At 47.6% G+C, this 115343-nt stretch carries 86 protein-coding genes and 5 tRNA genes (2 of these 91 running past the window's edge); 40 read left to right on the top strand and 51 right to left on the bottom strand.

From position 1 onward, the window contains the following. The 3 genes in view from ING2E5A_RS12090 to ING2E5A_RS12085 are tightly spaced (at most 9 nt apart) and all read left to right on the top strand, a layout consistent with a single transcriptional unit that may run on beyond the window. On the top strand, positions 1-84 hold the 3' portion of the coding sequence (locus ING2E5A_RS12090) for a ribonuclease P protein component (RefSeq protein WP_071137617.1). 327 nt of this gene lie to the left of the window's left edge; 84 of the gene's 411 nt are visible here — the last part of the coding sequence; the start codon falls outside the window, past its left edge; its stop codon occupies positions 82-84. Beyond that, positions 78-353, top strand: a complete 276-nt coding sequence (yidD, locus tag ING2E5A_RS15105) for a membrane protein insertion efficiency factor YidD (protein ID WP_092032565.1) — start codon at positions 78-80, stop codon at positions 351-353. Before ING2E5A_RS12090 ends, yidD begins: the two co-directional genes overlap by 7 nt. 9 nt (positions 354-362) lie before the next feature. Then, positions 363-1067: a TatD family hydrolase gene (locus ING2E5A_RS12085; RefSeq protein ID WP_071137616.1), complete on the top strand. Its 705-nt coding sequence runs from the start codon at positions 363-365 to the stop codon at positions 1065-1067. Between the two features lie 32 nt (positions 1068-1099). Here ING2E5A_RS12085 and ING2E5A_RS12080 read toward each other — a convergent pair whose 3' ends face one another. Continuing rightward, positions 1100-1723 carry a ribonuclease H1 domain-containing protein gene (locus ING2E5A_RS12080; protein WP_071138353.1) on the bottom strand — a complete coding sequence of 208 codons (624 nt, stop codon included), beginning with the start codon at positions 1721-1723 and terminating at the stop codon, positions 1100-1102. Positions 1724-1809: 86 nt separating this feature from the next. Continuing rightward, positions 1810-2259, bottom strand: coding sequence for a hypothetical protein (locus tag ING2E5A_RS12075; protein ID WP_071137615.1), 450 nt, complete (start codon positions 2257-2259; stop codon positions 1810-1812). A 134-nt stretch (positions 2260-2393) separates the two neighbouring features. Here ING2E5A_RS12075 and ING2E5A_RS12070 point away from each other — a divergent pair, with 134 nt between their 5' ends. Continuing rightward, on the top strand, positions 2394-3560 hold the full coding sequence (locus tag ING2E5A_RS12070) for a C1 family peptidase (protein WP_071137614.1): 1167 nt from the start codon (positions 2394-2396) through the stop codon (positions 3558-3560). An 18-nt stretch (positions 3561-3578) separates the two neighbouring features. Further along, positions 3579-4892: a UDP-N-acetylmuramoyl-tripeptide--D-alanyl-D-alanine ligase gene (locus ING2E5A_RS12065; protein WP_071137613.1), complete on the top strand. Its 1314-nt coding sequence runs from the start codon at positions 3579-3581 to the stop codon at positions 4890-4892. Positions 4893-4904: 12 nt separating this feature from the next. On the opposite strand, the gene ING2E5A_RS12060 is transcribed toward ING2E5A_RS12065, so the two are convergent. From ING2E5A_RS12060 to ING2E5A_RS12045, 4 genes are read right to left on the bottom strand one after another with little or no spacing between them, the layout of a single operon-like run. Beyond that, entirely contained in the window at positions 4905-6041 is a 1137-nt protein-coding gene (locus ING2E5A_RS12060) for a metallophosphoesterase (RefSeq protein ID WP_071137612.1), read from the bottom strand. Between the two features lie 14 nt (positions 6042-6055). After that, positions 6056-7168: a metallophosphoesterase gene (locus ING2E5A_RS12055; RefSeq protein ID WP_071137611.1), complete on the bottom strand. Its 1113-nt coding sequence runs from the start codon at positions 7166-7168 to the stop codon at positions 6056-6058. Positions 7169-7182: 14 nt separating this feature from the next. Continuing rightward, positions 7183-7785 carry a lysine exporter LysO family protein gene (locus ING2E5A_RS12050; protein ID WP_071137610.1) on the bottom strand — a complete coding sequence of 201 codons (603 nt, stop codon included), beginning with the start codon at positions 7783-7785 and terminating at the stop codon, positions 7183-7185. Beyond that, on the bottom strand, positions 7782-8063 hold the full coding sequence (locus ING2E5A_RS12045) for a LysO family transporter (protein ID WP_071137609.1): 282 nt from the start codon (positions 8061-8063) through the stop codon (positions 7782-7784). Before ING2E5A_RS12045 ends, ING2E5A_RS12050 begins: the two co-directional genes overlap by 4 nt. A gap of 234 nt (positions 8064-8297) precedes the next feature. Between ING2E5A_RS12045 and ING2E5A_RS12040 the strand changes: the two genes are divergently transcribed. Together ING2E5A_RS12040 and trmD are read left to right on the top strand one after the other, a co-directional pair. Further along, a complete protein-coding gene (locus ING2E5A_RS12040) occupies positions 8298-10775 on the top strand; it encodes a TonB-dependent receptor domain-containing protein (protein WP_071137608.1) in 2478 nt (825 codons plus the stop codon). Between the two features lie 17 nt (positions 10776-10792). After that, positions 10793-11500, top strand: a complete 708-nt coding sequence (trmD, locus tag ING2E5A_RS12035) for a tRNA (guanosine(37)-N1)-methyltransferase TrmD (protein ID WP_071137607.1) — start codon at positions 10793-10795, stop codon at positions 11498-11500. Between the two features lie 56 nt (positions 11501-11556). Here trmD and ING2E5A_RS12030 read toward each other — a convergent pair whose 3' ends face one another. The 10 genes from ING2E5A_RS12030 to ING2E5A_RS11990 all read right to left on the bottom strand — a co-directional run bounded on the left by ING2E5A_RS12030 (position 11557) and on the right by ING2E5A_RS11990 (position 23131). After that, positions 11557-13944 carry a TonB-dependent receptor gene (locus tag ING2E5A_RS12030; protein WP_071138352.1) on the bottom strand — a complete coding sequence of 796 codons (2388 nt, stop codon included), beginning with the start codon at positions 13942-13944 and terminating at the stop codon, positions 11557-11559. A gap of 171 nt (positions 13945-14115) precedes the next feature. Beyond that, the gene (locus ING2E5A_RS12025) at positions 14116-14466 is read right to left on the bottom strand and encodes a hypothetical protein (RefSeq protein WP_071137606.1); all 351 of its coding nucleotides are present in this window, start codon (positions 14464-14466) and stop codon (positions 14116-14118) included. Beyond that, positions 14463-15569 carry a [FeFe] hydrogenase H-cluster radical SAM maturase HydE gene (gene hydE / locus ING2E5A_RS12020; RefSeq protein WP_071137605.1) on the bottom strand — a complete coding sequence of 369 codons (1107 nt, stop codon included), beginning with the start codon at positions 15567-15569 and terminating at the stop codon, positions 14463-14465. The genes ING2E5A_RS12025 and hydE overlap by 4 nt, the downstream gene beginning before the upstream one ends. Further along, on the bottom strand, positions 15566-16747 hold the full coding sequence (gene hydF, locus ING2E5A_RS12015) for a [FeFe] hydrogenase H-cluster maturation GTPase HydF (RefSeq protein WP_071137604.1): 1182 nt from the start codon (positions 16745-16747) through the stop codon (positions 15566-15568). The genes hydE and hydF overlap by 4 nt, the downstream gene beginning before the upstream one ends. Before the next feature lie 5 nt (positions 16748-16752). Next, positions 16753-18174: a [FeFe] hydrogenase H-cluster radical SAM maturase HydG gene (gene hydG / locus ING2E5A_RS12010; RefSeq protein ID WP_083373330.1), complete on the bottom strand. Its 1422-nt coding sequence runs from the start codon at positions 18172-18174 to the stop codon at positions 16753-16755. 90 nt (positions 18175-18264) lie between these two features. Further along, entirely contained in the window at positions 18265-19419 is a 1155-nt protein-coding gene (locus tag ING2E5A_RS12005) for a TerC/Alx family metal homeostasis membrane protein (RefSeq protein ID WP_231960384.1), read from the bottom strand. A gap of 90 nt (positions 19420-19509) precedes the next feature. Further along, complete coding sequence (locus ING2E5A_RS15960; protein ID WP_231960383.1) at positions 19510-20355, bottom strand: Gfo/Idh/MocA family oxidoreductase; 846 nt, start codon at positions 20353-20355, stop codon at positions 19510-19512. Between the two features lie 2 nt (positions 20356-20357). Beyond that, the gene (locus tag ING2E5A_RS15955) at positions 20358-20876 is read right to left on the bottom strand and encodes a Gfo/Idh/MocA family oxidoreductase (protein ID WP_231960382.1); all 519 of its coding nucleotides are present in this window, start codon (positions 20874-20876) and stop codon (positions 20358-20360) included. A 25-nt stretch (positions 20877-20901) separates the two neighbouring features. Continuing rightward, positions 20902-22260, bottom strand: a complete 1359-nt coding sequence (locus ING2E5A_RS11995) for a Gfo/Idh/MocA family oxidoreductase (protein WP_071137603.1) — start codon at positions 22258-22260, stop codon at positions 20902-20904. 4 nt (positions 22261-22264) lie between these two features. Continuing rightward, positions 22265-23131, bottom strand: coding sequence for a sugar phosphate isomerase/epimerase family protein (locus ING2E5A_RS11990; RefSeq protein WP_161942019.1), 867 nt, complete (start codon positions 23129-23131; stop codon positions 22265-22267). A gap of 293 nt (positions 23132-23424) precedes the next feature. On the opposite strand from ING2E5A_RS11990, the gene dapA reads away from it, so the two are divergent. The 9 genes from dapA to ING2E5A_RS11945 all read left to right on the top strand — a co-directional run bounded on the left by dapA (position 23425) and on the right by ING2E5A_RS11945 (position 34217). Continuing rightward, positions 23425-24324 (top strand): 4-hydroxy-tetrahydrodipicolinate synthase, encoded by a 900-nt coding sequence (dapA, locus tag ING2E5A_RS11985; RefSeq protein WP_071137601.1) that lies wholly within the window; start codon positions 23425-23427, stop codon positions 24322-24324. Between the two features lie 27 nt (positions 24325-24351). Beyond that, positions 24352-24957 (top strand): riboflavin synthase, encoded by a 606-nt coding sequence (locus tag ING2E5A_RS11980; RefSeq protein ID WP_071137600.1) that lies wholly within the window; start codon positions 24352-24354, stop codon positions 24955-24957. A gap of 11 nt (positions 24958-24968) precedes the next feature. Continuing rightward, complete coding sequence (locus ING2E5A_RS11975; protein WP_071137599.1) at positions 24969-25514, top strand: nitroreductase family protein; 546 nt, start codon at positions 24969-24971, stop codon at positions 25512-25514. A gap of 150 nt (positions 25515-25664) precedes the next feature. Beyond that, a complete protein-coding gene (locus ING2E5A_RS11970; protein WP_071137598.1) occupies positions 25665-27008 on the top strand; it encodes a hypothetical protein in 1344 nt (447 codons plus the stop codon). A gap of 111 nt (positions 27009-27119) precedes the next feature. Next, positions 27120-28481 (top strand): tetratricopeptide repeat protein, encoded by a 1362-nt coding sequence (locus tag ING2E5A_RS11965; RefSeq protein WP_071137597.1) that lies wholly within the window; start codon positions 27120-27122, stop codon positions 28479-28481. A gap of 2 nt (positions 28482-28483) precedes the next feature. Beyond that, entirely contained in the window at positions 28484-29119 is a 636-nt protein-coding gene (gene lptC / locus ING2E5A_RS11960; RefSeq protein ID WP_394332588.1) for an LPS export ABC transporter periplasmic protein LptC, read from the top strand. Positions 29120-29166: 47 nt separating this feature from the next. Further along, entirely contained in the window at positions 29167-30429 is a 1263-nt protein-coding gene (locus ING2E5A_RS11955) for a hemolysin family protein (RefSeq protein ID WP_071137595.1), read from the top strand. A 126-nt stretch (positions 30430-30555) separates the two neighbouring features. Continuing rightward, positions 30556-32691 (top strand): peptidylprolyl isomerase, encoded by a 2136-nt coding sequence (locus tag ING2E5A_RS11950; protein WP_071137594.1) that lies wholly within the window; start codon positions 30556-30558, stop codon positions 32689-32691. Between the two features lie 203 nt (positions 32692-32894). Further along, positions 32895-34217 carry an ammonium transporter gene (locus ING2E5A_RS11945; RefSeq protein WP_071137593.1) on the top strand — a complete coding sequence of 441 codons (1323 nt, stop codon included), beginning with the start codon at positions 32895-32897 and terminating at the stop codon, positions 34215-34217. 71 nt (positions 34218-34288) lie between these two features. On the opposite strand, the gene ppk1 is transcribed toward ING2E5A_RS11945, so the two are convergent. Next, positions 34289-36364, bottom strand: a complete 2076-nt coding sequence (gene ppk1 / locus ING2E5A_RS11940; RefSeq protein WP_071137592.1) for a polyphosphate kinase 1 — start codon at positions 36362-36364, stop codon at positions 34289-34291. 90 nt (positions 36365-36454) lie between these two features. Here ppk1 and ING2E5A_RS11935 point away from each other — a divergent pair, with 90 nt between their 5' ends. From ING2E5A_RS11935 to cysK, 11 genes are all read left to right on the top strand, one after another. Then, a complete protein-coding gene (locus ING2E5A_RS11935) occupies positions 36455-36952 on the top strand; it encodes a metallophosphoesterase family protein (protein WP_071137591.1) in 498 nt (165 codons plus the stop codon). Positions 36953-37052: 100 nt separating this feature from the next. Continuing rightward, positions 37053-40742 (top strand): phosphoribosylformylglycinamidine synthase, encoded by a 3690-nt coding sequence (gene purL, locus ING2E5A_RS11930; RefSeq protein WP_071137590.1) that lies wholly within the window; start codon positions 37053-37055, stop codon positions 40740-40742. Between the two features lie 83 nt (positions 40743-40825). Next, positions 40826-43210, top strand: coding sequence for a TonB-dependent receptor (locus tag ING2E5A_RS11925; protein WP_071137589.1), 2385 nt, complete (start codon positions 40826-40828; stop codon positions 43208-43210). 80 nt (positions 43211-43290) lie between these two features. Continuing rightward, positions 43291-43692 (top strand): acyl-CoA thioesterase, encoded by a 402-nt coding sequence (locus tag ING2E5A_RS11920; protein WP_071137588.1) that lies wholly within the window; start codon positions 43291-43293, stop codon positions 43690-43692. Positions 43693-43714: 22 nt separating this feature from the next. After that, positions 43715-44824: a DNA-processing protein DprA gene (dprA, locus tag ING2E5A_RS11915; RefSeq protein ID WP_071138349.1), complete on the top strand. Its 1110-nt coding sequence runs from the start codon at positions 43715-43717 to the stop codon at positions 44822-44824. Positions 44825-44913: 89 nt separating this feature from the next. Beyond that, entirely contained in the window at positions 44914-45372 is a 459-nt protein-coding gene (gene bcp, locus ING2E5A_RS11910) for a thioredoxin-dependent thiol peroxidase (protein WP_071137587.1), read from the top strand. A 72-nt stretch (positions 45373-45444) separates the two neighbouring features. Then, a complete protein-coding gene (gene recA / locus ING2E5A_RS11905) occupies positions 45445-46458 on the top strand; it encodes a recombinase RecA (protein ID WP_071137586.1) in 1014 nt (337 codons plus the stop codon). A gap of 73 nt (positions 46459-46531) precedes the next feature. Further along, complete coding sequence (locus tag ING2E5A_RS11900) at positions 46532-46717, top strand: hypothetical protein (protein ID WP_045090032.1); 186 nt, start codon at positions 46532-46534, stop codon at positions 46715-46717. Positions 46718-46811: 94 nt separating this feature from the next. Next, positions 46812-48800 carry a DUF4954 family protein gene (locus tag ING2E5A_RS11895; RefSeq protein WP_071137585.1) on the top strand — a complete coding sequence of 663 codons (1989 nt, stop codon included), beginning with the start codon at positions 46812-46814 and terminating at the stop codon, positions 48798-48800. A 278-nt stretch (positions 48801-49078) separates the two neighbouring features. Further along, a complete protein-coding gene (gene epsC, locus ING2E5A_RS11890) occupies positions 49079-49900 on the top strand; it encodes a serine O-acetyltransferase EpsC (RefSeq protein ID WP_071137584.1) in 822 nt (273 codons plus the stop codon). Positions 49901-49978: 78 nt separating this feature from the next. Continuing rightward, positions 49979-50887 carry a cysteine synthase A gene (gene cysK / locus ING2E5A_RS11885; RefSeq protein ID WP_071137583.1) on the top strand — a complete coding sequence of 303 codons (909 nt, stop codon included), beginning with the start codon at positions 49979-49981 and terminating at the stop codon, positions 50885-50887. Here cysK and mfd read toward each other — a convergent pair. Then, entirely contained in the window at positions 50867-54196 is a 3330-nt protein-coding gene (mfd, locus tag ING2E5A_RS11880; RefSeq protein WP_394332587.1) for a transcription-repair coupling factor, read from the bottom strand. The genes cysK and mfd overlap by 21 nt on opposite strands. 125 nt (positions 54197-54321) lie before the next feature. Here mfd and ING2E5A_RS11875 point away from each other — a divergent pair, with 125 nt between their 5' ends. The 3 genes from ING2E5A_RS11875 to glgP all read left to right on the top strand — a co-directional run bounded on the left by ING2E5A_RS11875 (position 54322) and on the right by glgP (position 60062). Next, the gene (locus ING2E5A_RS11875) at positions 54322-55977 is read left to right on the top strand and encodes a glycosyltransferase family protein (protein WP_071137582.1); all 1656 of its coding nucleotides are present in this window, start codon (positions 54322-54324) and stop codon (positions 55975-55977) included. A 159-nt stretch (positions 55978-56136) separates the two neighbouring features. After that, on the top strand, positions 56137-57366 hold the full coding sequence (locus ING2E5A_RS11870; RefSeq protein ID WP_071135906.1) for an IS4 family transposase: 1230 nt from the start codon (positions 56137-56139) through the stop codon (positions 57364-57366). Between the two features lie 128 nt (positions 57367-57494). Further along, positions 57495-60062, top strand: a complete 2568-nt coding sequence (glgP, locus tag ING2E5A_RS11865) for an alpha-glucan family phosphorylase (RefSeq protein ID WP_071137581.1) — start codon at positions 57495-57497, stop codon at positions 60060-60062. Positions 60063-60213: 151 nt separating this feature from the next. On the opposite strand, the gene ING2E5A_RS11860 is transcribed toward glgP, so the two are convergent. The 4 genes from ING2E5A_RS11860 to ING2E5A_RS11845 all read right to left on the bottom strand — a co-directional run bounded on the left by ING2E5A_RS11860 (position 60214) and on the right by ING2E5A_RS11845 (position 64103). Then, positions 60214-60669, bottom strand: coding sequence for a helix-turn-helix domain-containing protein (locus ING2E5A_RS11860; protein WP_071137580.1), 456 nt, complete (start codon positions 60667-60669; stop codon positions 60214-60216). 20 nt (positions 60670-60689) lie between these two features. Next, positions 60690-61094: a hypothetical protein gene (locus ING2E5A_RS11855; RefSeq protein ID WP_071137579.1), complete on the bottom strand. Its 405-nt coding sequence runs from the start codon at positions 61092-61094 to the stop codon at positions 60690-60692. Between the two features lie 188 nt (positions 61095-61282). Then, entirely contained in the window at positions 61283-62866 is a 1584-nt protein-coding gene (locus tag ING2E5A_RS11850) for a hypothetical protein (RefSeq protein WP_071137578.1), read from the bottom strand. A gap of 316 nt (positions 62867-63182) precedes the next feature. After that, positions 63183-64103, bottom strand: coding sequence for a PorV/PorQ family protein (locus ING2E5A_RS11845; RefSeq protein WP_154670085.1), 921 nt, complete (start codon positions 64101-64103; stop codon positions 63183-63185). Between the two features lie 165 nt (positions 64104-64268). On the opposite strand from ING2E5A_RS11845, the gene ING2E5A_RS11840 reads away from it, so the two are divergent. After that, a complete protein-coding gene (locus ING2E5A_RS11840; protein ID WP_071137576.1) occupies positions 64269-65480 on the top strand; it encodes a transposase in 1212 nt (403 codons plus the stop codon). A gap of 40 nt (positions 65481-65520) precedes the next feature. On the opposite strand, the gene ING2E5A_RS11835 is transcribed toward ING2E5A_RS11840, so the two are convergent. The 10 genes from ING2E5A_RS11835 to ING2E5A_RS11790 all read right to left on the bottom strand — a co-directional run bounded on the left by ING2E5A_RS11835 (position 65521) and on the right by ING2E5A_RS11790 (position 83707). Next, positions 65521-68244 (bottom strand): S8 family serine peptidase, encoded by a 2724-nt coding sequence (locus ING2E5A_RS11835; RefSeq protein ID WP_071137575.1) that lies wholly within the window; start codon positions 68242-68244, stop codon positions 65521-65523. 8 nt (positions 68245-68252) lie between these two features. After that, entirely contained in the window at positions 68253-68915 is a 663-nt protein-coding gene (locus ING2E5A_RS11830) for a hypothetical protein (RefSeq protein WP_071137574.1), read from the bottom strand. 114 nt (positions 68916-69029) lie between these two features. Then, entirely contained in the window at positions 69030-70679 is a 1650-nt protein-coding gene (locus ING2E5A_RS11825) for a hypothetical protein (RefSeq protein WP_071137573.1), read from the bottom strand. Between the two features lie 34 nt (positions 70680-70713). After that, positions 70714-71586 (bottom strand): Calx-beta domain-containing protein, encoded by an 873-nt coding sequence (locus tag ING2E5A_RS11820; RefSeq protein WP_083373327.1) that lies wholly within the window; start codon positions 71584-71586, stop codon positions 70714-70716. A 67-nt stretch (positions 71587-71653) separates the two neighbouring features. Beyond that, the gene (locus tag ING2E5A_RS11815; protein WP_071137571.1) at positions 71654-73087 is read right to left on the bottom strand and encodes a RagB/SusD family nutrient uptake outer membrane protein; all 1434 of its coding nucleotides are present in this window, start codon (positions 73085-73087) and stop codon (positions 71654-71656) included. A gap of 71 nt (positions 73088-73158) precedes the next feature. Beyond that, positions 73159-76122 (bottom strand): SusC/RagA family TonB-linked outer membrane protein, encoded by a 2964-nt coding sequence (locus tag ING2E5A_RS11810; RefSeq protein ID WP_071137570.1) that lies wholly within the window; start codon positions 76120-76122, stop codon positions 73159-73161. 683 nt (positions 76123-76805) lie between these two features. Next, complete coding sequence (locus tag ING2E5A_RS11805; RefSeq protein ID WP_071137569.1) at positions 76806-78386, bottom strand: SusD/RagB family nutrient-binding outer membrane lipoprotein; 1581 nt, start codon at positions 78384-78386, stop codon at positions 76806-76808. An 18-nt stretch (positions 78387-78404) separates the two neighbouring features. After that, the gene (locus ING2E5A_RS11800) at positions 78405-81593 is read right to left on the bottom strand and encodes a SusC/RagA family TonB-linked outer membrane protein (protein ID WP_071137568.1); all 3189 of its coding nucleotides are present in this window, start codon (positions 81591-81593) and stop codon (positions 78405-78407) included. Between the two features lie 476 nt (positions 81594-82069). After that, a complete protein-coding gene (locus ING2E5A_RS11795) occupies positions 82070-83092 on the bottom strand; it encodes an FKBP-type peptidyl-prolyl cis-trans isomerase (RefSeq protein WP_071137567.1) in 1023 nt (340 codons plus the stop codon). Positions 83093-83122: 30 nt separating this feature from the next. Beyond that, positions 83123-83707: an FKBP-type peptidyl-prolyl cis-trans isomerase gene (locus tag ING2E5A_RS11790; RefSeq protein ID WP_071137566.1), complete on the bottom strand. Its 585-nt coding sequence runs from the start codon at positions 83705-83707 to the stop codon at positions 83123-83125. A gap of 119 nt (positions 83708-83826) precedes the next feature. On the opposite strand from ING2E5A_RS11790, the gene ING2E5A_RS11785 reads away from it, so the two are divergent. The 6 genes from ING2E5A_RS11785 to ING2E5A_RS11760 all read left to right on the top strand — a co-directional run bounded on the left by ING2E5A_RS11785 (position 83827) and on the right by ING2E5A_RS11760 (position 92640). Further along, positions 83827-84525 carry an SIR2 family NAD-dependent protein deacylase gene (locus ING2E5A_RS11785; protein WP_071137565.1) on the top strand — a complete coding sequence of 233 codons (699 nt, stop codon included), beginning with the start codon at positions 83827-83829 and terminating at the stop codon, positions 84523-84525. A 197-nt stretch (positions 84526-84722) separates the two neighbouring features. Then, the gene (mutS, locus tag ING2E5A_RS11780; protein ID WP_083373433.1) at positions 84723-87314 is read left to right on the top strand and encodes a DNA mismatch repair protein MutS; all 2592 of its coding nucleotides are present in this window, start codon (positions 84723-84725) and stop codon (positions 87312-87314) included. A 9-nt stretch (positions 87315-87323) separates the two neighbouring features. Further along, positions 87324-87896, top strand: coding sequence for a thymidine kinase (locus tag ING2E5A_RS11775; RefSeq protein WP_071137563.1), 573 nt, complete (start codon positions 87324-87326; stop codon positions 87894-87896). A 104-nt stretch (positions 87897-88000) separates the two neighbouring features. After that, a complete protein-coding gene (locus tag ING2E5A_RS11770; protein WP_071137562.1) occupies positions 88001-88468 on the top strand; it encodes a hypothetical protein in 468 nt (155 codons plus the stop codon). A 104-nt stretch (positions 88469-88572) separates the two neighbouring features. Then, entirely contained in the window at positions 88573-90873 is a 2301-nt protein-coding gene (locus ING2E5A_RS11765) for an ATP-dependent helicase (RefSeq protein ID WP_071137561.1), read from the top strand. 114 nt (positions 90874-90987) lie between these two features. Further along, positions 90988-92640, top strand: coding sequence for a diphosphate--fructose-6-phosphate 1-phosphotransferase (locus ING2E5A_RS11760; protein WP_071137560.1), 1653 nt, complete (start codon positions 90988-90990; stop codon positions 92638-92640). Between the two features lie 108 nt (positions 92641-92748). Here the strand turns inward: ING2E5A_RS11760 and rpoC are convergent, their stop codons facing one another. The 18 genes from rpoC to ING2E5A_RS11670 form a co-directional block, all read right to left on the bottom strand. Then, entirely contained in the window at positions 92749-97032 is a 4284-nt protein-coding gene (gene rpoC / locus ING2E5A_RS11755) for a DNA-directed RNA polymerase subunit beta' (RefSeq protein ID WP_071137559.1), read from the bottom strand. 25 nt (positions 97033-97057) lie between these two features. Continuing rightward, on the bottom strand, positions 97058-100870 hold the full coding sequence (rpoB, locus tag ING2E5A_RS11750) for a DNA-directed RNA polymerase subunit beta (protein ID WP_071137558.1): 3813 nt from the start codon (positions 100868-100870) through the stop codon (positions 97058-97060). Positions 100871-100967: 97 nt separating this feature from the next. After that, on the bottom strand, positions 100968-101348 hold the full coding sequence (rplL, locus tag ING2E5A_RS11745) for a 50S ribosomal protein L7/L12 (RefSeq protein ID WP_071137557.1): 381 nt from the start codon (positions 101346-101348) through the stop codon (positions 100968-100970). A gap of 47 nt (positions 101349-101395) precedes the next feature. Then, positions 101396-101920 carry a 50S ribosomal protein L10 gene (gene rplJ, locus ING2E5A_RS11740; protein ID WP_071137556.1) on the bottom strand — a complete coding sequence of 175 codons (525 nt, stop codon included), beginning with the start codon at positions 101918-101920 and terminating at the stop codon, positions 101396-101398. Between the two features lie 17 nt (positions 101921-101937). After that, on the bottom strand, positions 101938-102636 hold the full coding sequence (gene rplA / locus ING2E5A_RS11735; RefSeq protein WP_071137555.1) for a 50S ribosomal protein L1: 699 nt from the start codon (positions 102634-102636) through the stop codon (positions 101938-101940). A gap of 20 nt (positions 102637-102656) precedes the next feature. Further along, positions 102657-103100: a 50S ribosomal protein L11 gene (gene rplK / locus ING2E5A_RS11730; RefSeq protein ID WP_071137554.1), complete on the bottom strand. Its 444-nt coding sequence runs from the start codon at positions 103098-103100 to the stop codon at positions 102657-102659. 73 nt (positions 103101-103173) lie between these two features. Next, the gene (gene nusG, locus ING2E5A_RS11725; protein WP_071137553.1) at positions 103174-103716 is read right to left on the bottom strand and encodes a transcription termination/antitermination protein NusG; all 543 of its coding nucleotides are present in this window, start codon (positions 103714-103716) and stop codon (positions 103174-103176) included. A 19-nt stretch (positions 103717-103735) separates the two neighbouring features. Beyond that, on the bottom strand, positions 103736-103927 hold the full coding sequence (secE, locus tag ING2E5A_RS11720; protein WP_071137552.1) for a preprotein translocase subunit SecE: 192 nt from the start codon (positions 103925-103927) through the stop codon (positions 103736-103738). Between the two features lie 20 nt (positions 103928-103947). Then, a tRNA-Trp gene (locus ING2E5A_RS11715) sits at positions 103948-104020 on the bottom strand. 60 nt (positions 104021-104080) lie between these two features. After that, positions 104081-105268 carry an elongation factor Tu gene (gene tuf / locus ING2E5A_RS11710; RefSeq protein WP_071137551.1) on the bottom strand — a complete coding sequence of 396 codons (1188 nt, stop codon included), beginning with the start codon at positions 105266-105268 and terminating at the stop codon, positions 104081-104083. Between the two features lie 112 nt (positions 105269-105380). Further along, positions 105381-105452: transfer RNA gene (locus ING2E5A_RS11705), tRNA-Thr, on the bottom strand. A gap of 9 nt (positions 105453-105461) precedes the next feature. Continuing rightward, a tRNA-Gly gene (locus ING2E5A_RS11700) sits at positions 105462-105534 on the bottom strand. 35 nt (positions 105535-105569) lie between these two features. Then, positions 105570-105652 (bottom strand) — tRNA-Tyr (locus tag ING2E5A_RS11695). 9 nt (positions 105653-105661) lie between these two features. Further along, positions 105662-105735: transfer RNA gene (locus ING2E5A_RS11690), tRNA-Thr, on the bottom strand. 106 nt (positions 105736-105841) lie between these two features. After that, complete coding sequence (hpf, locus tag ING2E5A_RS11685; RefSeq protein ID WP_071137550.1) at positions 105842-106138, bottom strand: ribosome hibernation-promoting factor, HPF/YfiA family; 297 nt, start codon at positions 106136-106138, stop codon at positions 105842-105844. Positions 106139-106151: 13 nt separating this feature from the next. Then, on the bottom strand, positions 106152-107042 hold the full coding sequence (locus ING2E5A_RS11680; protein ID WP_071137549.1) for a tyrosine recombinase XerC: 891 nt from the start codon (positions 107040-107042) through the stop codon (positions 106152-106154). A gap of 52 nt (positions 107043-107094) precedes the next feature. After that, entirely contained in the window at positions 107095-107286 is a 192-nt protein-coding gene (rpsU, locus tag ING2E5A_RS11675; protein ID WP_071137548.1) for a 30S ribosomal protein S21, read from the bottom strand. Positions 107287-107507: 221 nt separating this feature from the next. Then, a complete protein-coding gene (locus tag ING2E5A_RS11670; RefSeq protein ID WP_071137547.1) occupies positions 107508-108929 on the bottom strand; it encodes a sialate O-acetylesterase in 1422 nt (473 codons plus the stop codon). Between the two features lie 123 nt (positions 108930-109052). Here ING2E5A_RS11670 and ING2E5A_RS11665 point away from each other — a divergent pair, with 123 nt between their 5' ends. Then, the gene (locus tag ING2E5A_RS11665; RefSeq protein ID WP_071137546.1) at positions 109053-109742 is read left to right on the top strand and encodes an SMUG2 DNA glycosylase family protein; all 690 of its coding nucleotides are present in this window, start codon (positions 109053-109055) and stop codon (positions 109740-109742) included. Positions 109743-109830: 88 nt separating this feature from the next. On the opposite strand, the gene dnaK is transcribed toward ING2E5A_RS11665, so the two are convergent. Next, positions 109831-111753: a molecular chaperone DnaK gene (dnaK, locus tag ING2E5A_RS11660; RefSeq protein ID WP_071137545.1), complete on the bottom strand. Its 1923-nt coding sequence runs from the start codon at positions 111751-111753 to the stop codon at positions 109831-109833. 218 nt (positions 111754-111971) lie between these two features. Here dnaK and ING2E5A_RS11655 point away from each other — a divergent pair, with 218 nt between their 5' ends. Both ING2E5A_RS11655 and porE read left to right on the top strand, forming a co-directional pair. After that, positions 111972-113489, top strand: coding sequence for a DUF4301 family protein (locus tag ING2E5A_RS11655; protein WP_071138347.1), 1518 nt, complete (start codon positions 111972-111974; stop codon positions 113487-113489). 207 nt (positions 113490-113696) lie between these two features. Then, positions 113697-115343 carry the 5' portion of a PorE family type IX secretion system protein gene (porE, locus tag ING2E5A_RS11650; RefSeq protein ID WP_071137544.1) on the top strand. Its footprint extends 327 nt past the window's final position, so the window shows 1647 of its 1974 coding nt (coding positions 1-1647); the start codon lies at positions 113697-113699; its stop codon lies beyond the right edge, outside the window.

Genomic DNA, 115343 nt, shown 5'->3' with positions numbered 1-115343 from the left:
GGTTATGACAAGGTGGAACGAAGTATCTGCAAGTCACTCCGGGAAATATCAAGTAAGTTAAAGGCTGAAAGAGCAAAATGCTAAAGATCATTAGAAGGGTACTGACCTGCCTGCTACTTGCACCTGTACATTTTTACCGGCAAGCGATCTCGCCGCTCTTGCCGCCCAGTTGCCGGTATACGCCCACCTGTTCGCAATACGCCATAGAGGCACTTCAAAAGCACGGACCTTTCAAAGGTTCGTTATTGTCTGTAAAACGCATTTTAAGTTGTAATCCATGGGGCGGGTCGGGTTATGATCCTGTTCCTGAACCGGGACCAGAAAAACAGCAAGACAAACCGAAAGCGGAGTAAACAATTTATATGGAACTATACGACGTTCACACCCACCAGATTCTGTTAGAGGATACCGATGATCCGTATCACTCGTGTATCCTAGATGTCTACCCCCTTGAGTTTGAAGTAGCCAAAGAGACAAACGACCGCCATGCCTTTTCCTGCGGAATCCATCCCTGGTATTCCGAAGAGAGTGAAAATCAGATGACCTACCTGAAAGAGATTGTCGGAGATCCACGTATCGTTGCCATTGGCGAAACTGGACTGGATAAATTGAAGGGCCCCTCCTTTGATGTTCAGATTCCTGTCTTTAAAGAACATATCCTCTTGTCGGAGAAATTGGGCAAGCCGTTGATCATCCACTGCGTGAAAGCATGGGAGGAGTTGATGCGTGTACGTGAAGAGACCAGTCCTGTTCAACCGTGGATCCTGCATGGATACCGGGGGAAGCCGGAGTTGACCAGGCAGCTGGTACGAAAAGGTTTCTTCTTCTCGGTAGGGGACGATATCAATGTGGAGTCGATGGAGTTGATTCCAATCGAAAACCTTTTCTGTGAAACTGACGAGGATGTTATGGATATCCGGGACGTCTATGCGCAGGCTGCACAGGCTGTAAACATGGAAATTGAAGAGTTCGCAGCGAAGATAGCTCAAAACATCCACCGTATCTTTCCTACACTGAAGGCTCCCAAGCCTTTTGATCCTGAGGAGGATGAGGAGGTGGATGATTGATCCGGCCTCGCTCTTCTCATCCCCTCTATTTCCTATTTCCGTCCGAAGTCGGCTGGGATTTCCCCCCAGCTATCGGTTTCCCATTTGATGATAGGGTTTTCGTAACTGTTTTCCGACAGCCACTTTTCTGCTCTGGCGATCAGGTCGAAAATCGGTTGATTCTCTGGTGTCGGGGTTAATTTGGTATTGCATTTTTTGTTGGCTACCCACTTGATGGCGTTCACACTGTCGGAATAGATCGGCAGCTTGCTCTTCTTCTGTTTCAACAAGGCGAGTGCATGGACGATAGCCAAGAACTCCCCGATGTTGTTGGTACCCTCTTTCAAGGGGCCGACATGAAAGATCTCCATACCGTCGGCCACGAAGACCCCCCGGTACTCCATCAATCCGGGATTCCCGCTACAGGCGGCATCCACTGCAATGCTTTCCAGAATATATGTCGCCTTTGTAAGGGGTGGTTTCCTGGGTTTGGTTCCCGTCTTCCCCAGGTGTTTCCAGGGATTATCGTTAAAGGCGGCCTCCGCCTCTTCCCGCGTTTCAAAAGATTTATACCTGGCATTTTCAACACCCGATACCTGCGCCTTGCAGTCGTCCCATGACGAATAGACGCCGGGCCTGATGCCCTGCCAGACTACGTAGAACTTCCTTTTTGCCATTATTTTTCTCGCTTCACTTTTCTCATCCGTCGCATATAACATTGCCAACCCTTTACCGACCATCAAAGGGGGGTCAGTAACTCCAATCACAATGTCTCCAGAACATGCGGCGCGATCTCCTGGTGGAGATCCTGGCGAGGCTCCTCGATAGTGATGATGCTGTCTACGATAAACTTCGTGTAGCCGCGCCAAGGTAGGGGCGCAAAATACTCCCTGTAGTGCAGCTGGACATTTTTTCCGCTCGAGAGCATCAGCTTTTCGGCTATCTCCTTGTCTTCAACCGAAAAATCGAACTGATTGGACTGAAGCCCTCCCGGTTTGTCGGCCCTAAACCCGGTCTGGATGAGTTTTCCCTCGTATGTTTTGAAAATCACACCCTTATATACCAGGTAGTTTAGCTCGCCAGATTTTACGCCGGTGCCGAAAACGTAGTAATAGCGCACGTAAACAAATGCGGCGAGTGCAATCAGCACCACTCCTGCAAACCTGCCGAGCCATTTTTTACTTTTTCTCCTTTTGGGCTGAAGATCATTCATAGATTCATTTTTCAATATCATTGCCAAAGGTACGTTTTTTTTTGCTTTTTTAGCTATTTATTGCCTCAAAAATAAAGTTCTGTCTCCCTTTTTGAGTTAACTTTGTACAAATATAACACCTAAAATATTGTCGTATGCATAAGTTAACTTTACTTGTTGTAGTTTTTTTTGTCTCCATTTCACTCTTTTCCCAACAATCTGCCTACACATTCACTGTAGTTAAGGAGAACCCTGTAACTTCCGTAAAGAATCAGGCCAGTTCAGGTACATGCTGGAGTTTCTCGGGAGTAAGTTTTCTGGAGTCTGAGCTGTTGAGAAAAGGAAAAGGTACATTCGACCTGTCGGAGATGTATATTGTCAGGAGAAACTACGAAGATAAAGCCGAGAAGTATGTCCGGACACACGGAAACCTCAATTTTGCTCCAGGTGGATCGTTCGCCGATGTGATTGAAACGCTCGACCAGTATGGTGTGGTTCCCGATGAAGTTTACACCGGTTTGCTCGATGGCGCTGAACGCCACGACCATGGTGAAATGGACAAGGTACTGAGTGGTTACATGAAGGGGATCATCGGGAATAATTCTGTTTCAACAGTTTGGAAGAGAGGTTTTAACGGTATCCTCGATGCTTATCTGGGTGCAAAGCCCGACTCGTTCACTTACAATGGCAAAACGTATACTCCCCAATCTTTCAAGGAGTTCCTTGAATTGGATCAGAACGATTATATCTCGATAACCTCGTTTTCACACCAGCCGTTCTATACCTATTTCCCACTTGAAGTGCCCGATAACTGGCGCTGGGCCAACTCCTTCAACCTTCCGCTGGACGAAATGATGGCAGCCATCGATCATGCCCTGATGAACGGCTATACCGTAGCCTGGGCCTCGGACGTGAGCGAGGGAGGATTTTCGCGTCAGGGTATCGCCATAGTTCCCGATGAAAATGCCGTGGAGAATGCGGGGACCGATCAGGCAAAATGGTTGGGTTTGTCGGAACGCGAAAGGCGCTCGTCGATCGCTGGAAAGGTAGGATCAGAAGTTCTTAAAGAGAAGACCATCACTCAGGAGATGCGTCAGCTAGCTTATGATAACTATCAGACAACCGATGATCATGGCATGCATATCTACGGTATTGCCAAGGATCAGAACGGCAACAAATTCTATCTGGTAAAAAATTCATGGGGAGAGACCGGACCTTACAACGGAGTCTGGTATGCTTCCGAGGCTTTTGTCCGTTACAAGACCACCAGCATCGTAATGCACAAGGATGCGCTGCCCAAGGCGACGGCTAAGAAATTGTGAGATTAAGGATGATACGGCATGGAGATTTCCGCGTTATACAAAATTTATGAAGAACATCCGGTAGTTACTACCGATTCGCGTGTCTGTCCCAAAGGTTCCATCTTCTTTGCGCTCAAAGGTGAACGTTTTAACGGCAACCTTTTTGCCGAAAGTGCACTTGAAAGAGGTTGTGCCTACGCCGTTGTGGATGAGTGGGATAAAAACAGACCGGAAGACCCGCGTGTGATTGTGGTGGAAAATGTACTGGAAACGTTGCAAAAGTTGGCCAATTTCCACCGTAAAAAGCTAAAGATAACCATTGTGGGAATTACCGGCACAAACGGTAAGACTACCACGAAGGAGCTGGTGGCAGCCATCCTCTCCAAGGAGTTCAAGGTGGCCTTCACCCAGGGAAACTACAACAACCACATCGGCGTTCCGCTCACCTTGCTCTCGATCAACCGGTCGCACGAGATCGGTGTGATCGAGATGGGGGCCAACCATCCCGGTGAAATAGGCGAGCTGTGTGAGATTGCCGAGCCCAATTTCGGACTGATCACGAACATCGGGACAGCCCATATCGAAGGTTTCGGGTCGCTCGAGAATGTGATCAGAACCAAATGTGAATTGTACGATTTCATCCGTGCCCACGAAGGTAAGGTGTTTGTGAACAAGGACAATCCAATCTTGAGAGAAAAGTCGGAAGGCATGGACCGGATCCTCTACGGGCGCGACGATCCCACCCTTTTCGTCTCGGGTACCTTATCGACAGAAACCCCTTTTCTGCACTTCGACTGGAACTTTTTCGAACATCCGCACAGGGTAAGAACCCATCTGGTGGGTGCCTACAACCTCGACAATGCGTTGGCCGCAGCCGCCATAGGAAAGTATTTTGGGATCAATGCCGAGCTGATCAGCCATGCGCTTGAGGCTTATGAGCCCAAAAACAACCGTTCGCAGTTTGAACGTACCCGGCACAACGATCTCATCATCGATGCCTACAATGCCAATCCTACGAGCATGAAGGCGATGCTCGACTTCTTCTCGAAGATCAGTACGGATCTGCCGAAGAGTGTCATTCTGGGAGAGATGAAAGAGTTGGGGCCCATTTCCGGAGAGGAACACCGGAAAATGTTGGACTACCTTCGCCGGCAATCTTTCGACAAGATATACCTTGTGGGATCGGTATTTACCGGAGGAGAGGCTGCAGACTGCGTCTCGGACAAGATGCTCCCCTTTGAGCGGGTGGACCTGTTGATCGAGGAGCTGAAACAGCATCCCATTACCGGACACTACATTCTGCTCAAAGGTTCTCACTCGGTCCAGCTGGAAAAGGTGGTCCCGTTCCTGTAGAATCGCAGAGGCCTATTCCGCCCTAAACTTCACATGTAACACCACCACTTCCGACACGGTGCCTATCCTGAATTGCGGGCCCGCCAGTCCCAGCCCCGAGGTGACATAGATGTGCGTGTTGCCTTTCTTCAGATATCCGTAGGCCACCTCAAAGGCCATGCGAGTTGCCAGATTTCCCGGAAAAGCTTGTCCCTGATGCGTGTGGCCATATAACGCAATGTCGGCTCCCGCATCAACCTCCTCATCCAGGTTGTTGGGGGTATGGTTCAGTACAATAAGCGGCAGGCTCCGGTCGACCTCCTGTCGATCCAGCAGACCGACTAACGACTGCCGGTCGGGAATCACCAGATCTTCACGTCCTACGACATAGAAAGAGCTGTCAACCAGTACAGCCGAATCACGGAGCATGGTTATTCCCGCATCGTTCAGCCATCCGATTTTCCGTTCGCCTTCGTAGCGGTATTCGTGGTTGCCGGTACAGGAATATATGCCCAAAGGAGCGTCAAGACGCCGAAGCTCCTCGTCCATCCGTTGTTGTTCGACCGGTTCGATCCGCGAATCGAGGATATCTCCCACAAAAAGGATCAGATCGGGTTGCTGCGCCATGATCAGCTCCACCATTCTTCGCGCGTCGTTCCGGTCGATCAGGTATCCCAGGTGCAGGTCACCAACCACTGCTATCTTCACCGAATCCATTCTTCCGGACCGTTTGCCTATCTCCATACTCAGCTGCTTCACCACCGGATGGTGGAACCGGTAACTGCCGTAGGATAATGCTAGTACCACCACCACAATGGAGGCGAGAAATAGGCCGACCTTAATCTTTTGCGGCTGATTCAACAGCTCCCTGGGACGGGCAATATTCCGGCCCAGTAGCAGGTAGACAAGATCGCCTATCAATACCAACCCGCCAAGGTAAAGCAGAAAAAGCATCCAGCTAGTACCCATGATGCTGATGGGATGGATGATCTCATGGGGGAGATGATGCCGGAACAGAAATCCGACAACATACAACAGCAGTTCCGAGATGAAGATGACCGTCCAGCATCTTTGGAGCACTCTTCGTCTCTTGAAAAGATACCAACCCTTCAGAAATATCAGCGGGTTGAGCGTGAGATGGATGATAAGTGCAACGACAAGTGAGCGCATGATTCTATCGACAGTTAATTGATCAGATCCAGTACAAGGTATTCCGACCGGGTACCGATACGGAACTTTCCGCCCCAGATACCCAGGCCCGAGGAGACGTAGAAATGGGTATCCCCTTTCCGGAGATACCCCTGAGAAAGTTCAAAAATCCTGTCGGTCAGCAGGGAGGCAGGGAAGACCTGTCCCCTATGGGTGTGGCCGGAGAATTGAAAATCTATCCCTTCGCGTACAGCTTCCTCCAGATCATAGGGTTGGTGGTTGAGCAGGATCGAGAAGGTCGACTTGTCCCAATGGGTTGTCAGTTCTGATAGCGGCTTGCGGTTTTTCCGGGAGTGATCTTCCCTCCCGATGATTGTCAGCCCGTTTTTCTGCAGTATGGTATCTCGCAGCAGTGTGATGCCCGACCGGTTGTAAAAATCGATACAGTTCCTGATTCCGGATATATACTCGTGATTGCCGGTACATGCATAGATTCCCAATGGTGCATGGATCCTCCTCAATTCCCTGTCGAGCGACTGCCGGGTGACAGGACGTAACTGGTTGTCGATCAGATCGCCTCCGATAATGACGATGTCGGGCTCTTCGGCATTGATCATCTCTACCCACTTGTGCAGCTCCTTTACGGAGATGGTGTATCCCAGATGCAGATCGCTGATACCGACTATCCGTACCGGTTTTTCAATTTTTCCGCTCTTGATGGTGAGGTGCGAGCGTTTTTTGTTGTGGTATTGCCAATTGCCGTAAATCAGTGTCAATACGATTATTCCCAGGCCAATAGCGGCAGTGGTTCCATTGTGGTACAACATTGCCGCAACTCTCTCCTTGTCGACAATATGGGTGAAATGATTGACGATCCGGAGGAGGTCGACCAAAATGAGGAGCAGGCAGATATAGAGCAATGCGATCATCCATGATGTGCCAAACCGGTAGAAGAGACCGGCACTCCACACAGGCATCGACTCGCCAAAACGGAAAAATATGAGCAGGCTGGCAAACCCGAGGAGATAGATTGCCATGACGGTGGTCCTGATCCATATTGCCGGGGGAACAAGCTGATATATCCGTATCGCGGCGTAGATGTTGGCCGTTAGGTAAAACAGCAGTATAGAGATGAAAAAAGATTTCATTATTTTCTTGTAGATTAGAGCGATAGAAAAAAACTTATCCACAAAGGTACGGAAAAATCGATGACCATCCCGTGAAAGAGTGCCACAACCACATAGTCGGATCCCGAATACCTGGTGATTATGGGGAGGGTGGTATCCATGGTGGTAGCACCGCCGGCACATATGGGGGCAAGTTTCCCGAAATGTCTTACCATCCAGGGCGCAAGGAGCAGCACGATAAACTCACGCATGATATTTGCCAGCAAGGCAACTGTTCCCAGTTCAGCCCCGCGGAACTCCGAGATAAGGATGCTCGAGAGCGAGTAGTAGGCAAACCCGGCACCTACGCAGAGGCAGTCGATCAGGCTCCTGCCCGGCAGGAGCAGGCTTGACACTCCCGCGCCTGCAAATGTTCCCACGGTGGTGGCAAGGGGTATCAACGCAATTGCGGGTCCGAACCGCTTGACTGCAAGGAGTATCTTCTTGCCGCTGCCGATCTGTATGCCGACAAGGAAGAGGAGCCCGTAGAGGATCCATTTTGAGATGTCGTCGTTGAGTAATGCATCGGGGAGTTGCCCGGTGAGGGCCAGAATGACGCCCGCCGCAAATAAAAGAAGATAGATGAGCGATTGCTTCATGATTTCTCACCCCCTTTTTTGAACAACGTTGAATAGAGCAGCCAGGCACAAAGCAGGGTCCCTGAAGTACCCCCAATCGTGATGATCAATGCTTCGATGCCGATGGTGCTGAAGGTTGCCAGCACCTGGTCGTTTGTGCCGACCGACACGCCCATAAAGAATAACAGAAGGGCGATGACAAGGGTGATGACACTGCCGGCATGCTTGACGAACGGGACCTTTCTGACGGCATATCCTGTGGCGACGCCAGATAGTATGACAAGGAAAATATTGAGCATAATATCTTTGTTTGGGGTGGAAATCCAGTTGCAAAAGTAGACAAAAAAATCTTTTTAGCAGTCCGGTCGATTAAAATGGTGTTACCTCTAATCGAGGAAACTGCACTAATGTTTAAAAATGCAAAATAGGGTGCTCGGGGAGCTTGCTATTACTAAATTTTCGTAACAGGGTGACCTCTTTGCTTAGCCTGTTGAATTATTTGACTACTTTTGCTTAAATTTGAATTTACACTTATGAAAGAGACACTACTATCCTTGATTCTCCTGCTTGCCACGTTTGTGGTTTATGCGGAGGATGTCACCGTGAAAGGCAAACTGGTCAGCGCTAGCGACAAACAGCCGCTTCCTTATGCCACAGTTTCGGTTGCCTCAAAAACGATTCCTGATCAGGCCATCAGAAAATTTGCTACCGACGAGAGCGGAATTTTCTCCACTACGCTGAAAGCCGGGGACTATATCTTTACATTTCATTTTGTAGGAATGAACATCATTAACCGCAACGTGGAGATTAAGGATGGTGAATCTCTGGTTAATATTGGACAAATTGAGATGTTGGAGAGTTCTACCGAACTGGCCGAAATCAGAGTGACAGCCCAGCGTCCCCTGGTTAAGGTGGAGATCGATAAGCTTACCTACAGTGCAAAGGATGACCCCGAATCATCCACATCGAGCGTCCTGGACCTCTTAAGGAAGGTGCCCCTGGTGACAGTCGACGGGGAAGATAATATCCAACTGAAAGGCTCCTCAAGTTTTAAGATCTACCTGAACGGTAAACCGTCGAACATGATCTCGAACAATCCGTCGCAAGTGCTGAAAAGCATGCCGGCGAACAGCATAAAGGATGTAGAGGTAATCACCGACCCGGGAGCACGTTACGATGCCGAAGGTGTAGGCGGAATCATCAATATCATCACCGATAAAAGGGTGGACGAGGGTTATTCGGGCTCCGCAGGAGCCAATGGGAATACTTTTGGCGGGTATGGTGGCAACGCCTATCTCTCGCTGAAATATGGCAAGTTCGGACTTACAGGAAATGGAGCCTATTTCTACCACGACAGACCCGAAGCCGAAACGACATTCACCAGGGAGGATATTGCTCCTAATCCTGTAAATCAACTTATTCAGGAGGGACGCACCAACAATTATGGCGGTGGACTCTTATACAATATGCAGCTCAGTTATGAGCCGGATACCCTTAATCTCTTCAATGTCTCTGTCGGCCAGTTCGACGGACGGTTTCATACCGACTCGGAACAGGGTACCCTCTCCCGAGGAGCGAGAAACTACTCCTACCTGCTGAACAATAACTCGTCGAACCATTTCGGGGCGTTTACGCTGACAACCGATTATCAGCGGACATTCAAGAAGAAAGATGAGTTGTTGACCATCTCATACCGCTTCGAGAGGAATCCGGGCGACAGCAAATACGAAACAGAATACAGTGAGGTGGAAGACTATTTCTATTCCGACGGTTACCGGATGAGGAGCATCAACGATGCCGGTGGAAAAGAGCATACCGGACAGGTTGATTATGTGAATCCGCTGACCAGCAAACAGAGTATCGAGGTGGGCCTGAAATATATCTACCGTGACAACTCCAGTCGTGGCGACAACCGCTTCCTCGATCCCGAAAATGGGAATGCCTGGATGGAGGACCTGAGCCGGAAGAATGATCTCGACCATACGCAGCAGATCATGTCGGGTTATGCCGGTTACGGGTTTAAGGCAGGAAAGTTCGGTTTCAAACTGGGATTACGCGGTGAAAATACCGCCCAGAAGATTCACTTCATGAGTTCCAAGGTAGATACGGTGGTAAATACCGATTTCTTCGACCTGGTGCCTTCGGCTGCTTTCTCATACCAGGTGGGCATGACGAGAACTTTGCGATGGGGCTACAACATGCGCATCTCGCGTCCGGGCATCTGGTATCTGAACCCCTATATCAACGACGCGGATCCCAACAATATCCAGTATGGAAATCCCAACCTCGACGCGGAGCAGACCCACAATTTCAATCTCAATTTCGGCTCATTCTCGCAGAAGGTTAACTTCAATGCCTCATTGAGCTACTCTTTTACCCGTAACGCCATCACCTCGAGGGTATTCATCGATGAGTATAATGGCAGGGAGGGGGTTACCCACACTACATACGACAATATCGGACGCAACCAGTCGGTGGGACTGGACGGATACCTCAGCTGGACCCCCATGCCGATTGTAAGAATAAACCTGAACGGTTCGGTGGGGTATACCGATATTCAAAGTACGGAAGATGCCAATATCAGTAACAGCGGATTTACTGGATTGGTCTACAGTGGATTGACATTTACGCTGCCGAAGGATGTGAGGTTGACTGCCAACGCCGGACTCTTCTCCAGCAACATCCAGTTGCAGACTACCCAGTCGGCCTACTATTTCTACTCGTTCAGCGCGATGAAGAGTTTCCTGAACAAGAAGCTGGATCTCTCCCTCAATGCGACGGCACCTTTTAGCAAGTACATCAATATAGACGTAAATACTACCGGCGACGGATTCGAGCAGAAAATGAACCACCGGAATCCGATGCGTACATTCCGGCTGAGCCTGACCTACCGGTTTGGCGACCTGAAATCTTCGGTCAGAAAAGTGAAGCGCACCATCACCAACGAGGATCTTCTGCAGGGAGGTTCGCAGGAGGGAACCGGAGCCGGCGTACCAGTTACCGGATCATAACATAAATTTCAGACCGCATGAGAATCGATATCATTACCGTCTTGCCTGAAATGATTGAGGGGGCTTTGAACTGCTCCATCTTAAAGCGTGCTCAGGAGAAAGGATTGGTTCAGTTCGGATTGCATAACCTCCGTGATTACACCCTCGACAAGCATCGTCGGGTGGATGATTATCCGTTCGGCGGGGAGGCCGGCATGGTGTTGCAGATCGAGCCGATCGACCGATGCATCACACACCTGAAATCACTCCGTGATTACGATGAAGTGATCTTTACCACGCCAGATGGGGAGAAGTTTACCCAAAAGGTTGCCAACGAACTGTCACTCAAGGAAAACTTCATAATCCTCTGTGGTCACTACAAGGGAGTGGACTACCGGGTCAGGGAGCACCTGGTGACCAGGGAGATCTCCATTGGCGACTTCGTACTGACCGGCGGTGAACTTGCTGCTGCCATGATTGCCGATGCGGTTGTCCGGGTCATTCCCGGTGCAATCGGTGACGAGCAATCTGCCCTTTCCGATTCGTTTCAGGACAATCTGCTGGCTCCGCCCGTCTATACCCGTCCTGCGGAGTACAAGGGATGGCGTGTTCCCGATATCCTGCTCTCGGGACATGAACGGAAAATTGCCGAGTGGCGTCTTGAACAGGCACAGGAGCGGACCCGTCGGTTGCGTCCCGATCTGCTTGATTCGACTTTCGGAACCTTGCCGCATCAAAGCAGTTGAGAGCGTGAGGTACAGCACCCCGTTTCTTCACTGCAAGGTTTGAGGTGATCTGCCCCCTAGAGGGCCATCACCTTTATACCCATATAGATTGTTCGCGGTAATCCCGGGCCCCAGACATAATTGCTGTCCCGGTTCCGGTAGTTGTCAAAATCGTCCTGGTAGAAGTTGCCGATGTTCTTCACTCCTGCAAAAAGCTCCAGTCCGCTCTCCAGAAATGGCAGTGCAAACGTATAGCCCACCTTTGCACTGATTTCTGTAAACGATGGCGATGTACGGTATTCGTTGGATTGTAGTGTTGTGTTGGGTGAAAATTTTGCCAATATCATCTTGCCGGTATAGAGAGTGCTGATGGATACATTCAGATTCTTTACCGGAAATAGTGATAGAATGGCGTACCCGTACCTGTCGGGAGTACGGAGGAACTCGCGTTTTGGCTCCAACCCCTCGATGTTCTCTACTGCCTCGGAGTGAAGACTCTTTTGCCAGGTGAATCCCGACTCCAATTGTACCTTCTGCCTGTAGTTGCCCCGTACCTCAAGGGTAGCTCCTTTTACAGTTGCCCCGGGGCCATTCTGTTTTTCGAACTGTTCGCCAAACTCATCCTTCCCTACAGGCTGCAGATGGAATGCATCGTTCAGCCTGGTGTAAAACCCCTCCAGTGTGAAGCCGTAGATATAGTTTTCGGTTGCCTTGTCGAAATTTACCGAGCCGCTAAAGCTGTTTGAACGTTCCTCTTTCAAATTGGGAGCCAGTGAAATTCGGGAGATTCCTCCACCGGCAAATGCAATATGCATATCTGTATCGAAGGCTTGAGGCGCCCGGAATCCTGTACCCCAGGTGAATCGGAACTGCGTGTAGTTTTTCAGCCTGTATAGTATAGATGCTCTGGGACTCAGGATGATATGCTCAATAAAGTTGTGTTTGTCGCCCCTGATTCCTGTCAACAGCGTAAAGGTGTTGCTGATTTTCCAGTCGCTTTGCAGAAAAAGAGCCGCATTCTTTGTGGTCTGGTCGGTCCCGTACCGGTAGTGCGGTATCGAATCCTGGATGTCGTCGAGCAGGTATTCCGCACCTGCGGTCAAAACGTTTGTTCCACCTATAAAGTAATCCAGGCGGTGATTGAGTTGAACGCCGCCCTGCAGAGTGTAGTTACGGGTATAGCCATATGGTGGATCTTCAAGATGGTTGCGTTCCGCTTCGGCAAACTCTTCGGACGTGTCAAAATCACTTGACACCGGATAGAGGCCGGTGTAATGATTGCGCCTGGTCTTCTGACCAGCCATATAGCTGATAAGTGAACTGTTGTCGTGATTGAAGTTGATCTGATAATCGAGACCACCCATAAGAATGTTGTGGGTTCTCTCCTCGGACTGTTTCGCCAGATGGGCCTCTTTTTTTGTCATCTCGCCGCCGTACCGGTATTCATACAGACTGGTGAAGTTGGCCTCCAGTTTCTGGTTGTACGTAGGCGTGAAGATCAGGTTGCCGCCGAACGAGTTGCTTTCCAGTGCGGGAAGTTCAGAGAAGTTATCCTTTTCGCCGATGATGCTTCCATCCTCCCCGAGTGTTATGCCCGGGTGGTCATAAAAATCGCGTACTCTGCGGTTGGCAAACAGCGACACACCCGCCTTTCCATTTGCTGAAAGCATCGTTGTATTGGCTGTCAATACGTTGTCTGCCGCCTCGCCGTTGATGCTGTTGGTGGTCAGACTCACCTCATATCCCGGTTTCGTGGGAATCTGCGTGATTACGTTTACTGTGCCGCCGATGGCGCTAGATCCGTACAGGGCAGATCCGCCGCCACGCACCACTTCGATCCGTTCCACCATATTTGACGGGATCTGTTCCATCCCATATAGACCGATCAGTGGGCTGAAAACCGGTCGCCCGTTAATCAGTATTTGTGAATATCCACCGCCTAGCCCGTTCATTCGGAGCTGCGTGTAACTACAGGTCTGACAATCCGTCTCCACGCGAAGTCCCGGCTGAAACCGCAACCCCTCGGAGATATTGCATGCCTGTACCGCATTGAGGCTTTTGTTGTCCAGGATGTTTACAACGACAGGTGTCTCGGTCCGTCGCTTGAAGGTTCGCGTTCCGGTTACCACAACATCGTTGAGGTACATGATCTCTTCTTCTATCTCGAAATTTATCTCGACAGATTTTCCGGCCTCGATCTCGATCACCTTTTCCTGTGGTTTGTAACCCACGCATTGAGCTACCAGTGTCTGTTTCCCAACCGGGAGGTTGGTGAGCATGTAGTGCCCGGTGTTATCGGTAGTTGTCCCGATAGAGGTTCCTTTCAGGGCAATGGTTACGAACGGAATGTGAACTCCGTTGCTTTTTACGTCACCGAAGATATTGGCGTCGGTTTTCTGGGCGAATAGTGGATGAAGCGATAGCCACAAAACGGCTGATATGATAAAGGGTGTTGATTTTTTCATCTTGTTGAGTTGCATATCTTGTTGTTTGACAAATTGATCGAATCTCCCATCCAGTCCATGCCTTCATACAATCTGGCACGCTACAGCCTCCCTGCCGGAAGGGTATTCAATCTGCCTGCTCTCTGACGGCGCGACGAAGGGGAGAGGTTTCTCTGTAAGCTGAAGATGGCGTCAAACAACGGGCGGCGCCCGCAGGTAGCTGTTTGTAAATCGCTTTGAGGCATAATCTGCGACATAGAGATCGATGGAGATATCAACGAAGAGGGTCGGTCTGACCGACAGATCGAAATCGCAGACTACATCAGGTGTGAGTTGTGTCTGGCAGAACTGCGCCAGGAGAAAAAGCTGATTCTCGGAGTGGGTGTGTTGCCTCTTCTCGTTTTTTTTGAATGGATGCGAGTGTACATACCGTACATGGTTGATAACATGAGTATGGGTGAAAAGGGTGATGCTGCCTATATAAGCTATAAACAGGGCAGACAACAGCCATTTTGTTGTGATGTTCCGGTAGTCTCTCTTCATCCTTCCGGCAAAAATAAGAAATTATGGCAATATCTACTACAGTTTGGTCGTTTATACTGTTTTTTTATGTAATGGCTGGAATTGCCCTGCTGGTGATAGCCGATCTGGTGACCGATCTGATTGAGACTCTGCTCGAGAAAGCGGAGGTTATCCTCGTCGCTCAGTTGGGTAACCGGTTTGTTGGGATAGAGGAGATAGTCGTTACGGTATTGCTGTGGCGTAATATTGGGCATCAGCACATTTGCTCCTGCCAGAATCGCCTTTTCTCGTCCCCCGGCTTCGATCGATTGCAGTGCGGTGGTGGCGGCGATATTGATGTCGGGCATCAATATCCGCAACAGGGCAATCATCCGGAGTGTCATCCTGAACCGTTCCTGCAGTGGAAGAAGCTCCCGGTCGTATCGGTAGAGCGGGGTCTTGGGATGGCAGATATAGGGTCCCATCCCGCACATGTCGATATCGAACTGCTTCATGAAGAGCAGGTCATCGGCCAGATCTTCTCTGGTTTGGGACGGTAATCCGATCAGGACACCCGTTCCGGTCTGATAACCTGTTTTTTTAAGCGATTCCAGGGCTTCCAGCCGTTTAGCAAAACGGTGATTGTCGTCGGCGGGGTGAATTTTACGGTAAAGCGCTTCGGAGGAGGTCTCGATCCGGAGCAGGTATCGGCTGGCGCCGCTCTCGAACCAGCGGCGATAGACCTCTTCGGTCTGTTCACCGCAGGAAAGGGTGATACCGATCTCCCCATTGGTGATGCGCATCGACTCTTTCAGGAGAGAGTCGATCTCTCTGACAAACCTATCTGAGGATTGCTCCCCGCTCTGAATCGCAACCGACCCGAACCCGTTTTCATAGGCAAACCGGATGGCATCCAGTGCTTCATTCCGCGAGAGACAATAACGGCGGGTGTTGCTGTTATCCTTACGGATACCGCAATAGTAACAGTTCTTTTTGCAGATGTTGGAAAACTCGATCAGTCCACGCAGGTAAACCGTATGGCCTCCATTTCCCAGTTTGACTTTTACAGCCAAATCGAACAAGGAGTGTTCCTCTTCGCCTTCTGCGTCAAGCAGCCGGATGAGTTCTTCTTTGAGGAGTTTCATGGGAATAGTTTCGTTACCCGTTCGAAAATACCGTTCATGTATGCCAGCGCCATTCCGTAGTTGGTTACCGGAATCCCTTTCTCAATAAATGGAGATATTCTGTTTATCAGTTGTTTGCGGCTGATCATACAGCCGCCGCACTGGATGACGAAGGCGTAATCGTCAGGTGGAATCTCCGATAATCCGCCTACTACGGTGAACGACAGTTTTTTCCCTGTAAATTGTTGCAGCAGTCCGGGAATCTTTACCCGCCCGATATCGTCGCAATTGGTTTGATGGGTGCAACTCTCCAGTATCAGAATTTTATCTCCCTCTTTCAGGTCGGAAAGGAGAGGGGTGCTCCTCAGGAAGGTGTGAAAATCACCTTTCAAGCGTGAAAAGAGGATGCTGAAACTGGTCAGCGGGATATGACCGGGTATATGTCGGGCAACATGGCCGAAGGCCTGGCTGTCGGTAATTACCAATGCCGGCTCTATGCCCAGTCTCATAAAATCCTCCAGCTCGGTTTCCCTTATCACGATCGTGATACAATGGTGATCCAATGCGTCCCGGATGGTCCGGTTTTGTGGCAGAATCAGTCGCCCTTCAGGTGCTTCACTGTCGATGGGGGTGATGAGCAGTACCAACGCTTTTGGCCGTACCAGGTCGCCGATTAACCTATCGGGCTGCAGGCTTGTCCGGGGGACAATCTTTCGCAGTGCATCGATGATAATCTCCAGATTGCCGGGATCTTTTGCGCTGAAGTCGAGAACCTCCGCATCGCTGTGTCGTTTGATCACCGTTCTTGTCAGCGTGGCAATCCGGGAAATATCGCTTTTATTGTGAAGAATGAGGTAGGGGACATTGAATCTCCTGAATTGATGGATAAGATCCAGCTCATACTGGCCGAATTGATTTCCGGTAATAAGCAAAACGGCACACTCTACCCGTTTAAGGGTGTCGAGCGACTTGTCAACCCTCTTTCTCCCCAACTCGCCTCCATCGTCAACTCCGGCAGTATCTACCAATATGACAGGGCCGATCCCGAAGATCTCGACCGACTTTCTTACTGGATCGGTGGTTGTTCCGGGAATGTCGGAGACGATTGCGGTATCCTGTCCCGTGAGCAGGTTGACCAGCGTGCTTTTGCCGGTGTTCCGGCGGCCGAAGATGCCGATATCTATTTTAGGATGAGACATGTCTGTTAAAAATAGAGATCCCGTTCCCCCTCTTTTATTCTCTCGATTCTCTCCTGTACTTGACGTTCTGTTTTTTCGTCCAGTTCGTACATGTTTTCTTCAATCACTTTCCACCCTCTCCTGGCGGTATCTTCGGGAGCGTAGTCTATCAGATATTCGGCCAGTGTCAGTATCGCATTAGGGGTACAGAACCTATTAATGAAACCGGGAACGGAGAATTCCATAAAATGTTCTCCGGTTCTGCCCAGCCTGTAGCAGGCCGTACAGAATGAGGGCAATATCTCTTGTTGGAGCAGTTCGTCTATAATCTGGTTGAGTGACCTGTCGTCGTTGATGCGGAACTGTCCTCTCTTGAGATCATGCTCCTGTTCGCCCGTTGTGTAGCTACCCAGCTCGATCCTCGTTCCCCCGTCGATTTGGGAGACGCCGAACTGAATAAGCCGGTTACGTAGTGTAACAGGTTCACGGGCGGTAAGAATAATTCCGGTGTACGGTATGGCCAACCGGAGGATGGCAACCAACCGTGTGAAGTCTTCATCCGGCACAAAATAGTCGCTCCCCAGGTCGAGCATCGATGCATCTTTGATTCTCGGGATCGAAACGGTATGGGGACCGACGTTGTAACAGGCTTCAAGGTGGTTGGCATGGCGAACCAGCCCCATCACCTCGAACCTCCAGTCGTACAAGCCGAAAAGCGCACCGATGCCCACGTCATCCAGTCCGGCTTCCTGTGCCCTGTCGAGTGAGGTGAGGCGGTAGTCGAAATCAACTTTCCTGCCCCGTAGGTGATAAGTTTTATAGGCATCACGGTGATAGGTCTCCTGAAATACCTGGTAAGTCCCGATTCCAGCCTCTTTCACCGTGCGAAAGCCGTTGATGTCGAGCGGAGCAGCATTGATATTGACTCGACGGATTTCACCTCTCCCCTTTTTCACGGTGTATGCGATGCGGGCGGTTTGGGCGATGAATTCAGGACTGTATTGCGCATGTTCCCCGAAAACAAGGATAAGCCGTTTTTGTCCACTATCTTCCAACGCTTCGATCTCCCTTGCCAACTCCTCATTGGAAAGTGTTTTTCGGAGCATCTTCCTGTTGGACGCTTTGAATCCGCAGTAGGTGCAATTGTTGGAACATTTGTTGCCGACATATAGTGGCGCAAAGAGTACGATGCGGTTTCCGTAAATCTCCTTCTTGAGTTGACGGGCACCCTCCTTGATGAGTTCTACCGATCCGGGGTCGGATGCATTGATAAGTGTGGCCACCTCCTCTAGATTCAACCTCTTTTTTGCCAATGATTTTTCCACCACTCTTTTTACCTTGCCGGGAGTGGGAATGCTCCTGTTGAGGTATTCCCAGATTTCGCCGGTATCGATAAATGGCTGCATCGGTAGATCTGGAATAGCGTATTTTTCAGGGGCGAATCTCATTGGGTGGATATTTGCAAGCGATACTACAAAAATATAAAAATTATTCTACCAGACAACCGATTTATCAAAAAGTGAGGGTAGTGGAAATCGTCATTGCATAAATCTGCCCATTCCCTTATGTTCAGCTCCCTTGACCCCCTCTTTTGCCTGGCTCACCTTATCATGAAACTTACCCGACCCTTCGCTTTTGGCGATCAGTACCGACAGGAGAATGGAGATTAAAAGGGTGGCGACTATTACAGCCAATGAGCACCAGGAGTGACGGGCAAAAAAATCTGCAACGGCATCTACCGAACTGAACAGCATCTTCATGCCGATAAAGAGCAGGATAAAACTTACGCCCGTTTTGAGATATCTGAACATTCCCATAATTCCTTTCAGTGCAAAAAAGAGCGATATCAATCCCATTACCGCAAATAGGTTGGAGGAGATGGCAAGAAAGTTTTCCTCACTGAGGGTGAGTACACCGTTTACCCCCTCCTTGATGACGCCGATAATGGCAGGAATGGAATCTACGGCAAACAGGATGTCGGTCGAGCCGATAACGAGCAATGCCAAAAAGATATTGGTGAGGTGTAATTTGCCGTTTATCCGTGTAAAGAAGTGTGGGGAGTGCAGGTCGGGATCGATGGGAAATAGCTTGGATGCTCCCTTGTAGAGGATGTTTGATTTGGGATTCACATTCTCATCTTCTTTGGTAAATGCCATCTTGTATGCTGTCCAGATCAGGATCAACCCAAACAGGTAGATGATCCAGTGGAACTTTTCTACCAGTCCCATTCCCGCCAGAATGAATAGAATCCGCAACAGAACCGAAATAAGAATTCCCAGTTTCAGCAATTTCGGCTGGTTGGATGGCTGGATACCCATCATCGAGAAGATCAGTATGAAGACAAAGAGGTTGTCGACCGATAGTGAGTACTCGGTCAGATATCCTGAAATGAATTTTGTCATCAGGACAGGACCTGTCGGTAGCGAACTCCCCTGATTTTGTGGAATGAGAAAATAGAATGATGCTCCAAATGCCAGTGCCACCGAGATCCAGACGGCACTCCATGAAAGGGCTGTCTTCACGGTAATCTCTTCTTTTCGGTGGGAGGTGACGTAGAGGTCAATTCCATATACGATAATGAAAATGGCCATAAAGGCAATCCAATAAACTACTGTGGCATTCATGTAGACTCCTGGCTTGATGAGATACAACTCCGGCGAACAATAATGATTCAAAATTAGGCTGAATTTCATTCCGTTATTCCCGGTGCAGTATAAACTATGTTAAAAAGGTCGGGAGAAAGATTTCCCCCGACCTTTAACAGCATGAACCGCAAAAAACGGTTATAATCGTGTGTATTCTTTCTGGATCTGCGGTTTAATCGATGTCAATCCCTCAATCTTCACGGGTGTTCCTGAGGCAATGCTCTTTCTGGCAGCAATTCCCACCAGGCAGGCAAGCGCACCGTCACGTATGCCGGCGGCCTGTTTGTAGGGATCTCCAGTATTGGGTATAAACACCTGATCTTTCAACAATGCATCTCCCCCGCCATGCCCGGAAGTGCCGTGCGGTATCTGGATATATTGCCTTTTGGAGAAATTCTTAAACAACACGATCTCATCATAGTTTACATCATTGGTCGGTTTTGACTCCTGGATCCAGGCGTCGATACGTCCCTTTGTGCCATTGAATGCAATCCGGTAACCCTCATAAGGAGAATAGGTCGTCAGCGAGTAGGAAACCTGTACCCCGTTCTTGTAACGGATAGTTGCTGCCATTTTATCGAAGATGTCGATATCGTTCTTGAAAACACAACCATCCCTGAGGTATCCGTCGTACTTCTCGTTATCAACATACAACCGCTTTAGGTTTTCATCTTTCAGTATGTCAAAGTAGAAGTTGCATTTGGAGGTGTGGGGACAACTCCGGCAATTCTCAGCCCTGAAGGGTCCGTTTTTTCCGTAGAAATTGAGTTCCCCCAGCGCATATACGCTTTCGGGATCACTGTCGATCCACCAGTTGAGGAGGTCGAAATGGTGGCTGGCCTTGTGAACCCACAAGGATCCGCTCTTTCCGACGAGCCGGTGCCATCTCCTGAAATAGTCAGCCCCATGAGACGTATCAAGATACCAGTGAAAATCGATGGAGGTGAGTTCCCCAATTTCTCCTTCCCGAAGGAGCTCCCACATCTTTACCCTGTGGGGAGAATAGCGGTAATTGAATGTAACCCGGCACTTTTTCCCGCTCCTTTTTTCTGCATCTTTATTTCGTCGATGGTCATCGGTTTCTCGACAATAACATCAGCTCCAGACTCCATGCCCCGGATGATGAACTGATCATGTGTGCTGTCTACAGTTGTGACAATCAGCAACTCCGGTTTGGTCTCCTTCATCATCTGTTCGAAATCGGTAAAGGTAGGGCAGGAGACCCCCATTGTCTCCTTGGCCAACGCGACTCTCCCCGGGTTGATATCGCATAGTCCGACAAATTCAACATACTTGGAGTAGTCTTGCACCACGCTTTTTCCCCACATGCCTATCCCCCTGATTCCGGTTCCTACCATGGCGATCCTGCTCTTTTTGGCTGGCTGTTCTCCGGTTGCTGCGGCGGCCCGAATCGGAGTGACGGGATGGAGTAACGATGTCCCGGCCATTGCCCCTGAAACGAGCAGAAAGTCCCTTCGGCTCATTGTATCTGATCCTGATTTCATCTTTTATCTATGGTTGAGGTCAAAACTAATACTTGAATACTTTTCCCCCGGCAATCACCTGTTTCTGCTTTTCATCGAACGTGGCGCGTTGGCCGGTTCTCAAAGCGGCAGTAACCATGATATCGGCGATGGAGTGGTTGTAACCCGCTTCAACGGGCGCGTTTGTCTTCACGTTGCCGGCCCTGACACAATCCATCCAGTTCTTCATGTGAGCGTTTGTAAGCGGGTCGGAACCGGTATTGGATCCGGTCTCCACACTTATTTTCGGCAACTCGAAACGATCGAGCTTGAAGGGTTTCATTCCCATGGCGCTGGCATGTCTCTCTTCCAGTCCCCCGTCACTGTTGATGATGTTGGTGTCAAGGTCGAGTTTTCCCCCGTTGGAGAAATACCACTCTTTTGTTCCTCCAGACGAATTGTTTTGTCTGGAAGAGTAGATCACCTGAAACCCATCTCCCGGCTCCTGCTCTTTTGAGTAACCGTAATCAAAAACAGCGGTAACGGTGTCGTAATTGGTTCTCCCGTCGTTCCACATGTAGATTCCGCCGTTCGCCACTACCGACCGGGGATAGTCGAGTCCCGAGAACCAGTGCACGGTATCAATCTGGTGCGCCATCCATTGGCCGGGGATGCCGGAGGAGTAGGGCCAGAAGAGGCGATACTCCAGGTATTTACGCGGATCCCACGGTTCGTAGGGACGGTTCATCAGAAAGCGTTTCCAGTCGGTATCCTGTTCCCTGATCTCCTTGGTCAGCTGAGGCAGGCGCCAGCGACCGGGCTGGTTAACATTCCAGGTCATCTCTACAGCAACGATCTTGCCAAATTTTCCCGACTTGATGTAGTCGTTTGCAGCGTGATAATTTGTGCCGCTCCTGCGTTGAGACCCTACCTGTATCACCTTATTGGTCTCTTTGGCAGCTTTCAACGCGAAGTTGGCATCGTCCATGGTTTCAGCAAAGGGTTTCTCCACGTATACGTCGCAGCCTGCCCTTACCGCTTCGGCCGTATGAAGTGCATGTTGAAAGTCGGCTGTACTGATGATTACCGCATCCGGTTTCTGAGTCCATAGTTCATCGGTATTTCTGGCGGTCTTGATCTTGCCTCCGGTCTGTTCCAGATACCATGCCTGACCCTCGTCGCGCCGACGGCTCCAGATATCGCATACGGTAAAGAGCTCGAAGTTCATCTCCTTGGCATACTTGAGAAATGATTTTCCGAGCGAATCCCTGAAACGGTTGGAAAATCCCAATATGCCTACCCTTACTCTATCATTGGCCCCGATAATCCTGGCATAACTTTTTGCCGACATGTTCATCGTGCTACCCAACGTCATTCCGGCAACACCGAGTGCCGATTTTTTTAAAAAATCTCTTCTTGACTCCATATTTTCAATTATTTAGTTGATTCTTAATGCTTTCAATGGCAATGGGCATCTGTGTGTCGAAATCCTGCCAGCGGGCTTCAACGGAGATTGCTCCTCTGTAACCAATCTTTCGGAGGGCTTTGAAGTAGAGCCTGAAATCCTCGTTGTAGGTTCCCGGTACAGCCCTCTCCTGTTTTTCAGCTATGTGGACGTGTTTGATCCATTTGCCATATTGAAGGATCGATTCAGGACCTTCATCCTCCATCTTCATGTGATAAAGATCGGCAAGCAGCATGAAATTGGGGTGATTGATTGCTTTGACGATCTCGCCTCCTTCCGCTACGGAATTGATAAAGTTGCACTCGGAAGAGTTGAGGGGCTCCAACACAATGATTACGTCATATCGCCGAGCGATCGGCGCCATCTTTCTTCCCAATTCTATGAATTGTGCAAGCGCCTTTTCGCGTGGAAATCCATCCGGGATGGAACGGGATCCACCGCTTCCAAAGACAATCATTTTTACACCCGCCCGTTGTGCCCTGCGGAAGGCGGTTTCGGCAAATGCCAAAACATCTTGGTGTACCGCTTCATCCCCGACGCTTTTCAGGTTTCCGGGAATAAAACTGTTGCAGTATCTGACGGGTATGGGTGAATCGGTTACTGCCTTTTCCAGAATCTCATCAAATTCGTTTTCCGGTTTGGTTGGTACGAGGAACCTGGAGACACCCTCTTCAACATATGCATAGCCGTATTGGTGCATTTTTGCCCCGTTGGCTGCCCCGGTGCAGATGCCGATTTCTATCGGCTTGGACCCTCTCTTCATTAAATGGCAGGCTGTAAGGAATGCCGGAACAATCGCCGCATAAACCCAAAAGGTTCTGATATTTTTCATGTGGTTCATATTGTGTGTTTTACAGATCAATCCCGGGTGTCGCTGATGATCTCCTTTCCGGGGATAATTCTGGACAAATATAATAAAAATAGTAATGTGGACGTAGACAGAGCAAAGAAAATAGCTCGTTGGTCATTTTTTTTGTTTTCAACTGAAAACTGAACATTTACAGCACCTCCATTGAAAGTAATTGACCAATTTATATGGATTTGGCTGAAAAAAATGTAACTTTGCCATCCGGAATGTCCCAAAGTTATCGGAATGTTTCGAGAAAAACTGTAAGACGTAATTTTATGTCAACAATCAATCTGAAAGGGATGGGTGTTGCCCTGATAACACCATTCAAAAAGGACAAGTCGGTTGACTTTGATGCTCTGGGTCGACTGGTAGAGTATCTTACAACCCAGGGTGCCGATTATCTTGTTGCATTGGGTACTACAGCTGAAACGCCGACATTGACACGCGATGAGCGGACAGAAGTGGTCCGTTTCATTGTGGAGAAAAACAATAACCGGCTTCCACTTGTTGTGGGGGTTGGAGGAAATAATACCGCCGAAGTCGTCCATGAGCTCAAGGTTTCCTATTTTTCAAACATTGCGGCTGTCTTGTCGGTTACCCCTTATTACAACAAACCTACCCAGGAGGGACTTTTTCAGCACTATCGCGCGCTGAGTGAGGCCTCTCCGCGACCGATCATCCTTTACAATGTGCCTGGAAGAACAGGTGTGAATCTGGAGGCAGAGACCACCTTGCGGTTGGCAAGAAGTTGTCCCAACATCGTGGGTGTCAAGGAGGCATCGGGGAAATTGGATCAGATCAAGCAGATTATTGCCGAGCGCCCCAAGGGATTCCATGTGATTTCCGGCGATGACGGGATGGCCTTCGACCTGATAAAGAGAGGAGGAGAAGGGGTAATATCTGTATTGGGGAATGCCATGCCGAAAAGATTTTCCGAAATGATACATCATGCATTAACCGGAAATTTCAATGAGGCTGAACGTGAAAACAGCCGTTTCGCCGAGATTTTCCGTCTACTTTTCAAGGATGGGAATCCGGCTGGAGTGAAATGCATGCTTTGCGAAATGGGCTACATTGAGAATGAACTCCGTCTACCCCTGGTTGCTGCTACTGAAGAGACCAGGCAGCAAATTGTGGCTGAGTTGAAGAAGTTTACACTGATCGCAAATTCATAATCTTGAAATAGAAATAATAACCATATTATGTTTTCCGGAATCGTAGAAGAAGCAGCAACCGTAGTTGCATTGGAAAGAGAGAAGGGTAACCTGCATATTACGCTGAAGTGCTCGTTTACACATGAGTTAAAGGTGGACCAGAGTGTCGCGCACAATGGAGTTTGTCTGACCGTTGTCTCAATCGATGGAGATAACTATACGGTGACAGCTATCAAGGAGACGCTCGATCGTTCCAATCTGGGATTGTTGAAGGTGGGCAGCAAGGTGAATCTGGAACGCAGCATGAAGATGGATGGCCGGCTCGACGGGCACATCGTGCAGGGCCATGTCGACCAGACGGCGGTATGTACCGATGTGGTCGAAGCAGACGGCAGTTGGTACTATACTTTCCAGTATGAGTTTGATAAGGAGATGGCAAAAAAAGGATATCTGACAGTTGATAAAGGTTCGGTGACGGTAAACGGTGTAAGTCTGACCGTGGTAAATCCAACCGAGAAGAGTTTCAGCGTGGCGATCATCCCCTATACATATGAGATGACCAATTTTCACCAGATAGAGAAGGGTTCGGTTGTCAATATCGAGTTCGATATTGTAGGTAAATATATCAGCCGTATTTTGGCTTTGCAGTCATAAGCACTCAACCTATGGATTTCCTGCAATTTGTCTCTACCCGGCAGAGCGACCGGGCATTTGATCCCGAAAGACCGGTCGAGAAAGAAAAGCTGGATCGGATTCTCGAAGCTGCCCGTATGGCCCCATCGGCCTGTAATGCACAGCCATGGCATATGATTGTGGTGGATGACCCCGAACTGAAAAACCGGGTGGCAGATGCCACCTCCACCCGTGCGCTGGGCATCAACCATTTTACCAAGCAGGCTCCGGTTCACATTCTGCTGGTTGAGGAGAAGGTGAACCTCTCTTCGGGGATAGGTGGCTGGGTAAAGCAGAAGGATTATGCCCAGATGGATCTGGGCGTTGTTGCGGCACATATCGTGCTGGCCGCCCACGCAGAGGGCTTGGGGTCCTGTATTGTGGGATGGTTCGACGAGGAGAAGATGCGTGAATTGTTGTCGATACCCGATTCCAGGAGAGTCTGGCTCGACATTGTCATTGGCTACAGTACCCAGGCTTTGCGGTCTAAAAAACGGAAATCAAAAGAAGAGATCGTCTCTTACAATAAGTATAGATAAATCGGTAGTGTTGACAAGATCGTCACTTTACTCTTTTTAACAAGAAGTTTATACCCTTTTGTTGGTCGCATCGCAAAAAAATATCATCTTTGTACCTTAAAATTAATTATGAAACAATCGACCATCGTGCGTTGATTATAATGAAAAAGAATGGATATAGCAGCTAAACGTTTTTTATCGTTAATACTCCTCTTTACTGCCGTCACCGCTACTTTTGCGCAACAGGTGGGATCCAATTCGCCGTACGGAAGGTACGGATACGGCCTGTTGTCCAATCAGTCCTTCGGTGCATCCGAAGCCATGGGAGGGATAAGCTATGGTATCAGAAGAAGCCAGCAGGTGAATCCCGGCAATCCGGCATCCTACTCCAGGCTCGATACGCTTACCTTTATTTTCGACTTCGGTGTGTCGGGACATTACGCCCTGTATAGCGACGGGGTGAACAAGCAGGATTTCTACAATGGAAATTTTGACTATGTAGCCATGCAGTTCCCGATTTTTCGCAAGGTGGGAGCCAGCATAGGACTGCTTCCCTATTCGAAGACCGGATACAATTACGGGCAGGTCCGTACATTTGAGAACCTCATATACGAAGAGGTATTTCGTGGAACTGGAGGTTTGAGCCAGATCTATGCCGGTATGGCATATGAGCCCGTCTCCTTTTTTTCTGTCGGGGCCAATCTCACTTACCTTTTCGGTAATTTCAGCTATAGCAGCGTATCTGTACCCACATCAACCACGGGAGCCACTATCGGCGAAGAGAAGAAAGCATATTCCATCCGCGATTTGAAATATGATTTTGGAGCCCAGTTCACGCTTCCTCTAGACAAGTCAAGTGAGTTGACACTGGGTGTTGTCTACACGCCGGGGCTGACTTCAAAAACGGATGTTTACGCTACGGAGATGATGTTCCTGTCGGATCCATATACCAACCCTTACCAGACGCCGAGCGAAATATTGCGCGACGACACCCTCTCGAATCAGCGTTTCCAGCTGCCGGCTACATACGGAGTGGGGGTTACCTACTCAAATAGAAACCTGTTGGTGGGTATTGATGGAACTTTCCAGCAGTGGGAGGGTTTGAACTATCCTGAAGTTCTGGATGGCCTGACCCTGCAAAACCGGTTCAACAATAGATACAGGATCAATGCCGGTGCCGAGTATATCGTTGATCCCTACAGCCGGAATTTTTTCAACCGTGTCCGGTTGAGAGCCGGAGTCTCGTATGGAAATTCTTATACCAACGTTTCGGTTTACAATCCGTTGACCAGTGCCAGTGTGGGTGTAGGAGGGTTTAAGGAGTACGGAGTCAACTTCGGTCTGGGTTTACCTTTCAGGGACAACCTCTCAGGCAGGTTATCCATGCTCAATATCGGATTCAGCTACATCTCCCAGCGTCCCGATATGCAGTACATGATCAAGCAGGATATGTTCAAGATCTCTTTGAACATGAATATCAATGAATTCTGGTTTTTCAAAAGACAGTTTAACTGATTTTTTGTATCTTTGCAACGTTTAAATCAGAAAGAAGATTAAACTTTTTATTTAACATATTGTCCTACTAGCAACCGTAATCGGGATAAAACAAAAAATTAAAAGAAGATTATGAGAAGATTATTGTTATCAGGATTTCTTGCATTTGCGACCGTAGCAGGTCTCAGCGCCCAAAAAGCAGGATACGATCCGGTAAAAGCTCCTTTCGGACATGGAGAAGACAGCGTAAAATGCCGTATGAATCTGAGTCTTATGTCTACTTCAGCAAAGGCTGAAAATTATAAGGAAGCATTGACGCCCTGGAATGCTGTTTATGAAAACTGTCCCGCTTCCAGTAAGAATATCTATATTTATGGTCCCCGTATCTTTAAAAGCCTCTATGCTTCTGAAACGGATGCTGCAAAGAAACAGCAGTATTTCGACAAGACCATGGAGATATTCGATACCCGCCTGAAATATTTTTCGGACGATAACAAGGGTACGGTATTGGCTTATAAAACCTACGACTACATGGAGCTGATGGGCGACAAGGCCGACTCCAAGGTGATTTACCAATGGTTGGGTGAAGCCATTAACGAGATGAAATCTGATATGGAACCCAAGGATGCCTATTCATATTATATGGTGGCATCGCTCACTCAATTTCTGAACGATCCGGGCAAGAAGGATCAGTATATCACCGATTATTTTACCGTTACAGGATATGTTGATGAAGCCATCAGCAAGGCAAATGCCGCAAACGACAAGGCAAATGCCGATTATCTGGGTCTGGTTAAGGAGGGAATTGTGAAAGCATTTGTCAGCAGTGGCGCTGGCGATTGCAAGACATTGACGGAATACTATGCCGACAAGGTGGAACCCAACAAGGAAAACAAGGCTTTCCTGACAGAGGTGGTTAACGCACTCGGTTCGGTTGGCTGCAGTGATACCGAGATCTACTTCTCGGCTGCAGAGTACCTTCATAAGCTTGAGCCTTCTGCAGAGTCAGCAATTGGGCTGGCTAACAAGAGCTTGAGAGACAAGGATTACGATACTGCCATCAAGTACTATCATGAGGGAGCTCAACTGGAATCTGACAAGAACAAGGCTTCCGATTACATGATGCAACTGGCGGGAATCTTCTCCAACCAGCGCAATTTTGCAAAATCACGCCAGGCTGCTTATGATGCATTGGAATTCAATCCCAACAATGGTGAAGCCTACATTCTGATTGCTCAGCTTTATGCCGCTTCGGCTCAAAATATCTTCCCGGAAGCTGAAAAGCGTGGTCTGGTCTTCTGTGCTGCAGTCGACAAATTACAAAAAGCAAAATCTGTCGATCCCAGTGTTGCTGCCAAGGCAAACGGCTTGATCAATACCTATTCAGGTTACTTCATGGACACCGAAACCGCATTCATGATGGGTATCAAGGCTGGCGAGTCGATATTTATTCCCGGATGGATCGGTGAAACCACTACGGTAAGGTTGAAATAAAATTGAGCGATTTGTTGAAACAACAACAAAAGGATATCTTGAGAATCATAACAACTCCAATAATTGGGGTTGTTATGATTCTTTTTATCTGTTCGTGCGGCAAGAAAGATGAGAACCTGATCAACGTCAAGTTCGATCCCGAGACCATGCCGTCGATGGTTACCCAATCGGCCGTGCAGCTCATTTCTGATTCGGGGAAGACACGTTACAGGATCAAGGCGGAAGTTTGGGAGGTATACGATAAGGCCAAGGAGCCCTTCTCCCTTTTTCCGGAAGGTTTCTATCTGGAAAGATTTGATGATAATTATAACGTGGAGGCAACCATCGAGGCCGATACGGCCTGGAACTACACTGCAAAAAAACTGTGGCGCGTAAAGGGCAATGTTCAGGTAAGAAACATGCAGGGCCATGAGTTCAGGAGTGAAGAACTCTTCTGGGATCAAAAACAGGCCAAGGTATATTCCGACAAGTATATCGAGATTAAACGTGGCGCCCTTGAGCTGAAAGGATACGGTTTTGAGTCGAATCAGCAAATGACCGATTACCGGATCTTGAGGCCGCACGATGGGAAACTGCCATTCGAAGAGAAGGAGGAGTATCCCGATTCCCTGGTGCTCCAGCCCGATTCGGTACCATAGTCAACTGGCAAAAATTCCTTTTACCCGGCACCTTAAATTGAAATAGTATGTCTGTTTCATCGCTAATATCCTACTGGCTGATTTTACTATTCCTCTCACTCTTTTTTTCGGGTATGGAAACGGTTTTTCTTGCGTCGGACAGGTTGCGGTTTGCGATGACGCAAAAGAAGAGAGGCCTTTTCAACCTGATGCTGAATACTGTCTATGGTCATCCACGACACTTCCTGGCCACTTTGATATTTGGAAATCTTACCGTACTGGTATTTTTCGTGTTCATTTCATCGTTGATAGCCATACCCTTTATCAGACAGTATGTTACGGAAAGCAGATGGTTGATATGCCTGCTTGTAGTTGGCGCAACCTCCCTGGTTATTCTCATCTGCAGCGAGTTTATCCCCCGTGCCGTTCTTGCAGGAAAAGCCAATTTATGGATAAGGATATTGATTCTCCCCGCATTTGTTTTCTACCTGTTGCTTTTTCCTGTTGTTACATTGGTCGTTTTCCTTTCGCGTGCTGTTTTGACTTTTTTCGGCATCAGATCAGATAGTGCCAATGAGGGAGTCTTGGGGCGACAGGAGTTGGATTCGTACGTGAGAAAAGGGTTCGAAGATATTTCGGGCGATCAGGAGGTGGACTCCGAAGTGAAGATTTTCAGAAACGCTCTCGATTTTTCCTCCATGCGGGTACGCGATTGCATGGTGCCCAGGGCAGATATCGTGGCCATAAAGAGAGATGAGGATATCGAGAAGCTGAAAGAACTCTTTGTCGAGAGTGGCATCTCCAGGATCCTGGTATATGGTGAGGATATTGATGACATTTTGGGATACATACACGTTTGGGAAATGTTCAATGCTCCCGTCGACTGGACCCAGCGGATCACACCCGCGTCGTTCGTACCCGAGAGCATGCCGGCAAGTAAATTGATGAACGACCTGATGCAGCAACGAAAGAGTATTGCCGTCGTGGTGGACGAGTTTGGGGGGACATCGGGTGTTGTCACCATGGAAGACCTGGTAGAAGAGATTTTTGGCGATATCGAGGATGAGTATGACAGCAAGGTCCGCTTTGTGAAGCAGGTGAGCGACAGCGAGTATATTCTCTCGGGGAGGGTGGAGATAGACAGGTTGAACGAAGATTACGGATTTGGAATTCCAGAGTCGGAGAGCTATTCTACAGTCGCCGGCTACCTGTTGCATCACATGCAGCGTTTCCCAAAAACCTATGAAACAATAATCATCGGGAGGTATACATTCAAGATATTGAAGGTTACTGCCAGGAAAATCGAAGTGGTCAGATTGACGATAAGTTAAGGCTTTGTTTTGCTGATCACTTTTTTGGAAAATATGAAGTTATCTTTCTAATTTTTATTAACTTTGCAATCTTGTTTAAAAGAACATAAAAATAATTTGTTTATCAAAAAAACTCAGAATAGTTAAATGGCTACACTTCAGAAGATTAGGGATAAGGGCGTACTGTTGGTCGCTATTATTGGTATTGCGTTGCTCGCATTTATTTTGGGGGATCTGCTTACTTCGGGAAACACACTTTTTGCAAAATCACGCGATAAGGCTTTTGTCGTTAACGGACAAGTAATTTCCACCAAGGAGTATGCTGACAGGATTACCGAGTGGGAGAATTTTCAAAAAATGATCAGTGGGCAGACCTCGCTCGATGAGAATATGTCCCAGCAGATCAGAGAAGCCGTGTATGACCAGATGGTACGTGAACGGATGCTTGACAATGAGGCAGCAAAACTTGGATTGGCTGTCTCTAAAGCCGAGATCAACGACCTGGTACACGGTGAGACGATATCTCCTTTGTTGCAACAGCTTCCGTTCTTTGTTGATCCGCAAACCGGCAGATTCGACAGGGATGGACTGGTACAGTTTCTTGCTACTGTAAACTCACCGGTGGGGTCGCTTCTCCCTGAAGAGAGAGCTGTTGTTGAGCAATACAGATCGATGTGGTTGTTTATCGAAAACATGATCAAGTATCAACGCCTGCAGGAGAAGTATACCTCATTGCTTACCAATGCCGTGATGGTGAACGATGTTGAAGCGAAAACCACATTCGAGCTGTCGCAACAGAATGCAGATATGGCTTATGTGATGAAGAGCTATTTCTCCCTACCCGACTCGACGGTTACCGTATCGGACAAGGAAGTGAAATCGTTTTACGAAAAGAATAAAAACCTCTTCCGGTTGGATGTGCCCATGGCGAAGATCTCCTATTTTACAAAGGAGATTGTTCCAAGTGATGCCGATTTTGCCGAAGTTGAAGCTCAGGCCAACGAAGCATATCAAAAACTGCTGGAGGCCACAAATCCGGCACCCGTGGTTGCCGATTATTCCGACGTGCCGTTCAGGGATGTCTATCTTGCTGCAAATTCACTGACTGAAGGACAGAAGTCGTTTGTAGAGTCTGCAACCGTTTCAGATATCAAAGGTCCGGTCCGCGAAGGAAATAGCTATACGATCTACAAACTGCTGGACAAAACGGTCGCTCCCGACTCGGTACGTCTCAGGATGATGGCTGTTCCGGATGCTTCACTGGCAGGACAGGATAGCATCATTACCCATTTCGTGGATAGTGTATTCAATGAGATACAGGGCGGCAAGTCTTTTGCCGAGGTCGCAAACAGCCTGAATCCGCAATCGAACGGCGGTGATGTAGGTTGGGCCCGCGAGATCGATCTGGTACAGGTTAGTGCCGAGGTGGTGAAAGCTGCATTCAGCGCCCCTGTAGGTAAAGCTTTCAAGGTAAAGGTACCCGGCCAACAGCTGATCCTGCAAGTTGAGGAACGTACCGCACCGGTCCAGAAATACAAGATTGCCACTATTGTCATGCCGGTCGTAGTGAGCGAAAAGACATCCAACAACGTGGATAACGAACTCAACCAGTTTGTTTCAGACCCGGAAGTGGGCAAGAAATTCAATGAACTGGCCACTGAGAAAGGATATTTTGTCATGCCCGACACTCGTGTTTCGGCTAACGACTTTTCGTTGATGCAGATACCCGGTTCGCGTCAGGTGGTCACCTGGGCTGTAAACGAGAAAAAACCGGGAACAGTCAGGAAGTTCGATATGACCAACATGCGCATAGTTGCACGTCTCGACCATGTTTACCCGGCAGGTGTGGCTCCTTTGCAAGAGGTGGCTTCGGGCATTCGTACCCGATTGATCAACGACAAGAAGGCAGAGAAGATCATCGCCGATCTGACCGCCAAGAACCTGACCACTCTGGAAGATTATGCCGAAGAGATGCAGACGACTGTCGATACCGTAAAGTTTGTCAACTTTACTACGAGAAATATTTCGGGGCTGGGATTTGAACCCGTACTGAACGCCTTGTCGGCATTTGCTCCGTTGAACACGGTTTCATCGCCAGTAAAGGGAAATATGGGTGTATACGTTGTAAATGTAACGGATAGAACGCAAGGAGTGGAAACATTCGATAGCCAGGCCCAAAAGAATCTGATGCAAAGCAATAATGCATACATGCTTCAGATCCAGTCGATGGAGATACTTAAAAATAAACTGAAAGTGGAAGATAACCGTTACGTGTTCTTCTAAAAGTACCTTTTGCCGTAAAAAAGAGACCGCCAATCACTTGATGTGGCGGTCTCTTTTTTATGTGCCTGCAATGACTATTTGAGATTAAAATAATAGATATGATAACAAAAAGATAAAAATATTTTTTAAATTACGATAAAATGATTATATTTGCGTCGAAGTATGAATAGAAAGATTATTTAATCATTTAATTGTTTCGACGTATGAACGAGAAAAACTCCAAAAGAAGGTACACGGTACCATTTATTGTAATTGCTGCGGTAGCGGTTTTGGCCCTGATTCCGCTTAAAAGTTCCACCACATTCTCCGAGTTGGAGGTTAGTCATGCAGACACGGCATGGATGCTGATGGCCGCCGCACTTGTATTTCTGATGACACCGGGATTGGCCTTCTTTTACGGGGGGATGGTCCGGTACAAGAACCTTGTTTCAACGCTTATTCAAAGTTTCATCACATTAGGCATCATTAGTGTTGTCTGGGTTTTGGTAGGATTCAGCCTTGCTTTCGGGGATAGTCTGGGCGGTTTCATCGGAAACCCTCTTTCGTTTTTCATGTTTAAGGATGTGGGTTTTCAGCCTAACCCCGCCTTTTCTGCAACCATTCCATTTGCACTTTTTGCTGTCTTTCAGCTCAAGTTTGCCATTATTACTCCTGCCCTCATCACGGGTGGTGTAGCCGAAAGAATCCGTTTCTCGTCGTTATTGGTCTTTATCGTCCTATTCTCTCTTTTTATTTACGCCCCGTTGGCACACTGGACATGGCATCCCGAAGGTTTTCTTCGCAAGTGGGGTGTACTTGATTTCGCAGGCGGTACCGTAGTGCACATCTCTGCCGGTTTTGCGGCCCTTTCAGGTGCCATATTCCTGAAAAAGAGGAAGGAGAGTGGCAACGATAATCCCACTAACATTCCCTATATCCTGCTTGGAACAGGTTTGCTATGGTTCGGTTGGTTCGGGTTTAATGCCGGATCGGCACTAGCAGCCGACGAGCTTGCCGTAAAGGCATTTCTAAATACGAACTTGGCATCTGCAATGGCCATGGTGACCTGGATGCTCACCGACGGAGCAAGAGGGAAAAAACGATCTGCAGTGGGTGCTGCAGTAGGGGCAGTGGTCGGCCTGGTTGCCATCACGCCGGCCGCCGGTTTTGTGACGGTGGGGCAGAGCATTTTCATCGGTTTCGCGGCATCGCTGGTAAGCTATTTTGCAATGCGCCTGAAGTCGCGAAGCAGCATCGACGATACACTGGATGTTTTCCCCTGCCACGGGATTGGAGGCATCACCGGGATGATTCTTACTGGTCTTTTTGCTGAAGAGGTAGGTCTGATACATGGTGATCCGACCATTTTCCTGTATCACCTGCTGGCATTGGTTATTGTTAGTCTCTTTACTTTTGGCGGCTCATTTCTGTTGTACAAGCTTACCGACCTGATTCTTCCGATGCGTGTAACTGAAACGCAGGAGGCTCGAGGGCTTGATATCACACAACATGGAGAAGTTGCAACTGATGTTCCTTCGAGTTTATAGTGAAATAACATTACTGAAGGATGTTGAGGGTGAATCAAAATGTGATTTCACCCTCTCTCTTTTCTGATTCTCTATTGTCCGGTAGTAGACTTCAGGTAGTCGTAAATCGCCTGTTGCGCCCTTACTGGCGGCTCGTCAGGTGATGCCGTCTCCCTTTTGAAAAGGTTGTTCAGGTGCTCATCGACCCACACGGCACTCCGGTTATCTGAAAGTTGTATCTTCAGAATGTCGATAATCTGCCGTTTCAGCGGTTCGGAATAAACCGGAAAAGCGACCTCAATGCGGCGGTGCAGGTTTCGTTCCATCCAGTCGGCCGAAGAGAGATAAATCGTCTCATTGCCTCCATTCCTAAAGTACCATATACGGGCATGTTCCAGATAGGTATCCACGATACGCGTTATCCGGATATTTTTGCTGTATGGCTGGTTGGGCACCAGGCAGCAGATGCCGCGCACGATCAGATCAACCTTTACGCCCGCTTCGCTGGCACGATAAAGCGCATTGATCATCTCCCTGTCCTCAAGGCTGTTCATCTTCAGTATGATATACCCTTCGCCGCCTTCCCTGGTCAGAGCGATCTCCCGGTCGATCATCTGCAGGATTGCCGGAACCATGTTGAACTGGGTGACCAGCAGGTGCTTGAAATCGTGCATGTTGGGTTTGCCTTCAAGAACCCGGAATACTTCGTCGATATCGCTGATGATCTCCTTGTCGGATGTGAGCAACCCCTCATCTGAGTAGATACGGGCAGTCTTCTCGTTAAAGTTGCCCGTGCCCAGATAGGCATATCCCTTAAGCGGAACATCAGGATCGTTGCTCCGTTTTCTCACATAGGCCAGTTTGGCGTGCACTTTTAGTCCCGGCAGACTGTAGATGATCTTTATTCCCGCCTGCTGCATCAGTTCTGAGGAGAGATAGTTGTTCTCTTCATCGAAGCGGGCTTTCAATTCAACGAAAACGGTTACTTTTTTCCCGTTCTTGGCTGCACTGATCAGGCTGTTGATTACAGCCGAGTTTTCCGCCACACGATACTGGGTTACCTTAATCTCCCTTACTTTCGGGTCAAATGCTGCCTGAAGCAGGAAGCGGAGCAGGTAGTCGAACGACTGGTACGGGAAATGCAACAGCACATCCTGTCGACGCAATACACGAAGGATGGAGGTGTTGGCTTCCAGTTCGGGGACCCGCAACAGGTGCGGTAGCGGTTGGCGTAGCTGTTCTCCTACCGGATTGGGCAGTTTTATCAGATCGGAGAGGTTCAGGTACCGTCCAGAGGGGAGCAGCTCCTCCTCCTCGATCTCATACGCTTCGCAGAGATACTTCAGAAAGTAATCGGGCATCTCCTTGTCGTATTGGAAACGGGTTACTGCCCCTATTTTGCGTTTGCGGACCTTGCGAAGAATCCGTTCGGCAATATTCTTCTGATCCTCCTTGTCTAGAGAAAAGTCTGCATCGCGTGATATCTTGATGCTGTAACAATCAATAATTTCATAGCCGGGAAAGACGCTCTGCAGATTTGCCTTGATCAGGTCGTCGATAAAGATGAGATAATGGTTCCCGCCAAAAGAAGGTAGCTCCACAAACCGCGGTACATTTGTATTGGGGATCTTCATCATGGCGTAGGTATAGGAGGAACTGCCAGGGGTCTTCTTTTTCTTTTTCTTCTGCAGGCTTACCACCAGATAGATGCATCCATCCTGTATAAAAGAGTGGATATCGTCCTTCAGTATAATCATCGGTTGCAGATAGGGGAATACCTCCTCGTTGAAATAGTTCTCCACGTATGTCCGGTGGAACGGTTCAACCTTTTCGGTCTGGTAGAGGATGATGCCGTTGTTTCGCAACTCCGGCAGAATCATTTCGTTGAAAATACGATAGTAGGCTTTCTCCTGCTCCGTGACTTCATTATTGATCTCCAGTAGTGTTTGCAATGCCTCCTCTTCCGATTCGTCACGGCTGACGCTCTTCAATATTGAACTGTGGTACCCCGATACGCGGACCTTGTAGAACTCCTCCAGGTTGGAAGAGTAGATCGACAGGAATTTAATCCGTTCGTAAACCGGAAGCGACTCATCCGTTGCTTCCAGCAATACGCGGAGATTAAATGACAGCCAGCTTATATCTCGTTTAAAGTATCTGTAAGGCATAACTTGCAAAAAAAACGATTGATATGATTCAACGCTAAAATTACTAACTTTGTTCCGATAAAAAAAGGTTACAGCATCAACCACAGATAAATGAGAAAGATTGGCCTGCTATCCGACACGCATAATGTGTGGGATGAAAAATATGAGACCTATTTTGCCGGGTGTGACGAGATCTGGCATGCCGGGGATATCGGCTCCCTGGAGCTTGCGGGAAAGTTCGAAGCCCTCAAGCCGTTCCGGGCGGTATACGGGAATATCGACGACTGGCCTACGCGGAGAGCCTACCCGGAAACCTTACGGTTTACGGTGGAGGAGGTAGAGGTGCTGATGACCCATATCGGGGGATATCCCGGAAAATATGATCCGAAGATTCGTGCCCAGCTATATTCACGGCCTCCCAAACTGTTTATTTGCGGGCACTCCCATATACTGAAAGTGATCTATGACAAGAATCTGAACTGTCTGCATATGAATCCCGGTGCGGCTGGAAAATATGGTTTTCATCGGGTGCGGACACTGCTGAGATTCACGTTGGATCGAGGAGATATCCGCGACCTGGAGGTCATTGAGATCGGGAGACACGGTTGATTGACCACGACCACGCCTCAGTAAATCCTTTCGAAATAGTATCCGCTTTTACACAGCTTTTGATTAACTTTGCAAATCAATAAAAAGACCCTCAACAGCTATGATCACTTTTTTTAAAACCCCTTCACAAAGTATTATTGCCGTAGATGCACAGTGCCCGATCCAGGATGAACACCAGAACCGTCTTGTTTGGTTGTTCGGTAACGCCACACCCATCGCTCATCCTCAACTGGACGGGAAATTCATTGGTCCACGCAGGGAAATGATCACTCCCTGGAGTACCTGTGCCGTTGAGATTGTGCAGAACATGGGGATCGATTATATCGTAAGAGTTGAAGAATATTTTCCTGCAGGCGAGGTGCCCGAATACGATCCGATGCTTCAGCGGGTGTACAGCGGACTCGACCAGCATATTTTCACTGTCGACAAGCAGCCCGAACCGATCGTCTTGATCGATGATATCGGAGAATATAACCAGAAAGAGGGACTTGCGCTAAGCGAAGATGAAATAGAGTATCTCAACAACGTGAGCAGGAAACTGGGCCGGAGACTGACAGATAGCGAGGTTTTCGGTTTTTCCCAGGTAAACTCGGAACATTGCCGGCACAAGATATTTAACGGAAAATTTGTGATTGACGGGGAAGAGATGGAGAGTTCCCTTTTTCAATTGATAAAGAGAACCTCCGAGATGAATCCCAATGCGTTGATATCGGCATACAAGGATAATGTGGCATTTGTACAGGGACCAACCATAGAGCAGTTTGCACCGGCAAGCGGCGATAAACCCGACTTCTTTGAAACCCGTGAGATTGAGAGTGTACTCTCGCTAAAAGCGGAAACCCACAACTTCCCCACAACAGTAGAACCGTTCAATGGAGCTTCTACCGGAACGGGAGGGGAGATACGCGACCGTCTTGCAGGAGGCCGTGCCTCGTTGCCATTGGCAGGTACGGCTGTCTACATGACCTCCTATCCCCGTCTGGAAGAGGGGCGCGATTGGGAGAAAGTTCTGCCGGAACGCCGATGGCTCTATCAGACTCCTGAGCAGATCCTGATCAAAGCCTCGAACGGAGCTTCCGATTTCGGGAACAAATATGGCCAACCGCTTATCTGCGGATCGGTGCTCACTTTTGAACATGCCGAGAATTACCGGAAGTTCGGTTACGACAAAGTGATCATGTTGGCCGGTGGCGTTGGCTTTGCCAACAAGATCAATGCAATAAAAGGCCATCCGCAGCCTGGTGAAAAGGTGATCGTGATGGGCGGCGACAACTACCGCATCGGAATGGGCGGCGGAGCCGTCTCATCGGTAAATACCGGTGAATATTCGTCGGGCATTGAACTGAACGCCGTACAACGCGCCAACCCCGAAATGCAGAAACGGGTGGCTAATGTTATCCGTACATTGGCCGAATCGGAGGAGAACCCTATTGTCTCCATCCACGACCATGGTGCGGGTGGACACTTGAACTGCCTCTCGGAGCTTGTGGAGAAAACCGGTGGAAGAATCGATATGGATAAGTTGCCGATAGGCGATCCAACCCTTTCTGCAAAGGAGATTATCGGTAACGAGAGCCAGGAAAGAATGGGACTGCTGGTTCCGGAAAATGACATTGAGCGTATCAGGCAGATTGCCGAACGGGAGAGGGCACCTTTCTACGTGGTGGGTGAAACCACTGACGACATGAAGTTGACTTTCCGGCAGGCCGACGGGCAAATGCCGATAGATATGGAACTGGAGGACTTCTTCGGCAAATCGCCCAAGACAGTAATGAGTGATGTTACTGTGGAAGAGGGTTTCTCTTCGCCCGAATATGATGAGAATAAGCTCGAAACCTATCTCGAGAATGTGCTCAAACTGGAGGCTGTTGCCTGTAAAGACTGGCTCACCAATAAGGTAGACCGATCTGTAACCGGAAAGGTGGCACGCCAGCAATGCCAGGGAGAAATTCAGCTCCCGTTGAGCGATTGCGGTGCAGTTGCCCTCGATTACAGGGGGTACAGCGGAGTGGCTACCTCTATCGGTCATGCTCCGCAGGTGGCTCTGATTGACCCAGCCGCGGGTTCGGTAGCTGCAATTGCAGAGGCGTTGACCAATATTGTTTTTGCTCCGCTGAAAGAGGGGTTGCAGAGTGTTTCCCTGAGTGCCAACTGGATGTGGCCCTGTCGCAACGAAGGGGAAGATGCCCGGTTGTATAGAGCCGTGGAGGCCTGTTCAGACTTTGCATGCGAACTGGGGATAAATATTCCTACCGGAAAGGATTCGCTCTCCATGACACAGAAATATGGTGATGACAAGGTGCTTTCGCCGGGAACGGTAATAATCTCCGCTGCGGCTGAGGTGAAGAATGTCCGGAAGATCGTCTCACCGGTCCTGGCCTATATCAAGGGAACCTATCTCTATTATATCGATTTTTCATTCGATACGTTACGCCTGGGAGGGTCGGCGCTTTTGCAGACATTGGGCCGGATTGGCGACGAAGCTCCGACGGTGAGCGATGTCGAGTATTTCAAGAACGCTTTCGCTGCGGTTCAGGAGCTGGTTAACCGCGGCTTGATCATTGCCGGTCATGATATCTCTGCCGGAGGAATGATTACCGCCATGCTCGAGATGTGTTTTGCGAATCCGCAGGGGGGTCTGGAAGCGAGGTTGGACAAGATCCGCCACTCCGATCTGATCAAGATCCTTTTTGCGGAGAATCCGGGTGTGCTCATTCAGGTGAAGCACCACCACCTGGTAGAGAAAATCTTGAACGATTATGGCGTTGGATTTGCCATTGTTGCCCGCCCCATCGAGGATCGCAAGTTGATTGTCGAAAAGGGAGATTTCAGAAAGGAATTTGATATCGATGCCCTTCGGGATGTATGGTATCGCACGTCATATCTGTTGGATCGGAAGCAGAGTGGTGAAACATTGGCCGGGGAGCGATTTAAAAATTACAAGCAACAGCCGTTGCAATTCAATTTCCTGCCCACCTTTACCGGAAAGATGCGCGACCTGGGATTAGATCCGGACAGAAAGGAGCGCTCGGGATTGACGGCTGCCATCATTCGCGACAAAGGCACAAATGGTGAGCGTGAGATGGCATATGCGCTTTATCTTGCCGGATTCGACGTAAAGGATGTCCATATGACAGATCTGATATCGGGTCGAGAAACATTGGAAGAGGTGCAGTTTGCCGTTTTCTGTGGGGGATTCTCAAATTCAGATGTTTTGGGTTCATCAAAAGGTTGGGCTGGAGGGATTCTCTATAACGAGAAAGCCCGTAGGGCGGTTGAGAATTTTTACGCACGCCCCGATACATTGAGTCTGGGGGTTTGTAACGGTTGCCAGTTACTGATGGAGCTGGGCCTGATCTACCCCGAACTGGGTGAAAACCACCCGAGGATGCATCATAACCGTTCGCACAAATTTGAATCGGCTTTCGTCAGTGTGGAAATTCCTGACAACCGTTCGGTGATGTTGAGATCGCTAGCTGGAACGAAGCTCGGCATCTGGGTTGCACATGGTGAAGGAAGGTTCAGCTTGCCCGGAGAGGTGTCGGAATACAATATTGCTGCAAAATATGTTTATGACGGATATCCGGGAAATCCTAACGGATCGGACCATAATGCCGCGGCTGTATGCTCGGCAGATGGTCGCCATCTTGCCATGATGCCCCATTTGGAGCGTACTATATTCCCGTGGCAGAACGCATGGTATCCCTATGAATTCAGGAAGCACGACGTTACCCCCTGGATGGAGGCATTTGTCAATGCTAGGGAGTGGATAAAGCAGCATCAGGATTGACGGATTTGAGGAGAAAACAAAACAGCCGTTTTTTTGTTATAGTGATTTATTGCCGAATTCTATTGTCGGCATAAATGATATTTATGAAAAAACTCTCTGTTTCGCTTTCTCTTCTTTTTACTGTTTTAGCTCTTTTTTCCCAAAAGGGGAGCATCGAAGGTCGTGTGCTGAACGCAACAACGAACGAGCCGATTGAATTTGCCAATATCCAGGTAGTGGGTACAAGTGTCGGTACCACCTCCGACATGGAGGGAAACTTCATCTTTACAAATATTGATCCGGGATTTGTCCGCCTGGCGGCAAGCTTTATCGGTTTTGAAACGACCTTCTCGCCGGAGATACAGATTCTGGGTAATCAGATCACCTTTATCGATATCGAACTGACCGAAACTGCTCTCTCGCTTGATGAAGTGGAGGTGAGGCCCTCATTTACCCTTAAGCGCATAGAGAGTCCCGTATCGATATTGACCATCGGGGTACAGGAGATCGAAAAAAGTGCGGGAGTGAACCGCGACGTATCGAAAGCGATGCAGACGCTTCCCGGAGTAGGAGCGACAGATCCCAACCGGAACGACCTGATTGTGCGTGGAGGAGGTCCTTCGGAGAATCTGTTCTATCTCGACGGGATCGAAATTCCGGTCATTAACCACTTTGCCACGCAAGGTTCATCAGGCGGTGTTGTGGGGGTGGTGAACCCCGATTTTGTAAGGGAGATCAGTTTCTACACCGGTGCTTTTCCGGCCAACCGGCCAAATACGCTTAGCTCGGTGATGGAGATAAGGCAAAAGGATGGGAGCCGGGATCGTGTACACAGCAAGATTTCGATAGGCGCATCGGATGCGGCCCTTACGGTGGATGGTCCTGCAGGAGCCGCTTCATCCTTTATAGTTTCGGCAAGACAATCATATCTGCAACTATTGTTCAAAGCCATCGGATTGCCGTTCCTGCCCACCTACAACGATTTTCAGGTAAAGTTCAAGCATGCCGTCGACGCAAAGAATGAATTGACCTTCATCGGAATCGGAGCCATCGATAACATGACCCTCAATACGGGACTTCAGGAAACCGGAACGGAGGCGCAACGCTACCTGTTGGGATATCTTCCCGTCTACAATCAATGGAACTATGCAACAGGTATTGTCTACAAGCATTTCGGCACCGGTTATTACGATACGTGGGTGTTGAGCCGCAACATGCTGCGTAACAAGAATTATAAATATAGAGATAACGACGAGGATAAGCCCAAAACGCTCGATTACCTCTCTGATGAAACCGAGAACAAACTTCGTTTCGAACGGCTATATTCGGAACTGCCAGTAAAGCTCATGCTGGGCGGTGGAGTTGAGTATGCCAATTATGCCAACTCGACCTCAATGCTCACTTTCAGGGATGGAGCGGTAAGGAGCATCGATTATGACACCCGACTGGGTCTCTTCGGTTACCAGGCCTTTGCGCAGGTTTCAGACGAATACCTCAAACACCGCCTGAAGCTCTCGCTTGGGATAAGTGCGGCGGGCAACAACTTCAACAGTAACATGGGGAACCCGCTGAATCAGTTCTCCCCGCGATTATCAGCCTCCTATCTGCTTGCCGACAAATGGGATATCAATGCCAATTTCGGACGTTATGCGATGCAGCCGGCCTATACGTCGCTCGGTTTTAAAGATGCTAACGGCGACTTTGTCAACCGGAACGAGGGGGTGAAGTATATCAAATCGAACCAGGCGATTGTGGGACTGGAGTTCCGGCCGAAGAGCAATATGAGGATGACCCTTGAAGGGTTTTATAAAGGGTATCACGATTATCCGCTGTCGGTATATGAGGGCATCAGTCTTGCGAGCAAGGGTACCGAATATGGTCAGGTAGGCGACGAGGAGATCCGCTCTGCCGGCAAAGGTCGCGCATACGGGTTCGAACTCTTCTCCAGAATAGTGGATTGGAACAGACTGAATATTACCACAACCTATACCTTTTTCCGCAGTGAATTTACCGATATGGAAGGGATCTACCGGCCTTCATCGTGGGATACCAGGCATATGCTTAACCTGATCAGCAGCTACAGTTTGCCCGGAAACTGGAATCTCTCTGCCAGATGGCGTTTTGTGGGCGGTGCCCCCTATACTCCGGTGGATATGGAGCTCTCGACAAACAAGGCTGCCTGGAATGTTACCAACCGGGCCTACATCGATTACGACAGTTTCAATTCGTTGCGTCTCTCCAATTCCCATCAGTTGGATATACGGATCGACAAGGAGATCTATTTCAAGAAATGGACACTAAACATCTATGCGGATGTGCAGAATGCCTATAACTTCAAATCGCAGGGTCAACCAATCTATACCAACAAGGGTCTTGATGGTGCCGTAATGGATGACCCGGCCGACCCCGAAAACCGTCAGCTGATACGCGTGATCGAAGCATATAGCGGTACCCTCCTGCCCACAGTGGGCATAATGGTCAGGATGTAAACGGGGACCGGATCTACTTGACCCATATTGCTGAATTTTGTACTTTTGTGATAACGAGCTAATCCGGAATTAGGTTTTCTATGAATCCAGCTTTTACGCATACAATGAAAGTGCGAGACTACGAGTGCGACACGCAAGGGCATGTGAATAACGCCAACTACCAGCACTATTTTGAGGTTACGCGCCACGAGTTTCTGGAAAAGGTGGGGTTGAACTTTCATCAGCTTCACCTGCAGGGAGTGGATGCTGTTGTCTCCCGCGTGGAGATTCGCTACAAGGTTCCGCTGATCGGAATGGACAGGTTTAATTGCACTGTGTCGCGGATCGAAAGGGTGGGGGTGAAATATATTTTTCATCAGGAGATTTTTCGTCAGCCCGATAATGTGCTTTGTGCGCGGGCAAAGATTGAAGTGGTAAATCTTGTCAACGGAAAGCTGGCCAAGCCTGAGTTGTTTGACGAAGCGTTCAGGGAGTATATATGAAGTGAGTAATCCCGATCTCGCCATGATAGCCGATAAAACCCTATATCAGATAGCGTTGACCTTTATACCGGGAGTAGGGGCGGTACACGCGCGGAACCTGATCAATGCGGTAGGTGACGAGGAGGCTCTCTTTCACGAGAAAAGATCGAACCTGAAAAAGATTCCAGGTCTGTCACACCGGCTGATCGATGAGATCCTGAATCCCGAGGTGTTGAGAAGAGCTGAAAAAGAGCTTCAGTTTATCGACAAGCATGGCATAAAGGTGCTCTTCTATACCCAGGAGGACTATCCTTCCCGGTTGACAAACTGCATCGATGCTCCTGTCTTGCTGTATTGCAAAGGAGAGGTCAGCTACAACCTCCCCAAAGTGGTGAGTGTTGTTGGAACACGGAATGCGTCGAGGTACGGACTAGAATGGTGCCGGCAGTTTGTTGGAGAGTTGTCGCTCCTTTTCCCCGATATCCTCATTGTAAGTGGACTGGCTTACGGAATAGATATATGTGCACACCGAACCGCGGTGGAGAACAGGGTTGCTACGGTTGCAGTGCTGGCTCACGGATTGGACCGGATCTATCCTGCCCTTCACCGGAAAACGGCTGAGGAGATGCTGGAGAGGGGAGGTTGGGTTACGGAGTTCCCCTCTGATACCGAACCCGACAGATACAACTTTGTAAAGAGGAACCGTATTGTGGCCGGTATGGCTGATGCAGTTGTAGTGGTTGAATCGGGCGAGAAAGGCGGCTCAATCATAACCGCAGAGATTGCAAACTCCTATTTTCGCGAGGTTTTTGCCGTGCCGGGAAGAACAACCGATGCCCGATCAACAGGGTGCAACACCCTGATTGCCACGAACAGGGCACTATTATTGCAAAACAGCGCAGCCTTTATCAACCAGATGGGGTGGGATGGTGACACAAAAGCCAAACAACCCCTGCAGATGGAACTTTTTCCAGAGCTGAACGAAACGGAAGAAAAAGTTTTTCAACTTCTCTCCAAGGTTGAATCCATGCATGTGAACATGTTGAGTATCGAACTCAACCTTCCGGTTTCTGACCTATTCTTTACATTGCTTGAGCTTGAAATGAAGAAAGTGGTGAGGGCTTTACCCGGTGGAGTCTATAAATTGATCTGAAATTTTAGTTCAGGCTCTATTCAAAGGGAGCAGTTTCTTAATTAAAAAATCACTATCTTTGATCTCTCTACACACAAAATTGAAAAACTATGGCATTACAGATTGGAGACAAGATTCCCGAGATATTGGGTACCGCTCAGGATGGAAAGGTTGTGAAATCGGCCGATTTTGCAGGCAGGAAACTGGCGCTCTATTTCTATCCGAAAGACAGTACTCCGGGGTGTACCGCCCAGGCTTGCAGTCTTCGGGACGGATATACGGAGTTGAAAAAGGCCGGTTATGAGGTCGTTGGTGTGAGTGTAGACAGTGAGGCTTCTCACCGGAAATTCATCGAGAAGTATGATTTGCCTTTTACCTTGATTGCCGATGTGGATAAGCGACTTGTCCAGGAGTTTGGCGTCTGGCAGGAGAAGAAGAATTATGGAAAGAGCTATATGGGGACTGTCCGCACTACATTCCTGATCGACGAGACCGGTACCGTTAGCCACATTATTGAAGGACGGAAGGTGGATACGAAGAATCATGCAGAACAGATACTGAACCAGTGATGCAAACAGCTTATCCCTCACTTTGAGCGGGTAATATAAAAACAGAAAAAAAGAAAAATAAAAAATAGGAGTATGGCAGAAAAAGAGACCCCACAAAACAGTGAGAAACTCAAGGCACTTCGTGCCGCGATGGATAAGATTGAAAAGACCTACGGTAAAGGGGCAATCATGAAGATGGGCGAAGAGAAGGTGGAAGAGGTGTCGGTGATACCTACGGGTTCAATCGGACTGAATGCCGCCTTGGGAGTTGGTGGATACCCACGCGGCCGGATCATTGAGATATATGGTCCGGAGTCTTCCGGTAAAACCACGCTGGCCATCCATGCTATTGCCGAAGCCCAAAAAGCGGGAGGCGTGGCTGCCTTTATAGATGCGGAACATGCTTTCGACAGGTTTTACGCCGAGAAGTTGGGAGTGGATACCGACGATCTGCTTATCTCGCAGCCCAGCAGTGGTGAAGAGGCGCTGGAGATTGCCGAACAGTTGATCCGTTCATCGGCAGTGGATATTGTTGTAATTGACTCAGTTGCGGCACTTACCCCGAAAAAGGAGATCGAAGGCGATATGGGTGAGTCGAACGTGGGACTGCAGGCCCGACTGATGTCCCAAGCATTGCGTAAACTTACCTCAACGATTGGAAAAACCAATACAACCTGTATTTTTATTAACCAGTTGAGGGAAAAGATTGGTGTAATGTTTGGCAATCCTGAGACCACCACCGGTGGAAATGCCCTGAAGTTCTATGCTTCGGTTCGTCTCGATATCCGAAAGATTGGCCAGTTGAAAGATGGCGATGAGGTACAGGGAAGCCAGACCCGTGTAAAAGTAGTGAAGAACAAGGTGGCTCCTCCTTTCCGTAAGGCGGAGTTCGACATAATGTATGGCGAGGGAATATCGCGTGAAGGTGAAATCGTGGACCTGGGTGCTGAGCTGAACGTGATCAAAAAGAGCGGATCGTGGTACAGTTACAAGGATTCGAAGTTGGCTCAGGGGCGCGACGCTACCAAAGCGGTTATCAAGGATAACCCGGAGTTGGCGGACGAACTCGAGAAACTGATCTTTGAGGCGTTAAAAGAGAAGAAATAGGCCTGTTCCCAACCCTGTCGCTACAGCGTGAATCCCTTCTGGATAGATTTTTTCACGTTAAATTTTCAAGACCATGGGTAGAAAAATGCAAGGAAGCGGATCCGCAGGTGACGCTGTTTATGGACTTGGAATGATTGGTGCGGCCGTTTGGTACATATCGTCTGCAACAACTCTCTGGATGGGTGTGCTGGGTTTTCTGAAAGCGCTTGTATGGCCAGCTTTTCTGGTATACGAAGCTTTCAAGGCTCTATTGGGCTGATTGCCTGAATCGGTATTGTTTCCCATATGCTGTAGTAAGCAGCGTATGGGATTTTTTCTATATTTGCTATGAAAAATTGTAAATAAGTTCAAATATGTACAAAGAAAGGAGTTTGACAGATCAGGAAATCGACCTGCTGAAAAGCCAGAATTGCGAATGTGACGACTGGACCCTTGTGACGGTAGCACCCGGCTTTAATCCCCATTTTGTTAAGAATACCCGTTTCTCGGGAAAAATCAGGATCGGCTTGCTGGACGAGGAGTTTGAACTGGCCGGTGGATTAAGGAAGCACGCCTGCATCAACAACGCGGTCATCCATAATTGTGAAATCGGTAACAATGTGGTGATTGAAAACATCCAGAACTACATTGCCAACTATGTTATCGGCGACAATTGCTTTATCCAGAATGTGGATGTCATCCTGGTGGACGGCATGACAACTTTCGGAAACGGCACGGAGGTGAATGTTCTGAACGAGTCGGGTGGACGCGAGGTACATATTCACGATAAACTCTCCGCGCATTTTGCCTACGTCTACTCGCTCTACAGACATCGGCCCAACCTGATCAGGCGGATGAGGGCAATGGTCGATTTTTATGCCAGGAAGCATGCATCAGAGATGGGGTATATCGGTGATCATGCCATGATTGTAAACGTGGGATACATCAAGAATGTGAAGATTGGCAGTTACAGCAAGATTACTGGTGCCATGAAGCTGAAGAACGGGAGCATAAACAGCAACGGGCAGGCACCGGTCTATGTCGGCAGAAATGTGATTGCCGAGGATTTCATTATCTCATCCGGTTCCAGGGTGGAAGGGGGATCTATCATCTCCCGCTGCTTCATCGGGCAGGCTTGCCACCTCGATCACGGTTATTCCGCCTCCGACTCGCTCTTTTTCAGTAATTGTCAGGGTGAGAACGGTGAAGCTTGTGCCCTTTTTGCCGGACCCTATACGGTAACCCACCACAAATCCACCTTGTTGATTGCCGGCATGTTCTCGTTCATGAATGCCGGATCAGGATCAAATCAAAGCAACCACATGTATAAACTGGGCCCGATCCACCAGGGGATTATTGAACGTGGAGCAAAGACAACAAGCAACTCCTATGTGCTCTGGCCGGCAAAAGTAGGCCCCTTCTCCCTGATTCTGGGCAGACATTATCAACATTCAGACACCTCAAACCTGCCCTTCTCATACCTGGTGGAAAATAACAACGCTACTCACCTCGCCCCGGCCATAAACCTGAGGAGCGTGGGTACAATCCGTGATGCCAAGAAGTGGCCTGAACGGGACAAAAGGCGGGACCCCAACAAGCTCGATTACATCAATTTCAACCTGTTGAGCCCTTACACCATTCAGAAAGTATTTGCCGGAGTGGAAATCTTGAAAAACCTGCAGGCTACGGCTGGTGAAACCTCAGAGATCTACACCTATCAGAGCTGTATCATAAAGAACGCAGCCCTGAGGAGGGGATTAGAGCTATATGAGATCGTGATTCACAAGTTCCTCGGAAACTCCATCATAAAAAGGTTGGAAAAAACAGGATTTACTTCAAATGTGGAGATCCGGGAACGGTTGAAACCCGATACGCCGATAGGTACGGGCGAGTGGGTGGATATCTCAGGACTGATTGCACCCAAATCGGAGATCGACAAGCTGCTCTGCCGGATCGAGAACGGGGAGATTACCCGGCTTAAGGAGATCAATAAAGTTTTCAAGGAGCTTCACGAACAGTATTATACCCTTGAATGGACTTGGGCATGGGAGAAGATTCAGGAGTTCTACAATGTGACTCCCGAATCGATTACTGCCGGAGAGATTATCGAGATTGTGGAGAAATGGAAGGCAGCCGTGGTGAAGCTGGATGAGATGATCTACAATGACGCTAAAAAAGAGTTTTCATTATCGTTTAAAACCGGATTCGGTTCAGATGGCGATATACAGGATCAGGCGATGGACTTTGAATATGTGCGCGGAGCATTCGACAAGAACCCGTTCGTGGTGGCAACCTTGAGACATATTGAGGATAAAAAGGCATTGGGAAACGAGCTTATTGAAAGGATCAGGAATGTAAAATAATGGCTCTCCTGTTGTTTTGTCTCGTTTTATTAAAAGGCATTTTCCAATCAAATCTATTTTTTTTATTTGTATAAATGAACAAAACAATAGATATGGGTGTTTTTTATGCAGAATTAGTTATATATTTGTTGCCTACTTAGATAAAAATGAATAAAAAGCGTATGCGTGTTTGTTGTTGTTGCTGTTGTTGTTGATCACCCCCTCTTCCGATCAACAGTGGCTCTCATTGTTCCAGTCAACCAACAAATATAAAATTATTCATTTAACAACTCCCTCCTATGATTAAGAAAACATTTGAACTTATCGACAAGTTTCAACCGTTGCGCGTAGAGATACCTATAGACAAATGCAAGTTGGAAGAGGTAGTGGATACGCTTTTTTCGCAGATGTTTCCCGTTTGCGAGCAGATTGATCCGGAGAACATTCGAAAAAAACTGAGTGAGTGTGCCTGGATCTTGAACGAAAACATTGCCAGACTGAAAGGCCAATCATTTGCGAGCCAGGCTGTCTATGCATTCTTTAGCCGGTTTCCCGAGATTCGGGACAGGTTGTATGAAGATGCAACCTGCTATCTTAGAAATGATCCTGCCGCCAAATCAGTAGAGGAGGTGATCATTGCCTATCCCGGCTTTTTCGCGTTGAGTATTTACAGGATGGCGCACGAACTGCATCAGTTGAATGTGCCTTTAATCCCACGTCTTTTTAGCGAGTATGCACACTCAAAAGTGGGGATCGATATCCATCCAGGGGCAAAGATTGGCAAGAATCTGTTTTTGGACCACGGTACCGGGATTGTGATTGGTGAGACAGCGGAAATTGGTGACAATGTGAAGATCTATCAGGGTGTAACCTTGGGGGCTCTTTACGTGGAGAAGAAGCTGTCTGATGTGAAACGGCACCCCACTGTTGAGGACAATGTGGTTATCTATGCCAATGCAACGATCCTTGGTGGAGATACGGTTATCGGGCATGATTCCACCATTGGCGGTGGTGCGTGGCTGACACAGAGCGTCATTCCCTATTCGCTGGTCTACAACTCGGTGGATGTCAAGATCCGAACGGTAAAAAATTTTATACAACCCCTCGATTTTACTATTTGATCCGGGCTGGAGGCATTGCACGACGTGCGATCTGCTGGTCGGTCCTCACTATTTATAACATTTTAAAAATTTACAACAATGAAATTCAACAACATTCTGGAATCAATCGGGAACACGCCTCACGTGCGTTTAAGCAAGTTATTTCCCCATCACGAAGTATGGATCAAATTGGAGAAGCAGAATCCCCAGGGAAGCATCAAAGACCGTATTGCCTTGGCAATGATTGAAGATGCCGAGAAGAAAGGGATTCTGAAACCTGGAGGAACCATCATCGAGCCCACATCTGGAAATACCGGTGTCGGCCTCTCATTTGTAGGTGCCTACAAGGGGTATAAGGTGATTATCGTGATGCCCGAATCGATGTCGCTCGAACGTCGTCGCCTGATCACCATTTTTGGTTCGGAACTGGTGTTGACTCCCAGGGAGAAAGGCATGAAGGGTGCTATCGAGAAGGCACTGGAACTACAGTCTGAGATCCCCGGTTCATGGATTCCGCAGCAATTCAAGAACCAGGCCAACATTGCCGTCCATGCAGAGACAACGGCGAGAGAGGTGTTGAATGATTTCCCCGAAGGTTTCGATTACTTGATTACCGGAGTGGGTACGGGCGGTCACATTACCGGTGTTGGCAGGGAGTTGAAGAAAAAGTTCCCATCTCTTCAGGTTATTGCCGTGGAGCCAGCCGCGTCACCCGTAATCTCTGGCGATAGTCCCGGGCCGCATGTTATTCAGGGTATTGGAGCAGGTTTTATTCCGGATACACTGGATCTGACCGTGCTCGACAGCGTTATCAAAGTAGCCAACGAGGATGCCTTTGCATATGCCCGGAAATTGGCCAAGGAGGAGAGTATCCTCGCCGGCATCTCCACTGGCGCGGCCATTGCTGCAGTTGCGCAGAAAGTGGCTCAACTTACCGAGAAAAAACGGATACTGACCTTCAATTACGATACGGGTGAACGTTACCTGTCAGTGGATGGACTCTATTAGTGCAACCGCCGCCTCTACGGTTGTTACATTCCGGATGGTTACCGAGCGTTTTTTACCCGCTTCCCGCAACAGGCAGTCACGCGGATGTGTCTGGATGAAATTCAGCAGTCTGTCGAAGACCGATGAGCGGTAATAGGGTGATTCTACATCGGAGATCAGGAAAAGAGTCATCTGTCCACTTTTCAGGAAGATTTTTTCAATCCCGAGTGATTTGGCGAGACGACGCAGCCGCACAATCCGGATAAGCTCCTTCCCTTGTGCGGGGATTTTACCAAAACGGTCTTCCAGCCGTTTGGTAAAATCCAGTATCTGCGTTTCCGTTTCCATATTGTCCAGTTCACGGTAGATGGCAACCCGCTCTGCATCGTTGGGGATATAGGATACCGGAAACATCAGCTCCAGATCACTCTCCACGGTGACCTCGTCCACGAAGTTTTCTTCCCTTTCAGCTTTCAACTCCTGTTGCTGACGGTAGAGTTCGGTGAACTCCTCTTTCCGCAGCTCCTGAACGGCCTCGGCCAGAATCTTCTGGTAGGTTTCATATCCGAGGTCTGCGATAAAGCCGCTCTGCTCTGCTCCCAATAGGTTGCCGGCACCCCGGATGTCGAGATCCTGCATTGCGATATGGATGCCGCTGCCCAGTTCGGAGAAGTTCTCGATTGCCTGCAACCGACGCCGGGAATCGTTGCTGAGCGTATAGAGCGGTGGTGCCATCAGGTAACAGAACGCTTTACGGTTGCTTCGACCTACACGACCCCGGAGTTGATGGAGGTCGCTCAATCCGAAGTTTTGTGCGTTGATGACAATGATTGTATTTACGTTGGGCATGTCGATTCCCGATTCGATGATGGTGGTCGCCAGCAGGACATCATATTCGTGGTTAAGGAAGTCTGCAATGATGGTCTCCAGCTTCTTGGGATCCATCTGCCCATGACCCACTGCAATACGGATATCCTTGATCTCCCGCCTGAGGAGTGCTTCCATCTCGTAGATATTCTGAATCCGGTTATTGACGATGAAGACCTGTCCGTTCCGGCTTATTTCGTAGTTGATCGCCTCCTTCATCACCTCCACGTCGAAGGTGTGCACCTCCGTCTGTACCGGATAACGGTTGGGTGGGGGAGTATTGATGGTGGAGAAATCGCGCGATCCCATCAGTGAAAACTGTAAAGTTCGCGGTATCGGCGTGGCGGACATGGTGAGGGTGTCGATATTACTCTTGAGCTGTTTCAGCTTCTCCTTCGTGGAGACGCCGAATTTCTGTTCCTCATCGATAATCAGCAATCCCAGATCTTTGAACTGGACATCTTTTCCCACCAGCCGGTGGGTGCCGATGATGATGTCGATTTTACCCTCCTTCAGATCGGAGAGGATCTGCTTCTGCTCTTTTGGCGAGCGGGCACGGCTCAGGTAGTCCACTTTGACCGGAAAACCGGAGAGTCGACCGCTGAATGTCTTGTAGTGCTGGGTAGCCAGCACGGTGGTTGGAACCAGTACGGCCGTCTGCTTGCCGTCGGTGGCCGCTTTGAATGCGGCCCGTACGGCCACCTCTGTTTTCCCGAATCCCACATCTCCACATACCAGCCTGTCCATCGGGTGATCGCTCTCCATATCCTGCTTGATCTCTTGCGTGGCTTTGAGCTGATCGGGTGTGTCTTCATACATGAAAGAGGCCTCCAGTTCGGTCTGCAGATAGGTGTCTCTTGAAAATGCAAAACCCTTTTCGCTCTGGCGCTGGGCATAAAGCTTGATCAGGTCGCGTGCAATGTCCTTTATCTTGGTTTTTGTCCTCTCTTTTGTCCGTTCCCATGCACCTGAACCCAATTTGTTCAGTTGTGGCGATTCTCCCTCTTTTCCCTTGTATTTGGATATTTTGTGGAGGGAGTGGATCGAAACGAAGACCGAGTCGTTATTGAGATAGGTCAGCTTGATGACCTCCTGCACCGTTTCACCGATCCGGAGCCGGACCAGTCCCGCAAACTTGCCGATCCCGTGGTCGAGATGAACCACGTAGTCGCCTTGTTGAAGCTGGTTAAGCTCCTTCAGCGTGAGGGCAATCTTTCCGGAGCGGGCTTTGTCCGACTTCAAGTTATATTTGTGGAAACGGTTGAAGATCTGGTGATCGGTAAAGCAGCAGATCTTCAGTGTCTCGTCGGAAAAACCCTCATGGAGTGTCTTATTTATGGGAATGAATGGGATCTCGTCTCCCCTGTCCTGAAAGATAGTCCTGAGTCGCTGATGCTGTTTTTCGCTGTCGCTGAGGATATATAGCGTATAGCCACTCAGCAGGAAATCCTTGAGCGAATCGGAGATAAGATCGAAGTTCTTCTGAAACAGGGGTTGAGGTGTGGTTTGAAACTGCAGCACGGCGTCGGGTGTGTCGGTCAGTTTTGTGTCGAAGCGCAGGTGTGTGAATGGTTCAATGGATGAGAGAAACTCCTCTTTCGTAAGCAGATCGGCCTTAACCAGCTCTTCGTTACTGAGATCGATGTGCAACTCGTCGTTGCAGATACTTTCAACCCGACTTTCAATCCAGCGGATATCTTCGATACCAATAACCGTTTCCGATGGAAGCGAATCGAATAGCGATGCATTTTTGTGTTTACTCCTGCCGAACTCTGGAACGATACGGATTTCTGAAAATTTCTCCACGGAGAGCTGACTTTCCACCTCAAAACTGCGGATTGTCTCCACTTCATCTCCGAAGAAATCGATACGGTAAGGCAGTTCGTTCGAAAATGAAAATACGTCCAGGATACTACCCCGCGTGGCATATTGTCCAGGTTCATACACGTAATCAACAAGAGTGAACCCGTATGACTCCAACACCTCCGATACGAACCGGGAGTCTACCTGTTCACCTACCGATATGCTCAGGGTGTTTTCTTGCAGTGTCTCCTGCGAAACCGTTCTTTCAGCCAGCGCATCGGGATAGGAGACAATGAACAGCGCAGAAGCATTGTTTTGCAGCCGGCTCAATACCTCGGTGCGAAGAATCTCGTTTGCCGGGTCGATCTGACCATATTTTGCCGCACGCTTGTAGGCTGACGGGAAGAAAAGTACATCCTTGGTTCCCAGCACCTGCATCACATCGTGATAGAAATATCCGGCTGTTTCCAGATCGTTGAGGATATATAGGGCAGTTCGTGGTTGCCTGTTGAAAACGGTGGCAGCGAAAAGTGCACGGGATGAGCCATGCAAACCCTTTGCCGAAAGTGTTTTTACCTCTTTCAGCAGTTTGTTTGCCGCCGCCATGTTGGGGTGAGCCTCAAGGATCCGGAGCAATTGGGAGATGTCTGATACCATCATATGAAAATTCGGTTGCAAAGGTACAAAGAATTTACGATTTTGCTTTTATGTTAAATTAAAGAGATAACTTTTTGCTTTTCACTTTAAATCTGTATCTTTGCTCACAAAATTACAGTTCTTTTCATATGCAAATTGATGCAAAGCATACACCCGACTACATCTTCGAGGCTAGTTGGGAAGTGTGCAACAAAGTTGGCGGTATCTACACCGTTTTATCGACAAAGGCAAATTCACTCCAAAAATTATATAAAGAAAAAGTTTTTTTTATCGGCCCCGATCTATTTCAGTCGCCGGGTAACCCCTGGTTTCTGGAAGAAAAGGAGCTTTATGCCGATTGGAGAAACTTTGCTCGGATACATCAGGGCCTCGAAATCAGGGTCGGACGATGGAATGTGCCCGGCAATCCCATCGTATTCCTGATAAGATTCAACAGTTTTTTCGAGAGGAAAAACAGCATCTATACGGAGATGTGGCTCGACTTTGAGGTAGACTCCATCCAGGCTTATGGCGATTATGATGAATCGTCGATGTTTGCCTATGCTTCAGGGGTGGTCATTGAGAGTTTCTACCGGTATCACCATCTTGAAGCAAGTCATGTCATTGCCCATTTCAATGAATGGCAACTGGGTATGGGGGCACTCTATATCAGGAAAAATGTCCCTAAGATTGCAACGGTTTTCACCACTCATGCAACGGGAATTGGACGCTCCATTGCTGGGAACGGACTGCCCCTTTACAACCAGCTGAAGAACTACAATGGCGATCAGATGGCCCGTCAGCTGAACATGGTGGCCAAGCATTCCATCGAGAAGAGAACGGCGCAATATGTGGATTGTTTCACTACGGTTAGCGATATTACGGCCCAGGAGTCTGCCCAGTTGCTTGAACGGCATCCCGATGTTATCACCCCGAATGGTTTCGAAAAAGATTTTGTACCCCGTGGGTTGGAGTATAGGCGAGCCCGAAAAGCGGCACGTGAAAAGTTAGTGAGTGTAGCGGAGAGGTTTCTGGGCCATACTGTTCATTCAGATGCGTTACTGGTGGGCATCAGCGGGAGGTATGAATATAAGAACAAGGGAATTGATGTTTTTATCGATGCCCTGGACAGGTTACGTAAAATGCCGCAATTGTCGAAGGATGTCGTGGCTTTTATTATGATTCCCGCCTGGATTAAAGCTCCAGTAGTGGATCCCTCATCCGTCCGGAACTTGCATGATGGGGTTTGTGTAACCCATCAGCTGCACGAGGCTGGGAACGACAAGATTGTGGGTTACCTGAAATACCTGGGATTCGGCAATAGAGAGACGGACCGGGTAAAGGTAATCTATGTCCCCTCCTATTTGAATGGATCCGACGGAATCTTCAATACCGATTACTATAATCTGCTTATCGGCCTCGATGTTTCGGTTTTCCCCTCCTATTACGAACCGTGGGGGTATACACCGCACGAGAGCGTTGCTTTTTCCATTCCAACCATCACGACCACCCTGGCGGGTTTTGGTGTCTGGGCAAAGAAGAACGGGAATGTAGAGAATGGATTGTCGGACGGTGTACAGGTCATCAGGCGTGACGATAGCAACCATATGGAAGTGGCAGAAGAGATTGCAGTCTCGCTTTACGATTTTACACTTAAAAGCATAGATCAGGTGAATCTGTTGAAAAAGAGAGCTGCTGAACTTTCAGACAGGGCAGACTGGTCGCATTTTATCATCCATTATCAGGAGGCATACAGCAAAGCATTGCAGAACTCTTTTATCCGGTTATCGAGACCAGCAAGATAAAAAGTGCAGTTTAGCGATCATGCTTGCGAAGTAGAATAATTAGACATTCAAAATCAGTACTGACCGACTAAAAAATAAGGCGCAAAAAAGATAGGGACTTAACCGAAGTCTCGTCCCTAAGTTGTAAATTTGGATTGTCTAAAAACTAAATTTCCAACCATGGGCAAAGATAAGTCAAAAAATTTAGTCGGTCAGCCACTGTTCAAACAAATTGTGAAAATGTTGCCAAAAGATGAATTTGATCTCTTGGTGTCGAAGTGCGGGAGCGACCGTTACTATAAAACATTTTTTTCTTGGGAACAGCTTATAGTGATGCTCTTCGGCATCTTTTCACGTTGCGATTCCATGGGGGAAGTCTGTGACGGGATGCGGGCATTGGGTGGGAAGCTGAATTACCTTGGTATGGACGTGGCTCCTGCAAAGAGCACGGCGGGCGACGCTTTGCGTGATCGTGATGAAGAACTTTTCAGGCTATATTATTTTGCCCTGATATCCTATTTTCGTCCGCTTTTATCGGTCAGCCGAAAAAAAGACGTCAGTTTCGATGAGTTTTACGCTTTCGATTCCACCACGATGACCCTTTTTTCACAAGTGATGCAAGGGGTGGGACGCAACCCCAAGGGTGAAGGCAAGAAAAAAGGAGGCATGAAAGTACACATGCTGACCGACGTGCACACGGAGACGGCCGTTTTTGCCAAGATCAGCGAGGCAAAAATGCATGACAAGAAGTTCCTGGCACATTTAAATCCCGGAAGGGGTAGCATGTTGGTCTTTGACAAGGCATATAATTACTACCTGCAATTTGCTGAATGGACACTACAGGGCGTGAATTTTGTTTGTCGCTTGAAGGATAATGCCAAAGTGCAGGTGCAGGAGGTTTTGTTTGAAAGGACGCTCTCCAAAGAAGAGTTCGGCGTTTACAAGGTCGAACACATCCATTTGGATTACAAACAAGATAAGCAGGTAAAAACGGTTTGTTTGCGATTGGTTCATTATAAAGATGAGCAGAAACGAAAATATAAGTTCATAACCAACAATTGGTCGATAACGCCCCAAGAGGTTGCTTTGATTTACAAGTATCGCTGGACTATCGAGCTATCGTTCAAAAAATTGAAACAGAACTTTCAACTGCATTTTTTCTATTCGGATACGGAGAATGGTATAAAAACGCAGGTTTGGTGCACGTTGATCGCACATTTGTTGCTTCAAGTCATCCAGGTGGTGAATGAAAGCAAGAAAGCGTTCTCAACTATTGCAGCTTTGATAAGGATACACCTGATAAGTCATTTGGAGTTGGCTTGGGTGGTGACCGAAGGCAGAAAGGCATACACTAAACGGGGAAAAAGACGGAACAAAAGTCCCACGGCCATACAAATGTCGTTGTTTTAAAGGGGGTAGGTTTTATGAAAACAAAAAATGAAATTATAACAATATAGATATCTGATAATTATAAAAAGGGATCGGCAAAACGCAGGTTTTGTCGGTTAATAGTGATTCAAAATATAAAACAATAAAAAATGATCATCAAAGCGAGTTATTCAAACAGTCCGGTATGGCGGGATGTACATGTACATTCAATTTTGCCGGAAGAACTAAGACCGTTGGAAGAGATCGCCCATAACCTCTGGTGGGTATGGAACGAGGAGGCCAAGGATATTTTCGAGCTTCTGGATTATGAAGAGTATGAAAAGTGTGGAAAGAATCCGGTGGCACTGCTTCAGAACTTACGGACTGAAAAGACGGAAGAGATCATGAATAATCCCGATCTGATGGCAAGAATCGGTAGGGTATATCAAACATACAAGGAGTATATCTCCGTGCCTTTTGACACTGAACGTCCCAGTATCGCCTATTTCAGCATGGAGTACGGATTGGCGCATGCATTGAAGATCTATTCTGGTGGGCTCGGCATCCTGGCTGGTGATTACCTGAAGGAGGCAAGCGACAGCCGGGTAGATATGACGGCCGTAGGGTTACTGTACCGCCACGGATATTTCACCCAGACCCTCTCGGTTGACGGTCAGCAGATCGCCAACTACGAACCGCAAAACTTCGGCTCGTTACCGATATCCCAGGTATTGGATGAAAACCAGAAACCGATTATTCTGGAAGTGCCATTTCATGACCGGATAATCTATTCATATGTCTGGAAGGTATCGGTTGGACGTATTGCGTTGTATCTGATGGATACAGATCTGGAGCATAACAGTGAGTTTGACCGTTCCATCACCTTCCAGCTTTATGGAGGCGATTGGGAAAATCGGATGAAACAGGAATATCTGCTTGGAATAGGTGGCGTTTTGCTCCTGAAGAGGTTGGGTATCAAGAAAGATGTCTACCATCTGAATGAGGGTCACGCTGCCCTTATCAGTGCTCAACGCCTACACGACTACGTGCAGGAGGAGAGTTTGCCGTTTAACGTGGCCCTGGAGATTGTTCGCGCATCCACCCTCTATACGGTACACACCCCAGTGCCTGCCGGACACGACTATTTTGAAGAGTCGCTTATCCGGAAATATATGGAGCCCCTGGTAGGCAGAATAGGTATTCCATGGTATCAGTTTATGGATATGGGTAGAGACAATCCCGGCAGCAACGAGAAGTTCTCGATGAGTGTTTTTGCATTGAATACGGCACAGGAGTCCAACGGGGTAAGCAAGCTCCACGGTAAAGTATCTCAGGAGATGTTCCAGCCGGTGTGGAAAGGTTATTTCCCGCAGGAACTTCATGTTGGATATGTTACCAACGGAGTTCACCTGCCAACCTGGACAACTTCGTCGGTTAAGCGGATTTATGAGAAACATCTGGGAGAGGAGTTCTACCGGAATCAATCAGATCCCAAGATATGGAAACGGATTTATGATATCAGCGATGAGGAGATATGGGGATTGCGGATGCACCTGAAAGAGAAGCTTATCGACTATATCAAGAGCGAATTTGTGGATGGATGGCTGAAGAATCAGGCCGCACCTTCCCGGATCATTACGATGCTCGACGAGATCAGGCCAGGGTCCCTGATTATCGGGTTCTCGCGCCGTTTCGCCACCTATAAACGTGCCCATCTGCTCTTTTCCGATCTGGACCGCTTGTCGAGGATTCTCAACAATCCCGAACGTCCGGTAACAATAATTTTTGCAGGAAAGGCACATCCTGCAGATGGGGGAGGACAGGCGCTCATCAAGCATATCGTTGAGATATCTCGTCGCCCCGAATTTCTGGGAAAGATTATCTTTCTTGAGAATTACGACATGCGTCTGGCCAAGCGATTGGTGTCGGGAGTGGATATCTGGCTGAACACGCCAACCCGCCTGCAGGAGGCATCGGGTACTTCGGGCGAGAAAGCCATTATGAACGGTGTGTTGAACCTTTCGGTATTGGATGGCTGGTGGTATGAAGGATATGTAGAAGGAGCCGGCTGGGCGCTTACCGAGAAACAGACCTACGAAAATCAGGCGTTCCAGGACGAGTTGGATGCCTCTACCCTTTATGCCATGCTGGAGTCGGAAATCATCCCGCTTTACTATGCGCATAACAGCAACGGCTACTCACCGCAGTGGGTGAAGTATGTGAAAAAATCGATTGCCGAGATAGCTCCACATTACACTACAAAACGGATGATGGACGACTATTTCGACAGGTTCTACCTCAAACTGGCTGAACGTTCCAGGAGGCTAGCAGAGAACAACTACGCCAAGGCGAAAGAGATTGTCGCCTGGAAAGAGGATACCGCAGCCAAGTGGGACAGGATAGAGGTCCTGAAACTTGAGTTTCAGCCTGTGCAGGAGCTTGACATCAACAACGGGAATAAGCGGGTCTATGGAGAGGTGATTATCGACAAGAAGGATATTGTTGCCGACCTGGGTCTAGAGTGTGTGGTGGTCGATTATGATTCCAATGCCAACAAGGTCACCTTTATTGAAAAATATGAGTTCGACCTGGTCAAGACGGAGGGTTCACGGCTTTTCTTCCAGACACGGGAGGCACTGAATTACCCCGGAACCCATCAATATGCGTTGAGGGTCTATCCGAAAAACAGAGATTTGCCTCATCGTATGGATTTCGCCTATGTCAAGTGGATCAGTTAAAAAAAAACGCCCCGATAAGGGGCGTTTCGCATTGATTACATTCACAATGAAGTTTCAGTTAAAGGGTTTATGAGAAGAAGTCGGGTTTTAATGCCCGTTTTTTGAATCATGAAAATTGTGTAACAGTATAACAACTCCTTTTGTAAAATAATCAAATTGCACTTTTATTCTCTTGCATTCTGTTTCTGAATGGCGGAATCCCAAATTTGCTGGAATAGGCATTCACCAGGTGAGTGAGATTGTTGAACCCGCAGATCTTGGCAATGTCGGAGATTGAGAGGTCAGACTCCAGTACCAGGTGTTGTACCTCTTCCATCTTCCTATCTAGCATCCATTGATAAGGTGTTTGGTTGAAATGTTTCTTAAAGTGACGTGTAAACGTCTTAAGGCAATCGTAGTTGCATTTTTTTGCCAATTCACTGACATTCTTCGCATCGGGGTAATTTGCAATCACGGCCTCCTGAAAAGAGTCCTTTTTCGATGTGTGAGGAATGAATTTTACCAGTACAATCTCTTTCCTTGGTTCAGACTTTACAACAGCCCTTTTCCCGTCAGAGAATTTGAAAGTGCAGGTGCTTACATCTGAAAATACATATTTATCTGTCATCACTTGTCTGTTGTTAAATATTATCGGATGATTGGTACCTTTACAAAAGTGCCTTCAAACACCTCGTTGTCCAGAATAATCCGGATGGTGTACGTAGCCTCCCTCAAAGTGCCGATGTTGATCACCTCATAACCCATTTCATTTACATAGAAAGAGTATTGGGCCGATGTCCTTCCTCCGATGATCTGTACTACAGCAGTGCCTGTAAAGTCGGTCACCGATATAGCAACAGCCGTTTTGCCGTCTGTAGTTGCAGTAACTTCCACTCCGGTTACTCCGCGGGTCGTTCCCCCTGTTCTACTTAACAATATTTTATCCTGTTGATCTTTAATCTCTGTTATCTCATCAACAGAAGAAACAGTAAAAGAGGAGAAAAAAAGCGTGCTGCAAACTAACGCCATCATGTAAAAGAATCTTGTTTTCATAAGGGTAAATTTTGTTATGGATTACGGACACAAAATAATAAACAACAGACAAGAAAAACAATGCCCTGTGCGAATTTTAACGGGTAAATGTAGATTAATATACTTATAATAAAGATGTTATAGACTGTGATTTTAACGCCCTTAACGGGGGTTCAACATACTTTTCATTCAATTATTGCTTCGAAAATTCAAAAAAAACGGGTGGCATCGATACCGTGATCGATCATTTTTTTCTTTAACTGCGATTTTCTTGCACGGATACTCTCTATCGAGGTGTTCATAAAAGTGGAGATTTGCCGGTTGTCTGCCTTACATACCAGCAGCATCAAAAGGATCTTTTCGTTGGTATTGAAAAGTGCGGCAGTCTCCTTGGTGAGATTAGTATATAATGTAAACGTATTCTCGTCGGGTATCAGGTTCTTGGGCATCTCCCTGAGGTCCGATTCTGCCGTATGGAGGATATTGTACATGCTCTCATATACTTTCGGGTGCGATGAGACGTATCGTTGCGACAGGGTATTGAAATTTTCCTGCAGCGAGGTAAGCCTGTTCGATATATGCCCGTAAAGCTGGATCAGCCAGTCGCGTTTGTTCGCCTCCTCCTCCAGCAACTTGGTCTCGATGGCCCGTGTCTCCGCCTCGTGCTCCAGCTGCATCAGTTTTATCCTTGCCTCCCGGCGGTTTTTGATATTTAACATGATCAGGATGGAGGCTAACATGGCCAGCATAAGGGCAATCAGGGCAATGATCAGCGTATTCTGCTGCGATTTCAGTGCAATGTTCTCGGCTTCGGAGAGGTCATACTTTTTCTCCAGCTCCATGATTTGGGTGTTGAGTCGGTTCTTTACAGATTTTTCGTAAAGTTCAAAAGCCTGTTTCCGGTATTTGTTAGCCATGGAGAAGTTTTGCTGCTTTTCGGCAATATTGGCGACATTTTCGTAAAAGAGATAATTCTCATTTTTACTTTCATCGGCAATGCTCTCAATGGCCATCTGTCCGTAGAGCATTGCACTGTCCAATTGATTTAAGTTTTTATACCTGTCTGATACAATGTAGTAAAGGCTTGCGATATCAATATTCTCCTTAAGTTGCTTGGATACTTTAAGTTGTTTTTTTACATATTCTAGCGAATATGAATAATTTCCAATTGACTCATAGTAAACCGAGCTTGCATTCAGTATAAAATAATTTGCTTCTTGAGACAAATTGATGAATCTGTTCAATGTATCTAGATATTGTTTTCCTGCAACAAAATTCGATTGGGCCATTTCATTCCAAAAAATGGCCAGATAGGCATCGAAGATATGGGATGAATCGTTCTTGAGTTTTGCATTGTCCAGCGTTTCCTGGAAATATTTGTCTGCCAGTTCAAAATTCCTGTTGTAATAGTGGGTGTTCCCTAAGAAATAGTGGAGGATATATCCGATTGACAGGTCGGGATTATTGTTGGCATGGTAGATGTTCTCCGCTTTCTTTAAGGGTTCATAGACGGTACTGTCTGTTATTCCCATGCGGGTGCGGACAATTCCCTGGTAGGTGAGGGCTCGGATATAGTTGTTACCGTACGGTTCATGGAGATGGTAGAAGTCTACCGCCTTGCTGATGAGGGAGTCGCTTTTGAATTCATAGTAAGTCTTATCGTCGGCGATGGTTTTGAGCAGGCTATAATATGCGCGGTTCTCACGAGAAAGTGTGCCTGGGTCAATCCTGTTCAGACTGTCGGAAATGGCGGAGGGTTCTTTCTCCAGCAGGGTATCCCATCTCGCAAGCATTTTACGAATTTCATTATTCTCCCTACCATTACAGGCAATGAAAAGGACTATTGCTATAAAAGCAACGGAGATATAATAGAAAAGGCGCATTTTTTCTCTGATTTATTAGTGGCAAAGTTAATTTTTTTTGCTGAATAAGGATAATTTATGCGCTTGATGTCTCGTTTTGAGTTAAAATTTAACGTTTGTATAATTAATCGCACAGGTAATCAGATTAATTCATACTGTGAAAAGTGAGGAGGGGTGGTTTGTATTACAAAAAAAGCTGCACGAAGTGCTTCAGCACCTTGTGCAGCTTTTTATATCCACCGGTCAATTACTTAACCCACTTAAGCGAGAAAAGAAAAGTTTGCCTTATTGGATTGTCCTCCGCTGCGGTCATGTAAGCCAGGTCTAATGAAAATCCAGAGAATTTTGCCCCCATGCCTACAGTTATATACGAGCTTCCAACAGTTTTGCTTTCAAAATGATAGCCTGATCTAAGCGCAATAATTTCCCTGTAGTTGTATTCAAGTCCCAGACCACTCGCCAGACCGCTATAATCGGGAGTTATCTGGTAAAATAGATCTGCAACGGTAAGTAGATTGTGGTTGTCATTGAATGTGGAATTATAGGCAATACCCGATTTAATGCGTGCAGGCAACGAGTATTTCTTATTACCGTAATCAATTTTTGAACCCAGATTGGATGCTCCCAATCCCAATAAAAATTTATCATGATGATAAACCAAAGAGAAATCTGAAGCCACTGCTGAAGATTTTATACTCTCATCCATCCGGGAAGAAAGATGACGAAGGGAGATGCCAAGGGAAAGCGTCTGGGTGATGCCATAACCTAGCCCTAACTCCAGAGCTAATTCAGACGGGGCAAAAGAACCGATAATATTCCCATTTTCGTCTGATTTTGCAATATTCCCCATCTTATTTGAGCGAATCCCGGCCAATAGTCCGATCTTGTTGATTTTATGATAGCCTGCCACATTAAAGAGTGTAGCATCTATTTCCTGGGGCTGCCATGATAATATGGAGACACCAATCCCGCTCTGGAGAATGCTTTCGGTCATAATCGAAGCACTGTTGTATTGTACGGAGAACGGAGAGGATACAAGATAACCTGCATTACCCATTGCTGCAGTGCGGGCATCAGATGGCGTATTTATAAATGAAACACTTTGACTGAAGGAGAGAGTTGCAACTGCTATCAGCAAAGTGAGACAGGAAATTAATCTTTTTTTCATATGATAGAAACTATTATTTTCAAAAGGTTTTTATAAATCAATACTTCGGTAAATATTCAATTAACCAATTAAAATTCAATGATTTACATAACATAGTTTAACATAAAAAAGATGGTTAAGTAGCTGATTATCAGTATCTTTATAGCTGATTAAAACCTAATAAAGATGGATAGAACCAGCATACTTAACCAATATAGAGGTATCTGTAGTGATGTTCTTGGTGAACTAACTACGAAGTTAAACAAAAGTTTCAAATCATTCTTTATGGAGACGCTTATTTTGTATCTGGTCATTCCCGGCAGGATTAATTTCCTACAATTGGGGAGATATGGCAAGTCGTGTGAACAGCGATTTCGCCAGAACTTCTCGAAGGATTTTGATTGGCTGGAGTTTAACTTGTCTTTGTCTGATAGGGTATTAACCGGAGATCGCAAGGCAATTGCCATTGATCCCAGTTATATATCCAAATCAGGAAAGAATACCCCTTGGATTGGTTACTTCTGGTCGGGTGCAGCCGGTCAGGCGAAAAGAGGATTGGAAATCCTGGGAGTGGGCCTTATAGACGTCGACAACAAGGATTGCATCAGTCTACAGGCCGTTCAGGCTCCGGACCGTCAAACCCTGGAGAGTCGTGATGCCAACCTGATTGACTGGTACCTGCTGGTCATTAAATCGATGCGGGAGAAACTCCATCGGGCAAGCCGTCACGTGGTTGCCGATGCCTACTTCGCAAAGAACAACTTCGTTACGGGTCTGCAAGAGATGAAGTTTGATCTGGTCAGCCGCTTCAGGGATGACGCCGCACTTTATTATCCAACACTGCAGAAACCGACAGGCAAGAAAGGCAGGCCTAAACTCTACGACGGAAAGATTGACATGGCCAACCTGGATACAACCAGAGTGCAAAAGATCAATATTGATAACGGTGATCTCTACACCTTGATAGCCTATTCCAAATCACTTAAACGGATGGTCAGGCTTGTCATCTGGTATTCCAAGGATGGGAAAAAACCAAAACTGTTCTTCTCTACCAATCCTGAGATGAGTGGAAAAGATGTTATAGAATTTTACCGCACCCGTTTTCAGATCGAGTTTTGCTTCAGGGATGCCAAAGGCTTCACAGGACTGATGCAATCGCAGGCAAGGGACGTAGCAAAGCTATCGTTCAACTTTAATGCATCTCTTACCTCGGTCAACCTGGCAAAGGTGCTGGCAAGGGAAAGAGGTATTCCTTTTTCGATGGCATCATGTAAAACGATGATACACAATGCCTACTTGCTTGAACGATTTATTTGCGTGTCCGGCATTAAACCGAACAGAAGATTAAATGATAAACTTGTCAAGGAACTCATTGAGTTTGCAGCAAGTGCTGCTTGACTCCAAACTATATTTTTAACGAACTATTGATAAATAAACATTATAGTTTGATAATCTGCCTCTGAATCTCTTTATTTTCATATTTAATTTTCACACTATAAACGCCACCGCTGAAAGTGGACATATCAATCCGTGCAGGTGCAAAAGGTGAAATATTCAATTCATTTTCATAGATTTTAACGCCCGAATTATTGAAGATTGTCACCACTGAACGGTGTTCTTCTCCCATTCTTAACCAGAGAAAATCTTTTACCGGATTAGGATAGAGATCAATTTCCTGTTGTTCGTCTCTTATCAGGATGTTGAATTGTTGCGACACGGACAATCCCAACACATCAGTTGCTGTTACAGTTACATTTGCTATCCCATATGCAAGAGAGACGATATAGAGTTGCCCCCTGTTCTCGTTTACATTTGCTGTTGAAGGAGTGGAGTTGTTGAAAGTATACTTGAGCGGTTCATTATCCTGATCAGTGAAATAGTTCGAGAGGGGAAGCGAAATCTCTTTGTTTAAAGCTCCAATGATTATACTCTCGAGCGGTGCCACTATTTGAGGAGCATGGTTTTCCAGCACCTCATAGTTGATCCTCTCAGTTGTAACAGCGCCATATTCATCTTCCAGAATAAGATCCAGACTGTAATTCCCCGGTTTCACCATGGATCCGGTAATTGTAATCTGAACCTGACCTTTGCCAAGATCCGCAAGCGACACACCCTCCAACGACGAAGGTTCGGTTTTCCACCAGATGTCGTGACTGTCTGGATCAGCTCCCGAGAAACGAAGGTTAGCCGATTGATAAGCCTTAAGCGTTACATTTGTACTGTCAAGGACAGTGATAATGGGAGCCTTGTTCGATAATGTTGTTCGAGTTATCTGTGAAGAGAGTGCTGAAACATTACCGGAAAAGTCGTATGCATTCACTGCAAAGTAGTATTGTGTATTAAAATCGAGTCCGTCAACCTGAGCTTCGAACTGATCTCCTGCGTTCTTCAGACCAATGGGAAAACTTCTAACATCCACATCTGAGGGAGGATTTTTCACGTTGATTCCTGTAAGTGGTGTTTTGCGAACAAATACGTTAAATCCGGCAGGTTTTCCATCATCGGGATCTACAGGAACGGTCCAGTTAAGCGTCACCACGTTGGATTGAACGGTTCCGTTTATTGTGCCGATATTTTGAGGAGGGGTTGTACTTCCGCTGGCAAGGGCTGCATGTGCATTCAGAAGTTTCCCAAGTTTTCCCCTATAGTTTGTGTTATATCCATCTATATTTGTAGCTCCATTTTCAAGGCGTGCACGCAGCATATCAGGATTGAAGCCGGTTCCCTTGTAATAAGAGAGTACCAAAGCAGCCACGCCTGAAACGTGCGGGCATGCCATGGATGTCCCCTGCATGTAGCCATAACCTCCAACAATGGTGCTTAAGACAGTTCCCCTATTGCCAAAACTTTGTGCATCACCACCAGGTGCTGCCAGATCCACCCAGCTGCCGTAGTTTGAGTAATAGGCTTTTTTGTAATCAGGTGCGATTGATGAAACAGCCACAACCTTTTCGTAATTTGCCGGGGCTGCAGCCTCCCTGTTCTCATTTCCGGCAGCAAAGATTACAATTCCCCCTCTCATGGGCCCTGTCTGTCTGCCATTCTCATCAACACCTGCGTATTGGATAAAATAGTCTATGGCTGCCTTATCCGATGCTGGTGTTTCTGTAAGTGTAGGATATCCCCAGCTATTCTGGCAGATTACTGCCCCGTTGTCGGCAGCATACTTGATTGCGGCAGCCGCATTTCGTCCTGCATTATCAGAATAGGGATCATTGTCGTCGACGAAAATCTGACACGACATCAACCGTACTCCTGTGTCGGTCCTTCCGTTGCCACCAGCAATGCCGGAGATACCTTTTCCATTGTTGCTGACAGCCGCGATAACACCTGCCACGTGTGTACCATGATCATTGGGAACCAATTTCCCGATGTTAGCTACAAAATTGTAACCGTGGATGTCATCTTTATAGCCATTTTTATCGTCATCAACCGAAGAGGTGCCATTTTTCTCGGCATTGTTAATCCACATATTGGCTGCAAGATCTTCATGGGTGAAATCGATCCCTCCATCAATTACGGCAACAATCACTTCTGGCGTACCGGTGGTATAACTCCAGGCGTTAAACAGGTTGATGTCTGCTCCAGATATATATTTATCACCGAGAGATCCATCATTAAAATAGTGCCACTGGTCAGAGAGTCGCGGATCATTAAATGGCATGGCGGCAAAAGGCTTGGCTACGTTTTCGACCGCACTCTTGACTACTTCCAGAACATTTCCGGTTTCATATCTGGTTGCGACGGGACGATATTCCACTTTCCGTACGCCCTTGACCCCGGAGAGGTTGGCATGGGCTTCATTCAATGGCACAGAAGTATCAAACTCCACATCGTACCATAAGTGCAGACCAGCCTTGCGGGTTCGTTCCTCGAAACGTCCGGCGTGGGGAAATGTGCGTTGAATTGAACGAATTTTGACTTCTGAAATTTCGTCATTTACGGCTAGTGCTTTTGTGCGGCGCTCACCTGCACGTGCCAATGCTTCCATCTGATCGGAGAGGTTTTCTGTAACCAGAATCCGCACCAAGCCATTCTCATATAATTGTGTTGCTACTTGCTCTGTCTCCTGTTGTTGTGTGGTTTCTTCAGTTTGTGGAAAATCTTCATTAGTACAAGCTATCAATGCAACTAATGCGAGCAATTGATATATTCTCCTCATGTGTGAAATTATTCATTAAAAAATTGTAACAGAACGGATAAAGATTCTGGATTTCTCCAGGATACTTTGTTTTGCTTAAGGAATTGCCTGAAATCGGCTAACCTGTTTGCAGGTAACTGAGATTCAATTCCCTTTTTTGTGGCAGGATATAGTGCATCAGGGGTTACGATAAAATATTTTTTCTTTACAGGCAACAGGGAGCCACCATCTTTATTGCTTTTCAGTTCCATGTGATTTGTTATGTTTATTCCGCCAACTTCCAAAGAAGAGAGTTTACGGGTAGCCTGTACATTGGATGATGAACCATATGCACCGCCACTTTCGGTCAACGCGTCAAAATCGGCTAACAGCAATTCCGCAACGAAGCCTGTACTGTCGCCACTTACAACACGCATCAGTTGATTATCTCGCATATAGTAGCTATCCTCTTCAATCTTAACCAAAACAATTTCGGAAGTGGTTACCTCTTTTATCTGTTCCTTATCCAGATAATGCAGGGAACTTTTCAGCAGGTGAATGTTAACTGGAGCCGACAAGGTTCTTTTATTCAGGAAGTAGACCGTACCGTCTCGGAAATCGGAATATTTATACGGCCACATGGTAGTAATATTCTGAGCTTGTAACGCAAAAGTTAAACATATTGCTGTTAAAATGAGTGCCGATTTTTTCATATGTTGAAAAGTTTATTGCACGCAAATGTAGCATAAATTATTCATACATGCAAGCATAGCAAAAAAAGGGTGCCCCAAATAGACACCCTTTTCATCCGCTATATTCACTTGAATTTATTTGTTCAACTTACGTACTTCCTTAATTACTGTATTTAAACGGTTCCCGTTCACAGAATTTAATGAAGCTGGAGCAGAGGTGCTGGTAGATGTACGCGTCCATGTTGAGGCAGTGAATGCATCATACCAACCATCGATTTGCTCGAGATAGTATCCCCACATTTGACTTGAAGTAATCAACCCAGGTGCTGGAACTTTAAAAATAACTGGTCCGAAACCTTCTGCGTCTACAAAGAGAATATTTGAAATACCTGAACTGAATTCTACATTTTCCATCAATAATTGTGAATCCTCTAATGAAATGGTTCCACGTACCGGATCAAATGTGCCTTTTATCACGGTACCTAATGACAAAAGATTTTTGATCAGCAGGTCGTCCGAGTCAGGATCTTTTTCAATGATTATCCCAGATTCTGTCGGAAGAGCTCCATCAAAGTAGCTAGTCAAATCTACATCGTATGTCCCAGTCACATCATCATAATCATATCCATAGCTGTAGAGATAATTGCCTTCAACAGCCAATGATTCGTTGGTGTTGCCATAAATATCTTCGAATGCACCTGCCGGCACGTTCAAATCAATAGTAGCACCAAATGGTGGCTCCTCGGGGAGGTAGAAGGCTGCAGCGTTACTTAGTATACCCCAATCTTTTACATCCAAGGTAGATTTTCTGCCAGGTTGGTTGTAGACAACGGTCGGAGTCTTGGTGGCAACAGCTTTCCTGATTATCGTGCCTTCATCTGCGAATGCAAACAATAACTTTTCTTTCCAATCGGAGAAAGCCTCGACTGTGTCTGGGTTAATCTCTTCGAATTCACTATGGAGTTTCCATGTCTTATTGGCCAAATGAACAGTCAGCCCGCGACTAGGTACACCGTTGATGAGTGTATCTGCTTTCTGGGTATATGCACTTGAACCATTTCCTTCTAAATCAAGCACGGCGCCTGCATCGTATGTAACACTTGCATACGCTCCTGCCGGGGCATTCGGCAATTTTACGATAAGCTTTGTACCGTCGACAGAGATAGAGTTGGCGTTTACCAATATATCCTGAGGATTATAGCTTTCATACCCGGGGGCAACTTTCAACGGTTTGTGTCCCGATACAGTATTTTTAGCGAAATAGGAGACATATACGTTTCCGTTACCCTTCTGTAGTGGCTCGTGGAACGTAATGGTTACTATGGTATCTGTCACACTTACAGCCGTGGGTGTCGGTTTTCCTCCGTCATCGAGTGTGCGGAAGCTGACGTTCTTTATTGCACTGACAACGCCATCGCTGCTTGAGGCTACTGCATAGATCTGATAGACTGTATAGGGAGTCAGATCTTTAACTACTACGGTAGTGTCAGACTTCTTAGAGTACTCTACAATTCCTTTGGCTAGGCCATTGGCAGTCTGTTTAAGTATATTGGTTGCCTGTAGTGTGGAATCCACTGTTGCCGATTCTACAATCAGCCATGCATAGTATCCTGCTGGCCCGGAGGGTGCCACTTTAAAGGTGACTGTTTCACTTGCTGGTGTCACACCCGAAATTTCTGCTGTTGGAGCAGGGGGCAACGTCAATTGGTTTTCATCCCCGAAATCTGTACAGCTAGTGAATGCAATGGCCACACAAACTGCTAGATATGCAATGAATTTTTTCATATTGTTATATTGTAATTATTGAAATTCGTACTGATTATTTTTTGGTGAAAGTAGCACCCGCCAAAACAATGCTATACCAGCTATCAACATCGATAATATGCGATCCAAAAGGAAGATCCATTGTAAATACAATTGGAGAATCCTGAGTGAGTGTCATAGTCAGTTTAGATCCATCAGGAAGAAGGTCTGCACTGTTTATGTCTGCATTATCAAATCCTTCAAGTACAATGGAGTTGTAAGAAGATGATGTGGCGATAGTCTGTTTAACCGGAATTTCAATCTTCGTCATATCTTCATTTACAATACCGTATACTTTCTGATTTGTTCCGGCAACAACCAGATTGGAAATCCATACCTTGGAAACATCTCCTTCGTCGTCTTTTTCTAACTTAACCGTCCAATTATCATCTCTATTGCTAAAATAGTTCGGACCATAAACTGCATAATCGCCCAAGATAGCAGACAACGGATGGTCAAGGTCAAGAATTTTCACATATACAGTGTCGTTGCTTCCCAGACTCACATTGCTGGCACTCTTTAAAGCTATGCCGAAAATACGGTCGCCGGTAAATACGCCTTCGTGCGGCAGGATGTTAAATTCGATATACTGAACAGGCTCTTTGCCATCGAAGTTCAATACAGTGGCTCCACCGCTCAGTTCATAGTCTCTGCCGGCAATGGCAGTGCTGTCGATCAATTCATAGGTTACAGTCGAAGTAAGATTCTTCAATGAGGTGAGTCTCACCGGTACTTTCAAGACTTCTGCAGTCTCTTCTACCGAAAAACTGTTTCCTCCAAAAGCGACAAATGCATCGGCATCGTTGAATTCCGGCGATTCGTTCAAATTACAAGCTCCGAAGAGAGTAACGCTCGCCAGAAGTGTTAGATATAATAAAATTTTATTCATATTTTCCTTTGTTAGATATGTTGAAAAAATGCTGTGTTAAACAGGATTCAAACAGAATATTATTTAATTAACTGTCGTATCCGGGATTCTGTACCAGGTTTTCATTGACATCCAATTCTCTTTTGTTGAGGGGAAGGGCCCAGAACTTGCTGTCTGCCGGAATGTTTCTGTTAACTTCTGAACCGCTGTAATGTGTGCGTGTAACACTGCCTTTTGTACGTGCGAGGTCGTACCAGAAATGTCCTTCCCAGGCAAGTTCAAGCCTGCGTTCTTTGAGTACGTCACTTATACCTGCACTTGTAAGATCACTAGCACCACGATTAGCGCGGATAGCATTTATATCGGCTAAAGCGCTCACTCCTGCGACTGTTGCTCCGCGAATGATTGCCTCTGCCCGGTTGAGATACATCTCGCTCAGACGCAATACAATGGTATTGCTGACGTCTGGAGTTCCTTTCTCTTTTCCAGCATATTTTGTTGTCCATAGGGTGCCGGGAGCCTTTTCAGGATTGCCGATAAACATCTCGCCTCTGACATCACCTTCTTCATAAAGAGAGATGAGGTCGTTGCTGGAAGCACAGTCTGAATATCCATCGGGATTGGTAAGCCAGGTTATTGCATCCCAAAAACCATCGTATGTGTTTGCCTTTATGCCATATACGTCGAAAATAACTTCTCCTCCATCTTGTGCATCAGCTTTGAATGCATCTGCATATTCATCTGCTTCCCACAAAGTGAACTTGCCACTATTTATTACCTTGGTTGCATAATCAGCAGATTTCTGCCATTCGCCCATGAAAAGATAAACCCTCGACAACAATGCCTGGATAGCCAGCTTGCTTGCCACTGATGTTTTGCTGGCTACACCATCGCGGGTGTAGTCGTCGGCAATCAGTTGTTCGGCTGTGGTAAGATCGGTGAGAATATTGGCATATACTGTTTCTACAGCATCTCTTGCGGGTTTTCCGGCAGGATCAGTTACTGTCACGTAGGGAACGCCGGGGGCATCCTTGTCAACAGTATACTGTTTAGCATAGGTGCGAACCAGGTCAAAATGTGCCAGACCTCTCAGGAAAAGGCATTCAGCCTGAAGGTTGTCAACATCCTGTTGGGTGACGCCACCAACTCCAGCCTTACCATCCAAATTGACGAGAACATTGTTCACTTGTGAAATAACGAAATAGGCGGTTCCCCACAATGCGGGAGTTGAAGTTGAGGTGTAGCTGAAGTCATAAGGAACAGTATAACGACCGGAATTTTTGTTCACGTCGCGATAACCGTTACCACTGCGCATTTCAGCATCAAGCACAAAGGAGGCTCCATACCAGTTCGCGGAAACCAGTGGTGCATAAGCGCCAAACACGGCATTGTTCAATCCGCTGTATGTAGCGAGAGTGAGTTCCGTACTCTGCTGCATTTTAGGTTCTTCGGTGAGGAAGCTTTCGCAGGAGACGAACAGAAGCGCTGCTACAAATAATATTAATGGATATATTTTTTTCATCTTTTTGTTTTTAATTGATTGATCAAATACTGAAAATTTAGATGCAATTGTTCTAATACCTCTGCAGATGATTAGAATGAAAGCTCTATACCACCTATCAGTGCTTTTGTCATCGGATAAATTCCGTATCCAATTCCGTCAACGCCACGTTCGGGATCCCACCAGTCAACATCGTGGAAGGTGTAGATGTTTTGTGCGCTGAGGTACAGCTTCAGTCCACTGACGTTTGCTTTGCTTAAGAGTTCGGTCGGAAGATTGTAAGAGAGTGTGATATCTTTCACGCGAAGATAATCGCCACGTTGCAAGAAACGTGTTGTGCTGAAATTGTAGCTGTTGGTGGAGTTTCCTGCCAGCGGCTTGGGATTCACGCCTGTATCACCCGGTTTCTTCCAGTAGTTCAAGGCCGTAAGGATTTGATTATTACTCATTTGATTGCCGTCTGATTCCAAGTAACGGCGTTCAATCAACATCACGTAATTACCTCCCTTGAATTCAAAGAATGCTCCCAGCTGGAAGTTATTCCATGAAAGGCTTGTGTTGAAACCTCCAATAAACTTCGGTTCGGGAGAACCCGGATAAATATAACGTGCCTTATTGTAGTCGTTTGTCAGATTGCCTGATGCGTCACGATACAAGGCATCTCCGTTGGTAGGATCGACCCCGTAGTAGTCGAGCAGCCTGAATGAATACATCGATTTCCCAACTTTATGTCTTAACCTGCTATCTTCAGAGTAGGCAATCTCTTCGTTATCTCCCAGTTCAAGAATCTTGGTCCGGTTGAAAGCAATATTGGCACCAACATCCCACTTCATATTGTTGTTGTTGATGATGTCGTAGTTCAACTGGAACTCAACACCCCTGTTCCGAAGTGAACCGATATTCAGGAAGTTCGTTGAAAAACCTGTAGTTTGGGGAACATTCTTGTCCAGAAGCATGTCGGTGGTTTTACGGTCGTATACGTCGATATTACCATCCAGTTTATCAAATAGCGTGAAATCAAGCCCGATGTTCCATGTTCCATTCTTCTCCCAGGAGAGGTAGGGATTGGCAGGACGAGAAGGTCTCATACCGGTTGCTCCGTTGTACTGGGCAGATGAGTAGACTCCATAAGAGCGATAAGCAGCAATATTGTTGTTACCGTTGAGTCCGTAGCTTGCGCGAAGTTTCAGAAGATTCAGGAATGAAATATCTTGTATGAAATCTTCCTTGTGAATATTCCAGGACGCACCCACTGAATAGAATGTACCCCATCTGTTCTCACTTCCAAATAATGAGCTTCCGTCAAAACGCAGAGAGGCTTGCAGATAGTACTTTTCCGCAAAATTATAGTCGAGCATCCCGAAGAATGACAAGAGTGTTTCAGCAGTATAGCCCTGTTCACCTTCAACTCCCGATTGTGGTGCAGTCTGAGCGTATGGAATATCCGGATTCACATCAGGAGCATAGATGAATTGAAAGGAATCGGTATATTTCATTGCCTCCTGTCCCAACAGAACACGTACACTGTGATCATCATTGATCAGGTCGTTATAGGTTGCAGTATTTGAAGTGGTGAGCTGGACATATTTGTTCATTGTTGCCTGCAAAGTAGCTGAACCCTCGTGTGTTTCGGGGGACCAGTATCTACGGCCGTCACCATGGACTGTCTCTATGGCATTTGTCGTTTTCAGTGTGATTTGCTGTATGGGTTTGTATTGCAAATATATGTTTCCGAGTAACTGGTATGATTTACCATATTGGTCGTCATATTCAGCAGTTGCACGCGGATTGGTATTGCTGTTTTCGATGATTCCTACATTGTGTTTGCCCTCTTCGTCGTATGCCGGTGTCCAGGGTAAAATCATCATTCCTGCAAACACCGGGTTTGAATAGTAGAGAGACTGCATGGGAACGTCGTTGCCATCAGAGTAGGCAAGGTTTACCCTCGCACCTGTTTCCAGTTTGTTGGTCAGTTTGTAGTCGGCATTGATTCTTCCGGTGATCTTGTTGAGATCAACACCATAGAAAACACCTTCTGTTTTGTTGTAAGCCAATGAGCTGTAGTATTTTGCCTTGGCGTTGCTGCCAGTTGCATTGATTTCATATTCCTGGATATTTCCCATACGAGTAAGATGGTCCATCCAGTTGGTGAGCGGACGGCTCAACAGCTCTTTCGGACGATAGTAGGGATCCGTTGGATTATCAGGGTTATATCCAGCATTAATAGCAGCATCACGTTGATAGGTCAACAGCTGTTCTGCATTCATGATGCCGAAACCATTGTCGTTAGCCAGCCACGAAGCTCCATATTTTGCACGGGCGGAAAAGCTGGTTCTGCCATCCTTACCACTCTTGGTGGTTACAAGAATTACGCCGTTTGCTGCTCTACTACCGTAGATGGAGGCAGCTGCAGCATCCTTCAATACTGTGATACTCTCGATATCGTTGGGACTGATGGAGGCGAGCGCGTTACCTGTATTCAGGAAGTCGTTGGTGTTACCTGTCAATACTGGGATTCCATCCACTACCCATAACGGGTTGTTGCCTGCGTTAATCGAGGAAGTACCGCGAATACGGATAGATGAAGAGGCTCCAGGTTGACCGGATGAAGAGGTGATAGAGACACCAGCTATCTTTCCTCCAAGAGCCTTATCCATGGAAACTACTGGAGCATCGGAGATGTTTGCTCCGCTTACAGTACTCACTGCACCGGTTTTGGCTTCCCGGGTAACGGTACCGTATGCTACAACAACAACCTCTTCCAGCATTTTTGAATCCGATTTTAGTACTACTCTTACATTCGGACTTACGGGAACCTCTTGAGTTTCATAACCGACGTATGAAACAATGAGTCTCCCGCCTGCAGGAGCTGACAGAGTAAAGTTACCGTCAATATCCGTAACTGTTCCCGTCGTTGTTCCTTTCACCTGAACTGTGGCGCCAATAGCAGGTTCTCCTGCTTCGTCCACAACGGTACCCCGTACCTGTGTCTGAGCAGTAATAACCCCTAATCCTACAAAGAATAGGGTTAAAAACATTGTTAGTTTTCTTTTCATAAACTCTACTTTTAATTAAACAATTTTTGTTATTTGTTGAACTATATTTATTCAGATCATATCATCTCAATTATTATGAAAAAAGACACGAAGCTACATATTGGGGACCATTGCTTTGTTCATAATTCTTAATCCAAATAATTATCACAGCCGCCAGGCTTTTGAAAATAGAAGAAGATCTGATTTTGTGGAGAGAGTTGAGTGTTGTACACGTGGTTTCCTTTGTTGAGGATCAACGTCTGTTCTCTTCCCTTTTATCCAGTTTTTACCTGTACACTGTGAAATCTTGGCAAGAACTGCCTCTCAACATTTTCTCACCCCGTGTAACGAAAAGTTGCAGATTACATTAAAGCATAATGTGGTGCAAAATACCCTCAGTAAAGGATATGGCTTACTATTCATAATTGATTAAATACAATTTTACACTCTAAACAAATGCAAATATAAAGCAAAAATTTTATTACAAAACAATTTTTTATCGGTTATTGCCTTTTTTTTTATCAAAAAAAGATATTATTTCAATTGAATAGTTACATTTTATTACTTTGCACTATCACAAAGTTTACCTTTTTGCGTGAAGATGTCAGCACTCCCCTTCTATTGTTAACAAAAACAAAGGCTATCTCGTTTTGAGACAGCCTTTATCTTAATAAAGATGAAAAATACTAAAATAGTATTATTTCTTATTTATTTTCGGGATGAGGATTCTGCGCAGTGCGAACATCCCAATACATTTTAGAGTAATAATTGTTGGTTCCATCTTGCAGTTTGGCAACTGCTGCACTGAAACCTGTCGGGTTCAATGTACTTTCGTTGGTGGGATATTTTACACGGGCAGGCAGATCTCCCTTTGTTTCTGAAAGCGGCGTAAAGGGTACTTTTTCGCCGCTCACCACGTAGGTGAATTCTCCCGGCTTGAGCATCGTCAGCGGATAGCCGGTCCTGCGATATTCACTCCATGCCTCGGTACCATGCATATAGAGATGGATGTACTTCTGCGTAGCTACCGTTTCTGCATTTACCACCTCGCTGACCGACTCTACATACTCGTCCAGTTCGTCCTGGTCGGCCGACTCGCCGGCCAATGCATACCAATGCTCGATTGAGGATCTTACACCTTCTTCGTACCACCCTCTATCCCAATTGTAACGTTCACTGAGAATAAAACACAATTCGGCATATGTCATCAACGGAACCGAAAAATCCTTGTTCAAAATGGTAGGAGGAGATGAGGTGTACCATGTGGGGGCTGCGTTACGTATGGCCGTGGTCATGTTGTTGCTCGGCAAGCCGTATGGTAGTCCGACATAATTTCCACTTCTCGATGTGGTGTAGATAGGTAACCGCGGGTCAACCACGCCCTCCCAGGGGTGTTGCTTGTTGTTCAGCGTGTCGCGCTGCCCTTTCAGCAGATCGGTGAAGGGCTTGGTTATGGAGAAGTCGTTGCGGCCATCCACAAAGAAGCCACGGTAGAAATAGCATTCGTTGGGCGCTTCGTTGGAGTATTTAAACATCGCTTCATCGTCGTTAGAGGTAAATACGCCCGAAGCGACCGCTTCATCGATGTAGCTTCTCCAGTTGGGGTCTACCTTCGACAAACGAATGGCTATACGGCATTTTAAACTGTTTGCAAACTGTTTCCACTTCGTGGCATCGCCGTCATATATCCTGTCTCCGGAGGTAAAAGCCACCTCGTCTTCGTCGATAAGGGCAATGGCCTCGTCCAGCTCATCGATAAAGCCGGGATAGAGAACCTCCAGGTCATCATATTTGGGATAGGTTACGCCGTCATTCAGTTTGAACGCTTCTGAATAGGGAACGCTTCCCCATGTATCGGCAATTACCTGCATCAACCATACTTTCAGGATTTTGGCTACTGCAATCTGGTTGTTGTTGCTGCCATAAGTGGCGGATTCAGCCTTTGTTGCCTCATCGCTGTTCATTTTTTCGATAAGGACATAATTGCCTGCGGTAACATAGAGGTGATTGAAATAGCTGTTGTTTACCGATTCGCGGATCTGATAACGGTCTTCTTCCGTATAATTCCGCTGGCTCCAATATTGTGCATAGGGTAGTGCCTGGCGACCGCTGAACCAGGTGTCGTAGATATAGTCCATCATCTTCTTTTGAGCACCTGTCAACAGGGTGGCCGTAGAAACCTTATCCGGCTGGTTGGGGTTTTTGTTCAAATCCTCCAGGTCCTGACACGATACAATCAAGAAGATAGTCAGGAATGCGAGTAGTATTTTGTTGAATGTTTTCATTGTCATCTTTTTAATTAATTAAAATTGAAATCCAACGTTGAGACCGAAAGTGGCGAGTGAAGGCAATGCACCTCCTTCAATACCCTGGATGTTGCCGGAGCTTGTAGTGGCCGATTCCGGATCGAAATGCTTGGTGGCAGGTCCCCAGAGAGCCAGGTTGCGACCATATGCGGAGATGTTCAGGTTACTGATGTGCTTGGATTTCAGTGGAACAGTATAACCGATTGTGATCTCTCTCAACTTGATAAAATCGCTCTTGAATACATTTTGAGCGGCGGGGCCGGAATACATACCACTTGCCCAAGTCTCCGCATCAAGCCGGATATTGTTGGGCGTGCCGTCTGCAAATACACCGGGAAGCAATACACCTCCGTTTTCTTCCGGATCGTTCCGCTTCGGAACTCCCAGCTCGTTGTTGTCGGCAGTCTCTTCAAGCATACCTGAGTAGATACCCCACATGTAGGAGGTGGAGAAAAATTTGCCGCCTTGTTGACCATCGAACAGAATGCTGAAATTTACATTCTTGTAGCGGAAGGAGTTGAGAATACCGCCTGTAAAATCGGGATAGGCACTACCAAGGGGGACATTACCGCTTGTGGAGGCGTAGAGTCCGTCGTCCTGAACCACCTTGTTTCCTTTGTCGTCATATACATAGTCGGTACCCATGATTACACCGTACTCCTGACCCTTGTATGCGCCGATTTCCACTTTGAACGGAGCGTTTACGATACGGTAGTAATCGACACCTTCAATCAGGTCTACCACCTTGTTGCTGTTGCTGGCCATCGTGATGGTTGCATCCCATTCAAAGTCGTGCGTTCTGACCGGGGTGAAGTCGAGCTTCAGCTCTACTCCTTGGTTGTCCATTCTACCGGCATTGATAATCATTGAAGTATAACCGCTGGCACCTGTCAGCGACAGAGGCATGATCTGATCGCGCGTGATGCTCTTGTATAAGGTAAGATCAAATCCGAGCCTGTTGTCGAGGAAGCTAGCCTCAACTCCTGCCTCATATGAGTGGGTCTGCTCGGGTTTCAAATCGATATTGTTTTTGGTCGTAGGCAGCAGATAAGCATGGTTCTGATCGAGACTGGTGTAGAAAGAGTAAGTATCGAAGATGCGATAGGGATCGGTGTCGCCACCTACTTTTGCATAACCCAACCTGATCTTGGAGAATGTGAGCCAGTCTTGCTTGATCACTTCCGACAGGATAAAGCTTCCCGTTAATGAGTAGTAGAGATATCCCTTGCCGTTCAGGCTTGATGACCAGTCGTTGCGGATGGTTCCGTCGAGATATGCCAGCGACTGATAACCGAGTGTGGTGCTTGCAAACAAGCTATTAACCGATTTCTTGCTCGTATAGTTTTCAGATTTTGCCGGGCTCCTCGAGTTGGAGAGGTTGTAGAATTCCGGAAGGACCAGTCCCGATACGGAATAACCTTCCAGCCGCTGATAGTTCCGGTGCATGGTATTGGCTCCCGCATTCAGGTTCCATGTGAGGTCCTCGTTCAGACTGGTGGAGTATTGTAACAGCAATTCGTTGTTGAATTCATACTGTTGACGGTGATATTCGGCAAACCTCGATTCTTCCTGCGAATATACGGCGCTACGCTCGAACTGTTTATCGGTGAAGAAATCGAGACTCGATTTAAACTGGGCAGTCAGGTTTTTCAATATATAGGCCTTGATGCCTGCGTTACCGTACAACCTGTTCCTGCTGTCGTTTTGATAGTTCATGTAGCGCGACCAGTAGGGGTTATTTGAATACTCTGGTGTCGGGTCATCCCATCCGGCGCGGTTCCAGGTAGCCTGGGTGCCGTCGTTGAATTTGTAGAGCGATTTCAGCTCTTTCATATCCAACTGACGTTGTCCCCACTGGATAAACTTCTGCATGACGTTGTTGTCGCCATATCCGGTTTCGGGACGGCCGGTTGTTGCCTGGTTCAGGTAGGTGATGTTTGAGAAGAGTTCATACTTGTCGGTCACCTTGATGGATCCGCTTGCATTGAACGAGTTCTTCATCAGGTTACTGTTGGGCATGTATCCCTTCAGCGACATGTTGGTGTAAGATACCCTGAAGGCTGTATTGTCATTGGCTCTTGAGATGTTGATGTTATTGGTTACGCTAACACCGGTTTCAAAGAATTTATCGATATCATTCTCAGGAGCTTTCCAGATGCTTGTTGTAGGACTGCCGACCCTTCCGGCATTTTCCCACTTGGCCAGGTCGTACCACGAAAGGTATTGGGTGGTTCCGTCGTATGCGGGCCCCCAGCTTTCATCCACTCCATAATCGATGATGTTGTAATCAACACCGTTAATCCTTGCCAAAGGTTCACCATCTTCATCGTATGCGCCCAATGAATAGCCGCCACCATATTTTCTCTGCATTACAGGAAGCTTGTTCACTTTTTCGAATCCGATACCGGTGTTGAATGAGATCCCCAATCCTTTCTGGCTGGCACCTTTCTTTGTGACGATCATGACCACACCGTTGGTTGCGCGTGAACCGTACAGTGCCGAAGCGTTGGGACCCTTCAATACGGAGATAGACTCGATGTCGTCGGGGTTGATATCCTGGATCAGGTTACCGTAGTCATAACCTCCAGCTCCACGTGCGGCATCGGTAGAGTTGTAGTCCGTGCCTTCGATGGGAACCCCGTCAATGACGAAGAGCGGTTGATTGTTCCCGGAGATCGATTTTGCTCCCCTTATCAATATCTTGGATGAACCGCCCATATTTCCGGTAGAGCCCGATATCTGCAATCCGGATACTTTTCCAACCAGTGAGTTGATTGGATTCGTAACACCGCCACGTGACTTGATCAACTCATCGGCACTCACCTCGGCCACAGAATAGCCGAGCGATTTTTTTTCACGACTGATACCAAGGGCGGTCACAACCACTTCTTGGAGCAGTTCGGCATCCTGTAGAAGGGTAACATTTACCGTTGGTCTGACGGGCACTTCCTGCGTGGTAAGCCCTACATAGGAGATGATTAATGTTGCATCCGCCGGGGCAGACAACGTGAAACGACCGTCGAGATCAGTCACTGTTCCTTGTGCAGTGCCTTTAATCTGAACGGTAGCCCCGATAATCGGTTCTCCCGATTCATCCACCACAGTACCGCGTACCTGCGTCTGGGCGACCAAGATCCCTATTCCTGCCAGGAAAAGGGTAAAAAACAAAAATAATTTCCTTTTCATAAAAATTCTACTTTTAAATTATTCTCATTACAGTATCAGAAATTGCAATAATGTGAAAATTAAACAAAATAAATCATAATAATTAAAATTAAACATCTCATCCTCCTCGGATTTCAACTCGTTAGTTTGATTATGTTTGATAATGTTTGCAATTCATTACAAAAAGCAATAATTATGCGCATTCAAGTTGCAAAATAGTTGATAGTGTGTTTGTAGGTTGTAAAAATAACCTAAAACGGTGCAAAAATAATCTTAAATATATTATTATGCAAGTATTGCGTGTTAAAATCGAAAATAAAATAAGTAAAATATTTAATGATGAAGAATTATGACAGTTTTTTATCGTTTTAATGGCTTTTTGATTTGCCGATCAGCTCAAGGGTGTGGCGTTTTTTTGCGGTTATTGACGGTTAAACAAAAAAAAGCGGGGCGACTATTTGTCGTCCCGCAAAATATCGAGTAGTATAATGTAGCTCTTACTTTTCTATTCCCAGCAATTCCACTTCAAAAATCAGCGTGGAGAATGGTTTGATAGTTCCGCGGTCTTGCGCACCGTAAGCCAGGTTGTAGGGAACGTAGAGTTTCCATTTCGAACCAACAGGCATCAGCTTGAGTGCTTCGGTCCATCCGGCGATAACCTGGTTTACGCCAAAAGTTGCAGGCTCTTTTCTCTCAATACTGCTGTCGAAAACAGTTCCGTTGATCAGGGTGCCATGGTAGTGTACCTTCACGGTGTTGCCATCGGATGGTATCGGACCGTTTCCTTTGCGGATTACCTCATACTGCAGTCCGCTGGGGAGAGTTACAACGCTTTCACGTTTAGCGTTTTCAGCCAGGAACTTTTCGCCTGCGGCGATAGAGTCCTTATACTGAACTTTCAACTCCTCTTCCTGTTTTGCCTGCTGTTTTGCCTGTGCATCTTCTACCGAACGCTGAATCAGCAAGCTGGCATCCATTTTTGATATCGCGGTGCTTTGATTTTTCAGCGTGCTGATCAAACCTGCCAACATCTGGTCGTTGTTGATCTCCTTACCTGAATCTTCACCGAACAACATCGATCCGAACTGGGGAACCATCTGCTGGCTGATCTGATGACCGACGCTCAGTCCCTGTATGTAGGCAGATTGTTCTTCTCCTCCCTTCATCGACTCTTTCAAGCCTTTGATGAATTCGTTCAGTTTGGGAGCATTTACCTTATTCAATGAATCGATTTTTGCTTCCAGCTCTTTCTCTAATGCCTCTTTCTGGGTAGAGTCGGCAGAGGAGATGCGCATCTGGTACTCGTGTTGGAGGTTTGTCGTGCTCTGGATAATACCGGACTGCTCCAGGTACTGCATCAATCCGCCCTGGTCTGCCAGGTTAACGCCATAAGCATAAGAAATGCTATCTACATCGCTCTTTAATGATGCCGCGGGTGCGGAACTGTCGCTACCGCATGAAGTCAGCCCAATTGAAAATGCGGCCAGTGCGCCAAGTACAACAAGTTTTTTTTGTTTCATGTTTTTCTTTCTATTTTAAAGGGTTCTCTTTTATTCTATTCCTAATAATTCGACGTCAAAAATCAAGGTGGAGTTGGGCTCGATGGAGCTTCCGGCACCCTGACTCCCGTAGGCTAACTCAGATGGGATGTAGAGTTTCCATTTGGAACCGACGCTCATCAATTGCAGCGCCTCTACCCAGCCCTTGATTACCTGGTTTACACCAAAAACTGCCGGCTGTCCTCTCTCGACTGAACTGTCGAATACTTTTCCGTTGATCAGTGTTCCGTGATAGTGGCACCTCACTTTTTCGTTCGCTTTGGGTTTCGGGCCGTCGCCTTCCTTCAGGACCTCATATTGTAAACCGCTGGGAAGTGTAACCACACCCGGTTTCTTTTTGTTCTCCTCCAGAAATTCGCGTCCAATCCGAAGATTTTCTCCCAGCATCTCCGCCTGCCTCTTGGCCAGAAATTCCTGAATGTACTGGTTGGCCTCCTGTGGGCTCATCTCTGCTGCGCCGTTATTGATGATCGCTACGAATGCTTTCATGAATGAGTCTGTATCAATCTGGTTCAGTCCGGAATTTACAAGACTCGATGCCATGCTCATCCCCAACGCATAACTTAATTTATCCATTAACTTTTTTCTTTTTTTAAGTTTGGCCACAAAAGTACGAATTAAATACGGAATAATTCTTGTTTTGAGGATAAAAAACTATATTTGTGTAGAAGGATAACCATCTAATCGGTAAAAAGATGAAAAAGAAACTGGTTGTACTGACCGGAGCGGGAATGAGTGCCGAAAGCGGGATATCTACATTTCGCGATTCCGGCGGATTATGGGAAAAATATCGCGTGGAGGATGTGGCCACGCCAGAGGCATTTCAACGAAATCCGGCACTTGTGTTGGAGTTTTACAATATCAGGCGTCGTGAACTGATCAAAGCAAAACCCAATGAGGGCCATATTGGGATTGCAGAGATGGAAAAAGATTTTGATGTGCAGATAATTACGCAGAATATTGATAATTTGCACGAACGTGCGGGAAGTACTCGGGTGTTGCACCTGCATGGCGAACTGATGAAGGCAAGATCTGTAGGTGACGCATCTCTGATCTATGAGCTGCCGGTCGACAATCCGGATATCAATATTGGCGACAAGTGTGAGAAGGGGTTTCAATTGAGACCGCACGTCGTCTGGTTTGGCGAGGCGGTACCGTTGATCGAAGAGGCCGCTGAAATGGTGGCGGGTGCAGATATCTTTGTTATTATCGGTACTTCGATGAATGTTTATCCTGCAGCTGGATTGCTCGACTACGTAAAGAAAAATGTACCTGTTTACCTGATCGATCCCAAAGATGTGAACACGGGTCGGAACCATGATGTGAATCACATTGTTAAAGGGGCGTCAGAGGGGGTGAAGGAGCTTCGCCGGATACTTGAGAACCGGAAGTGAAGGTGAGAATTAATCATAAGTCAGAAAACAAAAAAATAGTATCTTTGTTATCCTTTTTCAAAAGAGAGGAGAGATCCTCCATTGTATGGACAGTGCTGCAAAGGATTCAGGACAGCCTGTTCCAGGCGTGGAAGGTCTGGAATATTCAATCCATTTAATTGTAAAGAACAGTGAGCAGGCAGGTAGTTGAAACCCCGATGATGAAACAGTATAACGAGATTAAACGACAACATCCCGATGCTGTTTTACTCTTTAGGGTGGGCGATTTCTATGAGACCTTTTCAGACGATGCGATTACTGCTTCGGAGATTCTGGGAATAACGTTGACACGCCGTGCCAACGGAGCGGCCCAATTTGTGGAATTGGCCGGATTTCCCCATCATGCCCTTGATACCTACCTGCCAAAACTGGTTAGGGCGGGAAAACGTGTCGCTATCTGCGATCAGCTGGAGGACCCAAAGCTTGCCAAGACAATTGTGAAACGTGGCATCACTGAACTGGTTACGCCAGGGGTTTCCATTAACGATAATGTGTTGGTTCATAAGGAGAACAATTTTCTTGCAGCCCTCTATTCAACTGACGGAAAGCTGTTCGGGATCTCGTTCCTCGATATTTCTACAGGTGAGTTTCTCACAACCGAAGGGAACAGGGACGAGACCGACAAGCTGCTCTCCAGCTTTTCACCCAAGGAGATTCTAATTGAGCGTGGCAGTAAACGTAAGTTTGGGGAGAATTTCGGGCAGGACTACCTGTTCTATGAACTGGATGATTGGATCTTTACCGATGATGCCTCCCGCGAAAGGTTGTTGGCTCACTTCAAAACCAAGAATCTGAAGGGATTTGGAGTGCAACACCTGACTCTTGGTATTGTTGCCTCCGGAGCCATCTTGCATTACCTCGACATAACCCAGCATACCCAGATCAGTCACATTACGTCACTCAGGCAGATCGACGATAGCCGTTACGTGAAACTGGACAAGTTCACGGTCCGAAGCCTGGAACTGATTACACCGATGAATGAAGGGGGAAAGAGTCTCCTCAATATCCTGGATAAAACCATCTCTCCCATGGGGTCGCGTATGTTGCGTCGATGGATGGTCTTTCCCCTGAAGGATGTCCGGTCGATCGACGAGCGTCTCGATGTGGTGGAGAATTTTTTTCGCGAAACTGAACTGAAACGTCTGCTGGAAGAGAAACTTTCCCTGATCGGTGATCTGGAACGGATTATCTCCAAGGCAGCCGTAGGCAGGATCTCCCCACGCGAAGTGGTACAGTTGAAAGTGGCATTAATGGCCATTGAACCGATTCGTGAGGCTTTCCTTTCGTCTGACAATGCCGTTATCCGGGGGATGGGGGAGAAACTGGATCCCTGTAGCGCTATCCGCGACCGGATAGAACGGGAGATTGTTCCTGATCCGCCAGTGCAACTGAATAAGGGGGGAGTGATAAGAAAGGGAGTGGATGAGCAGCTCGATGAATTGCGCAACATAGCCTTCTCGGGCAAGGACTATCTTCTTCAACTTCAACAGCAAAAAATTGACGAGACAGGTATTCCCTCCCTGAAGATTGCCTTCAACAATGTCTTCGGATATTATATCGAGGTGCGGAATACCCACAAGGATAAGGTGCCCGACACCTGGATACGGAAACAGACACTGGTAAACGCAGAGCGATACATTACCGAAGAGTTGAAAGCGTATGAGGAGAAAATTCTGGGAGCCGAAGAGAAAATTGCGATAGTTGAGGCAACACTTTACAATGCGCTTGTTGAGAGCCTGTTAGAATATATTCCTGCTATTCAGGGTAACGCTGCTGTAATTGCAAGGGCAGACTGCCTGCTCTCGTTTGCCAAGGTGGCCGGGGAGAACAGATATATCCGTCCCGAAATCAACGACTCGGATGCGATCGATATCAAAGGCGGTAGACACCCTGTCATTGAAAAACAGCTCCCTCCCGACGAACCCTATGTAGCCAATGATGTATACCTCGATCGGGATACACAGCAGATCATCATCATTACCGGTCCCAATATGGCCGGAAAGTCGGCACTGCTTCGTCAGACCGCACTGATAACTCTCATGGCACAAATCGGATGTTTTGTTCCGGCAGAATCGGCGAAGATCGGGCTGGTGGACAAGATCTTTACCCGTGTGGGCGCATCCGACAACATATCGTTGGGTGAATCCACGTTTATGGTGGAGATGAACGAGGCGGCCTATATCATTAACAATATTACCGAGCGAAGCCTGGTGCTTTTCGACGAGTTGGGCAGGGGGACAAGTACCTACGACGGGATCTCCATTGCCTGGTCGATTGTGGAATATATCCATGAACATCCCCGGGCAAAAGCCAAGACCCTCTTTGCTACGCACTATCACGAGCTGAATGAGATGGAGAAATCGTTTAAGCGAATTAAAAACTACAACGTTGCCGTGAAGGAGGTAGACAACAAGGTCATCTTTTTAAGAAAATTGGTTCCTGGTGGAAGTGAACACAGTTTCGGTATTCATGTCGCTAAGATGGCCGGGATGCCTCAAAGCATCACCAAGCGGTCGGAAGCGATCCTGCAACAGATGGAGGCTGCAAATCGCAGACAGGGAATCAATAAGCCGATCAAGGATATCGTGGAGAATCGGGAGGGGTATCAACTCAGTTTTTTCCAGCTGGATGATCCGGTGCTGAGCCAGGTCCGCGACGAGATCCTGAACCTCGACGTAAACAACCTCACACCTCTTGAGGCATTGAATAAGTTGAACGAGATAAAAAAAATCGTAAAAGGAAAGCAATAGAAAGATCAAATGTACAACAATCCAAAGGAAACTCACTGCAAGGGACGTATCGAGGTTATCTGCGGTTCCATGTTCTCCGGAAAGACCGAGGAGTTGCTGCGACGGTTGCGTCGTGCAAAAATTGCCCGTCAGGAGGTAGAGATATTCAAACCAGCCATAGATGTCCGCTATTCACAGGAGGAGGTGGTGTCGCACGACAGGAACTCCATCCCTTCAACACCCGTGGAGCACTCCAGCAATATCCTGCTGCTCTCTTCCGAAGTTGAAGTGGTGGGTATTGACGAAGCTCAATTTTTTGACAATGGACTGGCCGAGGTTTGTCAGCAATTGGCCGATCAGGGCATCCGTGTTATTGTGGCCGGTCTCGATATGGATTTTAAAAGGGTCCCCTTCGGGCCGATGCCTGCCTTGTGTGCCATTGCCGATGATGTGACCAAGGTGCATGCCATCTGTGTCAGATGCGGTTCACTGGCCAGCTATTCACACCGCATAGTGGAGGGGGAGAAGCAGGTGATGTTGGGAGAAATGCAGGAGTACCAGCCGCTTTGCAGGAATTGCTATTTGCATGAAAAGGGGAGGTGACCGCCACCTTTTTTTTACAGTTGTAAACAAATTTCAAATCGGTGTGTTTATAATAAGAAAGTGTTAAAATAGCACGGGAAATCATTTACTTAAAACATTAACTTATGAAAATTAGAAATTTTCTTATTGTTACAGCCTTGGCAGTTGCAGCAATAACCACGACTGCAAGCGCGCAGAACTACACTACGGCTGTTGGTGCAAGATTAGGTTATGACAACGGTATTACACTGAAACACTTCTTTGCTCCGGCAAGTGCTTTTGAGGGATTATTGAGCGTCTCTCCTCGATACTTTCAGCTGACCGGAATGTATGAATATCAGCAACCGCTTCCGGGAGCACCCGGACTCGACTGGTATGTGGGTTTGGGAGCCCACCTGGGTAACGTCTACTATAAAAATTATGATGGTGGTCGTTTTCTCCTCGGTGCAGATCTTATAGGCGGACTCGAGTATGCATTTCCTACCGCCCCTTTTGTGGTATCGCTCGACTGGAAGCCTTCGTTTAACTTTACCAACGACTATAACGACTATTGGTTTGCAGGACTGGCTCTCAGTTTGCGATACAGATTCTGATAACTGCAGGTTCAACCGCATGATGAAACCGTTCTCAACCGAGAGCGGTTTTTTTATGAGAGTACGTTTAAAAGTCGTATTTTTGTATTCTATTCTTCGAAAAGATGGAACATCTACTCAGTCAGTTAAATCAGAGACAACGTGAAGCCGTTGAATTTTGCGACGGGCCCTCACTGATCATTGCAGGTGCAGGATCGGGAAAGACCCGTGTGCTAACATACAAGATTGCTTACCTGCTGGAGCAGGGACTCCCGCCATACTATATCCTGGCCCTCACTTTTACCAACAAGGCTGCCCGCGAGATGAAATCGCGGATTGCGGAGCTGGTGGGAGAGAAGAAGGCTCGGCAGCTTTGGATGGGGACGTTCCACTCCATCTTTTCGCGCATGTTGAGAAGCGAAGCCGAAAGGATCGGGTTTACTTCCAATTTTACCATCTTCGATGCTTCCGATTCGGCCAACCTGGTGCGACTCATCATCAAGGAGATGCAACTTGACGACAAGGTCTACAGACCCGGAGCGGTTCATGGACAGATATCGCGTGCAAAGAACGGCCTGCTGACCCCCGGGATGTACGCACAAAACCGTGAGATTATCGAGTACGACCGACTTGCCAAACGACCGCAGCTGCATGAGATCTACCGGCTTTATCAGAACAGGCTCAAGGCAGCTAACAGCATGGATTTCGACGACTTGTTGCTCTATACCAATATCCTGCTGCGCGATAATCCCGATGTACTGGAAAACTACCGGAACCGGTTCCAGTTCATCCTGGTTGATGAGTATCAGGATACCAATTTTGCACAACACCTCATCGTAAAACAGCTGGCCGGAGAGCATCACCGCGTATGTGTAGTGGGTGATGATGCACAAAGCATCTATTCGTTCCGTGGAGCCAATATCGATAATATTCTGAAGTTCAAATCTACTTTCCCGCAGACACGCATTTTCAAGCTGGAACAAAATTACCGGTCGACGAAAAATATCGTAAATGCTGCCAACAGTCTTATAAAAAAGAACAAGGAGCAGATATTCAAGGAGATTTTCTCGGAAAATGAGGAGGGGGAAAAGATAGAGGTGGTGAGTGCCTTTTCCGACTTTGAGGAGGGAGTGATTGTGGCCAACAAGATTGCTCGGATGCGATTTGAGGAGCATGCCCGGTTTTCGGATATTGCCATTCTTTACCGTACAAATGCCCAGTCGCGGATTTTTGAAGAGTCGTTACGAAAGAAGAATATACCCTACATCATTTATGGAGGGCTCTCATTTTATCAGCGGAAGGAGATCAAGGATATCATCAGCTATTTCCGGTTGATTGTCAATCCCGGAGATGAGGAGGCCTTCAGACGTGTCGTGAACTATCCTGCCAGGGGCATCGGTGATGTAACGGTGAGGAAATTAAGCGAAAAGGCAAGGCTGCATAATGTCAGCCTTTGGGAAGTGATCTCATCGCCGTTGCAATATAACTTGGAGGTGAATGCCGGTACTGCCCGTAAACTTGGTCTGTTCCACGAAATGATCGGCCGGTTTATTGCAGCTAATGAGACCATGAGTGCGTTTGAACTGGCGCAGATGGTAATCAAGGAGACGGGCATCGCCAGGGAGGCCTATGAAGATCTCACTCCAGAGGGGATGAGCAGGACTCAGAACATCCAGGAGCTTGTAAATGCAATCAACGAGTTTGTATCGGAGAGAAAGGAGGAGGGCAATGATGCGGTGCGGCTGGTAGATTTCCTTTCGGAGGTGTCACTCCTGACAGATCAGGATATGGGTGATGATGACGAGAAGGAGAAAGTCACGCTGATGACTGTGCATACGGCCAAGGGTCTGGAATTCGATCATGTCTTCGTGGTAGGGATGGAAGAGGATCTTTTCCCTTCAAGTATGGCCAAATCAGAGCCGAGGGGCCTTGAAGAGGAGCGGCGCCTCTTTTATGTGGCAATAACCCGGGCAAGGAAAACCTGTACCATCACCTTTGCCAGGAGCCGTTTCAGGAACGGAGTCACCAATCCTACTCGTGAGAGCCAGTTCCTGAAAGATATTGATCCCCGTTTCCTCCTGATGGAACAGAAAACGTTGACCACCTCCCGTGAAGGATCGGCCGATGGTTTCTGGGAGTCGATGCGACAACGCCGGGAGAGCAACATGCCGGAAAGAGCGACGCCTGCACCGCCACAACCGGTTAAGCGAGTTCCTCTCCAAGCGGCCGTCAGCTCATCAGCAAAGATCTCTGAAGCGGCTGAACAGCTGATGGTGGGAAATGTGATCGAACATGAAAGGTTCGGTAGGGGAGTGGTAACCTCGATTGAGCTGTTGGGAGGTGACAAGCGGGCTTTTGTAACTTTCGACTCGGCTGGACAGAAGCAGTTGTTGTTGAAATTTGCCAAATTCAGGATAGTGGAGTGATGCCGAAAAATAGCGTTGCCTATTGCTTGAGCATCTCAGAAAAAAATGCTAAATTTGGACTCTTTTTCAGCTAAACCATCAACAAGAAATAAATCCTTTAAATTTTAGAACAAGATGTCAAAAAGTGCTTTACAAATTGCCCGGGCAAGCTACGTTCCGAAGATGCCGCAGGTATTGAGGGGTAATGTGCAGCCCAAAGAGGGTGCAGCTACCGAATCGGTAAGCGATCAGGAGGAGATAAAAAAACTGTTTCCAAATACGTATGGTATGCCCATCATCACTTTCGAAGAGTCACAGAGAGAGATGGGATTGGAAAATCCTGTAAACGTGGGAGTAATTCTCTCAGGGGGACAGGCACCCGGAGGACACAACGTGATTGCCGGAATTTTTGATGGCATCAAGCGACTGAATCCCGACAGCCGGCTCTATGGTTTTATCCTGGGACCTGCAGGATTGGTAAATCATGAATACAAGGAGCTCACGGCAGATATTATCGACGAATACCGGAATACGGGAGGTTTTGATATTATCGGTTCAGGCCGTACCAAGCTCGAAGAGAAGGAGCAGTTCGACAAGGGATTGGAAATTCTGAAGAAACTCAACATCGGAGCCCTGGTTATCATTGGAGGTGACGACTCAAATACCAATGCTTGCGTGTTGGCCGAGTATTACAAATCGATCAATGCAGGTGTGCAGGTTATCGGCTGCCCGAAAACCATCGACGGCGACCTTAAAAACGATCAGATCGAGACCTCATTCGGTTTTGATACTGCCTGCAAGGTCTATTCGGAGATGATCGGCAATATCCAGCGCGACTGCAATTCGGCCCGTAAATATTGGCATTTCATCAAGCTGATGGGGCGCTCTGCATCGCATATCGCCCTTGAATGTGCGTTGCAGACACAACCCAATATCTGTATCGTTTCGGAAGAGGTAGAAGCTAAACAACAATCGCTCGACGATGTTGTGAATGATATTGCTACAATTGTTGCCAAACGCGCAGAGAAGGGGCTCAATTTCGGTACCGTTCTGATTCCGGAAGGACTGATTGAGTTCATTCCCGCAATGAAGGCACTGATTGCAGAGCTGAACGATTTTCTGGCCCACAACCAGGCCGAGTTTGATATGGTTCGCCGCTCTGGAAAACGTGACTATATCATCAGCAAGCTTTCACCGAAAAATTCTGAAATTTATGCCAGTCTACCCGAGACTGTCGCCCGTCAGTTGACGCTCGACCGCGACCCGCACGGTAACGTACAGGTATCTTTGATAGAAACGGAGAAACTGTTGGCAGAAATGGTGAAGACCAGGCTCGACGAGTGGAAGAAGGAGGGAAAATATAAGGGCAAATTTGCTACCATTACCCATTTCTTCGGTTATGAAGGTCGTTGTGCCACCCCGTCCAACTACGACGCCGACTACTGTTATTCGTTGGGCTACACCGCCTCGATGCTGATTGCAGCAGGTAAGACCGGATACATGTCGTCGGTACGCAACACCACGGCTCCCGCCAGCGAATGGATTGCAGGTGGCATACCCATCACAATGATGATGAATATGGAGCGTCGTCACGGTGCAATGAAGCCGGTTATCCAGAAAGCGCTGGTCAAACTCGACGGCAATCCGTTCCGCTATTTTGCCAGCAATCGTGAAAAGTGGGCCATCGAGACCAGCTATCTCTATCCGGGACCCATTCAGTATTTCGGCCCGACCGAAGTGTGCGACCAGCCCAGCAAGACTTTGCAACTGGAGCAAAAGAGCAAATAGGATCAACCCTCATCTTCGTCGGGAAGATAAACAAGAAAACCCGCAGGCGGTGCAATACCAACTGCGGGTTTCTTATTGTTAGCCGGCGACGGGGCCGTTGTCTCCCCGTTACGCCTCTTCTACTTCCTGATAGAGGGATGAACGTCTGCCGACATTCATCTTGTCGAAATCCTCCTTTGAACCTACGATGATCTTGTCGTATTCGCGCAGACCTGTTCCGGCAGGTATCAGGTGTCCGCAAATCACGTTCTCCTTCAACCCCTCCAGCGTGTCTACCTTTCCATTGATGGCGGCATCGTTCAACACCTTGGTGGTTTCCTGGAACGAGGCGGCCGACATGAAGCTGGTAGTCTGCAGTGCAGCACGGGTGATACCCTGCAATACCTGGTTGGCCGTTGCGGGAATGGCATCACGTGCTTCCACCAGTCGCAGGTCGCGCCGTTTCAGCGAACTGTTCTCATCGCGCAGTTTGCGGACAGTTACAATCTGTCCCGGTTCGAAAATCTGGGAATCTCCCGGATCGACGATCACCTTCTTGCCCCAGATGCGGTCGTTCTCTTCCATCATCTCGTGCTTGTCGACAAGTTGCTGTTCGAGGAAACGGGTATCTCCCGGCTCAACCACCTCAACCTTGCGCATCATCTGACGGACAATCACCTCGAAGTGCTTGTCGTTGATCTTCACACCCTGCAGGCGATATACGTCCTGTACTTCGTTCACGATATATTCCTGAACTGCCGTGGGACCCATGATCGCCAGGATATCGGCCGGAGTGATGGCTCCGTCCGACAGGGGCATGCCGGCACGAACAAAGTCGTTCTCCTGCACAAGAATCTGTTTCGACAGCGGAACGAGGTATTTCTTTACCTCACCCGTTTTGGATGTAACGGAGATCTCCTGGTTTCCACGTTTGATTTTTCCAAACGATACCTCACCGTCAATTTCAGATACAACTGCAGGGTTGGACGGGTTGCGCGCCTCAAACAGTTCGGTAACGCGCGGAAGACCTCCGGTGATGTCGCCCGATTTGCCGACGGCACGCGGAATCTTCACCAGTACGTCGCCCACCCTGATCTCGTCGTTTTCATTCTTTACGATGTGGGCACCAAGTGGTAGCGTGTAGGTGCGGAGAATATCGTCGTTCTCGTTTACAATATGGGCCGATGGAGCTTTGGTCTTGTCACGCGACTCGATGATCACCTTCTCCTTCAGACCGGTCTGCTCGTCCGATTCCACCTTGTAGGTGATACCTTCCAGGAAGTTCTCGAACTTGATCCGACCGGTTGCCTCCGAAATGATTACCGCATTGAACGGGTCCCATTCGCAGATCAGATCGCCCTTCTTTACCTTGTCGTTGTCGTTGTAATAGAGTTTGGAGCCGTAGGGGATATTGTGAGAAAGCAACACGATCTTGGTGTTGGGATCGATAATTCTCATTTCAACCAGACGGCTTACCACCACCTTGTAGGGTTTGCCTTCAGCATCCTGACTCTCCACGTAACGAAGCTCGTCAAATTCCAGGATACCGTCGTATTTGGTGATGATCCGGTTTTCGGCGGCGATGTTGGAGGCGATACCACCCACGTGGAATGTCCGGAGAGTCAGCTGTGTACCCGGCTCACCGATCGACTGGGCGGCGATAACACCCACCGCCTCACCTTTCTGTACCATCTGGCCGGTAGCCAGGTTGCGTCCGTAACACTTTGCACAGACACCGTGACGCGATTCGCAGGTGAGTACCGAACGTATCTCGACCCGTTCGATGGGCGACTTGTCAATCTTCTCGGCAATCTCTTCCGTGATCTCCTCACCTGCACTGACCAGAATTTCGCCGGTAGTGGGGTGGGGGACATCGTGTACGGAGACACGTCCAAGAATACGCTCGTAAAGCGAAGCGATAACTTCATCGTTGTTCTTGATGGCCGTGGCAGCCAGACCGCGCAATGTGCCGCAGTCCACTTCGGTGATGATCACATCTTGTGAAACGTCTACCAGACGGCGGGTCAGATAACCGGCATCGGCAGTCTTCAAAGCCGTGTCGGCAAGACCCTTGCGGGCACCGTGCGTAGAGATGAAGTACTCCAACACCGAAAGTCCCTCCTTGAAGTTCGAAAGAATGGGGTTTTCGATGATCTGTGCCCCTTCGGCTCCACTCTTCTGCGGTTTGGCCATAAGACCACGCATACCGGAAAGCTGGCGGATCTGTTCACGCGATCCACGGGCTCCAGAATCGAGCATCATGTAGACGGAGTTGAAACCCTTGTCGTCCTCGGCAAGCTGTTTCATCAGGATGTTAGACAACTTGGAGTTGATATGGGTCCATGTATCGATGATCTGATTGTAACGCTCGTTGTAGGTGATGAACCCCATGTTGTAGTTCTCCATGATCTGCTCCACTTCGGCATAACCTTGCTGGATCAGCTCCTCCTTCTCCTTGGGGATGATCACATCCTCGAGGTTGAACGAGAGGCCTCCCTTGAACGCCATCTTGTAACCGAGGTCCTTGATGTCGTCGAGGTATTGGGCAGTACGTGCCACACCGCAAGTCTTGATCACTTTTCCGATGATGTCGCGGAGCGATTTCTTCGAGAGCAGTTCGTTGATATATCCCACCTCCTTCGGAATGTACTCGTTGGTGATTACACGACCGACGGTGGTCTGGTGCATCTTGCGGATCGGGTTGCCGTTTTCGTCGATATCGTCGACCACAACGTTTACCAGCGCATGAATATCTACTTTACCTTCATTATAAGCAATGATGGCCTCCTCTTCGCCGTAGAAGGTCATCCCCTCTCCCTTGGCTTCCGGGCGGATCTTGGTGATGTAGTACAATCCCAGTACCATGTCTTGCGACGGAACGGTGATGGGAGCGCCGTTTGCGGGGTTGAGGATATTGTGAGATGCGAGCATCAGCACCTGTGCCTCCAAAATGGCTTCATTGCCCAGCGGCAAGTGAACGGCCATCTGGTCACCATCGAAGTCGGCGTTGAATGCCGTACAGGATAGCGGGTGAAGCTGGATGGCCTTGCCTTCGATCAGCTTGGGCTGGAACGCCTGGATACCCAGACGGTGCAGTGTAGGGGCACGGTTCAGCAGGACGGGGTGTCCCTTCATCACGTACTCCAGAATATCGTATACAACCGGTTCTTTCCGGTCGACAATCTTCTTGGCCGATTTAACCGTCTTCACGATTCCCCGCTCGATAAGCTTGCGGATGATGAACGGCTTGTAGAGTTCGGCAGCCATATCCTTGGGCAGACCGCACTCGTGCATCTTCAGCTCGGGACCGACAACGATGACCGAACGGGCAGAGTAGTCTACACGTTTACCGAGAAGGTTCTGACGGAAACGTCCCTGTTTGCCTTTCAGACTGTCTGAAAGCGATTTCAGCGGACGGTTCGAGTCGGTCTTGATGGCGCTCGATTTGCGCGAGTTGTCGAACAGCGAGTCTACCGCCTCCTGCAACATGCGCTTCTCGTTGCGCAGAATCACATCGGGAGCCTTGATATCGATCAGCCTCTTCAGACGGTTATTTCTGATGATGACCCTACGGTAAAGATCGTTCAGGTCGGATGTGGCAAAACGTCCGCCATCCAATGGAACCAATGGCCGCAGATCGGGAGGAATCACCGGAATCACCTTCATGATCATCCATTCAGGCTTGTTCACATTCTTGGATGCCCTGAAGGCCTCTACAACCTGAAGCTGTTTCAATGCCTCATTCTTGCGTTGCTGAGATGAATCGGTGTTAGCCCTGTGACGCAACTGGTTGGCCAGCTTGTCGAGATTGATCCGTTCCAGCATATCCAGGATAGCCTCGGCTCCCATCTTGGCAATGAACTTGTTGGGGTCGCTGTCCTCCAACAGGTGATTGTCCTTCGGGAGCGTATCCAGAAGGTTGAGATACTCCTCTTCGCTTAGCAGATCCTTCTCTGCCACTTTGTCTTCGAGCACGCCCGGCTGAATCACTACATACCTCTCGTAATAGATGATGGAGTCCAGCTTCTTGGTAGGAATACCCAACAGATAACCTATCTTGTTGGGTAATGACCTGAAATACCAGATATGGGCCACGGGGACAACCAGGTGGATATGTCCGGTACGTTCACGGCGTACTTTCTTTTCAGTAACCTCAACACCGCAACGGTCGCAGACGATCCCCTTGTAGCGGATCCGTTTGTATTTGCCGCAGTGGCATTCATAGTCCTTTACGGGACCAAAGATGCGTTCGCAGAACAAACCGTCGCGCTCCGGTTTATAGGTGCGGTAGTTGATGGTCTCAGGTTTCAACACTTCGCCGAATGAACTTTCCAGTATTTGTTCGGGAGATGCCAAACTGATGGTTATTTTTGAAAAGTTACTCTTTATCTTGTTTTCTTTTCTAAATGCCATATTCTTGTCTTATAAAGAGTTATTGTTAATCAAGTTCTACGCTCAATCCCAATCCTTTAAGCTCATGCAGCAATACGTTCAAAGATTCGGGGATGCCGGGTTGCGGCATCGGTTCACCCTTCACGATAGCTTCGTAAGCTTTGGACCGTCCTACAACGTCGTCCGATTTGATGGTCAGAATCTCCTGCAGAATATGAGATGCGCCGAATGCCTCGAGCGCCCATACTTCCATCTCTCCGAAACGTTGTCCACCAAACTGGGCTTTACCACCGAGCGGTTGCTGCGTGATGAGCGAGTATGGTCCGATGGAACGTGCGTGCATCTTGTCTTCCACCATGTGTCCTAGTTTCAGCATATAGATGACTCCTACGGTAGCCGGCTGGTCGAAACGTTCGCCGGTGCCGCCGTCATAGAGGTAGGTTTTTCCGTAACGGGGGATACCAGCCTTGTCGGTCCATTCATTCAGGTCTTCCAGCGAGGCACCGTCGAAAATGGGGGTTGCGAATTTAACACCGAGTTCCTGTCCTGCCCAACCGAGAACAGTTTCAAAAATCTGCCCCAGGTTCATACGTGAAGGTACACCCAGAGGGTTCAACACGATGTCAACCGGTGTACCGTCGGCCAGGAATGGCATATCCTCGGCACGGACAATCTTCGATACGATACCCTTGTTACCGTGGCGTCCGGCCATCTTGTCTCCCACCTGGATCTTCCGTTTCTTGGCCACGTAGACCTTGGCGATCTGCATGATTCCGGAGGGAAGCTCGTCACCGATGGTCAGGTCGAAACGTTTCCGTTTAAGTTCGGCATCCAGCTCCTTGTGCTTGCGAAGGTAGTTGATAACCGTGGTACGGATCAACTGGTTCTTGTGTGCATCGTTGGTCCACTTGCTCAGCTGGACCGACTGGTAATCGATGTCAGCAAGCACCTTATGGGTAAATCTGGCCCCTTTCGGAACAATATCCATATTGGTATAATCCTTGACGCCGGCAGACGTCTTGCCTTCGGTCAGGTGCAGGAGTTTATCGATAAGCAACTTTCTCAGTTCTTCCATCTTGTTCTCATACTCTTCGTCGAGTTTGGGAAGAAGCGCTTTGTTCGACAACTTGCTTTTGCCTTTCTTAGCGGCTTTTGAGAACAGGTTCGTATTGATAACCACACCCTTAAGTGATGGCGAAGCTTTTAGAGAAGCATCTTTCACGTCGCCTGCCTTGTCGCCAAAGATGGCGCGAAGCAGTTTTTCTTCGGGTGATGGGTCGGATTCCCCTTTCGGCGTAATCTTTCCGATCAGGATGTCGCCCGGTTTCACACGTGCTCCCACGCGGATGATACCGTGTTCATCCAGATCCTTGGTAGCCTCTTCACTTACGTTGGGTATATCGGAAGTAAGCTCTTCCAACCCGCGTTTGGTCTCACGTACTTCGAGCGAGAACTCCTCTACGTGAACCGAGGTAAATATGTCTTCACTTACCAACCTTTCATTCAGAACAATCGCATCCTCGAAGTTGTAACCCTTCCAGGGCATGAATGCCACTTTCAGGTTGCGGCCCAATGCCAGTTCGCCATTTTCGGTGGCAAAACCTTCGGTGAGGATATCTCCTTTGGTAACCTTTTGTCCCACCCTGCAGATCGGACGCAGGTCGATGGTGGTGTTCTGGTTGGTCTTTCTGAACTTCGGAATGGAGTAGGTCTTGACGGCATCCTCAAAACTGGTAAACTCCTCTTCTTCCGTCCTGTTGTATTTAATCTTGATGGTGGTGGCATCCACGTAGATAACCTCTCCGTCACCTTCAGCCATCAGCTGTGTGCGTGAATCCTTCACCAGCCGGCCTTCAATTCCGGTGGCTACGATTGGCGCCTCACTTTTGATAAGCGGTACCGCCTGGCGCATCATGTTCGATCCCATCAGCGCACGGTTTGCGTCATCGTGCTCGAGGAACGGAATCAGTGACGCGGCGATGGAGGCAATCTGCATGGGCGAGACATCCATCAGGTCCACCTCTTCGGGTGCAACCACCGGGTAGTCTGCCTCCAACCTCGCCTTGACGCGTGGCAGGATAAATTCTCCTTTCTCATTCAGCGGAGCATTTCCCTGTGCAACCACTTTGTTTTCCTCCTCTTCGGCCGAAAGGTAAACCACTTCGTCGTTGTTGGTGTTTACCACGCCGTTCTCAACTTTGCGGTAGGGTGTCTCGATAAAACCTAGATCGTTGATCTTGGCATAGACGCAAAGCGAGGAGATCAGACCGATATTGGGTCCTTCCGGTGTTTCAATCGGACAGAGACGTCCGTAGTGCGTATAGTGTACGTCGCGCACCTCGAAACCGGCACGTTCGCGAGAGAGACCGCCAGGTCCCAATGCAGAGAGACGACGCTTGTTGGTTATCTCCGCCAGCGGATTGGTCTGGTCCATGAACTGAGAGAGTGCATGGGTGCCGAAGAAGGTGTTGATAACCGAGGAGATGGTCTTCGCATTGATCAGGTCGATCGGGGTGAAGACCTCATTGTCGCGCACGTTCATCCTTTCACGGATGATACGGGCCATACGGTTCAATCCGACGCCGAATTGGGAGTAGAGTTGCTCCCCGACGGTGCGGACACGCCGGTTGCTCAGGTGGTCGATATCATCCACCACAGCTTTGGAGTTAACCAGTTCGATAAGGTATTTGATGATCTCAATGATGTCTTCTTTCGTCAAGACACGAATATTTTCGTCGATATTGAGACCCAGTTTCTTGTTCATTCTGTAACGCCCAACATCCCCAAGGTCGTACCTTTTCTCTGAAAAGAAGAGGTTGTTGATCACTTCGCGGGCGCTGGCGTCGTCTGCCGGTTCAGCACTGCGAAGCTGACGGTAGATGTGCCGGATGGCATCGATCTCCGTGTTGCTGGGGTCTTTTTGGAGCGTGTTATATATGATAGAGTAATCAGACGAATTGGGAGTCTCCTTATGTAGCAGGATGGAGGATACACCCGATTCGAGGATGTCATCGATATGTTCCTGGTCCAAAATGGTTTCCCGTTCAATAATCACTTCATTACGCTCGATGGAGGTTACTTCGCCGGTGTCTTCATCCACGAAGTCTTCCATCCACGATTTCAGCACGCGGGCTGCCAATTTTCTGCCGATGACTTTTTTCAGGTTGGCTTTGCTTACTTTCACCTCTTCGGCAAGGTCGAAGATTTCTAGGATATCCTTGTCGCTTTCAAAACCGATAGAACGAAGCAATGTGGTTACGGGCAGTTTCTTCTTCCTGTCTATGTAGGCATACATCACGTTGTTGATGTCCGTAGCAAACTCAATCCATGAACCTTTGAACGGTATAATCCTGGCAGAATAGAGGAGAGTTCCGTTGGCGTGTACACTCTGACCGAAAAATACACCGGGCGAACGGTGCAGCTGTGAAACGATAACCCTTTCTGCTCCGTTGATGATAAAGGTGCCCTTGTCGGTCATGTATGGAATGGTCCCCAAATAAACGTCCTGAATAACGGGTGCAAAATCTTCGTGATCGGGGTCGGTACAGTAGAGGTAAAGTTTAGCCTTCAGCGGAACACTGTAGGTAAGCCCTCTGTCTATACACTCCTCGATAGTGTAGCGTGGCGGATCAACAAAATAATCTAGAAATTCAAGGACGAAGTTGTTCCGGGTATCCGCAATGGGGAAATTCTCCGTGAAAACCTTATACAATCCTTCATTTTTTCTGCTTTCGGGGGGGGCGTCGAGCTGCAAAAAATCTTGAAACGATTTGAGCTGAATCTCCAGAAAATCAGGAAAATCAAGCGGGTTTTTTATCGACGCAAAATTGATTCGTTGGTTGGTGTTATTTGAAGACATGAGAGTGATTTTTTGAACCTAATATGTATTGACACAAAAGGTTAAGAATCTTCCGTTCGAAGATTCCTAACCAAATTAACCTCTTGAAAGGCAAATTTTATTTAAGTTCAACTTCAGCTCCTGCCTCTTCAAGTTGTTTTTTCAAAGCGTCAGCTTCGTCTTTTGTTACACCTTTTTTGATTTCGCTCGGAGCGCCGTCGACTAAATCTTTAGATTCTTTCAGACCAAGCCCGGTGAGTTCCTTAACTGCTTTTACAACAGCTAATTTAGCTGAGCCAGCGCTTTTGAGGATTACATCGAAAGATGTCTTCTCTTCAGCTGCAGCAGCAGCGTCACCGGCAACAGGACCAGCAGCAACAGCAACAGCTGCAGCAGCAGGTTCAATACCATACTCGGTTTTTAATATCTCAGCAAGTTCGTTAACCTCTTTTACTGTCAAGTTAACTAATTGTTCAGCAAATGCTTTTAAGTCTGCCATTTTTGTATTTATTAAATTGATTACTAATTCTGTTTGTTGAATGAAAATTAATTTTGCTTTTCCGACAACGTTTTCAAAACTCCATGGAGAATTGTACCGCCGGATTGGAGAGCCGAAATAACATTCTTAGCAGGCGATTGCAGAATGGTAATAACTTCTCCGATAAGTTCTGTCTTGCTCTTGATATTTACAAGGTCTTTCAGGGTGTTGGCTCCGATAAAGAAGCTTTCCTGAACGTAAGCACCTTTCAATGCAGGCACCGTCTCCTTGTTTTTGCTATATTTGTCAATGAGCTTGGCAGGAGCATTGGCATCGTTGGAGAACATGATGGCCGTATTTCCCTTCAACAGGGGATAAAGCTCCTCATAGTTTCCTTCAATCTTTTCCAATGCTTTACGCAACAAGGTATTTTTTACCACCAGCAACTTGATGTTCTGCTTGGAGCATTCCCTTCTCAGTACGCTTGTCTTTGCCGCATTGAGCGTGGCAATATCGGCAAGGTAGAAGTTTTCGTATTCCTGCAGGTTTGCTGCTATCTTCTCTATAATAATGCTTTTATCTTCCTTTTTCATAGATTCTTCTTTTTACATTAGATTTCGTCTACCGATTTAGTGTCCACTTTTAATCCCGGACTCATCGTACTGGAAAGATAAATACTCTTAATATAGGTACCCTTTGCTGCCGTCGGTTTCAATTTGATCAACGTTTGAATAAATTCTTTTGCGTTTTCAACAATTTTTTCGGGCTCAAAAGATACTTTGCCGATAGAGGTGTGGATAATACCTGCTTTATCTACTTTAAAGTCGATTTTACCCTGCTTTACTTCCTGAACAGCCTTAGCCACGTCGGGAGTAACAGTTCCGCTCTTGGGGTTAGGCATCAGTCCGCGAGGCCCCAATACGCGGCCAAGTGCACCGATCTTACCCATGATCTGTGGCTGTGTGATGATCACATCCACATCGGTCCAACCTCCTTTAATTTTTTCGATATATTCATCAAGTCCCACATAATCGGCCCCTGCCTCTTTGGCAGCAGCCTCTGCATCGGGAGTACACAATACAAGAACTCTTACTTGTTTACCGGTACCGTGTGGCAGGGAAACAACGCCCCTGACCATCTGATTGGCTTTTCGCGGATCTACGCCAAGGCGTACATCGATATCTACCGAAGCGTCGAATTTTGTGGTGGTAATCTCTTTCACCAATTTCGCAGCCTCCTTCAGCGTGTAGGTCTTTCCCGCTTCAATCTTGCTCAAAGCCAACTTCTGATTTTTTGTAAGTTTACCCATGTCTTAATTGAAGTTTATAATTAGTTATTTGCGGGAAATTCCCCTTTCACTGTGATACCCATGCTTCGAGCCGTTCCGGCAACCATCATCATTGCAGACTCAATTGTGAAGCAGTTCAAGTCGGGCATTTTTTCTTCGGCAATAGCCTTAACCTGTTCCCAGGTAACTTCCGCAATTTTCTTACGGTTGGGTTCTGCCGAGCCGCTCTTCTGTTTGGTTGCTTCCAATAACTGAATGGCAACGGGTGGTGTTTTAACAATAAAATCAAAAGACTTGTCGGTGTAGTAGGTGATTACCACTGGCAACACCTTTCCGGCTTTGTCTTGAGTTCTGGCATTGAATTGCTTGCAAAACTCCATGATGTTGATCCCTTTGGAACCCAATGCAGGTCCTACTGGGGGAGATGGGTTTGCAGCTCCTCCTTTGATTTGTAATTTTAGTTGTCCAGCAACTTCTTTAGCCATTTTTTTGATTTTAATAATTACTGTTTTCGAAACACTTAAAGAATTTACAGAATCTGCGTAACCAAATATCTGATTATTCTTTCTCTACTTGCATATAGCCCAACTCGAGCAGTTGAGCCCGTCCGAAGATTTTAACCATTACTTTGAGCTTCTTTCGCTCATCATTCACCTCCTCGACTACGCCGGAGAAACTGCAGAAGGGACCACTGGTCACCTTCACGATTTCACCTACATAATACTTTACATCCAGTTCGTCGCCTGCCTCTTCCAACTCATCCATAGTACCCAGGATCCGTTTCACTTCCATTTCGCTCAACGGTTGAGGGTTCGTGGTGTTGGGGAGAAATCCGGCAACATAGTTGATGTTTTTAAGTTGATGAATGACCTCACCCACAAGTTCAGCCTCAATAAGCACATAACCGGGAAGATAGGCACGCTCTTTCAGCACCCTCTTTCCGTTACGTACGGTATAAGTCTTTTCTGTGGGAATGAGAACTTGTGAAACGTACTTTCCTAAATCGGTTTTTTTAATTTCTGACTCAAGATATTCTTTGACCTTATTCTCTTTTCCACTAACGGAACGTAAAACGTACCATTTTTTTTCGCTTTCAGCCATTTTCTCTTAATTCAGAAAATTACAAAATACCGTAAAGAAATTTCACAATCCACTCAAAGGCGGAGTCCATGCCGAATACTATTAATGCAATGATGACGGAAGCTATCATCACAATCATTGTACTCCCGGCTAATTCCTTGCTGGATGGCCAAGATACTTTATAAACCAATTCGTTATAAGCATCTTTAATATATGCAACTATTTTTTTCATTGATTATTCGGATCGTTTTGCACGGGTCGAGAGACTCGAACTCCCGACACCTGGTTTTGGAGACCAGTGCTCTACCAACTGAGCTAGACCCGTAAGGTGCCTCCCCGACCCTCCCCGAAAGGAGGGAGAGGAGGAATAAATCTTGTAACTCTATTAATCGAGCAGCTCAGTGATCTGGCCTGCACCTACGGTGCGTCCACCTTCGCGGATTGCGAAGCGAAGACCTACGTTACAAGCAACGGGGTAGATCAGATCTACTTCGATGGTAACGTTGTCACCAGGCATAACCATTTCTACTCCTTCCGGCAACTGGATCTCTCCGGTTACGTCCAGGGTGCGGATGTAGAACTGAGGACGATATTTGTTATGGAACGGTGTGTGACGACCGCCTTCTTCTTTCTTCAGGATATAAACCTCTGCCTTGAATTTGGAGTGAGGTTGAACTTTTCCGGGGTGAGAGATAACCATACCACGTTTGATCTCATCCTTGTCGATACCACGGAGCAGCAAACCTACGTTATCGCCGGCTTCACCCCTGTCGAGGATCTTGCGGAACATTTCAACTCCGGTAACCACAGATTTCTTGCCTTCAGCACCCAGACCGATGATCTGAACCTCTTCACCGGTTTTGATAACACCGGTTTCGATACGGCCAGTGGCAACGGTTCCACGACCGGTGATCGAGAATATGTCTTCGATCGGCATGAGGAACGGTTTGTCGATATCGCGCGGAGGCAGCGGAATCCACTCGTCAACTGCATCCATCAGCTCCATGATCTTTTCTTCCCATTTCGGTTCGCCATTCAGACCACCAAGGGCAGATCCACGGATAATAGGAGTGTTGTCTCCGTCGAAGTTATAGAATGAAAGCAGTTCACGCATTTCCATCTCTACCAGGTCAAGCATCTCTTCGTCGTCAACCAGGTCGACCTTGTTCATGAAAACAACCAGCTTCGGAACGTTTACCTGACGTGCCAGCAGGATGTGTTCGCGAGTTTGAGGCATAGGACCGTCAGTTGCGGCAACAACGATGATGGCACCGTCCATCTGGGCAGCTCCGGTTACCATGTTCTTCACATAGTCAGCGTGGCCCGGGCAGTCAACGTGTGCGTAGTGACGATTTGCTGTTTGGTATTCAACGTGTGAAGTGTTGATAGTGATACCTCTTTCTTTTTCTTCCGGAGCGTTGTCGATAGAATCGAACGAACGTACTTCAGAGAAACCTCTTTTTGCCAAAACGGTGGTAATCGCAGCCGTTAAGGTGGTTTTACCGTGGTCAACGTGACCTATCGTACCGATGTTAACATGCGGCTTCGTCCGCTGAAAATGTTCTTTTGCCATAAAATATACTATTAATTAGTTTTTAATAAAATGTTGAATTTTCAATCCCGTACGTCATTAAGTAGCCAAAAATGAGATGCTGATCCCAGCACCCTCATTTTCCCGTTTCATGAGCCGATGGCGGGAATTGAACCCGCGACCTCTTCCTTACCAAGGAAGTGCTCTACCACTGAGCTACATAGGCGAAATTTAGAGCGGAAGACGGGACTCAAACCCGCGACCCTCAGCTTGGAAGGCTAATGCTCTATCAACTGAGCTACTTCCGCAATAAAAGCCGAAGATTGTATTCTTCATTGCTTTGTGGGCAGTGATGGATTCGAACCACCGAAGGCGTAAGCCAGCTGAGTTACAGTCAGCCCCATTTGGCCACTCTGGTAACTGCCCAAAATTTTGAGCCTCTTGTCGGATTCGAACCAACGACCCCGAGATTACAAATCACGTGCTCTGGCCAACTGAGCTAAAGAGGCTTATAATCTTGCGATTAACCGCTTCCCCCCGTCGATAGGGGAGAAACGGTCGCAAAGGTAGTGATATTTTTTGGATAACCAAAACTTTCGAATGATTTTTTCTCGATTATCTCTCCTTTTTCTCTTTCGTCTTCAATATCTGCTTCTCCAATGCTTCGGCACAGAGGTCTATGGCCTCTTCAAACGTGTCGGCGACTTTGCTGGCAAAGGCCTCGCCGTTTCTCAAATTCATCTTTACGGACGCCTCTTTGTTTTTTGCGGTTTCGGGCTTGATAACCTTCAGGAGCACTTCAGTTTGAATAATACTGTCATTGAATCTTTCGAGCTTTTTGATCTTTTTTTCAGTAAATGCCTTTAACTGTTCCGTAGCATCGAAATTGACCGACTGAATACGTAATTCCATAATCTTTCCTCCTTTAGTTTTTTGCTCTCGGATGAGCGTTATGATACACTTTTTTTAATTCTTCGAAGGTTACATGTGTGTAAACCTCTGTTGATGCCAGACTTGAATGCCCCAGCAGCTCCTTGACGGCATTTATCTCTGCACCGTTGTTGAGCATTTCGGTGGCGAAAGAGTGCCGCAAAACGTGTGGACTCCTTTTCGGTAGGGTGGAGATCGAGTCGAGATGTTTCCTGACGATGTTATAGATCATTTTCGGATACATTTGTTCTCCATTTTTTCTAACAAACAGGAAGGCCGTTTTGTTTGGAACTTCCCGGTCTCTCACGTTTATATAGTTTTTCATTTTTTCTACAGTGGCGTCGGATAGGGGAATGATGCGCTGTTTGTTTCTTTTTCCGGTGACCCGTACTGTCTTGGAGTAGCCGTCGATGTCGGCATCTTTTAACCCGATGAGTTCCGATTTCCGCATGCCTGTCACATAAAAGAGCTCTATGATAAAGCGGTCTCTCACCCCTTCAAAAGATTCGGGATAGGCAAGTTCGTCATCGATGATCCGTGTCATCTCTTCGTGATGGACAAATGCCGGAAGTTTTCTGGATGTTTTGGGCCCTCTGATCTTTTCGGCGGGGTTGCTGTTGATCTTGCCGATTTTCTTAAGGTATTTGAAAAAGGATTTTACCGCGCTCAATTTCCGGTTTACCGATCGGGGGGTGATGCCGGTCTCGATCAGGTGCGCAATCCAGTGCCGGATAAGGTCGCTGTCTACCTGTTCCGGGGAGAAAACTCCACACTCCTCTACAATGAATTGCTGAAATTGTGTCAGGTCGGTAAAATAAGAAATCTCCGTATGAGAGGAGTAATTTTTCTCATTACGGAGATTCTGTATCCATTTTTCCTTCCACATATCGAACCTGGTTGATATGCGAAGTTAGGAAAAATAATTTTAACTATGCAAATTAATCTTCGTTTTCTTGCATTTTCTGTACGTAAATAGCGTGTTGTTTCTTTTTGCGCTTTACGACCGAAGGTTTGGCGTAAGCCTGGCGGCTGCGAAGCTCCTTTACAACACCGGTTCTTTCATATTTACGTTTGAATTTCTTTAAGGCCCTTTCGATGTTTTCGCCCTCTTTTAATTGTACGATGATCATATTTTTATTTTTTGAGATTATTGTTTCTACAAGATTTATAGTGCACATGATGTTTCATGTGCTTGTGGCATCCGCCTTAGTCGGCGGAATGAACGATAGATATGTTGTACTATACTGGTGTCTCTTTGAGTGTTACAATAACCTCCCTTCTATTTGCGGGTGCAAAGATATGAAATAAAAAATTATCTGTCAACATCGTGGCCATCAATTTCTAAAAAAAATTACCAGTTGTCGGTCCTGAACGAAGAGACGGGGAGGTTCCCTTCTACCGTAAAGATCTCCGCTGCTGCGGTGTCGTTGAAACAGTAGCGGACAGCTGCCGGTTTTTTTACATTTGGCGAGAAGACAAAGATCTGATTGCCGGATACCGCCGCTTTTGCCGGGAAAAAGCGTTTGTCTTCACCTGCAATCTGGAATTGCTGCACCTCTTTGCCGTTTGTGGTGAGACCCGGACCGGTAACATCCATCGTGATGATGGCCACACGTCCTTCAACGGTGAGGGACTTCACTTCAGGACTGCGATAATGCATTCTCTCCATGCCGTATGTCTTTGCCAGTGCCCAGAATGCAAGACGCTCCCCGGCAAGTTTCTTCTTGGGAGGATGGATGCAAAGCGGACTGTCTGAATCCATCAGGACTGCCATCCCAGTGTTGGGGGTAGTCTTCATCCCTTTGGCCTGTGCTTCGCGGATATATGCGGAGTTGAGTCCACCTCCGTAGTTGAAGGGGGCAATCTGGCAGTAATAGAACGGGAATTCTCCTGCTTCCCATATGTTACGCCATTCACGTACCATCTTGTCGAACAGTTCCACATATCTCTCCGGTTCGTCGCGGTTGGACTCGCCCTGGTACCAGATAGCACCGCGAATACCATATCCTGCGATGGGGTGTATCATGCCGTTGTACAACACGGTGGGGGAGCCGTTCTGGGATTTGATATCCTTGTCGGTTGCGGGAATCTCCACATCAGGAATGACGCTCTTGATGGAGGAGGGGGTCATCCATGCCTCGATGCGCGACCCGCCCCAGCTGGTGTGGATCAGGCCGATGGGAATGTCCAGTGTCTGGTTCAACATCCGGGCAAAGAAATAGCCAGTTGCGGTGAAGTTCGGAGTTGTTTCAGGCCCTGCAATCTCCCAGGTTCCAGAACAGTCCTCCTGAGGAGCAGACTTGGAGGCTTTTTTCACGGTGAAGCAACGGATGCCCGGATTGCGGGAAGCGGCAATTGCTTCAGGTCCACCTTCAATAGGTTGATCCATAAATCCTTTCATCGGCATCTCCATGTTGGATTGACCCGAGCAAACCCAAACCTCGCCGATCAGGATGTTGGACAAGGTGACCGGTTTACCGTCGCTGATGGTAACGGTGTACGGGGTATAACTGGCAGCAGGCGTTTTTACCTTAAGTCTCCAATAACCTTGACCGTCACTTTTTGCCGAATAGCTTTTCTTGTCCCACGAGGTGGTGACACGTACGGAGCCGTTTGGTTTTGCCCAACCCCAGAGTGCCACTTCCGATTGTTGCTGCAATACCATGTTGTCGCCAAAGATCGAAGGCATCTTGATATCTGCATGGAGTGGCAACATGGAGGCAGTGAGGAATAGAAGAAGTAGAAGAGAGAATTGTTTTGTGAAGATTTTCATCTGTCGTTGATTTAGATTTTGTATTAAATGATTAAACTCCGGTTAGATTTATTTTTTTGTTGTTTGATTCATGAGATGCATCGGTCGGCAAAGATAGTCATTTTTTTAATATCTTTGGGCCCTATGACAACATTTGCAGAGAAAGTAATTGCATTCAACCGCCGGTTGAGATACACCGGTGAACTGCCGGATGGGTTTCAGGTAATCAATCCGTTTTTAGATAATCCGGAAACGTTGACGGTAATGGCCACCTTCTACCGAAAGTATTACAACGATGACGGTAAAAGGAGATTTCTGGCAGGAATAAATCCGGGCAGACTCGGTGCAGGGGTAACGGGTATCCCGTTTACCGATACTAAGCGGCTGGAGAGTGCCTGTGGTATCGTCATGCAATCTGCCCATACTCACGAGATCTCCTCGCTCTTTGTCTATGATATGATCGAAGCCTATGGCGGACCTGCCCGCTTCTATTCCGATTTTTATATCAACTCTCCGTTTCCTCTGGCAATCATTCGGAAGACTCCAGCTGGTGGCTGGCTCAATGCGAACTATTACGATGATCCGGCGCTCTTTGAGGCGGTGAAGGGTTTTATGGTCCAGTCGCTGAAACAACACATCGAGTTGGGATTAGATACTTCGGAGGTGTTTGTGCTGGGTAAGAAAAATGCCGAGTATATTGGCAGACTAAACGCAGAAGAGAGGCTGTTCGGCAAGCTGACGGTCCTGGAGCATCCCCGTTACATTCAGCAGTACAGGTCGAGAGAGAGGAAGGCTTATATCGACAAGTACCTGCGGGCATTTCATGGAGAGTGACCGGCTAGCCGCTCTCCTGCAACAAAAAAACCGCAGTAAATTGAATGTTTACCGCGGTTTTGAACCTATTTAATAGCTATTTTATGGCTTACTTCACCTCTTCGAAGTCGACGTCGGTGACGTCGCCCTGCTGGTTTCCGCTTTGGTTTCCTCCTGGCTGCTGGCCACCGAAATCCTGCGGACCGGCCTGTTGACCACCCGCCTGGGCGTTGGCTGCATTGTACATCTCCTGTGAGGCAGCCTGGAACGCCGTATTCAGTTCAGCCATACATGCGTCGATATCGGCAATATTCTGAGCTTTGTGAGCCTCTTTCAGTTTGTTCAATGCATTTTCGATAGGTGCTTTTTTGTCGGCCGGAATCTTGTCGCCGAACTCTTTCAGCTGTTTTTCGGTCTGGAAAATGGTTGAATCGGCCTGGTTCAATTTGTCGATACGCTCTTTTTCCTTCCGGTCGGCTTCAGCATTGAGGGCTGCTTCCTCTTTCATGCGCTTGATCTCCTCTTCGCTCAATCCTGACGAAGCTTCAATGCGGATTTTCTGCTCTTTACCCGTAGCCTTGTCCTTTGCTGAAACATTCAGAATGCCGTTGGCGTCAATATCGAACGTCACCTCAATCTGTGGAACACCGCGAGGTGCTGGTGGAATCCCGTCGAGGTTAAATACCCCGATCTGCTTGTTGTCTCGGGCCATTGGACGTTCTCCCTGCAGTACGTTAATCTGTACCGAAGGTTGATTGTCGGCAGCTGTAGAGAATATTTCAGATTTTTTGGTCGGAATGGTGGTGTTGGCTTCGATAAGTTTCGTCATTACGCCACCCAAGGTTTCAATACCCAGTGACAACGGAGTGACATCCAGCAGCAATACATCTTTCACCTCTCCGGTAAGAACGGCACCCTGTATGGCTGCACCAATGGCTACCACCTCGTCGGGATTGACCCCCTTGTGGGGTGTCTTTCCAAAGAGTCTTTCAACCAAGGCCTGAACAGCCGGAATACGGGTCGATCCTCCCACAAGTATCACCTCGTCGATATCTGAATTTGTCAATCCTGCATCTCTCATTGCCGTCTGGCAAGGAGTCACGCACTTCTGCAACAGGTCGTCGATCAGTTGCTCGAACTTGGCGCGGGTAAGGGTTTTCACCAAGTGTTTGGGAATTCCGTTTACCGGCATGATGTAGGGCAGGTTGATCTCGGTGCTGGTGGTGCTGGAGAGTTCGATCTTGGCCTTCTCTGCAGCCTCTTTCAGCCGCTGCAGTGCCATCGGATCCTTGCGCAGGTCTACGCCTTCCTCGTTCTGGAACTCATCGGCAAGCCAATTGATGATCCGGTGGTCGAAATCATCACCTCCCAAGTGGGTATCTCCGTTGGTCGATTTCACCTCAAAGACGCCATCTCCCAACTCCAGTATCGAAATATCAAAAGTACCGCCACCCAGGTCGAACACGGCAATCTTGGAATCCTTGTGCTGTTTGTCCAGACCATATGCCAAGGCGGCTGCCGTCGGTTCATTGACAATGCGGCGTACCGTCAATCCGGCAATCTCTCCTGCCTCTTTGGTAGCCTGCCGCTGAGCATCGCTAAAATAGGCTGGTACAGTGATGACAGCCTCCGAGACGGTTTGACCGAGATAATCCTCGGCGGTCTGTTTCATCTTCTGAAGCACGATTGCTGAAATCTCCTGTGGAGAATAGAGATGCCCGTTGATGTCTACACGCGGGGTATTGTTGTCGCCCCTAACCACTTTGTAAGGGATCCGTCCAATCTCTTTCTGCACCTGATCGAACGTTTCACCCATAAATGTTTTTATGGAGTATACGGTGTGTTTGGGGTTGGTTATTGCCTGACGCTTTGCCGGGTCACCCACTTTTCGCTCTCCGTTTTCGACAAAAGCCACAACTGACGGTGTGGTACGTTTCCCTTCGTTATTAGGGATTACAACAGGCTCGTTACCTTCCATAACCGAAACGCAAGAGTTTGTGGTCCCTAAGTCTATTCCTATTATTTTTCCCATAATTTTATATGTATGTATTTAATTGATTAATTCTGATCTATAGCTTCTTTTTATCCATTTTCAAATCTTATGCCAAAAAATGATATTTGAAAACAAACTGACAGATTGTCGGTAATATTTTAGCACTCTGCCGGGACTCTTTTTAAAGTTTTTCGTTATCTTTGAGGTGTTTCCGCATGGGAACCGGAGTTGATTTTCTTATAAAAAAATTGAACGATATGTTTACAAAAGAGGATTTAGCGTTGTTGCGGAAGAAGAATATTTCACAACAGCAGATTGAGGAGCAGTTGAATTTTTTCAGAAATGGCTTCCCCTTTCTGAAAATTGTAGCGCCAGCATCGGTTGAGAAGGGGATTCTTCGCATAACGGAATCCGAGATGGAAGAATACCGGAGGGCATGGCAGGGTGCACTGGAGGCAGGAAAGAGCGTGACCAAGTTTGTGCCTGCATCGGGTGCGGCAAGTCGGATGTTCAAGGAGTTGTACACGTTTCTGAATTCAAGCAGCGATAGGCCGGAGACTCATTTCGTAACAACCTTCTTTGATAATATAGGCCGGTTTGCATTTTACGATGCGCTTAACGAGGCCTGCAGGAAAAAAACCGGAAAGAGTGTGCCGGAGCTTCTCGGTTCCGGCAACTATAAGCAGGTGGTGAAGATACTGCTCTTGCCGGAGGGTTTGAATTATGGCAACCTGCCAAAGGGGCTGTTGCTGTTCCATAGCTACAAGGAGGGAAACAGGACACCGGTGGGTGAACAGCTGACCGAGGGTACATACTATGCAAAAGAGAGGAGTGGAGTGGTGAATGTTCACTTTACAGTTTCGGAAGAACACCGGGAGCTGTTTGAATTGCTTGTTGCTGCGCGGCGATTGGGTTATGAACTGAAGTTGGGGGCAAAATTCAAGGTCTCATACAGCGTACAGAAGTCGAGTACCGATACCCTGGCCGTGGATCTGGAAAATAATCCCTTCCGTAATGAAGATGGATCGTTGCTTTTCCGTCCCGGCGGTCACGGCGCATTGATCGAGAACCTGAATGAGATCGATTCCGATTTCATTTTCATCAAGAATATAGATAACGTTGTTCCAGATCGCTTAAAGGAGAACGAAGCCTTTTACAAGCAGCTTTTGGGAGGCGTACTGGTGAAAATTCAGCAACGGGCATTTGGCTATCTCGATGAGCTGACGTCGGGAGCATGCAGCGGCGACAGGTTACAGGAGATATTGACCTTTACCGAGAATGAGCTTTGTATTGCCCCCAACAGGTCGTTTGCCGACGAGGGGCAGCTCAGGGAGTATCTGATAGCCAAACTCGACCGGCCGTTTCGCGTCTGCGGAATGGTCAAGAACGTGGGGGAACCGGGTGGCGGACCATTTATTGTCGAGAATCCCGACGGAACGGCATCGTTGCAGATACTGGAGAGTTCCCAGATCGATGAAAATGATGAGAAGGCGGTGGCAGCATTCCGGAACGGATCGCATTTCAATCCGGTGGATCTGGTCTGCGGCGTGAGATGTTACAAGAACAATAAATTTGATCTAACCCGATTTGTAGACAAGAATACCGGTTTTATCTCGCAAAAGTCCAAAAACGGAAAAGAGTTGAAAGCTCTGGAACTGCCCGGTTTATGGAATGGTGCCATGAGCGACTGGAATACCGTTTTTGTGGAGGTGCCCCTGACCACGTTCAATCCGGTAAAGACGGTGAATGATCTGCTGCGTCCGGAACATCAGTGAGCCATCTTCGATCCCTTGCCGCTTTCTACTCGTTTTAGACAATATTTGAGCAGAAAGCAAGTTAATCATTTAAGTTTTAGCAAGCATTTAAATTTGGCACTAATCCTCTATTCTCATCCCCTTTGCAACTTGAATAAGGATGCAATTGTGCATGGGATCTCTTCTTGAACAACAGAAGATGCGGCCGTTAGTGCACAAGGCTGACAAATGACCCGGAGAGCATACTTTTTACCGATAGTGGCAGTGGTGTTGCTGGCTTCCTGCCGGCAGGCGCGACTTGGCGATGCCCGTTCGCAATACCTCAGGGGTGAGTATTTCGCTGCCTCCGAAACCTATAGGAGAGTATACAGGGATATTAGGCCCGACCAGCGTGCGATGCGGGGAGTGGTTGCCTATGAGATGGCCGAAGCCTGTCGCCGGCTGAATCTGGTCAGTCGGGCAGCAAACGCATATGCCAATGCCATCCGGTACAACTATCCCGATACGGTGCTCTATTTGCGGTATGCGCAGACATTGCACAAACTGGGAAAATATCGGCAAGCGCAGCAGGCATATGAAAATTTTCTGAAGCTGGATTCTGGAAATATATTGGGAGTAAACGGTTTGCTGGGGGTGCAGCAGGCGATGGAACGGAAGCACTCCACCTCGAGGTATGTGGTGAAACGGATGGAGATCTTCAACTCTAACCGCGGGGAGTTCAGCCCTGCATTTGCGAAGCGCGATGCGGTGCTCTATATCACCTCGTCGCGCAATGAAGCCCGGGGTGACTCGCTCAGCAACATTACGGGAATGAAATACAACGATATCTTTATTGCTGCCAGAAATGACAAGGGTGAATGGCAAAGGCCGGCAATCATGGACTCTGAGATCAATACCCCGTTTGATGAAGGTACTCCGTCGGTGTCGGCAGACGACAACTACCTCTTTTATACCTATTCACCCGTAGATTATCAGGTGGCATCACTTCCCAGAATCTATTATGCCCAACGTAAAGGCGGTAGTTGGAGCGCCGGAAAAGAATTGAAAATGAGCGAAGGCGATACGCTCTCGCTCTTTGCACATCCGTCGGTTTCCCCGTCGGGCAGTTACCTCTATTTTGTCTCCGACATGCCGGGGGGGTATGGAGGCAAAGATATCTGGCGTGCCCGGCTTGAGGGGACCAAAGTCCTTTCTACCGAAAATCTGGGACCGGAGATAAATACACCGGGTGATGAGATGTTCCCCTACATCAGGGATGACTCCACACTCTACTTCTCTTCCGACGGACATCCGGGGCTGGGTGGTCTGGACTTGTACGAGGCCAGGTTGGTGTCTGCCCGCAAACGATGGGTGGTCAGGCATATGGATTCACCAATCAATTCATCCATGGACGATTTCGGTATTGCCTTCGAGAAGGGGAGAGAGCGCGGATTCTTCAGCTCCAACCGTGACGATGCAAGGGGACGCGACCATATCTTTTCGTTCGAGTACAGGGAGCCGGAAGTCTTTGTGGAGGGATCGGTCATGGACCAGGAGAGAAGGGGGATCCGCAAAGTGATGGTGTCGGTTGTTGGCGATAACGGTTTTCGGCATGAATATACCACCGGGGAAGAGGGCACTTTTAGGTTCCGGGCGGAGAGAGGGGTGAACTATCTTCTCCTGGCCAGCAATGAGGGGTTTCTCAACGGTAAGAAAAGGTTGAAGACCTCTGCAGAAGAGAGAGATACGGTTTATTTTGTTAATTTTGAGATGATCCCGTACAATATACCGGTAATTCTCGAAAATATCTTTTTTGATTTTGACAAGGCTGAGTTGCGGCCGGAGTCGAGGGAGGAACTCGACAGGCTTGTGGAGATATTGAATGACAATCCGGCA

It is taken from the genome of Petrimonas mucosa (assembly GCF_900095795.1).
Classification (GTDB): domain Bacteria; phylum Bacteroidota; class Bacteroidia; order Bacteroidales; family Dysgonomonadaceae; genus Petrimonas; species Petrimonas mucosa.
The sequence above is the reverse complement of the archived record's forward strand: the minus strand, read 5'-3'. Positions and strand labels throughout refer to the sequence as shown.

Excerpts from the sequence above, each read along its gene's own strand:
- yidD (WP_092032565.1), top strand. The coding sequence starts at position 78 with ATGCTAAAGATCATTAGAAGGGTACTGACCTGCCTGCTACTTGCACCT.
- ING2E5A_RS12085 (WP_071137616.1), top strand. The coding sequence starts at position 363 with ATGGAACTATACGACGTTCACACCCACCAGATTCTGTTAGAGGATACC.
- ING2E5A_RS12080 (WP_071138353.1), bottom strand. The coding sequence starts at position 1,723 with ATGGCAAAAAGGAAGTTCTACGTAGTCTGGCAGGGCATCAGGCCCGGC.
- ING2E5A_RS12075 (WP_071137615.1), bottom strand. The coding sequence starts at position 2,259 with ATGAATGATCTTCAGCCCAAAAGGAGAAAAAGTAAAAAATGGCTCGGC.
- ING2E5A_RS12070 (WP_071137614.1), top strand. The coding sequence starts at position 2,394 with ATGCATAAGTTAACTTTACTTGTTGTAGTTTTTTTTGTCTCCATTTCA.
- ING2E5A_RS12065 (WP_071137613.1), top strand. The coding sequence starts at position 3,579 with ATGGAGATTTCCGCGTTATACAAAATTTATGAAGAACATCCGGTAGTT.
- ING2E5A_RS12060 (WP_071137612.1), bottom strand. The coding sequence starts at position 6,041 with ATGCGCTCACTTGTCGTTGCACTTATCATCCATCTCACGCTCAACCCG.
- ING2E5A_RS12055 (WP_071137611.1), bottom strand. The coding sequence starts at position 7,168 with ATGAAATCTTTTTTCATCTCTATACTGCTGTTTTACCTAACGGCCAAC.
- ING2E5A_RS12050 (WP_071137610.1), bottom strand. The coding sequence starts at position 7,785 with ATGAAGCAATCGCTCATCTATCTTCTTTTATTTGCGGCGGGCGTCATT.
- ING2E5A_RS12045 (WP_071137609.1), bottom strand. The coding sequence starts at position 8,063 with ATGCTCAATATTTTCCTTGTCATACTATCTGGCGTCGCCACAGGATAT.
- ING2E5A_RS12040 (WP_071137608.1), top strand. The coding sequence starts at position 8,298 with ATGAAAGAGACACTACTATCCTTGATTCTCCTGCTTGCCACGTTTGTG.
- trmD (WP_071137607.1), top strand. The coding sequence starts at position 10,793 with ATGAGAATCGATATCATTACCGTCTTGCCTGAAATGATTGAGGGGGCT.
- ING2E5A_RS12030 (WP_071138352.1), bottom strand. The coding sequence starts at position 13,944 with ATGAAAAAATCAACACCCTTTATCATATCAGCCGTTTTGTGGCTATCG.
- ING2E5A_RS12025 (WP_071137606.1), bottom strand. The coding sequence starts at position 14,466 with ATGAAGAGAGACTACCGGAACATCACAACAAAATGGCTGTTGTCTGCC.
- hydE (WP_071137605.1), bottom strand. The coding sequence starts at position 15,569 with ATGAAACTCCTCAAAGAAGAACTCATCCGGCTGCTTGACGCAGAAGGC.
- hydF (WP_071137604.1), bottom strand. The coding sequence starts at position 16,747 with ATGTCTCATCCTAAAATAGATATCGGCATCTTCGGCCGCCGGAACACC.
- hydG (WP_083373330.1), bottom strand. The coding sequence starts at position 18,174 with ATGAGATTCGCCCCTGAAAAATACGCTATTCCAGATCTACCGATGCAG.
- ING2E5A_RS12005 (WP_231960384.1), bottom strand. The coding sequence starts at position 19,419 with ATGAAATTCAGCCTAATTTTGAATCATTATTGTTCGCCGGAGTTGTAT.
- ING2E5A_RS15960 (WP_231960383.1), bottom strand. The coding sequence starts at position 20,355 with ATGTGGGAGCTCCTTCGGGAAGGAGAAATTGGGGAACTCACCTCCATC.
- ING2E5A_RS15955 (WP_231960382.1), bottom strand. The coding sequence starts at position 20,876 with ATGAAATCAGGATCAGATACAATGAGCCGAAGGGACTTTCTGCTCGTT.
- ING2E5A_RS11995 (WP_071137603.1), bottom strand. The coding sequence starts at position 22,260 with ATGGAGTCAAGAAGAGATTTTTTAAAAAAATCGGCACTCGGTGTTGCC.
- ING2E5A_RS11990 (WP_161942019.1), bottom strand. The coding sequence starts at position 23,131 with ATGAAAAATATCAGAACCTTTTGGGTTTATGCGGCGATTGTTCCGGCA.
- dapA (WP_071137601.1), top strand. The coding sequence starts at position 23,425 with ATGTCAACAATCAATCTGAAAGGGATGGGTGTTGCCCTGATAACACCA.
- ING2E5A_RS11980 (WP_071137600.1), top strand. The coding sequence starts at position 24,352 with ATGTTTTCCGGAATCGTAGAAGAAGCAGCAACCGTAGTTGCATTGGAA.
- ING2E5A_RS11975 (WP_071137599.1), top strand. The coding sequence starts at position 24,969 with ATGGATTTCCTGCAATTTGTCTCTACCCGGCAGAGCGACCGGGCATTT.
- ING2E5A_RS11970 (WP_071137598.1), top strand. The coding sequence starts at position 25,665 with ATGGATATAGCAGCTAAACGTTTTTTATCGTTAATACTCCTCTTTACT.
- ING2E5A_RS11965 (WP_071137597.1), top strand. The coding sequence starts at position 27,120 with ATGAGAAGATTATTGTTATCAGGATTTCTTGCATTTGCGACCGTAGCA.
- ING2E5A_RS11955 (WP_071137595.1), top strand. The coding sequence starts at position 29,167 with ATGTCTGTTTCATCGCTAATATCCTACTGGCTGATTTTACTATTCCTC.
- ING2E5A_RS11950 (WP_071137594.1), top strand. The coding sequence starts at position 30,556 with ATGGCTACACTTCAGAAGATTAGGGATAAGGGCGTACTGTTGGTCGCT.
- ING2E5A_RS11945 (WP_071137593.1), top strand. The coding sequence starts at position 32,895 with ATGAACGAGAAAAACTCCAAAAGAAGGTACACGGTACCATTTATTGTA.
- ppk1 (WP_071137592.1), bottom strand. The coding sequence starts at position 36,364 with ATGCCTTACAGATACTTTAAACGAGATATAAGCTGGCTGTCATTTAAT.
- ING2E5A_RS11935 (WP_071137591.1), top strand. The coding sequence starts at position 36,455 with ATGAGAAAGATTGGCCTGCTATCCGACACGCATAATGTGTGGGATGAA.
- purL (WP_071137590.1), top strand. The coding sequence starts at position 37,053 with ATGATCACTTTTTTTAAAACCCCTTCACAAAGTATTATTGCCGTAGAT.
- ING2E5A_RS11925 (WP_071137589.1), top strand. The coding sequence starts at position 40,826 with ATGAAAAAACTCTCTGTTTCGCTTTCTCTTCTTTTTACTGTTTTAGCT.
- ING2E5A_RS11920 (WP_071137588.1), top strand. The coding sequence starts at position 43,291 with ATGAATCCAGCTTTTACGCATACAATGAAAGTGCGAGACTACGAGTGC.
- dprA (WP_071138349.1), top strand. The coding sequence starts at position 43,715 with ATGATAGCCGATAAAACCCTATATCAGATAGCGTTGACCTTTATACCG.
- bcp (WP_071137587.1), top strand. The coding sequence starts at position 44,914 with ATGGCATTACAGATTGGAGACAAGATTCCCGAGATATTGGGTACCGCT.
- recA (WP_071137586.1), top strand. The coding sequence starts at position 45,445 with ATGGCAGAAAAAGAGACCCCACAAAACAGTGAGAAACTCAAGGCACTT.
- ING2E5A_RS11900 (WP_045090032.1), top strand. The coding sequence starts at position 46,532 with ATGGGTAGAAAAATGCAAGGAAGCGGATCCGCAGGTGACGCTGTTTAT.
- ING2E5A_RS11895 (WP_071137585.1), top strand. The coding sequence starts at position 46,812 with ATGTACAAAGAAAGGAGTTTGACAGATCAGGAAATCGACCTGCTGAAA.
- epsC (WP_071137584.1), top strand. The coding sequence starts at position 49,079 with ATGATTAAGAAAACATTTGAACTTATCGACAAGTTTCAACCGTTGCGC.
- cysK (WP_071137583.1), top strand. The coding sequence starts at position 49,979 with ATGAAATTCAACAACATTCTGGAATCAATCGGGAACACGCCTCACGTG.
- mfd (WP_394332587.1), bottom strand. The coding sequence starts at position 54,196 with ATGATGGTATCAGACATCTCCCAATTGCTCCGGATCCTTGAGGCTCAC.
- ING2E5A_RS11875 (WP_071137582.1), top strand. The coding sequence starts at position 54,322 with ATGCAAATTGATGCAAAGCATACACCCGACTACATCTTCGAGGCTAGT.
- ING2E5A_RS11870 (WP_071135906.1), top strand. The coding sequence starts at position 56,137 with ATGGGCAAAGATAAGTCAAAAAATTTAGTCGGTCAGCCACTGTTCAAA.
- glgP (WP_071137581.1), top strand. The coding sequence starts at position 57,495 with ATGATCATCAAAGCGAGTTATTCAAACAGTCCGGTATGGCGGGATGTA.
- ING2E5A_RS11860 (WP_071137580.1), bottom strand. The coding sequence starts at position 60,669 with ATGACAGATAAATATGTATTTTCAGATGTAAGCACCTGCACTTTCAAA.
- ING2E5A_RS11855 (WP_071137579.1), bottom strand. The coding sequence starts at position 61,094 with ATGAAAACAAGATTCTTTTACATGATGGCGTTAGTTTGCAGCACGCTT.
- ING2E5A_RS11850 (WP_071137578.1), bottom strand. The coding sequence starts at position 62,866 with ATGCTTGCGAGATGGGATACCCTGCTGGAGAAAGAACCCTCCGCCATT.
- ING2E5A_RS11845 (WP_154670085.1), bottom strand. The coding sequence starts at position 64,103 with ATGAAAAAAAGATTAATTTCCTGTCTCACTTTGCTGATAGCAGTTGCA.
- ING2E5A_RS11840 (WP_071137576.1), top strand. The coding sequence starts at position 64,269 with ATGGATAGAACCAGCATACTTAACCAATATAGAGGTATCTGTAGTGAT.
- ING2E5A_RS11835 (WP_071137575.1), bottom strand. The coding sequence starts at position 68,244 with ATGAGGAGAATATATCAATTGCTCGCATTAGTTGCATTGATAGCTTGT.
- ING2E5A_RS11830 (WP_071137574.1), bottom strand. The coding sequence starts at position 68,915 with ATGAAAAAATCGGCACTCATTTTAACAGCAATATGTTTAACTTTTGCG.
- ING2E5A_RS11825 (WP_071137573.1), bottom strand. The coding sequence starts at position 70,679 with ATGAAAAAATTCATTGCATATCTAGCAGTTTGTGTGGCCATTGCATTC.
- ING2E5A_RS11820 (WP_083373327.1), bottom strand. The coding sequence starts at position 71,586 with ATGAATAAAATTTTATTATATCTAACACTTCTGGCGAGCGTTACTCTC.
- ING2E5A_RS11815 (WP_071137571.1), bottom strand. The coding sequence starts at position 73,087 with ATGAAAAAAATATATCCATTAATATTATTTGTAGCAGCGCTTCTGTTC.
- ING2E5A_RS11810 (WP_071137570.1), bottom strand. The coding sequence starts at position 76,122 with ATGAAAAGAAAACTAACAATGTTTTTAACCCTATTCTTTGTAGGATTA.
- ING2E5A_RS11805 (WP_071137569.1), bottom strand. The coding sequence starts at position 78,386 with ATGAAAACATTCAACAAAATACTACTCGCATTCCTGACTATCTTCTTG.
- ING2E5A_RS11800 (WP_071137568.1), bottom strand. The coding sequence starts at position 81,593 with ATGAAAAGGAAATTATTTTTGTTTTTTACCCTTTTCCTGGCAGGAATA.
- ING2E5A_RS11795 (WP_071137567.1), bottom strand. The coding sequence starts at position 83,092 with ATGAAACAAAAAAAACTTGTTGTACTTGGCGCACTGGCCGCATTTTCA.
- ING2E5A_RS11790 (WP_071137566.1), bottom strand. The coding sequence starts at position 83,707 with ATGGATAAATTAAGTTATGCGTTGGGGATGAGCATGGCATCGAGTCTT.
- ING2E5A_RS11785 (WP_071137565.1), top strand. The coding sequence starts at position 83,827 with ATGAAAAAGAAACTGGTTGTACTGACCGGAGCGGGAATGAGTGCCGAA.
- mutS (WP_083373433.1), top strand. The coding sequence starts at position 84,723 with ATGATGAAACAGTATAACGAGATTAAACGACAACATCCCGATGCTGTT.
- ING2E5A_RS11775 (WP_071137563.1), top strand. The coding sequence starts at position 87,324 with ATGTACAACAATCCAAAGGAAACTCACTGCAAGGGACGTATCGAGGTT.
- ING2E5A_RS11770 (WP_071137562.1), top strand. The coding sequence starts at position 88,001 with ATGAAAATTAGAAATTTTCTTATTGTTACAGCCTTGGCAGTTGCAGCA.
- ING2E5A_RS11765 (WP_071137561.1), top strand. The coding sequence starts at position 88,573 with ATGGAACATCTACTCAGTCAGTTAAATCAGAGACAACGTGAAGCCGTT.
- ING2E5A_RS11760 (WP_071137560.1), top strand. The coding sequence starts at position 90,988 with ATGTCAAAAAGTGCTTTACAAATTGCCCGGGCAAGCTACGTTCCGAAG.
- rpoC (WP_071137559.1), bottom strand. The coding sequence starts at position 97,032 with ATGGCATTTAGAAAAGAAAACAAGATAAAGAGTAACTTTTCAAAAATA.
- rpoB (WP_071137558.1), bottom strand. The coding sequence starts at position 100,870 with ATGTCTTCAAATAACACCAACCAACGAATCAATTTTGCGTCGATAAAA.
- rplL (WP_071137557.1), bottom strand. The coding sequence starts at position 101,348 with ATGGCAGACTTAAAAGCATTTGCTGAACAATTAGTTAACTTGACAGTA.
- rplJ (WP_071137556.1), bottom strand. The coding sequence starts at position 101,920 with ATGAAAAAGGAAGATAAAAGCATTATTATAGAGAAGATAGCAGCAAAC.
- rplA (WP_071137555.1), bottom strand. The coding sequence starts at position 102,636 with ATGGGTAAACTTACAAAAAATCAGAAGTTGGCTTTGAGCAAGATTGAA.
- rplK (WP_071137554.1), bottom strand. The coding sequence starts at position 103,100 with ATGGCTAAAGAAGTTGCTGGACAACTAAAATTACAAATCAAAGGAGGA.
- nusG (WP_071137553.1), bottom strand. The coding sequence starts at position 103,716 with ATGGCTGAAAGCGAAAAAAAATGGTACGTTTTACGTTCCGTTAGTGGA.
- secE (WP_071137552.1), bottom strand. The coding sequence starts at position 103,927 with ATGAAAAAAATAGTTGCATATATTAAAGATGCTTATAACGAATTGGTT.
- tuf (WP_071137551.1), bottom strand. The coding sequence starts at position 105,268 with ATGGCAAAAGAACATTTTCAGCGGACGAAGCCGCATGTTAACATCGGT.
- hpf (WP_071137550.1), bottom strand. The coding sequence starts at position 106,138 with ATGGAATTACGTATTCAGTCGGTCAATTTCGATGCTACGGAACAGTTA.
- ING2E5A_RS11680 (WP_071137549.1), bottom strand. The coding sequence starts at position 107,042 with ATGTGGAAGGAAAAATGGATACAGAATCTCCGTAATGAGAAAAATTAC.
- rpsU (WP_071137548.1), bottom strand. The coding sequence starts at position 107,286 with ATGATCATCGTACAATTAAAAGAGGGCGAAAACATCGAAAGGGCCTTA.
- ING2E5A_RS11670 (WP_071137547.1), bottom strand. The coding sequence starts at position 108,929 with ATGAAAATCTTCACAAAACAATTCTCTCTTCTACTTCTTCTATTCCTC.
- ING2E5A_RS11665 (WP_071137546.1), top strand. The coding sequence starts at position 109,053 with ATGACAACATTTGCAGAGAAAGTAATTGCATTCAACCGCCGGTTGAGA.
- dnaK (WP_071137545.1), bottom strand. The coding sequence starts at position 111,753 with ATGGGAAAAATAATAGGAATAGACTTAGGGACCACAAACTCTTGCGTT.
- ING2E5A_RS11655 (WP_071138347.1), top strand. The coding sequence starts at position 111,972 with ATGTTTACAAAAGAGGATTTAGCGTTGTTGCGGAAGAAGAATATTTCA.